The sequence below is a fragment of the Paenibacillus caui genome (assembly GCF_019904135.1).
GTDB classification, from domain to species: domain Bacteria; phylum Bacillota; class Bacilli; order Paenibacillales; family Paenibacillaceae; genus Fontibacillus; species Fontibacillus caui.
On the sequence record NZ_JAIOGQ010000012.1, the window covers coordinates 1 to 115,343 of the forward strand.

Sequence of the window (115,343 nt, forward strand, 5' to 3'; positions counted from 1 at the left end):
CCGGCGTGGTGCATGGGAAATGTCTCGAAACACAAATAATGCCCTTCCGACTTCTTTCTGGGAAGCGAAAGGGCTGAAAAGTTTGCTTTCTCGTTATTTGGAACTTCGTTAACCTTTTGGAACCGCCGTATGCGGACCCGCATGTACGGTGGTGTGAGAGGACGGGGGTTAGCCGCCCCCTCCTACTCGATTAGATGGAGGTTAGGCGCATTATGGAGCCGTAAGCCGAGTCACATTGAAATATAAGAACGTAGATCGAAGTTACAGACCAGAGGAGGTGCGGCATGAATGATAGAAACCGTTTGTGGGCAGTGGCCTTGATTGTAGTCGGCATTGCCATGATCGTTGGCAACTGGATGAGTTTCTTTACCATCGTCGCACTGATTCTGCTGATATATGGGGTCTATAAAATCCGCCAGGGAGAAGAAGTGAAGACAGGCTACATTCTGCTCGGGGTAGGCTGCGGCATTATTTTGCTGGATCATTTTGTCCTGGTGATTATGATCTGTTTAATTTCGCTAGTGATCTTTTATATCAAAGCCAAAAAATCACGGCCAAGTCAAGGATACATGCAGAAGCAAAATTTTGTGTCCAGCATCCACTGGGACCGCGATCCCTGGGCGCTCCGGAGTGTGGGGATGTGGCATGTTCTGGGAGAGCTCGATGTAGACTTGTCTCTCGCTATCGTTGAAGGCGAGGAGAACATCCTGATGTTTCAGGGAATCGTAGGCGACCTGGATCTCGGGCTGTCCGAGGATTACGGCATTGAGATCGATGCTTTTGTCTTTTTCGGCAGAATCGGGTTTGGCAGAGACAGTGAGACAGGCATGATGAACCGCATTCACTGGCGTTCCCCGAATTACGAGCAGCGGGAGCAGAAAGTGAAAATTATCGTCTCCTATTTAATTGGCGATGTAGATATACGTTTAACTTATTGACAGGAGGATCACGATCCGATGAAAAGGAAAAAGCCGGTGAACATAGTTTCCCGCAGCATGCGTGACGGGATTCTCCTGTCTTTCTTGTTACTGGCGGTCATTTTGTATATTTTAAGTACATATGGGTATTTGAATCCAATTACTTCCTGGCGGCAGGGCATTATGGCGGGGCTTACGCTGTCTTCGCTTTTGATCGCGGTCGGTGCCGTATATGGATTTTATGATGTTTACCGGATTAAACGAAGGCTGGATTTGCTGCGGGATTCTTTGATTCAGTGGGAAAAAGGGAACTTGTCGCGTTCCGTGCCAAGTCTTGGGGAAGACGAGGTCGGGAAACTCGGAGAGCAGCTGGAGCGTATTGGAAAACGATGGGAGGAGCAGTTGACGTCGCTTCAGCGCCTCTCCACCAACAATGCGCGGCTGGCCGAGCAGGCGCGGGTATCCGCGATTGTCGAGGAACGCCAGCGCCTCGCGCGCGAGCTGCATGACGCCGTATCCCAGCAGCTCTTTGCGATTTCGATGACGGCAACCGCCGTGGGAAGAACGCTGGAAAAGGATTTCGACAAAGCCCAGCGGCAGGTTGCGCTCATTGAGGAGATGGCTTCGGTAGCCCAGTCGGAGATGCGCGCGCTGCTGCTCCATTTGCGGCCGGTATATTTGGACGGCAAGGATCTTACGCAAGGGGTAGAGGATCTGGTTCGGGAGCTCAAGGCAAAAGTGCCAATGGACATTACGCTGGAGATGGACCGCGATCTCAAGCTGGTCAAAGGAATCGAAAATCACTTGTTCCGGATCATTCAGGAGGCGATGTCCAATACGCTCAGACATGCGAAAGCGGACAAAATGGAGATACGGATTTTCAAGAGAGCCGAAGCGGTTCGTGTTATTTTGAGGGATAATGGCGTTGGCTTTGAACTGGATGAAGCCAAACAGACTTCCTACGGCATTTCTAATATGCAGGAGCGTGTTCGCGAGATCGGGGGCTCCGTACAGTTCATTACGGCGCCCGGTAAAGGGACGCGGATTGAAATTACAGTGCCCTTGCTGATGGAGGAAGGGGCATGGAAGGATGGCGAGCAAGATGGGAATGGAGCTGGAGACACCGATCAAAGTACTTTTGGTGGATGATCACGAGATGGTGCGGATCGGTCTGGCAGCGGTCCTCGGCACTGAGGACGGGATCGAAGTGGCTGGGGAAGCGAGCAGCGGCGAAGAGGGCATCCGGCTGGCCCAGGAATACAAGCCGGATGTCGTCCTGATGGATCTGGTGATGGAGGGCATGGACGGGATCGAAACAACGCGGCAGCTGCTGAAGCTGTACCCGGATTGCAAGGTCATTGTGCTGACCAGTTATCTGGATGACGAAAAAATGTATCCGGTCATAGAGGCAGGGGCGTTCAGCTACTTGCTCAAGACGTCAAGGGCTACCGAAATTGCCGATGCAATTCGTGCTGCTGTCCGGGGCCAGTCCGTACTGGAATCCCAGGTAGCGTCCAAAATGATGAACCGTTTCCGCCAGCCGAAGGCGGCGGCGCCGGCTCACTCGGAGCTGACGGAGCGCGAAATGGACGTCCTGCGGCTTCTGGCGCAGGGGAAGTCCAATCAGGACATTGCGGATGAGCTGATCATCGGGATCAAGACGGTGAAATTTCATGTCACCAATATTTTGGCCAAACTCGGTGTGGAGGATCGGACTCAGGCTGCGATTTACGCTTATAAAAACGGATTGGCGGAATAAATAATAGAAATATGAATAGTAATAGTAAATGAAGAGTAAATACGCAGTAACTAGAGCGCAATATTAAATTAAGCCGCTTCCGAGCCTGGAGGGCTTATTTTTTTTGGACAACAGGAATACAATTCTCTCAAACCGGACATGCTAATCTCATAGATTACTAGTGTTCGGGGAGGAGAAACACGGTGAGAAAATTTGGATCGGTTCTCATGATGGGAGCTATGGTGGGCATTGTAATTGCAATTATGATATTGGCAGGCTTCGGACCGGCCGGTTCCGGGCGGCAGGCGGATGACAAGCTGGAGCATGCAAAACATCAGCTCGAAGCGCTGATCCTGCTGGGTACAGAAAATGCGGTGGGACGGATTGCCGCTGTCGTGAAATGGCAAGGGGATTGGAAGTCGCAGCTGCGTCCGGAAGAGGCAGCCGGGCAGCTCGCTGAAAAATTGGGCCTCAATGCTCCAGAGCTTTCAAAGGTACAGGATCATACCGTATATGAGGCCGAAGGATCTTATGGCAAAGTTGCGGGTAAGCTGTCGGTAATGGAGCTGGATAACCGGCTGTATGTGGTATTCCGGTTGGACGGAACGGCGGAAGAAGCCGGGGAACTGCAGCAGGCGCAATGGAATGCGGGACGCGTTCTGCTTGAGAACGGTGCCGATGTCAAGTGGAATGCGTCGGTTCAGGGCTTGGCGCCGGCCAGCGAAAGGAGCGGGGACCGTAATGCCGATGCAATCGCAAGCGCTTCGGAGAAGCTAAAGCAGATCGAGATGACGGCTGCGAAGCTGAAGCCGGCTGCCCTTGATGCTTACAGTGACGGGACGACGGTCTCACGGAGCTATTATATTCCTTCTTTTTCAATTACGTCTATTGTGGGAGAAGGAAAGGTTTCCGGTCTGCAAATGGCGGTTCATACGGATACGGTCACAGGGCTGCAGGAAGTGTCTTTTGGCTCCCCCATGCTGACTATAGAGTATTAAAGTTACCATGGAAACAGGATTTACAGGGCCGCCTTTCGATCAAGATAATATCAGGTTTTTTTATAGAAACGATCATTGTTTTTATTAGGCCGAACATGGTATCCTCTTTTCAGATATGCTAAAATGGCATCACGTGAAATAAAGCTAATGTGAATGATTGATGTGAATCAGACCGTAAATCATATACTAATTACATGTAGAAAGAATGAGGAGCCATGGCTGAAAATCAAAGTATGGATACATTGCAAGCACCAGGTACTGTTTTTTTCATTTTTGGAGCTACAGGCGATCTAGCGCATCGCAAGCTGTACCCGGCCATTTATTCCCTTTATCGTGAAGGGAAATTATCTGAGGATTTTGCGGTAATTGGCGTGGCGCGCCGTCCGCGTTCACCGGAGGAATTCCGCAGCGACATTCGTGAATCCATTACGGAATTTTGCCGCTATAAAGTGAACAACGAAGAAGAGTGGAACCGCTTTGTGCAGCACTTTGAGTACAAGTCGCTGGACATTAATAATATTGACGGATACGTCGAGCTCAAGGCGCAGACGGAAGCGCTCGAGCAGCGCTTCAACATTCCGGGCAACCGGCTGTTCTATTTGGCCCTTGCGCCGGAGCTGTTCGGCAGCGTGTCGCTCAATCTCAAGAAGGGCGGAATGCTGGACAGCGAAGGATGGCATCGTCTCGTGATTGAGAAGCCGTTCGGCTATGATCTGCCTTCGGCTGAAGAGCTTAATGCCCAACTGAATCAGGTCTTCAAGGAAGAGGAAATCTACCGGATTGATCACTATCTCGGCAAAGAGATGGTACAGAATATTGAAGTGATCCGCTTTGCGAACGCTTTTTTTGAACCGCTCTGGAATAACAAGCATATAGCGAATGTGCAGATTACGCTCAGCGAGACGGTAGGCGTTGAAGAGCGCGGAGGATATTATGATCATGCCGGCGCTTTGCGCGATATGGGCCAGAACCATATGCTGCAGATGCTGACCATGATCGCCATGGAGCCGCCTAGCCGTCTGCTGCCGGAAGATATCCGGGACGAGAAGGTCAAGGTGCTGCGTTCGCTCCGTCCTTATCAATCAAGCGACGAAGTTCGGGACAATGTAGTCCGCGGCCAATATACGGCCGGTGAAAGCGGAGGGAAGAAGCTCCCCGGCTACCGTGAGGAAGACAAGGTTGATCCGAACTCCAACACGGAAACTTATTTTGCCGCGAAGCTGTGGGTCGATAACTTCCGCTGGGCAGGCGTACCATTCTACATACGTACGGGCAAGCGCCTCCCGGTGAAGACGACGGAGGTTGTCGTTGAATTCAAGAATATGCCAACGAATGTTTATCTTGGACAACGGCATTCCCTGCAGCCGAATTTGCTTGTCATCCGCGTCAATCCGATGGAAGGCATTTATATTAAAATTAATGCCAAAAATCCGGGTACCGAATCGGAGATCAAGCCGCTGGCGATGGAATTTTGCCAAAGCTGCCAGGTAGGGATCAACTCGCCCGAGGCTTATGAACGCCTTATTCATGATGCCGCCCACGGGGATTCGACTTATTTCACCCGCTGGGATGAAGTGGCTACCGCCTGGTCCTTTATCGACCGGATTGCCAAGGCCTGGGCTGAAAGTCCGGGCGATCTTAGAACGTATCCGGCAGGTTCATGGGGACCGCAGGAAGCTCAGGATCTGCTCGCAAAAGACGGCTACAAATGGTGGCCGGTGAACGGTCAGGAAGAAGACAATGTCATCTGGATTAAAGGCTAATCGCTTAGGGGAACAAATCGAAAATATCCTCATACGCTTGACGTATGGGGATGTTTTCACGTAGGACGGGTATTTCTGCCCTGCAGTCGACGGTTCGTCAGGAGGCAAGGCGGCTGCAATCCGTTTCTACTTGTGTCCAGCGAAATATGATACAATATGTGCATATGTGCATGAGTACTTATGGAATGAAGGGATCAGTGAAGAAATGAGCAAAGCTTTGGATGAGGTGCTGCAGCAGGAAGTGGACAAACGCCGGACGTTTGCGATCATTTCCCACCCGGATGCGGGGAAGACGACATTGACGGAAAAGCTGCTGCTGTTTGGCGGAGCCATCCGTCTCGCAGGTTCTGTAAAGGCCCGGAAAGCTAGCAAGCATGCGACAAGCGACTGGATGGAAATCGAGAAGCAGCGGGGGATCTCTGTTACTTCTTCTGTCATGCAGTTTGATTATAATGGACATCGAATCAATATTTTGGATACGCCGGGTCACCAGGACTTCAGTGAAGACACCTACCGGACACTTACGGCTGCGGACAGCGCGGTCATGCTGATCGACGTTGCCAAAGGGGTCGAGCCCCAGACGATCAAGCTGTTTCAGGTCTGCGCCAAACGGGGCATTCCGATCTTCACCTTCATCAACAAGCTTGACCGCGAAGGGCGGAATCCGTTTGATTTGATGGAAGAGCTGGAGCAGGTGCTCGGCATCCGTTCGGTGCCGATGAACTGGCCGATCGGCTCGGGCCGGGAGCTGTCCGGCGTGTATGACCGGGTAAAAAATCAGGTCGAGCTGTTTCAGGGCGACGACCACTCTACCATCCAGGTGAAGAAGGTGGACGGCTATCAGGATCCGGTTATCGGCGAAATTGCGGGTGAATATTTGCATGAGCAGCTGTGTCAGGATCTGGAGCTGCTTGACGTGGCCGGCGACCCGTTCGATTATGATAAAGTAAGACGAGGAGAGCTGACGCCGGTCTTTTTCGGTAGCGCTGTGAACAACTTTGGCGTACAGACTTTTCTGGAGAACTTCCTTGAGCTTGCTCCGAAGCCGGAGCCGCGCAGAAGCACGTCAGGCTTGGTCGAACCTACGAATGAGAAGTTCAGCGGTTATGTTTTCAAGATTCAAGCAAACATGAACCCGGCCCACCGCGACCGGATCGCCTTCCTGCGCATTGTATCAGGGAAGTTCGAACGCGGGATGTCGGTGAAGCATATACGGGTAGGCAAGGATATCAAGCTGTCCCAGCCGCAGCAGTTCCTTGCGCAGGATCGCGACATCGTGGACGAAGCGTTTCCCGGCGACATTATCGGGTTGTTTGATCCGGGGATTTTCCGGATTGGCGACTCCCTAAGCCAGAATAGCGAGATCATGTTTGACGAAATGCCTACCTTCTCTCCCGAAATTTTCGCCAAGGTGACGGCCAAGAACGCGCTCAAGCATAAGCAGTATCAAAAAGGGATCGACCAGTTGACGGAGGAAGGCACCATTCAGGTGTTCCGAACGGTCGGTTTCGAGGATACTCTGCTCGGCGTTGTCGGCCAGCTTCAGTTTGAGGTGTTTGAATACCGGATGAAAGTCGAGTACGGGGTGGATGTTCAGCTTCAGCGGATGCCGTACCAGTTCGCCCGCTGGATCGTAGCGGATCATATTGATCCGTCCAAGTTCCGGATTAACTCGGTACTCGTGAAAGACAAGAAGGACAACTACGTCGTCCTCTTTGAGAATGAATATGCGATGCGTACGGCGATGGAAAAATTTCCGGAAGCGAAATTTTTGGAAACAGCCCCGTAACGTAAGGCTGAGTCTCTATAGTGCATGATAAACAAAATCCCTCTGGCCGGCCTTTATGGTTCGGCAGAGGGATTTTGCGTAGAACAAGCATAGAACGGCGTCAAATTCCGCATCATCTAAATGAAAGCGGAGAAGCGATCATTTAGTGGGATCGGAATGTATGACGTTTTCGCTCCAAACAGCGCTAGGTCTGTTACTTCGCCCGAGGTGCTGCGGAAGAAGATTTGAGCGCATTTTCCAGAACGGTAATAAGTTCATTTTGTTTGCTCTGGTCGATGTTCTTCCAGATCAATTCGAAGGCTACGCCAAGACCCGGAAGGGCTGCTTCCTGGGCCCCAATGGACCCTTCAATCATCTCGCGCAGCCCGTTCTGGTCGCTACCGATCATTTTTTGCACAACCGCTTGTCTTAAATCCAGCATTACTGCCATGGTGACAATCCTCCTCAAAGGTTCGAAGTATGCGCGCCGGCCAGCTGTCAAGAAGTTTAAGCCAAACCATGCTGCTCTCTCGCTGCCTTATAGAGGTATCAGCGGGGCTGCTCCATTCAAGGCAGCAAGATTAATGTTCCCCCAAGCGCCTATGGAAATTCAAGTAACCATTGGATTGTGTTATACTGAATAGAATGTTAAATATTATAAGCTGTGCAGGTGAATAATGATGCCCAAGAAACAATTTGCAGTCATCGGGATGGGACGGTTCGGCTTCAGCGTGGCAAGTGCGCTGAGTACAATGGGTTTTGACGTACTGGCTATCGATGCCGACGAAAGCCGGACTCAGGCTGTATCCAATATCGTAACACATGCCGTATCCGCCGATTCAACGGATGAGGAAGCGCTGCGGGCGCTGGGAATTCGCAACTTTGATGTTGTCGTTGTGGCGATCGGAGAGAATATTCAGGCCAGCATCCTGACGACTTTAATTCTGAAAGATCTCGGCGGTCCGCTCATTGTGGTCAAGGCCCAGAATGAGCTTCACGGTAAAGTGCTCCAGAAAATTGGCGCGGATAAAGTGATTCATCCGGAGCGGGATATGGGGCTTCGGGTTGCCCATCATCTGGTATCGCCGAACATTATTGACTATATAGAAATCTCGGAAGAGTACAGCATCCTTGATATTCGCGTGCCTGAATCGATGGTCGGCAAAAACCTGAAGGAGCTTGATATCCGCGTTAAATACAAGTGCAATGTCATGGCCATCAAAAAGGATGGAGGCACTAAAATGAATATTTCTCCGGATGCGAATGAGCGGCTGGTTGATGGCGATGTGCTGGTTGTAGTCGGACACAAGGATGATTTGACGAAGCTTGAGCTCGCAACGGCGCAATAAATAAAAGGCAGGAAGGTAAGACTATGCAAATTGAATCCCTCCAGAACAGCCGAGTCAAGGAATGGGCTTCCCTTTTGGAGAAGAAGCACAGGGATAAGCATCGCAAATTTATCGTGGAAGGGATTCATCTCGTCCTGGAAGCTTTGAAAGCCAAGGCGGATCTCGAATGCGTCGCTTATTCACTGGAACGCGGCATACCGCCGGAGCTCGCTCAGGCTGCCGCAAGTTCGCTTGGCGTGCAATGGATCGGCGTATCCGAAGCGGTCATCGCCAAATGCACCGACACCAAAACGCCCCAGCCGGTCTTTGCGGTCGTTCGCAAGACGGGCGCCTCCACGGAGGAGCTGCTAAGCCGCCCGAACAGCCTGGTTGTCGTCCTTGACGGCGTTCAGGATCCCGGCAATGTGGGCACGATTATCCGCAGCGCGGATGCCGTAGGCGCGGACGGCGTCATCATCGGACGAGGCTGCGCCGATGTGTATGGCCCCAAGGTCATTCGCTCGACGATGGGATCGCTGTTCCATCTGCCGATCGTGGAAGGCAGCCTTGCTGAGCTGCTCCCTGAAGCGAAGTCCCGCGGCATTCGCATTGCAGGGACAAGCCTGCAGTCAGCCCGAGTTTGCTACGATTATGATTTCACCGGGCCGGTCTGGCTGCTCTTCGGCAGCGAAGGGGGAGGCCTATCCAGAGAATCCATGGAGCTGCTGGATGACGCGATTATCATCCCGATGAAGGGTCAGGCGGAGTCGTTGAATGTGGCGATGGCGGCCTCGGTGCTGCTGTATGAGGCGCTGCGGCAGCGGGAATTTTAATTAAACATAAAAATTACTGTCCGCAGACACCACTAGAGACTGGAAACTACTCGGTACATCAACCGATCAGGAGCTAGTCTTCTTTTATTCTCTACATCTAAACAGTTGAGATAAGAGAATGGAGAGGAGCATTCTAATGACGAAAGGCAAAACCGTCCATATAAGGCAATTAAACGTACATGATGCTGCAGAAAGTCTGAGATTGCAAACGGAAAATCGTGATTTTTTTGAAAAATTTTCGATGACTCGAGCTGTTGATTTTTACAAGATAGAAGGCCAAATTAACATGATACAAAATCATCATGAGCATGTGCAAAAGGACCAAGGGTACGCCTTTGGGATATTTAAAAATGATGACGATGCGTTAATTGGAACCATCAGCCTTTTTCAGGTAATTCGCGGTTCTCTGCAAAGCGCTTTCATCGGCTATTTTTTGGACAAAAAACATAATGGCAAAGGCTATGCGACAGAAGCTGTACAATTAATTTGTGAATATGCATTCGGTGAGTTAAAGTTGCATCGTATAGAAGCTGGAGTTATGCCTCACAATATTGCATCCATGCGTGTGTTGGAAAAAGCAGGTTTTCATAAAGAAGGAATCGCTCAAAAGAACGTTAAGATCCATGGAAAATGGGAAGATCACCAGGTGCTGGCTTTAATCAATCCGGATGATTAACCGATTGGAAAAAGAACTATGATCAGATACGACTGTAAAAGCAACTATTGCTATCCTAGCTTATTACATAACAGCCTTGTTCCGGTAATTCTACCGGTTCAAGGCTGTTTCTATTTGAATGCTAAACCCGCAAGGATTGCAGAAACAGAATGATGACAATACCCCTTGACATCCTGTATATACAGGATTAAGATGTAGTCGAGAAGCAAACCTGTATATACAGGAAAATATGAAAGCGTTGGCATTCTATGAAAATACATCATGCATGGGAGGAAAAACGATCCATGGAGCATAGCCATACCGCCGACTGGTGGAAGAAATCAACCGTTTACCAGGTGTATCCCAAAAGCTTCAAAGATACAACCGGCAGCGGTGAAGGGGACATCCGGGGGCTGATCGAGAAGTTGGATTATTTGCAGGGACTCGGAATCGATATTATCTGGCTTCAGCCGGTGTATGTTTCCCCGCAAAATGATAACGGTTACGACGTGGCCGATTATTGCGAAATCAATCCCGAGTATGGAACAATGGCGGATTTTGATGAGCTGGCAGCCGAAGTGCGCCGCCGGAACATGCATCTGATGCTGGACATTGTGGTTAATCATTCTTCAACGGAGCATCGATGGTTTCAAGAAGCGAAACAATCAAGAAATAATCCGTACCGCGATTATTATATTTGGAAGGACCCGGCGCCGGGCGGCGGAGTGCCCAACAACTGGCAGTCGAAATTCGGCGGACCGGCCTGGCAGTACGATGAAGCGACAGGACAGTATTTTCTGACATTGTTCGATAAAACGCAGGCTGATTTGAACTGGGAAAATCCCGCTGTCCGGGAAGAGGTCGTCAAACTGATGACTTTTTGGGCGGAAAAGGGAGTCAGCGGCTTCAGGCTGGACGTCATCAATCTGATTTCCAAGGATCAGAATTTCCCGGATGACGACGGCAGCGCCCGGCCTGGAGACGGACGTAAATTTTATACGGATGGCCCAAGGGTTCATGAGTACATGAAGGAACTGAACAGAAGGATTTTTAAACCGTACAATTTGGTGACGGTCGGGGAAATGTCGTCGACTTCGCTCGAGAACTGCATTCTTTATTCGAACCCGGAGCAGAACGAGCTTTCCATGACGTTCAATTTCCATCATCTAAAAGTCGATTATCCGAACGGGCAAAAATGGGAGCTCATGCCTTATGATTTCGAACAACTGAAATCGCTGCTGTCCAGATGGCAGACCGGCATGCAGGAAGGCTGCGGCTGGAATGCGCTTTTCTTCAATAATCATGACCAGCCGAGAGCCTTGTCCCGATTTACGGACGATTCCGAGTACCGTGTCGAAAGCGCGAAGCTGCTGGCGACTACCTTGCACGGATTGCAAGGCACGCCTTATGTGTTTCAGGGCGAAGAAATCGGCCTGCCCAACCCGAAATGGAACGGGATTGAAGAAATGCGGGATGTCGAGTCGCATAACATTTACCGGATTTTGCAGGAGCAAGGCAAGAGCCCGGAAGAAGCGTTTAACATCATTAGGGAACGTTCACGCGACAACTCCCGGACGCCTATGCTGTGGGACAGCACTCCGAATGCCGGATTTACAAGCGGAACCCCGTGGATCAAGGTCGATGAGCGCTACCCTGAAATTAACGTAGAAAGACAGCTTCACGATCCGGATTCGGTTTATCATCATTACAAAAAGCTGATCGGGTTAAGAAAGAAGCATCAGATTCTGATTGACGGAACGTTTGTCCGTCTCGATGAGGCGCATCCTCAGGTGTTCGCTTACAGCCGGGTGAAAGGCCAGGAGGCTGTAGTGGTTGTATCCAATTTCAGCAAGGAGCAGACCGTGTTTCAGTTTGCGGACGCTTTTGCGGAAGAGTGGCTGGAAGCCGGCCCTGCCGAGCTGTTAGCAGGCAATACCAAGCAAGTTCCTCCATTGTGGAAGGAAATGGCATTATCCCCTTTTGCATCGTATATGTGGTTAATCCGGCGGAAATGATTTTTGAAATCATAAGGGAGTGAACGAAGATGGCGATCGACAAAAGAAGCGTTGAGCAAATTGTTCAGGCTGTCGGAGGCAAAGAAAATATCGAAGCCGCCACACACTGCGTAACAAGGCTCAGGTTCGTTCTTCATGATGACAAGAGAGTGGATGAAAAGCTGCTGGACCAAAATGAACTGGTCAAAGGCCACTTCCAGACGCAAGGCCAGTTTCAGGTTGTGATCGGTCCCGGGCTCGTAGATAAAGTGTATGATGAAATGATCGCCTTTACGGGCGGAGAGCGGGCTTCCAAAGACGAAGTGAAAAAGGCCGCAGGCAAAAAACAGAATATTGTGCAGCAGGCGATCAAGACGCTGGCCGATATTTTTATTCCTATTTTGCCGGCCATTGTAACCGCGGGTTTGCTGCTGGGCATCAACAATATGTTGACCGACCCCGGCATCTTTTTCAAAGGGCAATCGCTTGTCGATGTTTATCCGGCCTGGACCGACTTTGCTTCTATTATTAATCTGATCGCCAATACGGCGTTTACGTTTTTGCCGGCTTTGATCGGCTGGTCAGCCGTTGTCAGATTTGGAGGCAGCCCGCTCCTCGGGATTGTGCTCGGCCTGATTCTCGTGCATCCGGATTTGCTGAACGCTTACAATTATGCGAACGCCAAGCTTGAGGGAACCGTCCCGGTCTGGAATTTGTTCGGCTGGGAAGTTCAAAAGATCGGCTATCAGGGGCAAGTGCTCCCGGTTCTTGTCTCGTCTTATCTGCTAGCCCAAATTGAGCGTTTCCTCAATAAAAGAGTCTTGGATTCCATCAAGCTTCTAATCGTGGCGCCAGTCGCTCTGCTCATTACGGGCTTTCTGGCCTTTACAGTCATCGGTCCTGTAACCTTTGCGATTGCCAATGCGATTACAGACGGCATCGTTTATATTTTTAACACGTTCCCTGTTATTGGCGGTCTCCTGTACGGAGGGTTCTATGCTCTGCTCGTGGTTACCGGCATGCACCATACCTTTTTGGCGGTGGACGTTCAGCTCATCGGGTCAGAAGGCGGAACCTTCCTCTGGCCAATGCTGGCGCTGTCAAATATCGCTCAAGGCTCCGCAGCTCTGGCCATGATGTTCGCGTTGAAAGAACAAAAGACTAAGGGGCTTGCCGCGACATCCTCTGTTTCCGCTTTTCTCGGGGTTACGGAACCGGCCATTTTCGGCGTGAATATCCGCTATAAATATCCTTTTATCTTCGGAATGATCGGGTCCGCGCTTGCCGGGATCCTGCTGACGATCAATCATGTCCTGGCTTCCTCGATCGGGGTCGGAGGCATACCGGGCTTCTTGTCCATTTTCCCTGAAAAATGGGGCGTCTTCTTTGCCGGAATGGGCATCGCACTGGCGGTTCCATTTGGCCTTACGATTCTGTTCGGCAAATTTGCGAAAGCCGGCGCAGGCAACAAAACGGAACCTGGCTCACCGCAATCTGAGACTGCAACGCCAAATACGGGCGCGGGGATCGAGGCAGCTAATGAAGCGTCTGCAGCCTCTGAAACAGATGCCTTGAGCAGCAGCACTTTGCTAAAAGTGCTTGAGGTTGCCGCGCCTCTTCGCGGAACGACGCTTCCGCTGAAGGAGGTTCCCGATCCTGCATTTGCAGAAGGGCAAATGGGGCAGGGAATAGCCATCAACCCTTCGGTTGGCCGTGTGGTGGCTCCGTTTGATGCCCAGGTTGTTCATCTCATAAAGAGCAAGCACGCTGTCATGCTGGAGCATGCGAGCGGCGTCCAGATTTTGATTCATGTTGGCATTGATACAGTCAAGCTGAAAGGCAGCGCGTTTACGAGTCATGTCGAGAGCGGCGATCACGTGAAAGCCGGACAGCTGCTGCTTGAATTCAATATGGATGAGATCCGGGAAGCCGGCCTTCCGCTGACGACACCGATCATTGTTCCGGACGGACAGACGAGTGTAGGAAAAGTCGAAGAGCTGTACCCGGGGGATGTTGCCGAGGACGGCGCATCCATTTTGAAAATCCATTTGGCCTTCTGAACTTATAAGCGAAGCCCTATACTTTCTTATAGTTCCCCGCAGAAACGGATTCCGCCTTTGTAAAAGACGGATTTGCCGTTTCTCCTTATTAAGCGGGTATGGTAAGATGGGAACGGTGATCAGCGTGAAGAAGAATATATTTTTAAATATTTATAAGAAATACGCCCAGTTGATCCAAACCGGTCAAATGGCGTCCGGGACCAAGCTTCCCTCGGAGAGCGAGCTGGCCAGTCAATACAACACATCAAGAGAAACGGTGCGCAAAGCTCTGAACCTGCTTGTCCAAAACGGATATATTCACAAAATCAAAGGCAAAGGTTCGTATGTACTGGATATTCACCGCATGGATTTTCCGATTACCGGTTTGATCAGCTTTAAGGAAATGGCTGAAAAAATCGGCAAGCCGTCAAAGACCATTGTATATAAAACGGGTCTTATCCATGCTGCGGGTGAAATTGCGCGCTATTTGATGCTGGAGGACGGCGAATCCGTTTGGGAAGTGATACGGGCCCGTGAAATCGACGGGGAACGGATTATTCTGGATAAAGATTATTTTCTCCCGGAAATTGTAACCGCATTAACGGAACAAATAGCGGCGAATTCGATTTATGAATATTTGGAGCAGCAGCTTCATTTGGTCATTAGTTACGCCAAAAAAGAAATTTCCGTCGAAGAGTCGACGGACGAGGATCGCAGGCTGCTTGATTTTAAGGGCTTGTCCCATGTCGTTGTGGTCCGGAATTTTGTGTATCTCGAAGATACGACATTGTTTCAGTATACCGAATCCAGGCACCGGCTTGACAAGTTTCAGTTTGTCGATTTTGCGCGCAGGGTTCATTAGCGTCAGCTGTCAGCATTTGGGGATTATCAGGGTTGCCAGAGCTTTCGCGCGAGAACTTGGCAGCCCTGTCTTCTTTTTTGTCCCCCTCCAGCATAACCTGTTAAAGAGTTGGTAGTGCCGGGAGGTTGATAGCATGCGAATAGGAAACCGGATTTTTCTGTTCAGAAGGCGAAGATGGCGCAGCCGGCGCAAAAGAAGCTGGATGGGAAGCAGCTGGATGGCAAGCAGCAGGACAGGAAGCGGTTGGACGGGAAGCGGCGTGCAGCGGAAACGAAGACGTTTCAGCAGGCGGAAAATTTGGCTGCTATTAATCGTGTTGTTGATAATCGCGGTTGTTCAGATGATCGTTTATGTCGAGCGCCGTATGGAAGAGCCTCTCGTTCAACTGGCCAAGGTGCGGGTGAAGCAAATTGCTACCGAATCGCTGAATGAGGCGATTACAGAGCAGGTGGCGAAAGGTCAGCAGTACGGCGATCTCATTGACTGGAAGACGGACTCGTCAGGCAAAATAACCGGGTTCATGCTGAATTACAAGTCGCATATGGAGATTACGTCGGAAACGGTACAGACGGTAAGACAAACGCTGGAACGTGTCTCCAAACTGAATGAGCGGATCCCGCTCGGTCAGGCATTGGGCAGCCCGATTCTGGCCTCCTTCGGACCGCGGATTCCGATCCGCATCGAGCCGCAAAGCGATGTGAAGGTCGATTTGAATACAAGGCGGCAGGATGCCGGGATTAATATGATTCTGGTCGAAGTTTACCTGCACATTAAAACGGAAGTATCCGTGATTGTTCCTTTTAATATGGGACCTCAAGCGGTAGAAACGGAGATTCCGGTATCCTATCTGCTCGTTGTTGGCGATGTTCCCATGTATTACTATGACAATAAAGGCAATCCTGTAGGGGAAAATGGAGCAAGCGCGCCCAATATCGCGCTGCCTTCCCGGGTGCAAACTCCGGGTACCTCCTCCGAAAACGGAGGGGCGGGTAGTGCCGGTGATAAAACACCGTCTTCGAATACGCCATGAAATAAACAGAACGCCCATCTACAACAGATGGACGTTCTGTTTATTTGCGTTTTCTTCTTTCCTCGTTTTCCCACCGTTTCAGCAGCGGGTAAGGGTCGAAGGCCCACTCATTGTAGCCTGTATCCCGGTAAATGCCGTAATGCAGATGAGGCGGAAATTTTCCCTGCGTTCCGGGTTTGCCGTATCCGCTGCTGCCTACCCAGCCGATCACCTGACCGGGAACTACCAAGCTCCCTACATCGATTTTTTTGTCAAAGCCCTGCAGATGGGCATAATAATGGTAGCGATTGTTCAAATCCCGTATTCCGACCCGCCATCCGCCAAAACGGTTCCAGCCTTTCATCTCTATAATCCCGTAGCAGGCGCTTCTGACCGGAACGCCGTATGGCGCGAACAGGTCGGTTCCTTCATGGATGCGCAGCCCTCCAAAACCGCGGCGGTCGCCCCAAGTGCTCCGGTAGCTGTAACTGCTGGATAAAGGCAGAACAAAGGAGGTTTGAAACAAATCGAGTTTGCCAAAAGCCTGATAAATTTTGACAAATTGACGAACGCGGCTGACGGCCCTGTCGTTCTGATAATATCGCCATAAAGCAATATGAAAATCCTCTTCGGACAAGCCGTACCGCTTCAAGTAGCAGGCCATGCTGTACAGCGTATCAAGGTCATCCGCCGGATTGGCGGTTCCATCTCCCGTGGCGTCCCGGCCGATCCCTCCGAACAGGCTGATGGATACAGGACGGGTATCTTCCGGATCCGGGTTCAGCCATCCGGCCCAGAATTCGGGACGCGGATTGATTCCAATCAGCCGTCCTTTAAGCTTTTCGGCTTTGGATTTTGGAGTAACCGTCCGTTCATACTGATCGACTGCAGCGAGATAAACCCATGGAACATGGGTCAGCTCACTGATCTCCCGGATAAGCTCCCCGCGCTGTCCCAATATTTCGTCACTCGAAGGTGCAGCTTGTTTTTGTATCGGGTCGGCTTGTTTGGTTGTTTCGGCCCAGGCAATAGACGCGGGAGATTGGGTAATCAGGATCAAGACGGTCAGGGCGGATGTCAACATTTTGCCGCAGCCTTTTACAGCGTGACTCATATATTTCTCTCCTTTTAGCAAATGGATAACATTCATACATCGCACCAGTTTTGATTTCATAGTTAATTTGGAACATCGGGCGGATTTTTATCCATATGAGGTTCGAGTATTTGGTCTGCTTTCATGTTATAATGTAGAGACGCGACAGTTATCCAAGAGGAAGGAAGGTTGTAACCATTGTCGAAACACGTTAAAGAACCGAAGCCGGATTGGATTCGGATTAAAATGACGACCGGGGAAAATTACCAGGATATCAAAAATATGATGCGCTCCAAAACACTGCATACCGTATGTGAAGAGGCGCGTTGCCCGAATATATATGAATGCTGGGCGAATCGAACTGCTACTTTTATGATTTTGGGCGATATTTGTACTCGTGCTTGCCGCTTCTGCGCTGTTAATACCGGCATGCCCACCGAGCTGGACCTTAAGGAGCCGGAGCGTGTGGCTGAAGCCGCTGAGAATATGAATCTTAACCATTGCGTTGTAACGAGTGTAGCGCGGGACGATCTGAAAGACGGCGGGGCTATGATTTTTGCCGAGACCGTACGCGCTATTCGCAAACGGCTGCCGTTTTGCAGCGTTGAAGTGCTGATTCCCGATTTTCTGGGAGACGCGGACTCGCTTAAGATCGTTATGGATGCAAAGCCTGACATTCTGAATCACAATATTGAGACGGTGGAAAGATTGTCTGACCGGGTACGGGCGAAGGCCAAATATCGGCGTTCGCTGGAGCTGCTTCAAAGAGCCAAGGAGATGCAGCCGAACATTCCAACGAAATCAAGCATTATGCTTGGCGTAGGTGAGGAATGGGACGAAATTTTGCAGGCCATGGACGATTTGCGGGCAGTGGACTGCGATATTCTTACGATCGGTCAATATCTCCAGCCGACTCCGAAACATCTGAATGTGGAGAAATACTACCGTCCGGAAGAATTTACGATGCTCAAAGAAGAGGGAATGAAACGCGGCTTCAGCCACGTGGAATCAGGACCGCTCGTGCGAAGCTCCTATCATGCGCATGAACAGGTGAATTCGGCCAAAAGCGCTAAAGAAGGTGCGCAATCGCCGGCGTAACGAACGAGGGGGAACACGGTGTTTATTCAGATTGGCAATAAAAGCTATGAGCTCGTCCAGGATAACAGGAACGGCTGGAACCCTGAAGCGTTCAAGCAGCGCTACAGCGAGGTGCTGGACCGTTATGATTATATTGTCGGTGATTGGGGATATAATCAGCTCAGATTGAAAGGCTTCTATAGGGATAACCATCCGAAAGCTACCCGGGATACCGCTATTTCAAGCATGGCGGATTATATTAACGAATATTGCAACTTTGGCTGTGCTTACTTTGTGCTGCAGAAGGCGAAGGATCTTCCGAAGGACAAGGAAACTTTAGTGGGTGGCCGACCGGACAAAGATGAGGAAGCCGGTGCACCAGGGGCTGCTCCTAAAGACCAGCCGCTTAGGGAGCATCTCTCTTCCCGGGAACATCACGCCAAGATGAAGCAGGCCAAAGAGGCAAGCAAGGCTGCGGCCAGAGAGGCCAGAGAAGCTAAAGAGGCTGAACAGCGACTGTCCAGAGAGCGGCTCGCCCAGACTTCCGGCAAGGATGGGCAGACGAATCAATAAAGCAAGAACGGTTTCCACTTTCGGGAACCGTTCTTTGTTATGCGCTAATTGCAACCTTAGCCCGAAATAAATGGGGCTAAGGTTGCTTTATTTTTTTGAAAATGAATTTTGTAAAGTTAATAGTTTACAGTTTGAAAATACAGGCATTATATTCCAATGACATTCCTCTGTTAAATTAGGAGAGATGTTTGCAAGCCGATTGAGGGGGCTAGCGCACCGTAAAGATTTTAAGAATATAAAGAAGATTGGAGTGCAGTGCGTTGAAGAGAGGGTTACTGAAAAAGCTGGGCTTAAATGTGTCCATTGCCAGCTTGCTGCTAGGCTTGTTGTCGCCGTATGGCGCGATGAAGGCAAGCGCGGATCAACCTGGGGAATCATTTGATTACACCAAGGTACCGAGATTGTTAATTACGGAGCTTGTGCCGGACAGCTCGAATATTCCCACGAAGAATGATCCGAATAAGACGGTTGACGCTTATGAGTTTATTGAGGTTTACAATAATTTCAGCGAGCCGGTTTCTTTGAGAGATTACAATTTCGATTACCACTATATAAGCAGCAGCGGTAATGATGTCGACACGATCTGGCCGTTGGCCTCTGCAACTGACAATCCTGTCATTGAGTCAAAAGGTTCCGTTGTTTTTTGGATCATGAATAATGATAATACTGCACTGACGGCCGGTGATTTTAACAGCAATTATGGTACATCCCTTGTAGAGGGTACGAACCTGTTCCGTTTATCCGGCGGCGGGGGTATGAGCAACGGCTACCCGCGCGATTTGATTATTAAAGACAATAGCAGCAACGTTGTGGTGTCAGCCTCCTACCAAAACGATGATCAAACCCAGAAAAACAATGGCATTTTCTATACTTATCCTATTGACGGAAGCACGAATATGTCCATGGTGACTGCAGGCGACTATGCGGCTGGCGTACATACAGCAACTCCCGGAACGGTGGAAAGCGAGCTTGTTCCGGCATTCACCTATGATGATCCTGCCATCCAGCCTCCGCCAGCTCCCATTGTGATTCAGCACACTCCGGTAACGGAAGCTATGAACGATAGCGATCTGAACATTGCCATAACGGTAACGGCAAATACATATGGCGACCCGGCAAACGTGACGGCTGCTGTTTACTATAAGCTGGACTCCGAGGACAAGTTTACTGATCTTGCCATGAGTATGAACGCTGCTAGCTCGGCAGGCGATAACATTGCGTTTGAGACTTCCATTCCGAAGGAGCGGCTGCTTGGGAGCACGCTTCAATACTATATTGAAGCTAATGACGGATGGGTAACCAAAGACACCGAGGTATACACGGTGAACATTCGCTCAAGCTTCAATTATAACTATGTGCCTGCGCTTTTAATTACGGAGCTTAACCCTAACTCCGCGAATCTAACCAATGGAACAACAACGGCCAACGGTTATGAATTTATTGAGGTCTATAACAATTCGGACCGAACTATTAATTTGCAAGATTACAAGCTCATGTACCGTTATACGAACAAGACGCCTAATACGGAAACCCGGTGGGAGACAGGAGATGTAGTGATCCCCTCCCAACAATCTGCCGTATTGTGGATTGCCAATGGCTCTAACAATGATAAGACGGACTCGGACTTTAACAGCTTTTTTGACGTAAATCTGAAGCTTAATGAAAATTTATTTAAAATCGAAAGCGACGGAATGGCCAACGGTGGAGCAAGAAGCATTGTAATCCGCAATTCCAGCGACAAGGAAATAGTATCCGCCCATTATGAAACAGAAGTCAAAAACGTTTCGGACAAGCCCATTTTCTATAAATATCCAGATGATGGAACAACCGAGATGATCATGGACAGCGCAGGTACTGCTTCTGCGACACCGGGTACGGTAGATCCGAATCAGGTGCCGAAACAGACGGCTACTTTACCGGAAGAAGAGAATAATGAACCGACGATCATCAATCATACCCCGGTAACCCAAGCGGAAACGAATGAAAATTTGAAAATTAGCGCTCAAATTACGAACAAGGAAAGCGACGAGGGATTGGTTGATCCCGTGACGGCGACTGTGCATTATAAAACCGGTTCGCAAACCAATTTTGCAACGATCGCGATGAACGTGACTTCAGGCAACAACTATCTGGCGGATATTCCTCGGGAAGAGCTCAAGGAAGATACTTTTCAATATTACATCGAGGCAAAAGACGCTAAAAACACCGTTAAAACCGAAACGTACACAGTGGCAGTCCATGTGCCTGATTTCGACCCTTCGAAGGTACCGCCGCTGCTTGTAACGGAGTTGGTTCCTAACAGCACCAATGTTGACGGGGCGGATGGCTACGAGTTTATTGAAATCTATAACAATTCCGACAAAACCGTTAATCTGAAGGATTATAAAATTTATTACCGTTATACGGATTCAGGTCCAGATTCCGACATTGTCTGGCGGACGGATCGCGAGGATATGACCATTGATGCAGGCAAAACGGTCGTCTTCTGGGTCATTAACAACGCTAACGGAAATAAGACGGTTGCCGATTTTAATGCAAACTTTAATACGAATCTCGTAGAGAACCAGGATATATATAAAATTTATGCCGACGGTATGGCGAACGGCTCCAAGCGTGGTATCGTAATCGGAACCAACACGCATGCTGATATTTCCGCTGCCTATTACGATGGATCGCAACCATCTGAAACTGCTGAAAATAAAGGAATTCAATACAAGTACCCGACGAATGGCAGCACAAATATGATTAAGCTGAGCGCCGGCGTTGAAGCGGCATCCCCTGGCAGCGTGAATCCGGTACAGGTTCCGGATACGCCTGTGAAAGCTGTCGATGACACGGAGCCTCCAACTTTTACGAATGTTACGGGAATCAGCAATATCGAGCAGTCCAAAGATTTGGCGATTACGTTAGATGCTAAGGACAATCAAAGCGTCAAATCGGTTAAGATTTTTTACAAGTCCGACAGACAGGCTGATTATTCTAGCCGTTATTTGTATGTGAATTACAATGACACCATGTATCACTTTACGGTCTATCCTCCCGATTTGATTGGCAAGTCGTATATCCAGTATTACTTTGTCATATCTGATGGGAGCCATGAAATTACTTCGGAAACTTACAAAGTCGATATAACCGGTGGACCGGAGAGATCCGAACTTCGCCTGAACCTGAAAGACGGAGAAATCATGAGCGGTACCAAGGTTATCAAAGGAACCGCGGAAAACGACGCTCCCGAGTCCCTGCAGTTGTCTATTGACGGCAAGGAATTGACGACAGGCACATACCGTGCCTTGGAGCAGGATGCTTCCTTTGCTTTTGATGCGAATTCGGTTAACTTTTATTTTAAAAACGGCGTAACAATGGGCCATGAAATTTTGTATACATTTATGGATCCGATCAATACGTATACTACGCTCACGGTGCCGATTGAAGCAGCCCGGCTTACGGAAGGCAGCAATATCATTTCAATTCGCGCGGGAACCAAATCTTCGCCATTTGATGACCGCCCGGAAGAGAACAAGGACGATTTCACGGTTAGAAACATTCGACTTGTTTTTGCAGATGGTACAGTCCTTTACGATTCCAATTATGCCGATCCTGTCAAAGAAATAAAAATGGGAGACAGCGCCGGAAAATTTCCGGTTGTTGACTTCAATTTCAATTTGCCGGCTGAACTGCTAAAATCCAAAGCCTTTGACTTGGATACGACTACTTTGCCTGATGGTCTGCATACCGTTTCTGTTGATAATGCTGCTGGACGAAAGACGGCTAATATTACGGTAGATAACACAGCTCCCGATATTCGTCCAACAATCGAGAACGGTAAAATGTACCGGGGCGAGTTAACGCTGGATGCTGAAATTACGGATGCTCTTGCAGGCGTTGAATCTGTAGAGTCCACTTTGGACGGGGAAAAGATTGAAATGCCTTTTGCAACGGCTTCATCCAAGCTCAGTCCGGGAACACACTCTTTTGCTCTTAAAGCAACGGATAAAGTAGGAAACGTGTCTGAGAAAACCATTTCTTTTGATGTGCCGAACGAAAACCCGCTAAAACCGGAGCTTGTTTCTCCTGCTCATGATCAAACAAATGCAGGGCCGAACCTGTCTGTTAAAGTGCAGGATCCTACTAACGACAAGATGAACGTAAGCTTTTACAAAGGATTCCTGTTTGATGCTTTACATCGTGCAGGGCTTTCCGCATACAAAAACGCTAGCGAAGTGGAACCGCCTAAACAGCTGAGACCGGAAGGAGAACAGGCTTTCAGTGAGAATGAATACAGCTTGATCAGCGCTCAGGACGGACAATATCTAATCAATGATTCCAATGAAAAATTCCCTTACCATCGTTTCGAGGTAAAGCTGGATCCTACCGTGAAGGCAACCGACAAGGTCGAAATTGAGTGGCAGGGTAAATCGCTGGAAGGCCGGAAGGTGAGCTTGTATGCCTGGAGCCCTTCGGCTAATGAGTGGAAGCAGCTTGACAGCAAGATCGCCGGAAATGAAGATTTCTCCTTAACTTCAGAAGTGAAAGCCGGTGACTACGCCGTTGACGGAACCATACATGCCATTGTTCAGGACGAGCTTCCGGTTAGTCAGGATCCTTACGATTTCAGCATTGTTTGGATGTCTGACACTCAATATTATTCGGAAAGCTATCCTGAAATTTATGAGGGCAATGTGAAGTGGGTTGTAGATCACAAGGATGACATGAACATTAAATATGTCATTCACACCGGTGACCTTGTCGACGAAGCCGACAAGGAATATCAATGGATCGAAGCGGACAAGGACATGAAAGTCTTGGAAGACGCGAATGTTCCTTACGGGGTGCTTGCAGGTAATCACGACGTGTCCCACCAGTACGCCGATTATACGAAGTACTATCAATATTTTGGCGAGGACCGTTTCAAAAAGCAGCCGACCTTTGGCGGATCATACCTGAACAATCGCGGACACTACGATCTTGTCTCGGCAGGAGGTAATGATTTCATTATCGTCTATATGGGCTGGGACATTCGGAACGAAGATATTCAATGGATCGACGATGTTCTTAAAAAGTATCCGGACCGCAAAGCGATTCTAAATTTTCATGAGTACCTGCTTGTATCCGGCAACAGAGCTCCGATTGCTGAAGAAATATATGATCGCGTCGTTGTGCCTAACAAAAATGTGATCGCCGTTTTGAGCGGCCACTACCACGATGCTGAAGAATTGGTTGATAACATTGACGATAACGGGGACGGAACGCCCGATCGACAAGTCTATCAGATGCTGGCCGACTACCAAGGTGCCGAAAAGGGCGGTCTCGGCTATATCCGTTTGCTGCAGTTTGATGTGAGAAATAACAAGATTCATGTAAAAACGTATTCACCTTATCTGGACGATTACAACTACTACGATCCGAATACTTACCCGGGTAAGGATGAATTCGATCTCGATGTTGATTTAAATCCTATGCTTAAGCGAGTTGCAACGGATTATTTTGGAATCAAAGTGTATACCGATCAGCTGATTGGCGAACAAACTGATGTAGCTAGCGGTCGTACGACAAGCGTTTCCTGGAGTGGGCTGAATAAAGGTCAATATTATCAATGGTACGCAGTAGCGAAGGACGATTACAGTGGTATGGCACGTTCGGACGTTTGGGGCTTTACTGTTGGCGAGTCGAACGGAACACCGGAACCGACGCCAACGCCAGAACCGACGCCAACGCCAGAACCGACGCCAACGCCGGAACCGACGCCAACGCCGGAACCGACGCCAACGCCGGAACCGACGCCAACACCGGAACCAACGCCAATGCCGGAACCGACACCAACGCCGGAACCAACGCCAACGCCGGAACCGACACCAACGCCGGAACCGACACCAACGCCGGAACCAACGCCAACACCGGAACCGACACCAACGCCGGAACCGACACCAACGCCGGAACCAACGCCAACACCGGAACCGACACCAACGCCAAAACCAGCACCAGCACCTTCACCGGCGCCGGTAACACCAGAGCCTGCGAAACCGCCAGTGACAAGCGCTCCGGCTGAACTTCCGTTCAAGGATGTTGGGACTAAATACGAGTGGGCTAGGGATGCAATCGGAACCCTTTCGGAGAAAGGTATTATTTTAGGTACCTCCGCTACGACGTTCGAACCGGGCAGAAATATAACCAGAGCGGATTTCATGATGATCCTTGTCCGTTTGCTCGGTCTCAAAGCTGACTTTGCTTCCAACTTTAGCGATGTGAGCCCTGCCGATTATTATTATGAATCAGTGGGCATCGTGAAACAGCTTGGTATTGCTGACGGAGTGGGCGAAGGCAAATTCAAACCGCATGAAGCCATAACCAGACAGGACATGATGGTGCTGCTCCAGCGTGCGCTAGAGGTAACGGGCAAGCAAAGCCTGTCGGGAACGGAGGCCGATCTGACTCGCTATAAGGATAAATCCAAGGTTTCTTCCTATGCGAAGGACGCTGTTGCCGCAATGGTTCACGCGGGTATCGTTCAAGGAAACGGCTCGGCATTGAACCCGACGAGCCATACCACAAGAGCGGAAGCCGCTCAACTTCTCTACCGGGTGTATAATAACTATATTAAATAGCAATAAGTAATCTGCACGGGGCTGTCCCAATAGTAGCTTCTGACTACTGGGGACAGCTCCTTCTTTCAGTGCGTGTGAAGACTACAGGCGACTAAGAACAAGAATCCGTTTGCGGAGCCTCTGCCCAAAAAAAGGGTGTCTCAGCAGCCATTTGTATGGCTTTTGGGACACCCTGTTTGTGTTTAAACATAGCAGCTCTGTTTATCGGCTCGAAATAAGTGTATTCCAATACTTTTCGCTGATACGGAGATTGCGATTTAATCCAGAAAAGCGTTGCGTACCCGTTCCCAGAAAGGAAACGGACGGTAGCGCACGAAACTGATCTTTTGCCTTGCAACGTGGCATCTGACAGAGACCAGATCGTTCATGTGAAGGTTAATATGGTCGATGGTGATGAGCAAATTCTGTTCCTTACGCGAGTAGATATCGCAGTGGTGATGCTTCGGAAGCACGAGCGATGACCCCATCGTCCGGTAAACACGGTTATTGATGGAAGCTATTTCGGACAGTTGGAGCGCTTCTATCGACGGATGAACCATTGCGCCGCCAAGACTTTTGTTGTAGGCCGTACTTCCTGAAGGAGTGGACACGCAGATTCCGTCTCCCCGAAACATTTCAAACAGACGGTCATTGATATCGACCTGGGCGACAATGGTCCCGTCAACGCTCTTCAGGGTGAATTCGTTCAGGCAAATGTAGGAAGCCTTCCCCGATTTCTTTGTGATTTCAACCTCAATCAGCGGATAGTTCACGATTCTTGGTTTGGGCGTACCCGGTCCTCCCTGACCGCTCATTAGGGAAATCAGTTCAGGAATTTCATCGGCCTTCCAGTCTGCATAAAAACCAAGATGTCCAGTATGTATGCCCACGAAAGCGATGGAAGGGATCCGGTCGATAAACGTGTGAAATGCATGCAGCATCGTCCCGTCGCCACCGATGGAAACAACAATTTCGGGAGATTTGGCATCCAGCTCAAATCCCTGCTCCCCTGCGAGCTTGTGGAATTGTTCGGTCAATTCGACGGATAGATCGTCCCCTCGGTCTAGAACGTAATATCTCAAATTGGAAGCTCCTTTAACAGGTGTGATGGTCACTTTACAACCTATTATAACTTAAAATGACAGTTTACCATAATTGCGCTATAGATACAGCCGCCAGAAACGATCATAGCCAATTCATGCCTGGACAACAATATCCTCTTTGGACCCGAAATGATGCTGCAGCGCATACAAATATTATGTACAAAAAATGGCAGCCTCATCAAGAAGGCTGCCTGCTGTACGCCGGGAAACCGGCCAGCTTCCTTTTCTGAAAAAATAATATTTATTCTTCGGTGGGTTCTGCCGAAATGGTGTAAGCTTCATCGATCAGCCATTTTCCATCGGATGATTTGGTCAGGGTTTGAATCGATTGGGTTTTGATCGTTATCGTCTTGCTGTCTTCCTTCTCCAGGGTGCTGCTCTCCAAATAGACGGCAGCCTTGTTTTTGCTGTAATAAATAATCTGCTGCTTCTCCAGGGTGCTCTTAATAAAATAGTTGTTCAAATAATCCTGGTAGAAGTCCTTCATATCCTGCAGTTCTTCCGAATCCTCCGGCAGGACAATGGCACTCAGTATACCGTCCAAATTTTTCTCGTTGATGTCCTTGAAATTTTGTTCAAACACCGATTTGATGGCACTCTCCTCGTTCGAAGGCACCGTAACGGTTTGGGAAAGGTCCGGAGGGAGCACCGTTTGGGCGTACATATCAACGCTGTTGATCTTCCAGACCCCATCCTTCTTCACAAGCGAATATTCATAGCTGTCTTCCGAATCCGGAGCGTAATCTCCTCCGATGCGTTTGCTTTGTTCTACTGTATAAACGGTAGCCTCACTGCCGCTAATATAGCCGAACTCGATACTCGCGATGGAGAACGAAGTATCGTATGTATCCAAATAGTCCTGAAGTGATTGCTTCAACTCGTCATCCACGGTATCCGGGTCGAGCAGGGCAATATAACCGGCAACATCTTCTTCATTCAGACTTTTGTTCATCTGATCAAGAAGCGCGCGAATTTCGTTCTTTGCCAGCTCTTTGGCTTCGCTTGTTTGAATCTCAACGGTTGATGTATCAGCGTTCCAGTTCACGTCAGCTCCGGCTGTCTGGCTGATAAAGCGCAGAGGAACATAGACCGTATTCCCGCGCACTGCCGGCGCAAGTGTAAGATTCTTCAAAACGCCGTTTACTTTCGCGGTTCGGCTGCCTACCGTTAATTCGATGGAAAGGCCGTTCTTTTTGCCGGTAACTTTTTTGGTTTTGGAATCCCAGGAAACCTGGAGCCCCAATTTTTCGAAAATAGCCCGGAAAGGAACAAAGGTGGTACCGTTCTCGGAATATGGGGTTCCGGCGGAAAAATGCAGTACGTTACCATCTACGGTAACTCCAATCGGGTTGCCTGCGGCAGAGGCTGGAAGGATTAAAGCTGTGGCCAATACCGCGCTTGCTGCCAGAGTTGCGATTTTTTTCATAAATCAATCCCCTTAAAAAAATGATGATATTGTATAAAATAGGTATATAATACCATCTGTATTTCATTTCTGTCTACGTTTATTTATTGAGTGCAGCGTCCTCAGGATCAGGGGTCACCCCCGCCTGGTCTTAAACCGGAACCTCAGTTTCTGAATGAGAATGAGGAAAAATGACACAATAAGCAGTACAACCAGCATGCTTAAGCCATAACCCAAGTTCCCAATGCCGGAATCAACTCGATATACGGTTGCCGGGAGGGGGGCGGGCAGCGGGGCCATTGCCTGATTGTCCATGCCGAAGAACGGCCAAATCATTAGAAGCAGTGCTGCGGATATAACGGCATGAATGAAGCGGGCGATCATGAACGGCATATACCGCAGATCGCTTGCATTCAGTATGCTGGCGACCTGGGCATGAACCGACAGGCCTCCCCAGGACAATATAAACGCAGCGGCAGCCGCTTTATAAGAGAGAGGGATTCCGGAGGCGGCGGCAGCCGCGTTTTTAGCACCAAGGGTCACCTCGAACAAGCCGCTGACGAAGGGCTCGGAAAGCGCGGAAGGAAGCCCGATGACAGGCAGGATGAAGCGAAGTCCTTCGTAAAGCGAAGTCATCAGTCCCGACGCGGAAAGCACCTCCAGAAACACGGAGAAAAAGACGACGAGTCCGCCGACAATGGTCATCAGTTTTATAGAGGAAGAAATAGCCTGACGAAGAAGCTCGCCAAGCTCCCGGCCGTCGGCAATTCTGGCCTGATGCATGGCGAGAACAGCCGCTTTAAGGCGGGAGCCTTCAGATATTGGATCCGCTTTGGCGGTGTTTCCGTTAGGCTGCCCCGTTACGGGGCGGCCGTGGAACCGCATCAGCAAGCCTATGATTATAGAGCCTCCGTAATGGGCCAAGGCCAGAACACCGGCCAGCTTGGAGTTGTGGAAGAATCCGACGGACACCGCACCGATCAGAAAAATGGGATCGGAAGAGGTGGTGAAGGAGACCAGCCGCTCGCCCTCTTCACGGCTGACCAGATTTTGCTCGCGCAGCTTGGCTGTTAATCTGGCGCTTACTGGATAGCCCGCGGCAAAGCCCATGGCAGCCACGAACCCGCCGCTTCCGGGAATGCGGAAGACCGGCTTCATCAGAGGATCCAGCAGTTTTCCAAGAAAATGGACGATTCCGAATCCAAGCAGCACCTCGGATATGACGAAGAATGGAAATAACGAGGGGAACAGGACATCCCACCAGATCGTCAGCCCGCGTACCGCGGCGTCCAAGGATGATTGCGGAAAGGCAAGCGCGAGCAAAGAGAGCGCGGCAAGCCCCAGCAAGATAATCGGCAGGCCCAGTCTGGATATAGGCATCGGACACGCCTCCACTTAAATTTGTTTGGATCATCATTACATGTATGAATGCGGAAGGACAAACAGTACAAAAAAAACAGGAAAGCGTTTGCTGCAAGCTGATTTTTTTCCCTGGATATGATAAAATAGGTGATGTAAAGCATCGCGATCTCTTATGAGTTCAAAAATCCTTATGAGCGGAGTGATGTCAATGAGTTTTGTTGCAGGTGTTCTCGTATGTGCATTTGTATATGTCATACGCGCCTCTCTGGTCCGTTCAGGTGAAGAGGATTGGCGCAGTTATTGAAAATTTCACACAAGAGGGTATTGGGCGCTGTCAAGCGTCCTTTTTTTGTTTTCAGCGAATGCATGCGGTGTAAAGAACCGCCAGCTTGGGCTCGAAGCAGATCAGAAAGGGGAAAAAGGATGGATTGAGGGTGGAGTGGCCGCCTGTTTCACTTAACACGATAAAAGACCTGAGGCTTGCCTCAGTTTTCTAATCTAAAACGCCTGAAATGCCGATTAATTAACCAAGGGTTTTTTTAGCAAATTATTTGATATAATACATGTTATAGCTAACGAAGACACATTGCAGAAGGTGGTGACCTAGTGGACAAGAACCCAGAACAGGGGCAAAGCTTATATGAAATGCTGGGGGGTGGAGAAACGATTCGCAGCATTGTGGAGGCCTTTTATCCCCGGGTTCAGCGCAATCCGCTGCTTGGGCCCTTGTTTCCGGAAGATATTGATCCGGTAATGGAGAAGCAATACATGTTTCTATCCCAGTTTTTTGGCGGACCATCCCTGTATTCGGATGCCTACGGCCATCCAATGATGCGCGCCCGCCATCTGCCCTTTCCTGTAACTTTGGAGCGTGCAGAGGCATGGCTGTCCTGCATGGGAGAGGCTTTAACCGAAGCAGGCGTCCAGGAACCGCTGAGAAGCATGGTGCTGCAGCGCTTGTCGGGGCCGGCGATGCATTTTATAAATACCCAATAAGAGAAGCTACTTGGCTCCAAAACGGGAAGGAAGGATTAGGTCATGCAACTTGAGCCGCTTTATTCCACGAATGTTACCTGCATTTTGTGTGAACAAACTTTTGCAACCTCCAGAGTTAGGCCCAGCTTCAAAAGGGCAATTCGTTCGGATGCCGATTTTTGCGGATATTATTCGAGCGAAAATCCCGATTATTACGTCGTCAAGGTTTGTCCGCATTGCGGATTTGCGTTTACGGAAAATTTTGGTGAACGCATTAACAAGAAGCAGCGCAGCGAATTTGACAAAGCACTCGGTTCGCGGCTTCTTCCGCGCGATTACAGCGGACACAGGGACTGGGAGACAGCTCTTGAAAGCTACAAGCTCGCTTTGCTGTGTGCGCAGGCGATAAACGAGAAGGAAACAATCATTGCGAGCCTTCTTCACCACATAGCGTGGCTTTACCGCTACAAAGGGAATGAGGAACAGGAGCAGCGTTTTCTGAAATACAGCCTGGAAGCATACATCAGAGTTTTTGAGTATGAAGGGCTTGGTGCGGGCGACGCCCGCTTAATGTATCTGATCGGCGAACTCCACAGGAGAACCGGGAACTTCCCGGAAGCCGTTCGCTGGTACTCAAGGGTGATCAACGACCAGAAGATTGTGGATGCGGCCATGATTTCCGCTTCCCGCGCCCAATGGGGCGTTCTTCGCGAACAGATGCTGGAAGCGAAGCATGAGCTGCCGGAGGAAATGAAGGGCTAGCTTCACGGCCTCACGGGCTTACAGCCTTACAGTCCGGTAAAGTGAAGCCGGCCGCTTGCTTACAAGCATAGCGCCTGCAAGTTTTGGGTCCCCCGCAAGGCAATCGTATAAGCTTCAGGGTACACGTCACTTTGCGGGGAGATTGCCGGCCGGTCTGCTTCAATTCCGATACGGATGCCCGGCGTTAACGAACAACGGTGTCCGTCAGCAGGTAGTCGTCGTCGCTGTCCAGAACGGTCAGCTTATGATAGCAGCAGGGAAATACCAGGAGCTTCTTTTTTCCTTCACGAACGCTTTTTATTTCGCGCGGTTTCATCGGAATGAGGATGTTCTCCCTCCCGCAGAAGGGACATTCCGGTACATAAACATCGCCCATCGTTATATCATAAGGCAGCGCTTTGTTGAAGGGTATCATTCGCTTTTCGGATCTCCCTTGGGGGAATTTTCCTTGGCGAGCTCTCTCAGTTTCTGCATCAAAATATGCTGCGGCATATGCATAAGCTGCTCTATAGGGACGCCAAGCTTCTCGGACAGCTTTACGGCCGTTTCCGGTGAAATTTGTAATGGTCTCATACGTTATGCCTCCTGTCTTGTCCTGCATAGGACTATACCATAGTTATACACTTTTGATCGGTGCAGTATCAACCTCCCTCACAGAAAGGATGCTTTTATTTATGAGTCAATTGAACAAGCCGTTAAGTTTAACCTGGGATTTGGAATCGGTATTTCCAGGAGGCTCGGAGTCTTCCGAGCTTAAAACTTTTTTGACCCAGCTCGAACAGGATGTTGCGGGAATGGAAAAAATTGCGAAGGAAGCGAAAGCTCCCTCCAGCATTCAGGGAACCAAAGAGTTCGATCCCTTTATTGAACAATTGCAGGGTGTGTATTCGAGAATCACCGAAGCCGGCAGCTTTATCGGCTGCTTGACCGCCCAAAACACGAGCGACAAGAAAGCCATTCAGCTCTCGGATCGGTTAAGCACGCTTGGAGCGCGGCTCAAATCCGTTACAGCGGTCTTTGAGAATGTACTTCGCTCTACGGAAGAAGATGTGTTTGCGGAATGGGTAGCCCGGGAAGAAATAGCTCCTATCGCGTTTACTTTGACAGAAAGCCGGGAACGGGCCAAAGAAAAGCTTTCTCCCGAGCTTGAGGGCCTTGCGCTCGATTTGGCTGTTGACGGGTATGAAGGCTGGAGCGAGCATTACGATACGATTGTCAGCAAGTTCAGTCTCCCCTTCACAGATGAGAAGGGAGAGACCGTGCAGCTTTCCGCCGGACAGGCGCACAACAAGCTGCATGATCCTGATCGCAGCGTCCGTGAGGAAGTTTTTGCGGCATGGGAAGAGAAATGGGCGGAGCTGGCCGACTTTGGCGCGGACACGCTGAACCGGCTCGCCGGCTTTAGACTTAAGCTTTACGGGAAACGCGGCTGGGAGGATGTGCTGAAAGAACCGCTTGCCATTAACCGGATGTCCCGTGAAACGCTGGATACGATGTGGCAGGTGATTAACGAATATAAGCCGGTATTTGTAAAATATCTGGAACGCAAAGCGAAGCTGCTGGGCGTAGAGAAGCTCAGTTGGGCTGACGTTGAATCTCCGCTGGGTGGCAAAGCCGGCGGCAAAATTCCTTACGACGAAGCAGCCGAAACCATTGTCAAGGAATTTGGCGGTTTCAATCCGAAGCTGGCCGAGTTTGCCGTGAATGCCTTCAATAACAGCTGGATTGAAGCGGAAGACCGTCCCGGCAAGAGACCCGGGGGATTCTACACACCGCTGACGGAAAGCAAGGAAGGCCGGATCTTTATGACCTTTGGAGGCACGGCTTCCAACGTTTCGACCCTGGCGCATGAGCTCGGACACGCTTACCATTCGTTCCTGCTGAAGAATCTGCCGCCATTCTGCCAAGATTATGCGATGAACGTGGCGGAGACGGCTTCGACCTTTGCCGAGAATATTTTGTCTTCCGCTCAAGTGAGCCAGGCAGAAAGCAAAGAAGAGAAGCTGGCGCTTCTGGAAGAGAAGGTTCAGCGCAGCGTGGCCTTCTTCATGAATATCCATGCCCGCTTCCTGTTTGAGACGCGTTTTTATGAGGAGCGCAAGGAAGGTCTGCTCAGCACGGACGATTTGTGCCGCTTGATGGAGGAAGCCCAGAAGGAAGCCTTCTGCGGAGCGCTTGGTTCCTATCATCCTCATTTCTGGCTGTCCAAGCTGCATTTCTATATTACGGGCGTTCCTTTCTATAACTTCCCATATACGTTTGGCTTCCTATTCAGCAGCGGTATCTTTGCGCGTGCACAGGCGGAAGGCCCTTCCTTTGCCGAAAAATACGACGCGCTCCTGCAGGATACAGGGCGCATGAAGGTTGAGGATCTGGCGCAGAAACATCTTGGCGTCAATTTGACGAAACCGGATTTCTGGCGCGAAGCGATTTCGGTTTCTGTTAAAGATGTGGAGCAGTTCCTTGCGATGACAGAATAATCTAATTTAGATGCATATGAAGAAATGCATCAGAAGAAGAGAAGCGGCCCCCAGGGGCCGCTTTTTCCAAACGTTAAGAAATCTGTCGAAACGTAAATATTTTTAGCGAAACGGAAGAGTCATCCACAGGTTATACATAAATCTAATAGGAAAAAATACCTAAAAATGTACCATATTGCTGTTAATCCATCGAATATTGGAATATAATGTGACATAAGCCCTATTTAGAGGGAGAAATATCAGCATAAGGGAGTGATAAAGCTGAAGACAGATCAATTTTCACTAGCCAGACAGCTGGATTTGGTATTTAAGGAATTGGAATCAGAGCTTGGCGGATTAACCTCGGGAACCGTATTTATTCAGATTAGGAACAATGCCATAGGCAAATTTGGGATCAGGCACAATCCCATTGCCTGCAGAAATGGTCGTTTGCCGGATGAGCCAAACGGACTAAACGCCGTACAGCTTAGCTCCTTCCGAAGCATGGCCATCGAAGCTCTAAAATTCAAGAAGTATTGGACTCATGGAGAAATCAGCTATGAATTTGCAGTGAGGCAGGGTATCATCATCGTGGATGCTACGCTCGAATCCAACTATAATATGGCCAATCTGATGATCCGCTATCCGAGAACTGCGAACCTTCATACATACGGGGAGTTGAAGGATCTGTCTTAAGCCAGACGAAAGCCCGGCGGTTTGCCCGCCGGGTTATTCATGGTTCGAAACGGAAACGCTACAAACAAACAGACGGCATGCCAATTACGGCATACCGTCTGTCTCTTTATCATTGTGTTAAAAAGGAAAAGCATATTTACAGGATTATTTTCCCGACAATTGCTGTTCCGCCAATTGTACCAAACGCTTTGTGATGTAGCCCCCGAGGGAACCAGTTTCACGGGAAGTGTAGTTACCGTAGTATCCGTCTTGTGGAATTTGTACGCCCAGTTGTTGTGCAGCTTCAACTTTCAATTGCTGCAAAGCGGCGGTAGCTTGAGGAACAACCAGGTTATTGGAACGGTTGCGTGATCCTGCCATGTTTGTCACCCCCTTTGTCCGTTGTGAGTTTAGTATGATTCGAAAAGCCGAAAATATGCGCTATTCTTTTCAAATAAGCACGGGTGTAATTATTTCCTGTTTACCAGGCAGACCACAGCAAAGCCCGCGCATTTCGCGCGGGCTTAAAATGACTCTTATGATTCTTCATCCGGAGGATAGACGACTTCCATCTTCAATTGAAGGTCCAGTGTTTGCCCGGGTTTGAGATCGATCAAGCCGCACTCTTCCGGCGAAATGTCCAGATTAGGAGCATTAGGGAGCCAGGTATAAGGCTCAATGCATAGAAACTGATCCGCTTCTCCCTTCGTATAAAGGACCCAGTGCTTGAAATAGGCAGGATCGGCCGAATACTTGACTCCGTACCCGTTTGTACGCATGAGCAGCGCTTCTGCCGGTTTGCCGCCGATTTGCAGCATCGTATCGAAATTGGCGCCTTTCAGATTAAGACTTTCATTTAATGCTTCCAGGGCTCCAAGCGAAGCGGTCTCCCCTGTGGTTACAATTTCTTCGTCGGATAAATAAATTTTGCTAACAGGCAGCTTGAGATTCCAATTCTCAGGTTCGCTGTCGATCAGGAACCAGGTATGTAAGCCCAGGCCAAACGGTGCGGCGGTGTCCCCCAGATTGGAAATGCGGAAGGTTTGGGTAAGTTCCTGGCCCTGAAGGCGGAGCGTCATTTCCAGCTTAAGCGGTATAGGGTATTGGCGTATCCAGTTCGGATCATCCGCTGTTTTAAACTCGGTAGTCACCGAGCAACCTTCTTCATCTTCTTCAATGTCGCTTACACACCAGTTTTGGGTCCGATGGAGCCCGTGAATATGATTGTTATTGGCGGTATTCTGGTCGAATTGGTAATTTTGGCCCGCATAGGAAAATCGTCCTCTACGAATTCTTCCCGGCGGGATGAGCAAAGGGATGCCGAAATGGTAAGGTTTCTGCAGGTAAAAGTCCAGATCGCTCTCTTCGGGCCGGCGCAGCACTTCTCGCTGCTGAATCAGGTCCTTGATCCCGATTACATTGTTGCCGAGACGAGGCAGCAGCGTGACTTCAAGTTCGTGGCTATGTAAGATGTACGTGTCGTAACCATTCCATTGCCCTTTGGTCACTCTTTTCATGTCTTTGCTCCTTTTCCCATAATAATTCAGAAATCTGTGCTAAGCTTATAATAACACTTTTTGATGGGGGACGTAAAAATGGATTTGACTTGCCTTTGCGACCTCTATATGATGAACATATATCAACTCATATCTAACATAAAGTGTTGACGGGGACAAGTAAACGCGTATGTTTTCCTGCAGAAAGCCGGTGGTTGATGCGAACCGGCGGAAAGATACACGGATGAATGGACCCCTGAGCGCCGGCAGGAACGGACAAGGCCAGGACGGACCTTAAGCCAAGTATAGCCGGACGTTGCTTCCGCGTTAAGGAATCATAAGGCCGGTGTCTTTTGACTATGTCTGAAGGAGGTCCGGCGAATTAGGGTGGTACCACGGTCTCACGTCCCTTGCGGACGCGGGGCCTTTTTTGGTTGCAGAAGTTTCCTAAGTTTACCCAAGGAGGAGATTTGTTTTGAAAACCGTATTTTCCGGCATTCAGCCGAGCGGAAAGCTTACCATTGGCAACTATATCGGAGCGATTAAAAATTTCGTCAAGCTGCAGGATGACTACAAGTGCAACTTTGTCATTGTGGACCTTCATGCTATAACCGTCCCGCAAGATCCCGAAGCGCTCAGAGAGCAGTCCGAAGCAGTCGCGACCTTGTACATTGCGGCAGGGATCGATCCTTCCAAATCCAATGTTTACATGCAGTCGCATGTACCCCAGCATGCGGAGCTCGGTTGGCTGCTGACTACGCTCACTTCAATGGGCGAACTGGAGCGTATGACTCAATTTAAGGACAAGTCGGCAGGCAAGGATTCGGTTGGCGCCGGTTTGTTTGTGTATCCGTCACTGATGGCTGCGGATATTCTATTGTTTAATACGGACCTTGTTCCGGTAGGAGAGGATCAGAAACAGCATTTGGAACTGGCGCGTGATATCGCCGGACGCTTCAATCACCGTTTCGGGAACTATTTTACGATCCCTGAGCCGTATATTCCCGAGGTGGGCGCACGCATTATGTCGCTGGACGATGCCTCCAAGAAAATGAGCAAGAGCAATCCGAACGAAGGCAGCTATATCGCGCTTCTGGACCCTCCCGATGTAATCCGGAAGAAGATTAGCCGGGCAACGACGGATTCGGGCCGTGAGGTAAAGTATGATCCGGCAAACAAACCGGAGGTCAGCAACCTGATCGGCATTTACAGCCAGATTTCCGGGTTGTCTGTAGCCGAAGTGGAGCAGCGGTATGAAGGCCAGATGTATGGACCGTTCAAGAAAGATCTGGCCGAAGTGGTGGTTTCGGTTCTGGAGCCGCTTCAGCAAAAATATCGCGAAATCCGCGAATCCGGCGAAATCCGCAATATTTTACGTGAAGGCGCTGAGCGCGCCGGTGAAATCGCGGCAAAAAATTTGAAGGAAATCCAGCATTTAATGGGATTCCTCCCAAGAGGCTAATAAGCTGACTGGCAATACCGAAAGACAGCGCTTAGGTAATTAAAAAGGACGCCGCCCGGCGTCTTTTTTTAGTTGGTAGACTTATTTAATCCATGTCACGAAATTGTCATACAAAAATCATGATTTCAGCGCTATATTCAAACATGATCTCCGATTAATATGATAAAGTTTATAGCGGGGATTGAATTTAAATCTTTTTCTATTGTTAAACTGATGTTAACAAGACAAATGATTTGGAGGATATTTTGCCCTCCAAAGTTTGCTTGTCAGGGCTAGTGGCCCTCCAGTTTGAAGTTATTTGTTAGGGAGGAAAAAGTAACATGGGCAAACCATTCAGATATCAGGCAGGTTCGGATGCCGCGGCGCTGTCTGTCAGACCTACTCCGCCCAGCGAGTCTGCCACCTGGCGTGATTTCGTTGCGCTTACGAAGCCGGGAATTCTTCGGTCCAATCTCATTGCAACCTTTGCGGGCTTTTGGCTAGCTTCTTATTGGTCTCCGGATATTTTCAAGCTCATTCTGACAATGGTCGGAACCGTACTTGTGATGGCGGGAGCTTGTGTGTTTAACAACTACTATGACCGCGAGATGGATATGAAGATGGCCCGTACCCAGAATCGGGCCCTTCCGCTTGGGAAGCTTTCGCCGAAGACCGTTTTGTGGTATGGAGCCATTTTGGGTGCAGCCGGTCTTGCCGTGCTGTTCCTGTTCTCAGGTGTTCTGGCCGGATTATTTGGCATCGTAGGCTTGATCGTGTACGCGGGCATTTATACCATGTGGCTGAAACGCACTTCCACGTGGAGCACTTCGGTTGGGGCCATCTCCGGTGCAATGCCGCCGGTTATTGGCTACGTGGCGGCCTCGGGCCAAATTAACCTTGGCACTTGGATGATCTTCGCCGTTCTGTTCCTGTGGCAGCCGCCGCACTTCTGGGCGCTTGCAATCCGCCGCGTCGAGGAGTACCGTGAAGCCGGATTCCCGGTGCTTCCAGTAGTGAAAGGGATCAAGCGTACAAAGCTCCAAATGATTCCTTATATCGCGCTGCTGCTTCCGATTCCGGCGATTATGTACGTGTACGGCTACACCGGAATGTGGTTCCTGGTCATTGGCACAGCGCTGTCGGCAGTCTGGCTGTTTATGGCCCTGAAAGGGTTCAGAAAGCAGGACGATGAAACTTGGTCGAAGAAAGTTTTTATCTTCTCCATTAATTATTTGACGATCAGTCTGATCGTCATGCTTCTGAATACGCCGCATATGTAAGATCAGGGCAAATTGCGGAAGCTCGAAAATAACGTGTCCGAGGCTGCTTGCTTCGGGCACGTTTTCACTTTACGGGGTTATTTGGGTAGCGGCCAAATCATTAAGAACGGGTCACAGTTCGGAAAAAGGCGGAGGATACATAATGAACTCCTCCAAACCGGCTTTCTCCAGCTGAGCGATCACATATTCGTCCGGAGTCCCCTCAACACCGGCATAGCCCTTGCGGGTATAGATCTGTTCGGCGTCGGGAAAGGCGTCCCTAAGGATCGCCCTGATTTTTTTGCCGGAGGAATCGTTGTCCATGAACAGGTACACTTCGTCATTGCCGACCTGCTTGCGAAGCTGCTCCAGCTTAAGACTGCTCATCGACCCAAAGGTACATACAATGTTGATTTCGGGGCTCAAAAGACGCCGAAGCTTGCCGCGGTCATTTTTACCCTCTACAATAATCGTAATTTCTGCCACATTCATTCACCTCGCTGCAGAAGAAGTGAGCCATCTTAAGAGGCCGGTGGTGAACGGACTGTTATCTTCACCTTTTTCTATAGTGTAAACGCAAAGACCGGAATGATGCAAAACAATAACCTGATAAAAGAATTCAAGGTGGTGCGGTTCATGTCCCTTTCTTATGAAGAACGTAAAAAGAAGATTCTGGAAATTCTTGCGAAGGAGGAGAAGGTTCAGGTGCCGGCGCTTGCGGAGCTTTTGAATGTCTCGGGGGAAACGATCCGGCGCGATCTTGACCGGCTGGAGAAGGAAGGAAAGCTGAAGAAGGTGTACGGGGGAGCGGTAAAAGCCGGGTCCGATTCCTGGGAGCCGCCGTTCGATCTGAAAACGTCGATGAATGCCGAGGAGAAACGGGCGATCGGAAAGCTGGCGGCCTCGCTGGTCGAAGACGGGGACAGCATCATGCTCGGCAACGGGACGACGCCTTTGGAAATAATCCGGTTTCTCGGGAGCAAGAAGAACGTGACGCTTGTTACGCATTCTGCACCCGCGATGCTGCTTGCGATGGAGCAGTTTAAGGGAAGGATTATTTTTATCGGCGGCGAGGTTAATGTGGTCCAGAAATCGGCCAACGGGGCTCTGGCTGAATGGATGCTCGATCAACTGAAGGTGAACAAGGCGTTTATTTCCGCCGGCGGCGTCTCGGGCGTAGACGGGATTACCGATTATGATTTGCAGGAAGCGAACATTTCCAGAAAAATGATGGAACGGGCCGATGACGTCATCGTTCTGGCCGACCATACGAAGATGGGAAAAACGACTTTTGCGCATATTTGCGCTTTAAAAGACGTATCCATCATCATTTCCGACCGGTATTGTCCTGAAGAATGGAAGCGGACGCTGATGGAGAAGAACATCGAACTATGGATCGCCGGCCAGGAGGACACAGTTTGACTGTTGACGATAGAGGAGGAAGAAGGCGTCCCCACTGCATTTAAGCTCCGCCCGAGGCGGAGCTTTTTGAACCGGGGTCCGAAGTAAAGAACCTGAATCCGCCTCAAAGTAAAAGCCTCACTTAGTGGGGTTATTTTAAAGAGCAGGCGGCGTATCCGCAGAGATCGGCTGCTTGGGCAGCTTGCGGTAAGGCGGCAGCAGGATGAGCAGCAGCATAAGCAGGACGAACGCCAAAAAGTATGGCGACCATTTCTGATGCAATTGCCCGGCAAGGATGGGGCCCAGGAAGGAGCCGAGCGACATGGCGATGGATTGGAACGAAAACACGCTTCCCAGACGCTGTCCTCCGCTTAATTCGATAAACATGGACGATACGGCAGGAAAAATAACCCCCTTTGACATTCCCATAAGGAACAGGGAAGCTTCCATCGGAACCGTACCAGGCATCGTCAGCGCGAAAAAACAAAGGGCGAGAGCCAGAACGCCAATCAGTGCCCTTAAATAAGGCGAATAGCGGTGAAGAAACAGCATGCTCAGAGTAACCAGGGAACCGAGGCTCAGAATCGAAAAATAGATGCCTGTATGGAGTATGCCGTTCAATCCGCCGGCGTGCAAAGGCAGCTCGAAGAAGAGAATGCCCTGCGAGCACGCCACGCCAAACGGCAGCGCATAATAATATATGGGAATTTCGGGAAGTATCGACTTCGGGCCGGCTGCCGGGAGCGCCGGGGCTGATTGACGCTGCACGAAAGCGGCTTGTCCCCGCAGGGTGAACATAGCGATGATTCCCGCAGCAATGAGCACCCAGCCGAGGGATTGAAACGTCAGGGAAAAGCCGGCCATATTCACGAGAAACGCCCCGGCTGCAGGAGACAGCACCGATGCCAACGTATGGGTGACGCCATGGCCCGCCATCAGCTTGCCTTGGGTAACGGTATCCTTCGACAGGGAGGCCAGAAGAGCAAGGCAGGCCGGGGACAGAAACGCCAGCACAAACCCGCTGATCGAGCGGAGCCCAAGGAGCTGCCATGGCTCGGTAACGTGCGCCTGCAGCAGCAGGACAATACCTGCGGAGGTGAGGCTGAAGACGATATACCGCTTGCTCCCGTGCTTGTCGACCCCGTGTCCGGCGAGTAAATTTCCCGGCAAATGAGTGAGGGCGTAGATCCCCATCATCCAGCCGATAAAAGCGGGAGCCGCCCCGATCGACAGCGCAAAAGGCGTCAGAATCGGATACTGGGCATGCAGGTCGAAGAAGGCGATAAACATAAAGAAGTAAAGCCCGATGGCGATTTTCATAGGTCACCTCCTAAAAGTTTTGTGAAGCATAAGCTCCCTGAATATACGCCGCAACAAAACTTGCATCGGAAGCATAGGCTTGGTTTTGTGAAGCATAAGCTCCCTGAATATACGCCGCAACAAAACTTGCATCGGAAGCATAGGCTTGGTTTTGTGAAGCATAAGCTCCCTGAATACACGTCGCAGCAAAACTTTTGCCCGTCCATAAAATGGGCCATGCTCTACTTGTACGTTAATCGGAGGCGAGTTATGCCATTTTTGAAATAAGATCGGGAGATTCCTGGCAGGGCAGGGTTAAGCTGTCCCTGGATTTGGCGATCATGTATAATGGATAGTGCATTCGCACCAGGATGCCTGAAATCCGCTAATTTTGTTACGGGAGTGTTGTACGGATGGACTACCAAGTATGGATTGATTTTTTCAAGCAGAATTGGCTTATTATCGTCGTCGCGCTGGTCGCGCTGGTTCTTATTGCGAACCTGGTAAAAACCGTAGTCAAATGGGTATTTATTATTGCGATCGCTGCCTTTCTGATCGTATATAGCGGAATATCCCTGAACGATATCAGCAATGCGGTTTCGAAGGTTAAGAATGAGACGATAAGCACGATGAAGAACGAGGCGCTGAATCTGATGAAAAATGAAGCGAAGGACGCGAAATACGAGCAGGATAAGGACGGCTCTTTTACCATCATTACGCCGAACCTGGAAGTAACCGGCGAGGCTAACAGCGATAAGGTGAAAGTTTCCCTTCGCGGGGTATCCCTCGGGGAGTGGAGCCGCGGTGATGCGCTTGAGGCCTTCATAAAGGAAGCGCAGCATCACGGCAAAGATTGAGAACGATGCCGGTTTGCTTGCCGGGAAACTTTTCCGAAAGACTGAAGACGTAAAAGCGCCAAGGAAGGGGGAACCCGCATGACAGGGCTTCAACAATGGCAAGGCTATAATCTGATAAACATCTTATTGATCCTGGTTATTGCGGGATCTATTCTGCAGGGAATGCTGCGCGGCACTTCAAAATCGGCCGGAAGGCTGCTTTCGCTGCTAGGCGGAGGAATCATGACGGCGGTCAGCTTGGGGATTGCGATCCCGCTGACGGCGTTTTTGTCCCCGAAAGTACAGCAGTGGCTGACGGCCAGCGTCCAGATTCCAAATCGGGATCTTGGCAGGTGGGAACAGAGCCTGTACGCCCTGGCGGCCGCCATCCGTGATTTTCAACTGGCTCGTTATATTCTCGTCTTTTTCATATGCTACTGGGTTGTCCGGTTTTTACTCGGGCTTGTGACGATGATTCTGCCAGGAATGAGCTTGTTCAGTCTGGGAAGAAAAGAAATGCGCTCATCCTTGCTGAGCCGCTTGTTTGGTGCCTTGATCGGTGCCGTCATCGGCGCTTTCCGCGGGCTGGTGCTCATTGCGCTGCTGTTTGTCATCGTAACGATTTTTCCGGACAGCAGCTTCAGCAGGTATGTGGAAGCTTCCCCGGTATATCGTCAAGGAGCCGAGGTCATCATTGAGCCGTTATCCGGCAAATTGATCAAGGAGAAGCTCCCGGTTCTGACGCGCAATATGGAAGATGAACTGAACGGTATTTTTGAACGCAAGTATGAAATCATTGATGCCAACATTCCGAAAGACATCGATCAGGCGGCAGCGGAGATTGTCAAAGGTGCGGACAGCGACCGGGAGAAGGCGCGTCTTCTGTACCAGTGGATCGGAACGAGAATCCAGTATGATTACGATAAAGTGAAGGATTATGAAGAGAAGAACGAATGGCATGAGCAGACGCCCAAGATGACGTTTGATACCCGAAAAGGGGTGTGCATCGACTATGCCCGCCTGTATGCCGTAATGGCCCGTTCGCAGGGGCTGGATGTGAAGGTCATCACCGGACTTGGGTTTGACGGACAAGGCGGCTACGGGGCGCATGCCTGGAATGAGGTTTATGTAGACGAAAAGTGGATTCCTCTCGATTCCACCTGGGCGAAGAGCGGAAATTGGTTTGACCCTTCCGATTTCGCCAAAACCCATGTCCAGCAAAAAGTAATCGGATAAAACCTTGTAACGAAAGGATGCTTGAAATCAAGAATCCTTTCGTTTTTTTAATTTTTGCGGGGGGGAATTGTGTTAAAATATGACATAATAACTATTCGCTGCTTTTTGAATTCTGGACACGGGAGAAAAAAGGAATGAAGAAGAACAGTTACAGTGAAGATCCGCAGGCGCAGGAAGCATCGAGACAGCGGCATTTCAATATCCGGCTGAATATATTCTTTTTCAGTGCATTTGCTATTTTTACGGTTATTATCGTCAGGCTTGCGATCATCCAGTTTGTAGAAGGCCCTACGCTCACGGCCCAGGAAGGCAATCTTACGGTTAGGGACATTCCTCTTCCACCGACCCGGGGAACCATTTATGATGCAACGGGCGCAAAGCTGGCTTACTCTACCCCTGTTCAATCCTTATATATGACTTTAATGAAAGATTACAGCAAAGGGACAGGGGCCGAGAACCGGCCCGAAGCGCTTGCGCTTGCAGCCAAAATCGTCAAAGTGTTCGATAAATATGGCGATCCCAAAGGTGAAAAGCTTTCAGCCCAGGATGTGGTGACCGCCATGGACCTGGATTCCAGAATCAGCGGCGGTTACGCGCCAAGACGGCTCAAGGAGAATTTAAGCGATGAGGAAGTCGCTTATTTTTTGGAGCATAAGGACGCTTTTCCCGGGATCGATGTGGTGGAAGAAAGCATCCGCCATTATGACCGGAGCCGGGTAGCTGTGCAAACGATCGGTTATACAAAGAAGTTTAAGGGAGCTTCCTATAGTCTGCCTCTCTATGAGAAGCTGAGAGCGATGAAAGCCCAGGATCCTTCCCTGCAGTACACGGATACCGAGGATGTCGGCTATGACGGGCTGGAGTATCAGTACCAGAAGGAGCTGCGTGGCCGCAACGGCTTCAAAAGCGTTCCTATCAATGCGCAGAATATGGTCAGCGGGCTGGCCGAAATCACGCCTCCGGAGAAAGGGAACGACCTGCATCTGACGATTAACAAAAACGTTCAGCTCCGGACGCAGCGGGCGATTACGGATCAGTTGAAGTGGCTTCATACCCATCCGGTCAGCGGCAAGCTCCATCCCAACGCCCAAACGGGCTATGCGGTGGCGATCGAAGTGAATACGGGCCATGTGATCGCCATGGCCAGCATGCCCGATTACGATCCGAATACGCTGGATGGCTGGAATATTGAAAATTACCAGAACGGCACCATTACGCCTTACAGCTCGGGGCGGTCCGGTCATAACCTGGAATCGGTCGTACTTCTGGGTTCCACGATCAAGCCGTTGTCCGTGCTGCTCGGCCTCAATGAAGAACTGTTCACGACGACGACCTCCTACCAGGATCGCGGGATTGCTACCTTCGGTAAAGACGGGTCGAGCGTCAGAAACTCGCAAGGCCATGTATATGGATATCTGAGAACCCCGGCGGATGCGATCCGGCATTCCTCCAACGTGTTTATGGTCGATATGATCGGCAAGAGAATGTACAGCAAATACGGAGCGGACGGAATTGCCGAATGGGATAAGTACATGAAGGAATTTGGGCTCGGGGTCTCGACGGGAATTGACCTTCCCAAGGAATATCTGGGAACGCTGGAGTACAAGAACGAAGCGGAGACGGCGCTGTCCCGTCTGGTTTATGCCTCATGGGGCCAGCAGGGCAAATATACGACAATGCAGCTGGCGCAGTACGCTGCGATGCTGGCCAACCGGGGCAAGCGGATGGAGCCCCATCTTGTCAGCAAAATTACGGACGCAAACGGCAAGGTGGTGAAGACGTTCAAGCCCAAAGTGCTGAACCAGGTTAAGTTTAAATCCAGATACTGGAACGAAGTGATAAAAGGAATGGCCACCAACGTCAGTTCATTTGACGGTTTTCCTTATGATTTTGCCCGTAAGACAGGGACCTCCACGCAGGATGTCTACATGAACGGACAAAGAATTCAAACGGACAACGGGGTGTTCATCGCCTTTGCTCCCCGGGAAAATCCGAAGCTGGCGGTAGCTGTCGTCATTCCTGAAGGCGGATTTGGCTCTGAAAGCGCGGCTCCGGTAGCCCGGAAGATTTTTGACGCATATGACGAGGAATATGGCCTTGACGGCATACCGAAGAAAAACTTGAACATGGCTCAGGAAGCGCAGCCAACTGAATAAAGGTTATCCTGGCAGGGAAATTCGCAGACAGGATCAGCCTTATGCTAGAATAGAGATGCAGCATCAAGATTATAGAAGGTAGGGTTAGAGAACAGAGCATGAAGAAAGTTTATCAGGACGACCAGGAGAAGCAGCAAGCTGCGCGCCAACGCCATTTTAATATTCGCCTGAATGTGTTCTTTTTCAGCGCTTTTATTATTTTTACCGTGATTATCGTTCGTCTCGCCATTCTTCAGTTTGTGGACGGCCCAAGCCTGCAGGCTCAAGAAAGCAGTCTTACGGTGAAAAAGGTGCCGCTTACGCCAATACGAGGCAGTATTTATGATGCGTCAGGGGCCAGACTGGCCTATTCCACCCCCGTTCAATCCTTGTACATTACTCTTCTGAAGGATTACAGCACCGCTACCGGGTCCAAAAACCGGCCGGAGGCGCTGGAGCTTGCCAAGAAGATTGTAAAAGTATTCGATACTTACGGCGACCCTGTAGCCGGTAAAATGACGGCAGACGGGGTCGTTGAAGCGATGGATCTTGATTCCAGGCAGAGCGGCGGCTTTGCGCCCCGTAGGTTGAAGGTGGGGCTGAGCGACAAGGAAGTCGCTTATTTCATGGAACACAAGGCTGATTTTCCAGGTGTTGACGTCGTTGAGGAAAGCGTCCGGAACTACGACAAGGATACTGTTGCGGTTCAAACTATCGGGTACATCAGGAAATTCAAAGGGGCTTCTACCAGCCTTGATAAATACAAACAGCTTCGAAGCACGAATTCTGACGATCCGGGATTGCAGTATACCGATATTGAGGATGTCGGATTTGACGGCCTGGAATACCAATACCAGGATGAGCTGCGGGGCAAGAACGGATACAAAACGATTCCGGTTGATCCGCGCAATATGGCCGACGGTATAGCCGAAATTACGCCGCCTGAGAAAGGGGACGACCTGCACCTGAATATTAACAAGAATATTCAGCTCAAGACGGAGCAGGCGATCATCGACCAGTTGGATTGGCTGCATAATCACCCGGTCAGCGGCAAATATCATCCGAATGCCCAGACAGGCTTTGCCGTAGCGATGGAGGTAAATACGGGGAAAGTCGTCGCGATGGCCAGCATGCCGGATTACGATCCGAATGTATGGCGAACCGGAAGCATTACGCCTTCCGCCTATGAGGCGATTCAGAACGTATATCAGAACGGAACGATCCGCTCTTTCTCATCAGGCCAGAAGGGCGTGCACCCGGAATCGGTTGTGCTGATGGGTTCCACCGTCAAACCGCTTTCGGTCATGATTGGCCTTAACGAAGGCTTGTTTACGACGAGTACTCCGTACAACGATACAGGCGTAGCCTACTTCGGGAAGAATGACTCCTCCAGGGTCCGCAACTCGCAAGGCCATGCCTACGGATATTTAAACACGCCGGCAGAGGCCATCCGCGAATCCTCGAATACCTTTATGGTGGACATGATCGGAGAGCGCCTATGGCGAAAATCCGGCAGCGATGGCATTACACTGTGGGACAAATACATGAAGGACTTTGGGCTCGGAGTGCTTACCGGAGTCGATCTGCCGGACGAGTACAAAGGATACCGCGAATACGTCAACGAGAAAGAAACGTCCCTGTCCCGGCTCGCTTACGCTTCCTTCGGACAGCAGGGGAAATATACGACTATGCAGCTTGCCCAATATGCGGGGATGCTGGCGACGCGCGGCAAGCGAATGGAGCCGCAACTGGTAGACAAAATTACGGATTTCGAGGGCAAAGTAGTCAAGCAGTTTAAACCGAAAGTTCTGAATCAGGTTCATTTCAAGAGCGGCTACTGGGATGAAATTCTGAAGGGGATGGCTACGGACGTCCGTGAAGCTTTCAAAGGTTTTCCTTATGATTTCGCCCGCAAAACAGGAACATCCACGCAGACGATTTACGGCAACGGTAAAAAGGTAGACGTGGATAACGGCGTATTTATCGCCTTTGCGCCGCGGGAGAATCCGAAGCTGGCTGTTGCGGTCGTTATACCGGAAGGCGGCTTCGGCGCATACAGTGCGGCACCGGTTGCACGCAAAATTTTTGACGCCTATGATTATGAATACGGCTTGGACGGAGTGCCGAAGAAAACGCTGGAAGCGGCGAACAAGGCGGCCGAAGACGCCGGAACTTCGAACAACCATTGATCGGGCTGCGGACAGGCAGCAATCCCTGGAATACCGAGGGCTGTCCCAGGAGCAGTTTTATTACTGCTTGAAGGGGCAGCCCTTCTTTTGTACATGGCAGGGACGAATTTTGCAAGCGGGTCGATCTATCCCTGCTCAAGTGGAGCAGACAGGCTGGAACGGTATTTCAGAGGATGCATCCCCGTAGCTTTTTTGAATACAGTGCTAAAATAATGGGGATTCTCATACCCGACCCTTTTGGCAATTTCCATCACCTTGAAATCCGTAGACTCCAGCAGCCGTTTAGCCTGGTCAATGCGAATCCTCGTGATATAGTCGGTGATCGTCTCCCCGGTGCCCTGCTTGAAGATCAGGCTGATATAGTTCGGGGTCAGGAACACCTTCTCGGCAATTTTGGTCACGGTGAGATTCTGGTCGTAGGCTTCCCGAATAATCTCCTTGATTCGGCCGATCGTCCTGCTGTTTTTGGTCGAATTTTTGCCCGCCAGATACTCGGCCAGATCGGAGAACATGACGACCATATAGTCCTTAAGCGCTCTAATGCTCTGCTTCTTGTACAGCTCATCCATGATCGTAATCCGGTCGTTCAGGACCCGTTCGATGTTCTCGTCGACTTCATAAAGAGTTCTGGCGGAGGTGAAGATAATCTCGGCGCAAATGCTTTGCACGTAATCAATCTGCAGCTTGGGACGCGCCAGATGGTCGAACAATTCGTCCAGCAGGTCAAGGACCTTCCCGGTGTTTCCGATCTTGAGGGCAGACATGAATCCGGCATGAAATTTGTAAAAATAGGCGCTCTGCAGCGTTTCCGTCTCGGGCTGAAGTTCGTTAATGTACAGGATGGAGCCCGGGCCCGTGTAGAATTTGTGCGTCAAAGCGGTGAGGGCGTCTTTATAGGAATCTTCAATCCGGGTGAGACTGGGGACGCTCTTGCCTATGCCGATGGAGACCGACAGCTTCAAATAACGGTTTATGCCGGAAACGACCTGCTCGCAAAGCCGGTTATAGGTTTCGGGAAAAAGACTTTCCGCCGATCGGAATAGGAGAATAAATTCATTCTCCCTGGCGGTAAAGCTGATGCCGGCCTGGCACGCAGACATCAGTTCCTCTATAATATTTTGAATGGAAAAATAAAGCAGTTGCTTCGATTCCTCGGAAAATTTGTTCAGCGCCGTCCGGTAATCGTCGAGCTGCAGTACCCCAACGGTGAAGACGTCGTCCTGCCGGACCGGAATGCGGAAATACTCGACCTTCGGCCAGATCTCCTGTTCGTTGCGGTAAAATCCGGAAAGCATATTTTGCAGAAATTTGTCCCGAATGAGCGGGGTGTTCTCCTCAAGCTGCTGCCTCAGCTGCTCCAGATTCATCCGGCTTTGTCTCTCCTGATGGATTTCATCAACAACCTTGCGGAACACCTGGCGCACTTCCTCCAGCTTGACAGGCTTCAGAATATATCCCTCGGCATTCACCTCAAGCGCGGTTCTGGCATAGGCGAAGTCCTGGGCTCCGCTGATTATAATAATTTTGGCCGGACTGTTGTCCGCCTTCAGCTTCTCCGCAACCTCCAAACCGTCCATGAGCGGCATCATAATATCGGTGAACAGGATATCCGGCTGATGGACAAGACACATTTCGTAGGCCTCCAGTCCGTCGGACGCTTCTGCTACAATTTCGATGCCAAACTCCTCATCCCACCTAAAAACATTTTTCAAACCGTTCCTGACAAAGGGCTCATCATCGGCCAATATCATTTTGATCATCTTCGGTCACCTCTTCCCATGTGGTCACAATCGGACAACGGATCACGGCAGCAAGCCCCCGCTTGTCTTCGTAATTGGCATAATACCGGATTCCGAACTCCTCCCCGAAAAACTGCTGAATTCGCATATGAACGTTGCGGATCCCGTAAGCTTTGCTCTCTTGCTCCGGCTTCATCCGCAGCAGTTCGTTTAACCGTTCAGGATCGTCGCCTGCGCCATCGTCAAATACGGATATGCTCAGTATTTCATGCTTTTTTTCGGCCCGGATCCGGATTCTCCCTTTCCCCCGTCTCTTCTGGATCCCGTGAATGATGGCATTCTCCACCAGGGGCTGGAGGCTCAGCTTCACGATCAGGCAGCTCTCCAGCAGTTCGGGGTCCACCTCTTCCAGCTCATATTCCAGCTTGTCATGAAACCGGAAGCGCTGGATTTCCAGATAGCTCTCCACTTGTCTGAGCTCATCCCGGAGCGGGATGATATTCTTACCCTTGCTTAGACTGTACCTGAAAAAATCCGAAAGCGAGGTGACCATGCTGCTGATTTCCGGAATATTGTGCGAAATGGCGATCCAGTTGATCGAGTCCAGCGTGTTGTACAGAAAATGCGGATTGATCTGGGCCTGCAGCGATTTCAGCTCGGCTTCTTTCTTCCTCAGCTCCGTAACATACAGCTTGTCAATCAGCTCCTTGACCTGCTGAAGCATATAGTTGTAGCGGTTGAACAAAATGGAAAATTCATCTTTGCGTTTATACAATATTTTTATGCTAAAGTTGCCCGATTCGAGATGAGACATGGAACGAATGAATTTGCGGATCGGCGCCGAAATATTTTCGGAGAGCAGCAGAGCCATCATGAAAGAGAGCAGCATGCAAAGGCCGATCGCGATGTACATCACACGCTGAAAGGACTGCAGTTCTCCGCTCAGCTCACGTACAGGGGAGAGGGAGATCACGGTCCAGCCGAAGGACTCCAGATTCTTATAGGTGACAAGGGTGTCCTTGCCTTGAATCCGGTCACGGAACGATTGGAAGGAAAGGGCAGCAGGCTTGCTGTTTATCTGCCGGTAAAAATCCAGCGTGTTAGCGTTCTTGCCAATGAAGGAAGTGTCCGGACTGATCGCAATATTGCCGTACTGATCCACAATATAGATCATACTGTTCGGCGTGGACTTGTAATGCTCCACAATGGGCATGAAGTCGCTTACCGGTATATCCACCGTCATCAGTCCCACGTACGGGAGCTGGGCGTGCCTGATGCCAAACAGCCGTTTGGCGAACTTGAGGGTGTAACGGGAATCCAGGGAGCTTAGGCCGACTACGGTAAAATCGGATTTTGCCGGAATGTCCCGGTACCATGGCTTAAGGGAGATCAGGTCGAGATTGAAAACTCTCCGGGAGAAATTAAACTGGGTATATTCAGGCCGGTTCAGCATATACAGCATCGGAGCGAACCGGGTCCCCGTGCTTCCGCCGGCCGGAAAGCTCTCCAGCAGTTTATTCAGTGCCGTCAGCTCGTTGATCATTCCGGTGCTGTCCTCGGCGCGGTCCGATGAGATGAGATCGGCGAATTCCGAATTTAAATAGAGCGACGTCATCGCATCGTTGGCATTGTTAAACTTTTGCATGAGATTATCGCGGATCAGGTTCAGGTTATTTTCGATAGAGGTGTTCATATTGCGGGTGATGATATGGGCGGATCTATTGTAGATGGTGATCGAAATAATGGCGGTAGGAAGCAGCACCAGGAATAAAAAATAGAGGATAAGCCTGCTCCTGATGCTGAAGATGTACAAAAAAAGCGTTTGGGAAAGAGTATCAAAGATTTTTTTCACTTGAAACTCTCCTTTAGTCAGGCCCCTGCGTATATTTTGGCAAACGCTTACATGAAAGTATTGCCGTAAATCTGGTGTTTATTGTAAGCTCATTTCATTGGGAATGTCAACATATGTAAATGACAGAGGAGGTGAAAGGATGAAGCGTTCATTGGTATGGATTCTGTTGCTGGCAAGTTGCGCCGTATCGGTTATCGCCTTTTGGAACCGGCTGTCCTTGGTCCGCTTGGGGAGCGAGGGCCCGCCCCCTGAGGAACCAAAGACCGAGATCAGGGTGGCCCTGTATGATTGGACGCAAAATTTGGAGGTCCGTAATGCTGTTGAGAGCTATAACGAGACAAATACCGATCAGATCGAGATCGTGATGATGGACATCCCGTCCGATGCCTATAACGACACGCTCAATATGCTGATGACTTCCGGAAAAGCCCCTGACGTCTTTGGAGTCGATCCTGCGTGGCTTCCTGCTTATGTAAATAAAAATTATTTGCTCAACCTTACGCCCAGCCTGGATCGGTCCTTTCTGGAACGATTTCCGTCCTGGGCGGTGGAGATGGCGAAGAAGCCGCTGTTCAAAGGAGGCATTTATTTCCTGACCTCCGGCGTTGAGACGGTAAGGCTGATTTACAATAAAAACCTGTTTCGCCAGGCCGGGCTTGACCCGGAAAAGCCGCCAGCCACTTTTGAGGAGATGGAGCTGGCAGCAAGGCGTATCGCCGCTGCGGGAATCGGCGTCAAGAAATACGGATTTGCTTTGCCGGCCGGCGACAGCCAGCACAGCTTTCAGATTGATCTGGAAGCATCGAGTACCTTCAGCGGCATCACCCTGTACAATTTTCGAACAGGCCAATACGATCTGAGCGGTTATAAGCCTTGGCTGAACATGGTGAGCAGGATGAAGGCGGAGGGCAGCTTGTACCCCGGTGAATCTTTACTCAATCGGGACATGGCCCTGCGGCAGTTTGCCGACGGAAACATTGGCATGATGTATGTGACGAGCGGGGATTACGTCAAGCTGCAGCAATATGAGCCGAAGGAGGAGTGGGCGGCCGTGATGCCTCCTGCTGCCCGGAAGGAGAGGGGAGCGGGGGCATTAATGATGCTGCCCCAGTCCCAGCTTGTAGTCAACGCCTCCGCTCAGAACGCGGAGAAGGCGGTGAAGGTGTGGAAATTCCTTCACTCAGCCGCATTCCAATCCGTACTTTTCAGGCAGGCGCTCATATTTCCGGTGATTGACCGCACCCGGGAATCTTCCGAGCTGGCGCCCGGCTTCTCCCGCTTCAAGGAATTCTATCCGACCGAAGCGGATGCGGTCTATCCGCTGTTTCCGCAAATTATGGACCAGTACGATCCGAATACCGTGGCGACGGGCCCAAGGAACTCGGGAGACCGGCCGAGGATGCAGCTGTACCTGAAGATCATCACCGGAGAGAAGCCGCCTGATCAGGCTCTGCAAGAGGAGACAGACAGGCTGAACGAGCTGCTCGCTATCGCGACGACAGGCAACTCCTTCAAGCGGGAGGATTACATCATTCCCGGGTTTGACCCGCTGCATCCGTTGTCTAAGCTGTCTCAATAAAATGAGCGCCTCCCTGCAAGGGCAGCTTGCGGGGAGATGCCTTGTTTCACGGCTAGCAAAGCTAGCTAGACTCAACTTGCTGGTGTGAGTCCGGTCAAGGAAAGAGCTAAGTCGTTTCATAAAATAGCAGGTAGTAACTTGAGAAGGAAAAGAGAGAGTCAAGCCGGTCAGGTAGAATTATTTTCAAAATGAGGTAAATTATGATTAGGATCTTTTTGGCATGTACATCGCTTATTTCCTCAGTAATTATTCTTTGTACCGGCTTTATAATGTCAGGGCTTAGTTCAGTATATAACTCCGGCACTGTTAATACAGGTGCATTCAGGCACAATTTATTTAATGTTAATTCATCATGGTTTGTTGTGCCTATCATATTGGTAATTATTGCTATAATTTTATTATACTCTGCGAAAAACCTTAAAAATTAAAATTCTACTAGATATCTGACATTAAAGATTCCCTAAGTCTGTCGACGATTCTCATAGGTTCTTTGCTGATTTCATCCATGAAGGTTTCACTGCAGCCCGTATTTCTTCAACAGAAGCCACATTGTAGATCACTGATTTTTTCAACCAAGCCCAAAGCCCTTCAACGATGTTAAGTTCTGGGCTATACGGGAGGTAGAAATACGAGTTCTAAGCGTTCAGAGTGTGGTTGAATCAGCCCAGCATTATCTTTATTGCCTGTATATATATTGCTTGAGATAAAAGACTTCTCCCCAAATTGTGTGGTCTGAAGAAAAACGGGGTAATCGGGTGGGATCAGAATATGGCTTATGGGGGTATAACATCTTCACCACCGGCACGGTCGACGACAAATACCGCTTCTTGAACGATTCACCCCGTCAAACTGAAGGTCATTATGCGTAGGCAGTAACACTCAATATAAATCAAGAGTCATAAATATCTAATTTTACTGAGTTATAAAATAATAATTGCTAATAATACACAAATATATTATATTACTATAATAACATATTTTAGGAGGTAGATATGCAAAATACATATAATTTTATTTTTTTTCATATGTAGAATGTCGTGTAATTTGATCATGTTTTTGTGAGTATTGCGTTTTAACATCCTAATCGAAATTGGAGGTATTTTGAAATGAAAAAGTTAAAGTTTGTTAGTTCGCTTCTACTGATTACTGCTATTTTTTTTCCTGTCTTAGTTAGTGCAGAATCTTTAAATCCACAAGAAGCTATTCAACAAGAAACAAAAAAAATAGCAGATGCTTATGAAATTGGTGAAAAACTCAGCGAAAAAGATTTGAAGATAATTCTAAATAATGTGTATAGTGTAAAAAAATAGTCGAAATTCGTCGGATTTTTCTATTCAATCACTTCAGACAGATAATTGGAGTATTTTTGGTATGGCAAGAAGTAGCAACAATCTTGTTGAAGGTGACGTTTATGGTGACGTCACAGTTGACGTAGGATTTACATCGGTTTCTGTAACTGGAAATTTGGACACAACTACTGTTAGAGGAACAGTTACTGGAGCGAAAGCAAATTTTAGATTTGTAGCTTATGGTCTTCTCTCTACTGAATCACCATATGTAGGCAAAGTCGCTGATTGGACTCAATCAGCTACAGGTAAAACATCAGCATCAGTTGGGATATCAAAAACAACTTATGCTTCAGTATCAATGTATGAATTATTTCCAGAAGGCTCATTAACGTACTCAAGTGGAACACTTAATATTACTGGTACGCCAACAAAACAATAATCTCTAACTTAAGAGACTATGTCAGAAAAAACTTCAAAATTTTCTGACATAGTCTCTGTATTAATTAGGGGGATAAATTTGAGAAAAATTTCATTATTCATCATTCTAATAACTATATCGTTAATAGTCTCTTCTTGTGAGTATTCACGCAAAAATGTAAATATTAGCAAATTAGACAAAATCTATCAGGACATTTATTATGAAAATGATTATGAAGCTGGCTTTATAAATTCTACTACTAAGAAAAATGATATTATGTTAACATATCGTTCTTTTCTGATAAATGATTATTTTGGTGATCAATTTAAAATAAATAGAGATAAACTAAAGATAGTAGTATATTCTAGATTATTAGATATGACCGATATTAGTAAAATTAATAGAGGATTATCTAATGAAAAAGAAACGATCGACTTAGCCAATGAATTACAAATTAATCTTGAAAATAATTTAAAAACAAAAATAATAAGAACTCTTGAACAATATTTGATAAAAGAATCTGAAAAAGTTCCAAAGAATGATCCCAATGCCATTAATAACAATCAACAATATAAAACACAAATTCATTATAATTTCTTATATATAGCTAATAAATTTGATCTAGAAATTTCACAATCAACTATAAAGCTAATCATCAAAAACCTTTCCTCAGTTGAAAATGATTTGTCTGATATTGATAAGAAAAGCATCAAAGCTTTATATTATATATTTATGGTGAAATATTACTTAAATATTCCAATAAATAGAAATGAGATAATAGAAAAATTGCAAGATTTAAAAATGTCTGATGGTGGTTATAGATTTTTACCTATAGAAGATCAAAAGAAAATAAATTTATATACTACTGGAAGCAATGGTGAAAGTAGTGATATTTTTTCAACAAGATTAGCAAATGAAATATTATTTCATCTTAATTATCATTCAGAAGGAGATATTGAAAAAACAGTTCATTTTCTAATTCAAGCCATTAATAATATTAATTACTTGAATGATGATTATTTATACATCAACAATATGTATGAGGTTGTTTATTTATCCAAAATAATTGGATATAATCAATTTGTGGAAATAAATACTACAGGGAGATGATGGAATTTTGGCTTTTGTTTGGCCTAATTTTTTTATTGCACTGGCGATTCTCTTTTTAATTGTTCTGATTATAATATTTTTAATTAAAAAAAATTCCAAACCAAAATGAATGAATCCCCATTTCTTTATTATGGTTAAGTCTATCACATCTATATAATTAACTTGATTGCATGTATTTTATATACGACGTCAGGCTAAGTGCGACGACAGTTCACCCATGAAAGCTTCGTGAGCAGTTTTCCAACTTAGACATTTACGAGGGCGATGGTTAATGAGACGGATGGCTTCAGCTAATTCTTCGTCAGTGACCTGGGCGAAGTCATGGCCTTTAGGGAGGAATTCCCGAAGAAGACCGTTCCCATTTTCGTTAGAGCCTCGTTGCCAGGAGGAATAAGGGTCTGCAAAGTAAACCTTTAGGTTATGGAAGTTCTCCAGGTTTGCATAACAAGCAAACTCTTTTCCACGATCTACGGTCACCGTTTGAAAGGTGTCTTGAGGATATTGGCTTGCAACGACACCAAAAGCGACCTCCATCGTATAGGCGGTGCGATCCGGCATTTTCAATGCCATGTAGTGACGTGTCTTGCGCTCAATAAACGTGGCTACACAGGCTTTACTCTTGCCTCTGCTAGAGACAACGGTATCCAGTTCCCAATGACCGAAGGCTTCACGTTTGCGAACCTCCTTAGGACGCTTGCTAATGGGGGTACCTACCATGAAACGACCTCGTGTTTCTACTGGTTTCTGTCGCTTACCTTTATGACGCAATACCTGGACATCGCCAGCGTGACCAAGTCTGACGTAGCTTCTCGTTCAGTTCGTTTGCAAGTTCCGTAGTGAACTTGCCAGCAGGAACACGGGATGCCCTGCGATTATAGTAAGCTTCTTGAGCCGACTGTGCTTCATACGTTTGCTCCAAGCTTCCTCGCTTGATTTCACGGGCGATCGTAGAATGATGTCTACCTAGCTCACGACCGATTTGGTGCGTTGTCCAGCCAAGGCGATGTAAAGTTTCTAGTTTACTGCGTTCAATGATGCTAAGATGGGAGTAGCTCATGTTGGGTTCTCCTGTTCAATGGTTAGTGTGGTAACTTCCATTTTACACGAATCCATACATGGGCGTTTTCTTTTTTTATCTGTTGCACTTCATATTACAATCTGTCGAAAAAAAAGCTTCCTCGCCCCCATAAAGGTGGTTTGGAAGCTTTATTTAATGGTTCTAAGGGACTACACCACGTTCACTATGCGGGAACCCCGGTTCGATCGTGCCGTCGGCCAGTTCGCCGTCGATGTCGGATCGGCGGAGCCGGTCATAAAGTCGACGTGCGTCAATTTTAAACTTTCTATTGCCGTTTGCCCGATATCCTGATAATATAAAAGAGCGTGATTTTGGAAAGCTAATATTCAATATAACTTTCGAGTCTTTCCAAGCAGATAATTTTGACCACTTCCTTAAAGAAGTTAAGGCCATACGGACAGCCGGGTCAAATGCCGATTGGCAACTTTTGTTGCCTTATTGATTGAGTTAAAAGCTCAAATTTTATAAGTTGGTTACTTTACAACCGGTGCATATGCACATCAACTTGTGAAACGGTCAATAAGAGTGGTAAAGGCGATTATTTGCTATATAGACTCTGAACCTAACATGATATATTTGAGTATTGAGAGACTTTCCATAAAAGCGTTACATAAAAGCGGAAGTTTTTATGGCCGAATGACGATGACATTAGGTGTTCGTCCAGTCATTATTGGAGCTTTCTTAATATCGATGTATATCAAAAGCAAGTGATGCGCAGGTAATGCGTCTGTTCACTTGCTTTTTTTGTGTGCGTATGGATTTGAAAATTTATTCGGTAAGGAGACAGGAAAAATGGGAAAAGCACTGATCATCGGATGCGGCGGCGTTGCGGCTGTGGCCATCCATAAATGTGTCCAAAACAGCGAGGTTTTTGAGGAAATTTGCATTGCCAGCCGCACGAAATCGAAATGCGACGCGCTGAAGGCCAAGCTGGATGGAGGCAAAACAAAAATCACGACCGCCCAAGTGGACGCCAACCATGTCGACGAACTGATCGCTCTGATCGAAGAGGTAAAACCGGACATCGTTATGAATCTGGCTTTGCCGTATCAGGATTTGACGATTATGGACGCTTGCCTGGCGACGAAAACGAACTACCTGGATACCGCCAACTACGAGCCGGAAGATACGGCGAAATTCGAATACAAATGGCAGTGGGAATATCGCGAGCGTTTTGAAAAAGCCGGCATTACGGCGCTTTTGGGGAGCGGCTTTGACCCTGGCGTGACCGGCGTATTTTCCGCTTATGCGCTGAAGCACCATTTTGACGAAATCGAGTACATCGATATTCTGGACTGCAACGCCGGGGATCACGGCTACCCTTTTGCGACGAATTTCAATCCTGAAATCAACATCCGCGAGGTTTCCGCAAAGGGCAGTTACTGGGAGAACGGGGAATGGATCGAGACCGAACCGATGGAGATCAAACGGGTCTACAACTTCCCGGAAATCGGCGAAAAAGATATGTATTTGTTGCACCATGAAGAGATCGAATCCCTTGCCTTAAATATTCCCGGCGTGAAGCGAATCCGTTTCTTCATGACTTTCGGCCAAAGTTATTTAACGCATCTGAAATGCCTTGAAAATGTGGGCATGACCTCGATTGAGCCGATTGAATACGAAGGGAAACAAATTATTCCGCTGCAGTTCCTGAAAGCGATGCTGCCCGACCCTTCATCTCTCGGTCCGCGCACCAAGGGGAAAACGAACATCGGCTGCATTTTTAAAGGCAAAAAAGACGGCAAAGACAAGTTGTACTATGTATACAATGTTTGCGACCACGAAGAATGCTACCAAGAAGTAGGCTCTCAGGCCGTTGCTTATACAACGGGCGTGCCTGCCATGATCGGCGCCATGATGCTGATGACGGGCAAATGGAATAAGCCGGGCGTCTACAACATTGAAGAATTCGATCCGGATCCGTTCATGGACGCGCTGAACCAATGGGGACTGCCGTGGAAAGAAAGCTTCAATCCCGAACTGGTAGACGCCTATCCTGAGAAGGGGACGTCGCCGGAGCTTTTGGAAACGGGGCTCACCAGATAAGATGCGCTTGGAGGAACTGCCTACACCTTGTTATGTAGTGGATGAAGAGCTTCTTGAGAAAAACCTCAAGATCCTGAGCGGAGTCATGGAACGTACCGGCTCGAAGATTATTTTGGCGCAAAAAGCTTTTTCGATGTCGAGAATGTATCCGCTGATCGGGAAGTATTTGAGCGGTACGGCGGCCAGCGGATTGTATGAGGCACGGCTGGGCTATGAGGAGATGGGAAAAGAAAACCACGTCTTTGCCCCGGCCTACCGGGAAGATCAAATGGAGGAAATTATCTCGCTATGCGATCATATTATTTTCAATTCTTTTTCGCAGGTGGAGAAATATCGGGATAGAGTTATAAAGGCAGGCAAAAGAATCGGTCTTCGCATCAATCCGGAATGCTCTACGCAAGTGGGGCACGATATATACAACCCTTGTGCGACAGGCTCCCGGTTTGGCGTTACGATCGGGCATTTTCGCCCTGAATTGCTGGATGGGGTCTCCGGGCTGCATTTCCATACGCTTTGTCAGCAGAACTCGGATGATTTGGCAACCACTTTGGATGCGGTTGAGGAGAAATTCGGACCTTGGCTGTCCCAAATGGAATGGATTAACTTCGGCGGAGGCCACCACATTACAAGAGAGGATTACGATATCCCCTTGTTGGAGGACTGCATCAAGCGCATGCAGGACAAATACCGTTTGCAGGTTTATCTTGAGCCTGGGGAAGCCGTTGCTTTGAATGCCGGCTATCTGATCACGACGGTACTTGATACCCTGCATAACGGGATGGATATCGCGATTCTTGACGCTTCGGCATCCTGTCACATGCCCGACGTGCTCGAAATGCCATATCGTCCGCCCTTGTTTGGCTCAGGGGAACCGGGCGAGAAGCCTTATACGTACCGGCTTGGCGGACCCACTTGCTTGTCGGGAGACAATATCGGGGACTATTCGTTTGACCGGCCGCTGCAGAGCGGCGACCGGCTCGTCTTTGGCGACATGGCGATTTACTCGATGGTCAAGAACACGACGTTTAACGGAATGCCGCTTCCCGCGATCGCCGTCAAGGGCAAAGATGGCGATTGCCAAATCGCGCGTGAATTCGGATATGACGATTTCAAGATGAGATTAGCTTAAGGAAGCATAAGAACCAGACCCTTCTCCAATGAGAGGTCTGGTTCTTTTCATATATGAAGATGATCCCGGAAACCAATGCCCATTTCCTCCCCTGCACTCACGCGTTTGGGTTAGCACACACCGGTTTTTCCTAATTTAAATAACTCCGTAGGATATCGAACTTTTATTATAGATGAGCTTATTTAGCTTAAACCGGCCGTCAGCTACACTTAAGGCGTAGAACGCTATACGGCAAAGTTTGAATCAGGCGCATAGCAGATCAATCAGGAGGTGGAGCTGTGATTACGGAAACTAAAAAGGCCCGTGTTTCGGCCGCTGCGGGAGCAGCCTTAAAGCTAAAAAGGAACAAGTCTTCCGCGTTCAAGCATTTGATCAAACACAGGGTGCTGCTGCTGATGCTGTTGCCCGGCGTGGTCTTCCTGCTCGTCAATAACTACCTGCCGATGTTTGGCATTGTCATTGCTTTCAAAAATATCAACTATACCGACGGAATTCTGGGGAGCCCCTGGGTAGGCTTTACTAATTTTAATTTCCTGTTTGCCACCGAGGATGCCTGGATTATTACCCGGAACACGGTGCTGTACAATTTGGTTTTTATTACCCTCAATCTGGTGATTGCCGTCGCGGTCGCGATCGGGCTGAGCGAGCTGAAGAGCAAGCTCGCGGCCAAATTCTATCAGAGCATTATGTTCTTTCCTTATTTCCTGTCCATGGTGGTCGTCAGCTACCTCGTCTTTGGTTTTCTGAATGTTGAATACGGTTTCATTAACAAAGGCGTGCTGGCCCTGTTCGGCATGAACGAGGTGGAATGGTATTCGGAGCCGAAATATTGGCCCCTTATCCTGCCGTTGATCAACATCTGGAAGGGCGTCGGCTACAGCTGCGTCATTTATTTGGCCGCGATCATCGGAATCGACTCGGAATATTATGAAGCGGCTTTAATCGACGGAGCCAGCAAATGGAACCAGATCATCCATATCACGGTTCCGCTCATTCGTCCGGTCATGATTATTACGACGATTTTAGCTATTGGGGGCATTTTCCGTTCCGATTTCGGGCTGTTCTATCAGACGACGCTGAATTCCGGCGCTCTTTATCCGACTACCCTTGTTATAGACACTTATGTGTACAACGCATTGATCAATATGGGGAATCTCGGCATGTCAGCCGCTGCGGGCCTGTATCAGGCCGTTGTCGGATTTTTCCTCGTCATTGGCGCTAACTGGATCGTGCGCAGAATCGATAAGGACCAAGCGGTTTTCTAAGGAGGGAAGGGATATCCATGAGCAACGAAATATCCAGGACTAGCAACGCGATCCTGAATGTTATTTTTATCCTGATCTGCACTGCCTGCGTGTTGCCGATTGTGCTGGTGTTTATGATTTCCATTACGGATTACGACTCGATCGTCAAACACGGATATCAATTTATCCCCGATCATCTGAGTCTGGAGGCTTATGCTTATATTTTCAAGGACTATGGCGTCATTGTAAAAGCATACGGAATTTCCATCCTGGTAACGGTTTCCGGAACGCTGCTCAGCGTGCTCATTACCGCGCTTTATGCCTATCCGCTTTCAAGAACCGATTTCAGGTACCGGAACATGTTTGCATTCTTCATTTTTTTCACCATGCTGTTCGGGGGAGGCCTTGTTCCCTGGTATATCGTTTATACGCAAATTTTGGATTTGAAAAATACGATTTGGGCGCTTATCTTCCCTATGCTTTTGTCTCCGTTTAATGTGCTGATTATGAAGACCTACTTTCAAATGACGGTACCTACCGCCTTGATCGAAGCCGCCAAAATCGACGGAGCCGGTGAAATCCGGATTTTCTGCAGAATCATCTTTCCGCTGTCCCTGCCGGTTTTTGCGACAATAGGCCTCTTCAATACGCTGCATTACTGGAACGATTGGTTTCACAGCATGATTTTTATAACCGATACGAAATTGTACTCCTTGCAGTATTTGATGTACAAAATGATTTCCCAGGCCGACTATTTGAGCCGGAACAGCGCCCTGATCCAGGGGTCGGCAACCGAGCTGGCCAAACTTCCGGGAGAGACGATCCGCATGGCCATGGCTTTGATTGGAATCGGGCCGATCGTTCTGGCCTACCCTTTCTTCCAGCGTTTCTTCATCAAAGGGCTGACACTCGGCTCCATTAAAGGCTAATCCCGGATTTATCCGGTTAGCATATATGTTCTATCATCATGAAAAAGGAGGCTACAATCATGACAGTAAGGAGATTCATGGGGGGCATGCTTACTCTTATGCTGGCGGTGGCCATTGTACTCAGCGGCTGCTCCGGTTCAAAGAAAGGAGGTGGCAGCGCCGCTCCCGAGTCCGGAGGCGATGACAGCAGCAAGCTGGAGACAGTGGAGCTGTCCATGTACATTCCCGGGGGGCCGGACACAGACGTGGAGTCCGTAGAGAAAGAGATCAATGCCTATTTGAAGGATAAAATCAACGCCACCATCAAAATTCATCAGCTCAGCTGGGATAAGCCGGCGGATAAAGCCAATCTGATGATTCAATCCGGCGAGGTTTTCGATCTGATCTATACCTGGGATTTTATGCTGAACGCAACTAAAGGCGCGTATAAGCCGCTCGAGGATTTGCTGGATCAATACGGCAAGGAAACCAAAGCCCAGATTAACCCGGCCTATTTGGAGGCTGCGACGGTGAACGGGCATCTGTACGCGATTCCGACGGAGAAGGAGCTGGGGCAGTCAGCCGGTTTTGCCTTTGATAAAGCGGTCGTGGATAAGTACAAATTCGATATCGACAGCATCAAGAAGGTTGAAGATCTGGAGCCCATGCTGAAAACGATCAAGGACAACGAGCCAGGAATGTCTCCGTTTTTCATGAATCATACCGACAGCTTGCACTGGTTCACGGTTTACCCGAACGGTGAGGATGTGGACGGCAGCAACGATGTTCCGACCATGCTCGATTATGACACGATGAAGGTTTTTAATGAGTACGATACGCCTGAAATGCTTGCGCGGATGCAGCTGATCCACAAATGGTATGAAGCCGGCTACATCAACAAAAACGCAGCTACGGACAAAACCGAGCTCAAGGATGCCGTCAAGACCGGGAAGGCGTGGTTTACCTATGGCAACATGAACCCTACTTCGACGAATGACTGGACCAAGCTTGCGGGACGGCCGATGATGATCAAGACGCTGCTTCCCGTCAAGGTAACGACCAAAAGCCTTCAAGGCTCAATGATGGCGATTTCCCGAACATCCAAAAATCCGGAACGCGCCATGATGTTCATTAATCTCATTCACACGGATCCGGTTCTTTATAATATGCTGACCTTCGGCATCGAAGGGAAACACTACAAAAAGCTGGATAACGGTACTGTCGAATTTATTCCTGATAGCGGTTACAATTCAGTTTCGCCCTGGATGGTCGGCAATGTGCTCCTCAGCTACGTTAATAAGGATGAGGATCCCAGACGCGTACAGCTTTACAAAGACTGGAACGAAAATTCGGTGAAATCTCCGCTGCTGGGCTTTGTGTTTGACTCGTCCAAAGTGCAGACACAGATCGGAGCGCTCGTCAATATTACGAAGCAATACAAGAATACGCTGTACTCGGGGCAGAAGGATCCGGAGCCTTTATTGAAAGAAATGAACGGCAAGCTGAAGGCTGCCGGGATTGACGCCGTGATCCAGGAAGTTCAGTCCCAGGTGGATGCGTTCCTGGCCTCCAAGAAATAAGCCTGTTTCCGGTAAATCCGGCGGAGTCAGCCTCCTCCACCCTCTCGCCCGCCGGGATCCTTGCCGAATAAAGAGATCATCGTTTATACCATGGAGAAGAGATCATATTCCGAATAGAACAAAAGGTAGCCTATTCGAAGCAAGTTTTGTTGGGGTGCTAATCCGAGAAGCTTAAGCTTCACAAAACTAAACCTATGCTTCCGAAGCAAGTTTTGTTGCGAAGCTAATCCAAAAGCTTACGCTTCACAAAACTAAGCCTATGCTTCCGAAGCAAGTTTTGTTGCGAAGCCTATTCTTTGGAGCTTAAGCTTCACAAAACTTTTAGGAGGTCGCCATGTCTAATTCGAATGTGATGAAATCCATCAGCTTTATGCTGGTTCTGATGCTGATTGCCAGTGTTTTACCGGGGTGGCGGACTGCTTCCGCTTCTGCCCAAGATAACGGGGCGGCGGGTGCAGCTGCGGCTAGGGTGCAGCAAGCTCAGATTGCTCCGGAGGCTTCGCCTGAGGAGGCGGTTCCGGAAGCCCCGCCTGAACAATTGGCTCCTGAGGCTCAGGCCGGACGGGGGCCGGCATCATCCGAGGCGCCGCTAACTTTGCTGTGGCAGGTGGGAACTCCCGACAATAGTTCCGCCGAATTCAAGGATTTTAATGCCGGAGGAGCGGAGAGCGTGTCGGTCCCGGTTGAGCGTGACCGGTTAAGCTCCATCTCCAAAGGAATGAAGGCTGACGCGAATGGAACAATGCAAATTTCATACACGCTTCACAAGGTTCCGGAGTACGGGGTTCAGTTCAGCTTCAAGGTGATGGATGCCAGCACGGCCATTCCGCAGGTAGCGGTGTTCTCCAACGGCCAGATGAGCGGACTGATCCAGGTGACGGGTCTGAACAACGGCGAAGCCGTACTTGCCCAGACCTGGAAGCAGACCTATAAGCTTTATATTCCAAAAGAGCAGCTGAAGGCCGGCAAAAACGAGCTGCAGCTCACCCTCGATCGCGGCTTGTATGCCGATCCAAAGGCAGAGGGATACGATGGCGACAAACATTTATGGTTCGAATGGGATCACTTCAAGCTTGAAGCGCTGAAGGCGCCGGCTGCCGAGCCGATTCATGGCAGATACATCCATCTGGGCAGCACGATCGTTTATAAATCCTTTAAATACGATGATAATACGATCCGTCACCTGGAGCCCATGGCCAAATGGATGGGCATCGCCTACAGCGGCAACTGGATGCGTACCGCATTCTGGTCCGATACCAGACCCGAATGGGAGCCGCAGGGCCGAAATTACCTGCTGGCGCTGCGCGATCTGAACCTGCAGCCAATGGTGGGCTTCCTCGGCGGCAACTGGAAGAAGGATCCCGATCTGAATCAGGGGATCATCAGCGAACAGCTCCTGTCCTACTATCGGAGCTTTGTGAGCCGGTTCGGCGATTTGTACCAGTACGTGGAGGTCAACAACGAGCCCGGCCTGTTTGGCTGGTCGCAGAAAGCGGTGCTGGCGGCGGCTCAGATGCTGGCGGATGAAAGAAAGACAAATCAGCAGCCTGATTTGAAAATTGTAGCACCGGGGTGGGCCTACTGGCCTTACAACGGTACGCCGGACGGCTGGGAACGGGATGCGGAGCAGCGAAGACCGATTGAGGCAATCGCCGATATTACGAACGGCCATAGCTACGGGGGAACCGGTGTACAGCCGCTCCCGGGAGCGAGCCTGTATGAGAATCTGAGGGTTTATTCCGGGCAGGATGAAGGTTTCGGCAAGGAGATGGCGATGAGTGAAGTCGGCGCCAATGACAACCATGCCGATAACACGAAGTACGGAACTTACGCCTTCCGCTTTGCTTCAGCGTTTGACCGCGAGCTGCGCGGAGATATCGGTTACGCCGATCATATTATGCAGCATGCGGCTTTCTTTTACGACAATACCGATTTCGGACTGTTCGACAGCCGTCTCGACTGGAACACGCACCGGTTTGAGGACACGAAAGCGGTTCCCGCGAATCCGAATGAGCTTGGAGAGACGCGGCTTAAGACGTACCGCAGACTGGCGGCCGCTTATGCGACCCATGGCAGCCCGCTTGTCTATGAAGTCATCAATAAGACCGAATTGACCGGCAAAAAGGCCTACTTCCGCGGCGTGGACACCTCGGCTTTGGGAACTTCGGCTGTAGGGGCCAGCTCGGATAAGATCTTGCTGAATTTCGTCAATTTCGAGACGGAGCCGGTAACGATGAAGGTTCTGGTCACGATGCCGGAGAAGGGAACGTATGCGGGCGACCGGTTCGGGCCGGGCGAGACTTACGAGGCAGCTCATTCCACCGTAAAAATGAAAGCGAAACCATATTTGATGCTTGAGGTTTCGCTGAGTCCCGGAGAGACGGTCCAATATATTCTGGACCGCTATGAGGACGAGCGACCGACGGTACCGGACAACGTAACAGCCGAAGCGGTAAGCTACAACCGGATCAAGCTGACCTGGTATCCGTCTGCCGATAATGACCGCGTAGCCGCTTACCGGGTGTATCGCAGCGACCGGACCGAGCCGCTCATGACCGTTCCGGGCATCTTGAACTTTATGAATGATGATGCCGTAGAGCCGGAAACCACCTACACCTACCGGGTCGAGGCGGTGGACGATTTCGGCAATACCTCGGAGCTGTCGCAGCAGGCAGCTGCAACCACGCCTAAGATTCCGGTGACGCCGCATACAGAGGGCGATCCGACCAAGTTTGAAGCCGAGGCTGCGCAACTGGATGAACTGCTCAAGATTAGCGCCAATGCGAAGGCATCGGGCGGAAAGGTCGTGGAGCAGACCCACCGCGGCGGACTGACTATACTCGGCTATCATAGCGATGAGGGGGGAGCCTATACACTGACCGTTGCTTATACCTCCAATGACGATGCGAAGAAGGATATCATCGTGAACGGTCAGAAGCTTTCCACGATATCGCTACCGTCTACCGGAAGCTGGACGGACCGTTTTACCGAGAAGCTGTACAGCGTCACTCTTAAGCGGGGATATAACAACATTTATATCAAAAACGCCGGAAATGGCGCGAATATCGACTATTTCAAGCTTGTTCCCGGAGCCTATGTTCCTGTGCTTGACTGGTATCCGGCTCAGCATGACAACAAAGCGATTCTGTATTCGGGATTTGAGCTTGCGCCTAATGGCGTGTCGCATATTTCAAGTACGCCTGGAGCCTCAGCCGTTCTTTACTTTAACGGAACCGGCATCCGCTGGCGGTCCGATATCCGGAGCGATATGGGCAGCGCGGATGTTTATGTGGACGGCGTTCTGAAGGAAACGGTTGACATCGCCAGAGCAGGGCTTGAAGGGGAAGATGAGAAGGTCTTCGAGGCAACCGGACTGGAAAACGGGCTGCACCGGATTGAGGTCAGGGTCAAGGAGGGCAAAGTCATGGTGCACGGCTTCGAATTTGAAAGCTACGACTCCGCCCTGCCCACGCCACAGGCGGATATGACGGTGACGGGGGTCGGCTGGACTATTGTTGGTTCCGATGGCCAGCCTGTAGACCGGCAAACCCCTCAAGTGGGGGATGCCCTGGTATTCTGGGCAAAAGTCAAAAATGCCGGAGCCCTGCCCACGCCTTTGAACACTTCGACCGGAGCCGGAATGATTACGGGCGGCGTCTTTTCCGTCAACGGCGGAGTCGTATCCTGGTCGGACACGTACAATAAAGTTATTGAGCCGGGAGATGAAGTGACGTTGACTGCTAACGGCAGCGCCCAAGGGACGCCGCAGTGGATCGTGCCGGTGAACGGCCAATTTACGGTCGGCTTCCTCGTCAATGACATCAAGCGCTATCCGGAGATGAGCCGGGATAACAATACGCTCAGCACGACGCTGAATGTAGGCGGATCATCCGAATAATTAGGCATGCAGGTGATAACCCGGGCAGAGCCCATGCTTCCTTCGAGATTAGAGGGAGGAGGCAGGGCTCTTTCGGGCTGTTTACAACAGGAGCCAATCAGTGGACATTTTACGCGGGGAGGATCGAAGAACATGCTCAGGCCTTTAACCAGCGAGGAACAATTATGGGTCGAACAAACTTTAGCGTCGATGACACTGCGGGAGAAGATCGGACAGACGATGCAGGATCATGCCGGCAGGCTTCCATTCAAAGATCTGAATGAAGAGACGATCGGGGCGTATTTGGAAAAATATCCGGTCGGCAGCTTTTTCATTGGCGGCGAGATTATTCTGAAAGCGTCAGGGAGAGCGGAGGATTACCGGAGCTGGACCTCCATGTTCCAGAAGGCGAGCAAATATCCGCTGCTGTTCTCGGGCGACCTTGAATTCGGGGCCGGCTCTGCGGTCGGCAGCCTGACGGCGTTTCCGCCGCTGCCGGCTTTGGCTGCGGCGAACGACGAGGCCCTGGCCTACGAATACGGCAAGTATACCGCCATGGAGGGCAGGGCTGCCGGGTTCACCTGGGCGTTCGCACCGACAACGGACATTGCGCTCAATTGGATGAATCCCATCATTACCACGCGCTGTCTGGGAGATGATGCAAAGCGGGTGGCGCGCTTGTCCGCCGCCATCATTCAGGGCATGCAGGAGAACGGCTTGGCAGCCTGCGCGAAGCATTTTCCGGGAGACGGCGTTGATTTCAGGGACCAGCATATCATTACGACGGTCAACTCTCTGCCCGAAGAGGAGTGGTGGTCCACCTACGGATATGTAGCAGAACGCTTAATCCAGCAGGGGCTGATGTCCTGCATGACAGGACATATTGCGCTGCCCTGGATGGAAGGAACGACGCCGTGCGATCAGCCGGTTCCGGCAACCGTCTCCCGCAAGGTGACGACCGATCTCCTCCGGGGACGGCTCGGCTTTGACGGGGTCGTTCTGTCTGACGCCCTTGATATGGGCGGATTTTTGTCCTGGGGCGGTTATGAGAAGCGCACGCTCGACTGCTTCAACAGCGGAACCGACGTGCTGCTGTGGCCGGGTATCCGGTATTTCGAGCTTATGGAGAAGGCTCTGGATTCCGGAAAGGTGAGCCTGGAGAGGCTGGATCAGAGCGTCCGCCATGTCCTGGAGTTGAAGGCGAGATTGGGCGTCCGGCTGATCGATGCGGAAGGGCGGGATCCGCAGGCGGTTAGGCTGCAGCAGGATAAGCTGCCGAAGGAGCTGGATGCAGAGGCGCGGACAGTAAGCCGGGAGACAGCCCGCAGATGCATTACGCTTGTCCGCAACCGTGCCGGGATTCTGCCCTTGCCGATTGATAAGACGCGGAATGTCCTGGTGATCAAGCTGAATAAACCGGCGGAAGGCCGAACATTTCACCGGATGGACCGGTTTATCGAGCTGCTTGAAGCACGGGGGCTTCAGGTGGATGTTCTGGATGAGTTTGAGCCGCTGGACACGATCCGGCGCTGGGAGCAGGAAGGCAGGAGATGGGATGCCGCGTTCATACCCTACTTTTTGACGCTGCATGGCATGATGAATACGGCCAGACCGGTAGGGGAATCGGCCAAGGGCATATGGGCCATGCAGCATGCGGAGACGATCTCCCCGATCGGCATTTCGTTTGCCACGCCGTATTTGCTGCATGATATTCCTTTCCTGGATACTCTGGTGAATGCGTATTCCCTGCATGAAGACACCCTGGAGATGATGCTCCAGGCTATTTTTGGAGAAATTCCGTTTGAAGGGGTGTCTCCGGTGCGGTTGGAAGCGCCCGGCGAGGTGCAGATTCAGATTATTGGAAAGGAGGCCGGAACATGCAGGACGCATTTATCCTAACGGATACGCTGCATCGTCTGTTTACGTATATGACGAACGAAGACGGCGAGCGCGATTGGGGGATGGATATAGAACAATGGGATTGGGTGCCTGGTGTAGGACTGATCTCCATTATGGAATACGGAACGACTTTGAAGAAGCAGACCGCGGTCCACTATGTACAGGAATGGGTGCGCCGGAATGAGCCGAAGGCGGGGCGGATGAAAGTCATTAATGCCATGGCTCCGTTCGCGGTTTACCCTGAATTGTACCGTCAGACCCATGAAGAGCTTTTTCTGATCAAATCGTGGAGCATAGCCCGCTGGATGCTGGAAGAAGCCCCGCGGACCCGGGAACAGGCCTTCGAGCATACCGTAACGGAAGCGGCAAGCTTCCGCGAGCAGGTATGGGCCGACACGGTATACATGGCCGTGCTGTTTCTCGCCAGGCTCGCCGGATTGATGGGCAATCGGAAGCTTGCGGATGAGGCGCTGCGGCAGACGCTTATCCATATGAGACTGCTGCAGGATGCGGGGACAGGGATTTCATTCCATGGCTGGAACTGCGAGGCGGGCCATCATATGTCGAAGGCGCGCTGGGCCCGCGCCAATGCCTGGCTTGTGCTGGCGATCCCGGATATCGTTTCGGAAATCAGGGGGATTGCAGATATCCCCGATGAGCTGTGCGCGCGGTACGAGAGATTGGCTGCGGGCCTGCGATCTCGCCAGGCAGCGGATGGGTTATGGCATACCGTCGTGGACCGGCCGGATTTTTATAAGGAGACTTCTGCCAGCGCGGGCATTGCCTGCGGGTATTTGAAAGCGGTTCGTACCGGTCTGCTGGATGCCTCATACTGCCAAATCGCAAGCCGTACCCTGAATGGGGTGCTTCCGCTGATCACTCCCGAAGGCGAGGTCAAGGGGGGATCGGGAGGAACGCCGGTTCTGGCTACTGCCGAAGCCTACAACGAGGTGCCGGTTTATCCGACCCTCTACGGACAAGGCTTAACGATGCAGTTGCTTGCCCAAACGCTGGCGATGCAGAAATCCTGGGACGTTCAGAAGAAGAAGCTTGCTGGTGTTCAAATACAGAAGCTTGACGGCCATCAGAATGCCGAAGAAGGAGATGAAGCTTGTGGATCACCGGCAGATGCTAATCCGTAAAATCCGGTCGATGGAATCCCGTTACAATCCTGAGGTCCGACTGCTGCGTTCCGCCTTCAGCAGCCCGGGCTATCATACAACGATCAAGGCAGCCGATTACATCCATTCCACCCGGGATTCGTTAAATTATGCTCTGGGTCTTCTCGATACGGAGCTTCCCGAATACGAGCAGCAGGCGCTCGATATCATCGAGCGGGTCGTCTCTCTGCAGGATAGCGACCGCAGCCATGACACCTTTGGCATTTGGCCCTGGTTCTATGAGGAGCCCCTGGATCAGATGGCCCCGCCGGATTGGAACTGGGCCGATTTTTGCGGCAGCAAGCTGCTCCTTGCGGTAAAACGCCATGGGCACCGGTTTCCGGAGCCTCTACGTGAAGCAGCTGCCCAGTCCGTTTGCAATGCGTGCGAGGCCATCATCAAACGCAACGTTGGGCCTGACTACACCAATATTGCGATTCTCGGAGCCCTGGTCACCCTGGTTGCCGGAGAGCAGTTCGGGCATGAGGCGTATGCCGCCTATGGACTGGAGCGCTTGATCAAACTGTACGACTACACGAAGCCTCGCCAGGCGTTTCAGGAGTACAACAGCCCGGTATATACCTGCGTCGCCCTGCTTGAACTATCCAAACTTCGCGAGGAGGCGCGAAGCGGCAGAGCTGTGGAGATTAGCGAGCAGTTGCTCCGGATGACCTGGAAAACCGTGGCCGAGCATTATCATGTCCGGACAAAGCAGTGGTCCGGCCCTCACGCGCGCTGTTACGAGACGCTGCTGAACGATCACACCAAAGCTTTTCTTCAGATTGCCACAGAAGGTGCACTGATGTTCTTCCCTTGGGAGGAGCTTCCCTATGAAGAGGAATGGTATAAAAGCGGGGTCTTGTGCCCGCCGGAATACCTTGCGTTTTTTACCGTTCAGAACACAGGGCAGATCCGCCAGCTCTTTGAAGGGAACGAGGGTGAACCAGCCGGAAAATGGGCCATAACCTACCGAACTCAGCAGTATAGCCTGGGCTCATTCGATCAAATGGACTTCTGGAATCAACGAAGACCTCTGCTGGCCTATATTGATAACGGGGGCAGCCCAACCTATATGCGTCTGCGCTTCCTGCATGACGGCTATGATTATTGCTCGGCCCGGTTCCGGAGCTGTCAGGAGCAGAGCGATATGCTGCTCGGGATCGATTTTGTGACGGATGGCGGGGACACCCACCCGAGCCTGGACAAAATTGAAGGCGTGATTGAAGCCGGGGACTTAAGGCTGCGTCTTGAAGTCGGAGGCTGTCTGGATCGTGTGTCGGCAAGCGCCTTGGAAGGAGGGGCTGAAATTGAGGTTTGCGGTCTCTATTTCCGGATTGGAAACCTGTTCACCGGATTCTCGGAATTGTCAGTAGAGGAACAGGAGCAGCGGCTAAGCTGGGAGATTCATAGAGATGAGACCGTTCTGTATACGGATCTGGTGTTGTATTCCGGTCCCAGGGTAAGGCTGGACTTTCGCAAACTGCAGCAAGCGGCGCTCTTGTTCTCCTTTTCCGTTGACGAAGACAGCTCGAATTTTGAGCACTTGGATCAGCCATCCCCAGTCGAAATCGTGGCCGGGACCCAGGTCAGGATCCGCGGATTTGGCCGAGTGAATAAAGCGCTGGAGCTGAACCTGCAGCCTGCACCCGGCAGCCTTTGACGAAACGGAAGCCATCATTTATTTCAATTTGAAAAATAGTTGCGGCAAGGGAAAATTCCCCCTTGCCTTTTTGCATGGGTTTCGTTTAGAATTTGCATTAGAGAAACTTTTTTAATTCTATCTAAAATATATGGCTTATACAAATATTTATTCCATGAGGAAAAATAGAGAGGTGGGAGTCCTATGCACGAATTGCGTGTCAAAAAAAGTCCGTTTCAGCGCGTCAAAATGACACTTTCAATCATCATGCTGGTCGCGGTTGTCGGTTGTACGAAGGTAGAGCAGGAAGGGAAGAGCGCCGTTCGCTCAGGTGGCGAAAGCAAGATTAAGGTCACGGCAACGATCGGCATGATTTCGGATGTTGCAGAGCAGATTGGCGGTGAAGAAGTAGAGGTCACCGGACTGATGGGTCCGGGCGTTGATCCGCACCTGTATAAAGCTTCCCAGGGCGATATCCGAAAGCTGGACCAAGCGGACATTGTTTTTTATGGCGGGCTGCATTTGGAAGGGAAAATGACGGATATTTTGGAGAAGCTGGAAAGCAAGAAGCGGACCGTAGCCGTATCGGGCAATATCGACCCTTCTCTGCTCCGTTCGGGTAAGGATGCGGGCGGAACACAGTACGATCCGCACATCTGGTTTAATGTCAAGCACTGGATCAGCGCGGCCCAGACGATCGAACAAACTCTGACGGAATATGACCCGGAGCATGCGGAGTCGTACCGGAAGCGAACCGAAGCCTACATCAAGCAGCTGGATGCCCTGGATCAAGAGATCAGAACCAAGATCGGCATGATCCCGGAACGGAGCCGGGTACTCGTGACTGCGCACGATGCGTTTGGGTATTTTGGTGAAGCGTACGGAATGAAAGTGATGGGACTGCAGGGAATCAGCACGGCCGCGGAGTATGGCTCCAAAGATGTCGGCGATCTGCGTGATTTTCTTGTCGAGAACGGGATCAAGGCTGTTTTTACGGAATCAAGCATCCCCACGAAGTCGATGGAAGCTGTCATTGCCGGCGCCAGGGAGAAAGGGCACGAAGTAAAGATCGGAGGAGAGCTGTATTCGGATTCCATGGGTTCGCCCGGCTCGGATGCGGACACTTATATCAAAATGGTTCGGCATAATGTGGATACGATCGTCGAAGCGCTGAAATAACGGGGAGGGATAGGATATGACAGGCATTTTTCCACTGCAGGTATCGAATTTGACGGTTGCTTACCAGAAAAAAACGGTGCTGCGGAACGTTGGGTTCAATATCCCCGAAGGCAAACTGATTGGCATTATTGGCCCTAACGGGGCCGGAAAATCGACCCTAATCAAAGCCATATTGGGGCTTGTTCCCAAGGTAGACGGCGAGGTATCCATTTTTGGAGGCTCGTACCGGAACCGGCGCAAGCAGGTAGGTTATGTCCCGCAGCGGGAATCGGTCGATTGGGATTTCCCGACAAATGCCCTTGATGTCGTGATGATGGGGCGATACGGGCATTTGGGCTGGTTCAGACGGCCGGGGGCTGAAGAGCGAAGGCTCGGCATGGAATGTCTGGATAAGGTGGGCATGTCCGCCTTTTCGGGGAGACAGATCAGCCAGCTGTCCGGCGGACAGCAGCAGAGGGTCTTTTTGGCAAGAGCTCTGGCCCAGGAAGCGGATTTGTATTTCATGGATGAACCTTTTGCCGGCGTAGACGCCAAAACGGAGAAAGCGATTATCGGTTTGCTGCATCAGCTTAAGTCACAGGGAAAGACGGTTCTTGTCGTCCATCATGATCTGGCAACGGTGGAACAGTACTTCGATCATATTCTGCTGGTGAATGGCGAACTGATTGCGGCAGGGCCGACCAACGAGACGTTTACTCCGGAAAATCTGCAGCGAACCTATGGCGGAACAATGGCGCTTATAAAAGGGAATGCAGCATCGCCGGGATACGGAGGGGATGCGTCATGCTGAACTGGCTCGCCGGCATGCTGACCGACCCCAACGTCCGCTGGATCCTCTTCGGCTCGCTACTACTGGGCCTTGGCAACGGGGTGATCGGCTCGTTCTCGTATTTGCGCAAGCAAAGTTTGCTTGGAGACACCCTGGCGCATGCCTCCTTGCCGGGAATCTGCATATCTTTTATGCTGAGCGGCGTAAAATCTGTGGGCCTGTTTGTGGTCGGAGCTATTCTTTCCGGCATGGTCGCGACTTTTGGCATCCATGCCATTACCAGATATACGCGTATTAAGCAGGACGCGGCTATGGGGATCGTGCTGTCGTTCTTTTTCGGGATCGGCATTGTGTTAATGACGCATATTCAGCACAGCGGCAACGGCAACCAGAGCGGACTGGATAAATACATGTTTGGCCAGGCTGCATCAATGATGAAGCCGGACCTGTATATGATGGCGGCCGTGTCGGCAGGACTGATACTGCTCAGCATCCTGCTGTTTAAGGAGTTCAAGCTGGTAAGCTTCGATCCCGGCTATGCCCGCGGGTTGGGCTACCCTGCAGCGGCGCTGGAACAATTGCTGCTGTTCTTGACCGTTGTTTCGGTTGTGGCAGGCGTTCAGGCCGTTGGCGTCGTCCTGATCGCCGCTTTGCTCATCACGCCGGCGGCGGCTGCAAGATACTGGACCCACCGGCTGGGCGTCATGGTTGTGCTGGCTGGCTTGTTTGGCGCACTCAGCGGAGCTGCCGGAACTCTGGTCAGCTCCGCCCTGGATAATCTGCCTACCGGTCCGGTGACCGTGCTGTCGGCGACTTCCCTGTTTGTGCTGTCCGCACTGTTTGCACCCGGCCGGGGTGTTATCGCCAAAGCACTGGTGAGCCGCAAGGTGAAGAGCGATTACGTTTTGCAGCAGGCCGGGAACTCCCCGGAACTGCAGACAACGGTCAAGGCAAGCGGAGAGGAGGTTTAAGGAGATGGCGGACTTCTGGATTATTTTGACGGGAACGCTGGCAGCGGCGTCTTGCGGCATCCTCGGCTGTTTTCTCATTTTGCGCCGAATGGCGCTGGTCGGCGACGCGATCAGCCACTCGGTGCTGCCTGGAATTGCCTTCGCTTTTCTGCTCAGCGATTCAAGGGATTCCGTGTTCATGCTGGCCGGGGCGGCGGTTTTTGGGCTTATTACGGTTTTTCTGATTCAGTTTTTGCAGCGTGGCGGATTGCAGGCAGACGCCTCGATCGGCATCGTCTTTACGGCTCTGTTTGCCTTCGGCGTTATTCTCATCAGCCGCAACGCCTCGCATATCGATTTAGACCTGGACTGTGTTTTGTTCGGGGAAATCGCTTATGTTCAGTGGGATACATGGATCTTGAACGGGTACGATTTGGGGCCCTCGGCCGTCTGGATGCTGGGCGGAACGCTGCTGCTGATTGTTCTGTGCGTCGGACTGTTCTACAAGCAGTTCAAGCTGTGCGCATTCGATCCGGCGCTGGCTCTGGCCTGCGGCATTCCGGTCGCCCTGTTCCATTACCTCCTGATGGGACTGGTGTCCGTCTCGACCGTAGCGTCATTCGAAAGCGTCGGCGCCATTCTGGTCGTCGGGATGCTCATTATCCCGGCCGCCACCGCCTATTTGCTGACAGACCGGCTGAGCGTCATGCTGCTATACAGCGTTGTGGCCGGCGCCGTCAGTTCCGCGGGAGGCTATTATGCGGCGGTCTGGCTCGATTCGTCCATTGCCGGCGCCATGATCGTGACGGCAGGCATCCTGTTTCTGCTGGCCTTTATTTTTTCGCCGCTGCATGGTGTTGCGGCACGATACCTGAAGCGCCGCAGGTTAAAATCGGCGGCAGCTTGAGCTTTTAACGAAAACTGCAGGGAGCGTCCTCCAAACCATAAAGGGTATGGAAGGGGACGCTCTTTTTTAACTATGCGTGCCTAAATCACAGTGCGGATAAACATTTGATATCAGGATATATTACTCGCTCTTATTGTTACTAAAAAATTAATTAATGAAATATAAAAAGGATAAATGATCAGCGCGGCTATCACTACTAGTCCAACCCCTGGTAGCGGCATTTCTTGAGGATTTGTTATTGGAAATAATGAAGAAAAAAGTTTTATAAAAATAAAGTAGTAAGGAATCCATAGTACTGATGAAATGTACTTTATTTTTTTTATACCCAGCAGTTTTTTAGTTGAAAAATAACATAAGATTGAAGATAGTGCAAAGACCAGGAATATCGCCAAATTAACTGCTGTACTAGCTAAATTGTTATTCCAGCCTGTGATTCTGGCTATACGATATACATTTAACATTAATTCAGTTTGAACAAAGAAGACAAATGCATATAAAGCACTTAAGCTATTAAGTTTCATAAAAGTCATTGATAAGCCCCTCCTGTCATACGGGCAAGAATAGGTTAATTATACACACAGATACCTGAGAAATCCTTATTTTTCCAAAAAAAAGATTATGGAGCTCCCACCGTCTAGCGATATTTCTGGACGTCTTTTCTTAATGTTTCCGGGTCGGGATATTCGCCCATGCGCTCCCGAGTTGCAGCAGGTAAATCCTTTTAACAACCGCTTTACACGCTATAGTTGGTGCCTTTAAATGAATATGGTAAAATGGCGTTGCGTGTGAAATAGAGAACAGATCTATCCTTGAACAAAGGATAGGATAGGGGATGAGAGAAATGAAGTACCGTTTGCTCGCGCTTGATATGGACGGAACGCTGCTCACCGATAACCACCAGATCTCTTCGGAGACGGCAAAATGGATTCGCAAGGCTGCAGAAGCGGGAGTTCACGTCTGTCTGTCAACGGGCAGATCCTATGATGAAGCAGCCCCGTTCGGAGAAGAATTGGGGCTGGATACGCCGATGATTACGGTCAACGGGAGTGAAGTTTGGAAGAATCCCCACGAGCTGTATCACCGGGAACTGCTCGGACAAGAACTTATAGCCCAAATGTACCGCTTGTCCCGTGATAAAAAGGTCTGGTTCTGGGCTTATTCGGTAGAGGGCCTCTACAATGAGCACAACTGGTATGACGGTGCGATCCAGGAAAAACAATGGCTTAAATTCGGGTATAACGTGAGCGACGATCAATTGCGGCATGAGGTTTTGATGGAGCTTCAGAACATTGGCGGTCTGGAGATCACGAATTCAACGCCATGGAACATCGAAGTGAACCCGCAGGGCATCAACAAGGCCAGCGGGATTCGCACGGTATGCGGACTGCTTGGCATCGATATGTCCGAGACCGTTGCTGTCGGGGACAGCCTGAACGACCTGGCGGCCATTCAGGCAGCCGGTTTGGGAGTGGCCATGGAGAATGCCCAACTGGCCGTGAAAGAGAATGCGGACTACGTCACCTCGTCCAACAATGACGATGGCATTGCGGAAGTGATCCGCAAATTTATATTGGCTTAAGGAGTGATCGTATTGATTGCTGTCATCGGGTGGATTCTGGTTGTCGCCTTGTTCCTGACAGGGCTTGCCGGAGCGATATTTCCGGTGCTGCCCGGTGTTGTCGCCGTGTATGCGGCCTTTTTTGTTTACGGATGGTTTTTCGGCTTTCAGCATTTCGGCTGGGTGTTCTGGACCTTGCAGACGCTTATTGTCGTCGTGCTGCTGGTTGCGGACTATCTGGTAGGAGCCTGGGGCGTCAAAAAATTCGGCGGCAGCAAAGCCTCTGTCTGGCTCAGTACGATCGGAGCGATTATCGGTCCTTTTGTCATTCCGGCCTTCGGGCTTGTCATCGGTCCGTTCGTGGGCGCGGTGATCGGAGAGCTGCTTACAGGAGCTTCCCTGAAGCAGTCGCTTAAAGCCGGAGTCGGGTCGGTCGTTGGCTTGTTCAGCAGCATGGCCGTTAAAATTATTTTGCAGCTCGTCATGATCGTGGTGTTCTTTATCTGGATTTTTGCATTCTAGAAAAGAGGGAAATTCGTTTGTCTAAGAAAGAGTCGTTTATCAAAGGAACATTAATCTTGGCTGCGGCCGCGCTGGTGGCCAGAGTGCTTGGCATGGTCCAGCGGGTGCCGCTGGAGCATATTTTCGGCGCGGTGGGCAATGCCTCCTTCACCATAGCGAACAATGTGTATCTGCTGCTGCTGACTGTGGCGACTGCCGGCATTCCAAGCACACTTAGCAAAATGGTATCGGAGCGCTATGCGCTGAAGCGTCCGGGAGAGGCGAAGCGCATTTACACGGCCGCGCTGATCTTCGCGGCTGTGACCGGCGTAATCATCACGGCGCTGCTCTATGTGCTCGCTCCCATATACGCTGATGCCATCTCCTCACCGGAAGCGACGCCGGCCATTCGGGCGCTGGCTCCTGCGCTGCTGCTGTTCCCGACCGTGGCGATGATGCGCGGCTATTTTCAGGGCCGCAACAACATGACGGCCGGCGGGATTTCGCAAATTGCGGAGCAAATATTGCGGGTCGCCGCCGCGATCGGCATTGCCGCGGTCATGCTGCATGCCGGCTACGCCGATAAATGGGTCGCCGCCGGCGCATCCTTCGGCGGGGTGCTGGGCAGCATCGGCGCCTTCGGCATCATGCTGTATTATGCCGCCAAGCTGCGCAGGGAGGATCGCAGGGCCCGGCTTGAAGACCTGTCTTCGGGCACGAAGCCGGTGCCGCTTAAGCGGATTTACGCCGATATTTTCAAACTGTCGATTCCGATCGTGCTGTCTTCCCTGGCCATTCCGGCCGTTTATTTTATCGACGGATCGATTGTCAAACCGATGCTGAACGGCAGCATCGGCGTAGACGAGGCAACCTACTTGCTCGGCATTCTCGGCAGCCGGGCCCAGAGCATTGCCGGCATTCCGCCAATTCTGTCCATCGCGCTCAGCACTTCGCTGATTCCGATCATCTCCGGCGCCTTTGCCCGGAAGGACATGCCTTATCTGCAAAAGCAGATCACACTGGCCATGCGGATCTCCGTGTTAACGGGGATGCCGATCGTGCTCATCCTGTGCACGGCAGCATACTCCGTCAACGGCCTGCTCTACAGCAGCCTGGACGGAAGCGGCATTATTGCGCTGCTGACGCTGGGGACCATTTTCCAAATTACCATGTCGACCAGCAGCTCGATTTTGCTCGGCATGGGCAAACCGAATCTGTCCATGGTCCATGTCCTGATCGGTATCGCCGTCAAGCTTGCGGCCAGCTTTGCGCTGGCCCCGCTATTTGGCATCTATGGCATCATCGCCGGCACGGGACTATGTTTCCTGGTCATTACATTGCTCAATTTGCGTTCACTGAAGCGGATCGTCTCCTTCTCCATTCTTGGCGGACGGTGGACAGGATTTCTGCTGACCGTGGCGGCATTGGCCGCGATCGGTTACGGCCTCAATCAAGCAGGCATCCAGCTTGTGGACGTCTTGCCGGACCGGGTGGCATTTTTCATCACCTGCTGTATGGTAGGCGCAGCTATAACCGCTCTGTATCCGGTCATGCTGATCGTCCTGCGCGTCATTCGCCGGGAAGAGCTGGACAGCTATCCGGGGGCTGTCCGCAAGGTGCTCAGACCCCTGATGCGTTTCGCTCCGGCACAGCGCCGGTCGGAAGGCTGATCTGGCTGATGTTGCCGCGTTATCCGGCTGGCTAGGTGGCTAGGCCCGCAGCCTGCGCGCTCCGGCAGCAGCGTCGTGCGCGAAAGCGCGCTTCAGCATGTTCAGCCGGTGTCCGTGGCTGATCTCGCATACAAAAGGAAGCCGGGGGATGCTGATATCGCTTAGGGCGCTATGCTGCTGAAGCCAGTCTTCACGGGTAATCGGCTCGTAAGGAGTATCCCCGAAGCTGCCTTGCAGGCGGGGACTGAAAATTTTGCCCCCTGCCGGATTAAAATCATTTCGCAGAAGCTCCGCGCCCTGTTCAGGGGATGTGCGGGCTTCTTCTTGTTTTGCGGTAAAAAGGCCGGGCCAGTAGTCGGCCCGGGAACCGGTGTGGGCAACGGAATTCGCGAACCTTTCGGCTCCCTGCAGCACAGCGGGCAGGCCGAACAATATCGCGTAAAGGTGCTTGCCGATGCCGATTCTTGCATGCAGATTGGCAAAATCGGCAAGGACTCTTCCCGCCACTCTGGGCTGACCGTATCCAGTTCCCTCAGTTTCTCCAGGTCCGATCTCCTCCGACAGGGCATACGGAATGACGATTTGATTGAGTCCGGCCAAGGAGCCAAGCCGAAAAGCCGGCTTGTTCATCACCGTTGTCCGGAAGAAAGGATGCTGCAAGACGCGTTTCTCAATATAGTTCTGCTCGTTGATAATCAGGCCGACAGCAAGCAGGGAGCTGGAGCGGCGCAGCCAGAATTGTTCCCAGAAGGGAAGCATGAACCGGGATACGTGAAAGCAGGGAAGAAGATGAAACAGGCTTTTTCCGCATTTTTTGCTTTGAGCGTACAGCATGAGCTGCGGATAGGCGTCCTGAAAAATAAGCGCGTTGCTGCGTTCCAAAAAGCGGTAGTATCTATACCTGGCCTGATCTTGCAGAAGGCCGTCTTCCTGCCCGCCTTTCAGATCGCTCATATTCCAGCCCGCATTGCGGGATACGAGATGGGCCTGCAGCGCCCAGTGCAGCTCCGGAAAAGCCCGGTAGATGTCAAGATAGGCCTGCGTGCGGGTAATATTGCTGCGGTTATGCATCTCCGTGGCACGGGCGATTTCGGCCGCTATTTCCCGGTCGGCGCTTGTATTCTGCTTGCTCTGGGGACTGGAAAGGCGCGGCTGGCCGCTTTTGTTCAGCATGTCTTCAACAGCGGAGCGGACCAAGCCGGCGCCGGCTTCACTCCAGTCGAGACGGCATCTTGCCGCCCGCAGGCGTCCTGACGCGGCCAGGTCCTCCGCTTTGCCGCGAGTGGCTCTCCATAGGGCGGAGGGAAAGGAAGCAAGCATGTCCAGCCAAATGCCAGCCGGTTTTTTCGGTTTGCAGCGATCCGGGCTTGTCATTTGCAAAGTCCTTTCTTTCTGAAAATCCTGCCGCCCGCCGGTTGGTTGCGAGCCGCTTTCAGGTCAATGGATTGGGCTACTTCCATTATGACCCAAATATTTGACTTCCACTCGCGGGTTTGTTCTACTAAAGGTAAGAATAGATGAACCAAAATTTGTGAAGGGATGAATGAAAATGATAAAAGTCACAACAGCCGAGCAATTTCGCGAGCTGACAGCTTCGGCAGGGATCACGGTAGCGGTCTTCAAGGCAGACTGGTGCGGAGACTGCAAATTTATCGATCCGTTTATGCCCGAGGTGGAGGAGCAGTACAAAGACCGCCTTACCCTTATTCAGATTGATGTGGATGAGCTGGAGGAAATCAGCCAGGAACAGCGGATTATGGGGATTCCAAGCTTCGTAGCCTATGGAGACGGCCGGGAGCTGGTCCGCTTTGTGAACAAACTGCGGAAGTCGCGTTCGGAAATCGAAGATTTCCTGAACAAGGCGGTTGCTGTATACGGAACGCTTAAAGCACAATCATAAATGTCACAGCAATAGCGTGCAGGGCCGCCCCAGATTTGAACATTTTGTCACATGTCGCCTGTGATAGGAGCTTGTCCATCCGTTATAATTGAATATGGATTGACCAAGCTCTTTAACAATAAAAAAATACATTGCAGGTGATATAATGACAACCAAACAATTGAAATGGCTTGCCTATGCCGCCACGCTGTTCGTCTTTTTGGCCACCTTTGGCGGAGGAGTCGTCACCAAGACGGAATCGGGACTCGGCTGCGGCAACCAGTTCCCGCTGTGCAACGGCAAGTTTGTTCCGGCGCATACGGTCGCTTCGATCATTGAATTTTCCCACCGGGCCGTAAGCGGACTGGCCGGGCTGCTCACCTTGGCGGCTTTTGTATGCTTCATGATTTTCCGCCGAAATCGCCTTGACCTTCGCATCTATTCGTTTCTGGCGCTGCTGTTTGTCGTCATTCAGGCGATTATGGGCGCTTTGGCGGTCGTCTTCTCCCAGTCGGCGCCGGTTATGGCGCTGCATCTGGGATTTGCCCTCATCGCCTTTGCAAGCTCGGTCATGCTATCGCTTGGGATACGGGAACAGGCGAGAAACGAAGCGATGACCCCGGCGGAGCCGCCGCGCAAAGTATCGAAAGGCCTTCGCAACCTGAGCGTGTTTACAGCGATCTATACCTATATCGTCGTATATACCGGCGCTTATGTGACTCATACCGATTCAGCCGGAGCCTGTTATGGATTTCCGCTCTGCAACGGTCAGTTAGTGCCCCCGCTGTCGGGCGGGGAAGGCATCCAGTTCATGCACCGTGCGGCAGCCGTTCTATTGCTCGTAGTCATTGCGGTGCTGGCGCATTTTGCTTACCGGAACCCGTCCGGGAACCGGGAGATCCGCGGTCTTGGACTGGCGTCGATCATTCTCATTATTTTGCAGATTCTCGCAGGGGTTGCGGTCGTTTATACGGTTAACGATTATAACTGGTATCTGTTTACGTCGATTTCCCATATCTTGGTGATCGAAGTGCTGTTCGGCCTTCTCTGCTATATGAGCGTGAGAACGTGGCTGCTGAGCCGAGGCGAGAAAAGATAAAGACGGGGAACCGGGTTAAACCGGCTTTGGTCTACAGGAGGATCATGTTCGGGTCCCTCTTGGATAACGTTTGGCTTTAGGCCCGCGGGCGGTTTGCCGCTCCGCGGGCTTGTTTGTTTATAAAGGCTACTCCTGTTTCCTTTACGAACGGACTTGCTTTTGCAAGAAGACATAAGGTAAATATGATATATTAGGAGAACCGAAAAATATGTGGAAAGCTAAAGCCTTGGAATAACCGCGGGTTCGGACAAGAGCACGTCCGCTAAGGCGGCTTTAGTTTGGGAGGGAAACCGCTTGAGCTATAAAAATTTACGTCAATGGATTGAGGCGCTCCGCAAGGAGAATGATCTGGCCATCATCGATGTGCCGGTGGATCCTTATTTGGAGCTTGCCGAAATCCACCGCCGGGTCATTGAAGAAGGAGGGCCGGCGCTGCTGTTCACTAACGTGAAAGGGACTCCGTTCCCCGTTGCGACAAACCTGTTCGGTACCGCCAGACGGGTTGATCTGGCCTTTGGACCAAGACCGGAGCAGCTTGCGAGCCGTTTGGTCGGCGCCCTGGACACGATGCTGCCGCCGACCCCCAAGGCGCTATGGAATGAACGGGGACTCATTTGGGAAGCGTTAAAGATGGGATGGGGCACGATTCCGAAAACGGTTTCAAAAGAAGAGGCCCCCGTTTTGCAGGTGTGCCGCACCGACAAGCCGCTGGCCGAGCTTCCCAAGGTGACAAGCTGGCAGGAGGATGGCGGACCTTTTATTACGCTGCCCCTCGTCTATACCGAAAATCCGCTCAAACCGAAGGATCATAATCTCGGCATGTACCGGATTCAGCTCTACGATGATCAGACAACCGGCGTTCACTGGCAGATTCACAAGGGCGGCGGATTTCATTACCACGAGGCGGAGAAGCTGAATCAGGCCTTGCCGGTATCCATCTTTATCGGCGGACCGCCGGCTTTGATCGCCTCGGCCATCGCTCCGCTGCCGGAGCATTTGCCGGAGCTGCTGCTGACTTCCTTTGTGCTCGGGGAAAGACTGCCTATGGCGAATAACCCGCTCGGCGGCCACCGGATTCCGGCCGAAGTGGAATTTGCCATCCACGGCTTTGTTGCGCCGCATGAACGCCGTCCGGAAGGACCGTTTGGCGATCACTACGGGTATTATTCCCTGCAGCATGATTTTCCCGTGCTGAACGTAAATCATATGTGGCACCGCAAGGATGCGATTTACCCGGCAACCATTGTCGGCAAACCCCGGCAGGAGGATTACTATCTGGGCGATTTCTTGCAAAAGCTGCTGTCTCCGGCGTTCCCGCTCGTCATGCCATCCGTCCATACGGTCTGGACTTATGGAGAGACGGGCCACCATTCCCTGGCTTCGGCCATCGTGAAGGAACGTTATTCCCGGGAAGCGCTCGTTGCCGGCTTCTCGATTCTGGGACAGGGGCAGCTTTCACTGACCAAATTCCTCATGCTGACCGATCAGCATCTGGATTTGGCCGATTTCCGCAAGCTGCTGGAAGCCGTTCTGGAGCGGTTTAATCCGTCGACAGACTTGTTTATTTTCAACAATACGTCCCATGACACGCTGGATTATACCGGAAAAAGACTGAACCACGGCAGCAAAGCCATTCTGATCGGCGTCGGAGAACCGGTACGAAAGCTGCCTTCAGAGTACAACGAAGGCGAAATTGCGGAGATCGAGCGGATTGCGCCGTACCACAAGGGTTGCCTGGTCGTTTCCGGGGCATCTTATGAGCGGGAGCCGGAGCTTCCGGTCCGGCTGCTGTCCAGACTTCGCGAGCGCGGTACGGCCTGGCCGCTAGTCGTTCTGGTAGATGATGCGGACACGGTTGCATCCAGCACGAACAAGTTTCTGTGGACGGTCTTTACGCGTTTCAATCCGGCCACCGATATTTATTCGGAAGCGGACGTGCGCCAGCATCATCTGGCCTACAGTCTGCCTCTGGTCATCGACGCGCGGATGAAGCCGGGATATCCGGACGAGCTGTTCCCGAGAGAGGATATTGTGAAATTGGTGGACGAACGCTGGAATACTTATTTTCAAGGATAACCTGCTCATATGACGATAAAAAAGCGAGGGATGGATATGCTGCGAACGCTGCTGGGAGAGCCTCCTAGAGCGAACGAAGGACTGATTGCGGACGCTACTCGGGCCATGGCCCGGACGGTTTATCTGCTGGAACAGGAAATTGAGCGCAGCCAGGATCCCTCCCATGATTGCCGCAAGCTTGAAATTTGGACCCGCGGGCTCATATCTTCGCTTGATGAACTGGAGCAGTGTACGTTCGCGGCCGGCTTTTTCCGGGAAAAGGTCAAGAAAGATTTTGTGGAGGATATGAACCCGCAGGAGAAAGGCGACTATGCACGTTACGTATTTTTCTACAAGGATGGTTTTGTGCGGCTGTTTTCTCTGCTCGACAAGCTGGGCATTCTGCTGGACGAGTTCTACGGGCTGAATACGGCGAAGGTCAAGCCGCATTTTTCTTATTTTACGGTGCTGAGGCAGTTCCCGTATCTGAAGGTTCATCCCGATCTGGGAGAACGGCTGGATAGCCTGAAAGAGGAGTATAAAGAGCCGATTTCGATTCTCCGGAAACGGCGGAATACGGAAATTCATTTTATGAATTCCGAGATGCAGGATGATTTGTGGCAGCGGCATCAGGCTCTGTACGGCAAAATCGAGCTGGAGGATCTGGACCAGCACATGCAGGAACTGCGGCTAGGATACGAAATGGCCTGCAATTCGCTGATCGCCGTTTTTGATTACATGGGCAAGCATTGGACCCGGACGAAGCCCCAACCATAATCCCAAAAATTTTCTTTGACAAACGATGTGAGAGTTACTATACTAGGTTCTAGCTTCAATTTCTGAAATTCAGCTGAATTTTCTTGGAATTTCATATTTCTTATCAAGAGAGGCGGAGGGAAAGGCCCGATGAAGCCCGGCAACCGATTCGGAATGTTGATTAGGCATACCGAATGTCATGGTGCTAATTCCTCAGGATGCGCTGCAATGCATTCTGGCAGATGAGAAGGTATAATCTCTGACAAGTTGGAGAGTCCCGGGCATCTGCCTAGGGCTCTTTTTTAGTTTTTTCTTAGAACAGGAGGTCCATATTTGATTGAGCTGAAGGAAATTACAAAAGTATATGGCTCCAAGCAAAAGACAACCACCGCGCTGTCCGGCCTCAATCTTACGGTTGAGAAAGGCCAGATATTCGGCGTGATCGGCCATTCAGGTGCGGGGAAGAGCACCTTGATCAGGTGCATCAATTTACTGGAGCGGCCGACGAGAGGCGAGGTTTGGGTGAACGGCGTAAACCTGACCCGTCTCGGAAAAAGAGAGCTGCAGCAGCAGCGGCGGCGAATCGGCATGATTTTTCAGCATTTTAATCTGCTGTCATCGGCAACCGTGTACGACAACATCGCCTTTCCGCTTAAGCTTGCGGGCAGTGACAAAGCGAAGATCAAGGCGAAGGTAGAGGAACTGCTCGTTCTCGTCGGACTTGAAGCCCACAGCGCCAAATATCCGTCCCAGCTGTCCGGCGGACAGAAGCAGCGTGTCGGCATAGCCCGGGCGCTGGCCAGCGATCCGGGTGTGCTGCTGTGCGACGAAGCGACATCGGCGCTTGATCCGCAGACAACCGACTCCATCTTGAAGCTGCTGCTGGACATTAACCGGAAGCTGGGACTGACGATCATGCTGATCACGCATGAGATGCATGTCATCCAGAGCATTTGTGACCGGGTTGCCGTCATTCATCAAGGCGGCATTGTCGAGGAAGGTCCGGTAACGGAGGTATTCCTGAAGCCTCAGCACCCGGTGACAAAAGAATTTATCAGCCGCGATGTAGCCGGCGGCGAACCGCTGAAGCAGGCTATCGAATTGCTGAAGCCGAAAGGGATCGGGATTTACCGGATCACGTTTCTGGGTACCCAAACCTACGAATCGACGCTGTCCGAGGTGGTCAGCGAAACCGGCGTACATTTTGCCATCCTGCAGGGTACGATCTCCGCAATTAAAGATGTTCCCTATGGCCAACTGACGGTATCGTTTGAAGGCAAACCCGAAGCGGTAGCCCAAACGGTCGCCAAGCTCCAGCAGCGGGAACTGGATGTGGAGGTGATAGACTAAAATGTGGGGTCTGGATTTTTCACAATTGGATTGGAATGAGATGACGCAGGCATCCTACGATACGCTTTCCATGATGGGATATTCGCTTTTGTTCACCATCGTGATCGGATTGCCGCTCGGTATCATTCTTTACATGACGGCGCGTTCCAATTCCTTAGTTTTCAGATGGACTTATCGGGTCATTTCGTTTGTGGTCAATATTTTGCGTTCCATACCTTTTGTTATTCTCATTATCTCGCTTTTGCCTTTGACCAAGCTGATTGTCGGCACAACTCTCGGCGTTACGGGGACGATTCCTCCGCTCGTCATCGGAGCGGCTCCTTTCTTCGCCCGGCTTGTCGAGACAAGCCTTAGGGAAGTGGATTGGGGCGTCATCGAAGCGGCCCATGCGATGGGAGCTTCCACCGGACAGGTGGTGCGGCGGGTGCTGCTGCCCGAATCGCTGCCCGGACTGATTGCCGGAGCAACCATTACGGCGGTTACGCTGGTTTCCTATACGGCGATGTCGGGCATGGTTGGAGGCGGCGGACTGGGCGATTTGGCCATCCGTTTCGGATACTACCGATACGAGAAGGAAGTCATGATTATTGCGGTGCTGTTCATGATTGTGCTGGTGCAAATTTTGCAAATGGCCGGCGACCGGCTCGTGGTGCATTTTACAAGGAAATAAGGAAACAACAAATATAACTTCAGAAAGTAAGTCCTTATTCAAAAAAATCATTCATTTGGAGGTATTGAAAATGAAAAAATGGGCTCTCGCTTTTCTTACGCTGTCACTCGTAGTGGTGCTGGCGGCTTGCGGCAACAATGCGAAAAATAGCAGCAATGGCCAGGCTGCCAAAGGCAATGCATCGGCTGCGCCTCAGGAGTCGGCTTCAGCCACGCCGGTCAAGCTTAGAGTTGGAGCAACGGCTGTGCCTCACGCCGAAATTTTGGAGCATATCAAGCCTGCGCTGGCGGCTGAAGGCGTTGATCTGGAGATTAAAGAATTTACGGACTATGTGCTGCCTAACAAGGAATTGGCAGGCAAGTCGCTGGATGTGAACTTCTTCCAGCATCAGCCATACCTGGATGAACAGAACAAACAACTGGGGACCAACCTGGTGTCCGTTGCCGGGGTACACATCGAGCCGTTTGGCGCTTATTCCCATAAAATCAAATCCATTGATGAGCTTCCGGACGGTGCTACGGTTGCAATCCCGAACGATGCGACCAACGGCGGACGCGCCCTGCTTCTGCTGGCCAAGAACGGTCTGATCACGCTGAAAGACGGAGCAGGCATTACGGCTACAAAGGCGGATATCGCGGAAAATCCGAAAAACCTGAAATTCAAGGAACTGGATGCGGCTATGCTTCCGCGCCAGCTGGATGAAGTGGACCTGGCTCTCATCAATACGAACTATGCGCTTGAAGCCAACCTCGTTCCGACCAAGGATGCACTCTTTATCGAAGATAAAGATTCCCCTTACACCAATATTCTGGTAGCCCGTCCGGACAACAAGGACTCCGACGCGATTCAGAAGCTGGTCAAAGCGCTCACTTCTGAAGACGTGAAGAAGTTTATCGAGGATAAATATAAAGGAGCTGTTGTTCCAGCGTTTTAAGTTGGCGCAGGACAATCGAGCCCCAATTGTCCCGGCGTTTAGACCCGGGGCAATGCTTTAAGGCGAAAGACCGAACGTCACCGCAGGTGATGGCTGGTCTTTCGCCTCTTTTGTTTGAAAGAACAGAATAAGCCTGCCCATGCAGGGCTTAGAGTTTTCCGGGATGAAAGGGTAAGGAACTGCTCCGGTTGTGATCGGCTTTTAAATCTTTTATACTACTCAGGTAGGGAACCGCTGTGTTTGTTTAGGAGGAGGATTGGAATTGAACGCTCATATTGCCCTCATCACAGGCAGCGCAAAAGGTTTGGGAAAACGGACGGCGCTTGCTTTGGCGGAGCAGGGCTGCGATATTGCTCTTAATTATGTTCACAGCGAGAAGGAAGCAAGAGAGCTGCAAGCTCGAATTCAACATACAGGCGTACGCTGCATCGCCGTTCAGGGCGACGTATCCAGGCACGATGAAATTGAAAGGCTGGTGGGTACGGTTCAGCGGGAACTCGGCAGGATCGATATTCTGGTCAATAACGCAGGTCCGTTCATTCGCGAGCGGAAGCTGTTCTCGGAGTACAGCAGGCAAGAAATATTGTCGCTGATCGAAGGCAACCTGGTGGGCACCATGCTGCTGGATCATCTTGTGCTGGAAGGGATGCGCCGGCAAAGCTGGGGACGGATCATTCACTTCGGGTTCGGACATGCTTCGGAATCGAGGGCGTGGCCTCACAGGGCTGTGTACGCAGCGGCCAAGACGGGCCTCGTATCCTTCACCAAGACGCTTGCCGTAGAGGAAGCGCCGCATGGAATTACGGTGAATATGGTATGTCCCGGTGACATCCGTGGAGACAATAAGGAGAAATCCATCGCCGAGGTCAGCGGCATGCAGGATGGGGAGACGCCCCGCGGGCGGCCGGGCAGCGGAGAAGATGTAGCCAGAGTCATCGCGTTTCTGTGCCACAAGGCCTCGGATTTCATTACTGGAAACATTATGGACATATCGGGCGGACTCGATCCGATCAGGCCCTTGATTCCGTCTAAAGCCATTGGAGCAAGAAAAGAGGAATAAACAAAAAGTCTTGGATTCCGAAGGGAACCCAAGACTTTCTATAATTAAAATACTTGTACGACCTCTTGTACGCCTTCTACTTCTTCAAACAGGGCGCGTTCGATACCAGCCTTCAGAGTGATGGTGGAGCTTGGGCAGCTGCCGCAGGCGCCCATCAGTTTCAGCTTCACGATGCCGTCTTCGACGTCTACGAGTTCAACGTCACCGCCATCGCGCTGCAGGAAGGGGCGAAGCTTGTCAAGAACCTCCAGCACTTCATCATACAATGTATCTTGTGCATTTGCGCTCATTGATTTCAACTCCTTTCATGACATAATGATATTATATTATAAAAAAGTCCAAATTAAAATGGCTATAAAGTGAGGGATTTTACAGCATGCGTCCAATCATTGAATTTTGCACAAGCAACATGCACTTTGGCACTGACGAAGTGATGGAAAAGCTGGAAGAGAACCCGGATTACGATGTCATCGAATACGGCTGTCTCAACAACTGCGGACTTTGCTCCATGGCTCCGTATGCGCTGGTCAATGGAGAGATCGTGGAAGCCGAAAGCGCCGAGAAGCTGTACGAGCTTATTATGGATAAAATCAAGGAGATGGAAGCCTGGGATTTGCTGGATCTGGATTAACGGATTGACTTAAGCAACGAAACGATATTGAAAAAAAAGAACAGGCCTTATGACGGAACGTCATAGGCCTAGGTCTGCTATTGCTAAGCGGTGATCATGATCCGGGGGCTTTCTATTCGTAAACCTGAATTTCGTTGTAAAAAGTATCTCTTTCCACAGGAATCCGGCCTGCCCCCTGAATGAGCCAGATCAATTCCTTGCGTGTTAATCCTTCGGGCGTTACCGCACCTGCCGAGTGGCTGATGCGTTCCTTCAGAATCGTGCCGTGAACGTCGGAAGCGCCGAAGCTGAGGGAGACTTGGGTAAGCTGTGTCCCGATATTAATGAAGTAAGCCTTGATATGGTCGATATTGTCCAGCATCAGGCGGCTGATCGCGATTGTCTTCAGATCCTCGTAGGCCGAGTTGCGGCGCATAATGCTGGCATTTTTGTTCTTAGGCTGCATGGACAGCGGAATAAATACCATGAATCCGCCAGTCTCATCCTGCAGATCGCGAATCTGGATCATGTGGCGAATCCGGTCTTCGTGGGTCTCGATGGATCCGTACAGCATCGTGGTGTGGGTTTTCATCCCCAGCTTGTGAGCTGTCCGGTGCACATCCAAATATTGATCGACATTCGCTTTGTCGACTTTCATTTTCTGGCGGTACTGGTCGGACAAAATTTCCGCGCCGCCTCCGGTCAGCGTTTTAAGTCCGGCCTTCTGCAGCTCCTGCAGCACTTCTTTGGTGCTAAGGCCGCTAAGACGGGTGAAAAATTCGATCTCCGCCGCCGTGTATGCTTTCAGGGTAACATTCGGAAAACGCTCATTAAGCGCTTTGAGGGAGTCTACATAATATTGAAAAGGAACGTGGTTGTTATGTCCGCCGACGATATGAAATTCCCGGATACCGGGGTGGATATGCTGCTCCACATATTCAATCATTTCCTGGCCGGACAACGTGTACGAGCCCTCTTCGCCCTGATCTTTACGAAAATTGCAGAAAGCGCAATAAGATTCGCATACATTGGTAAAGTAAAGGCTCATATTTTCGATAAAATAAACCTTTTTGCCGTTTTTTCTATGGTTGGCCTCGTTAGCCAATTGACCGATCGTCAAAAGGTCGTCGCTTTTATAGAGGTAAACACCGTCTTCCAAACTTAATCTTACGCCGTTTTGCACCTTTTCAATGATTTCGGCCATCTTTTTATCCTGGTGAGGGAGTGTAGTAACTGGCATGCGTTTTCCTCCGTTTCCGACTTGTTAAAACATGTTCTTGTGAAATAATGAACACATCTTATATGGACAATGTATTACCTAAAATTTTTGGCATGACAATATTCCGACAATTATTCGGTTAATCACCTGTCCTATTATAAACCTCCATTTCTGAAGGGGCAATAACGCTCCGTGTAAGAAATAACGGGAACTTAAGGAGAAAGAGTGAGTTATTTCACATTAATAAAGGCAAAAAGCGAGTATATGTGTATTTTTACATACCCATTTATTATTATTGAGCGTATGGATAAGAAGGCGTATACTGAAGATAGTAAGGATGAAGGAGGTTGAGCTTAATGATAAATATTAGCGATAGCGCACTCGATAGAATCAAGGACATGCTCGCTGAGCAAGAAATTCCGAACATGTTCCTTCGCCTCGGTGTCAACCCTGGCGGCTGCAGCGGTTTCTCCTATGCAATGGGGTTCGATGATGAAGAATCCGCTGATGACGTGTTTATGGAGGTTGGCGGCGTGAAGGTCGTGGTGGAGAAAGACAACCTGCGTTACCTTAACGGCCTGGAAATTGACTTCAAGGAATCCGGCATGAGCGGAGGGTTCACCATCCATAACCCGAACGCCGTAGCCAGCTGTGGCTGCGGACAGTCGTTCAAGATGCGGGATGAAGAAGGGCGTCCGGAGGTTTGCGAGTAATAAACCGCGCCAGATTAACGTTTTGATTCCGGTGGTCTGACGGCAGCCGAAACGAAAAGCCACTACGGAAACGAACGTTCGGGGCGAAGGATTGCGGGCGAAATTAGCGCGTTAACAACCCTCCGCGATGAACGTTAACAACCCGTAAATGACCGTTTCAGGGTTGAGGATTACGGCCTCCATAGCGAATTAGTCTCGTACTAATTACGTACATGGAGGCCTTTTTATGTCGTTAAAAAAGCGGGAACGGCGCGTACCGAATGGAGCGAAGACACTACGATCGACGCGAAATGAACCGACGTTATCGGACTCAGAGAGCCTAGGGCAGTTTTTAGGCTACGAAAAAATCCACCCAGCCCAATAACTTGTTAGGACACGGCAAAAGCAAAAAAACAAAGGTATGTTACATAGGGAAATATTCCCATTTGTGGTATGATAGTTTCATATAATCGATAGCGGGGGAATACTACATGCCTAAATCGGACATACTCTCAAGAGTATTCGAAAGAATTGAAAAATTTATGTACCATGGAACTCATACAGGCAATTATAATTCACTATATAACGGAATAAATGTAAAACAGAGTAAACGAAAGTTAGATTTTGGAACGGGATTTTATTTAACTTCTGATTTTACTCAGGCAAGTAAGCATGCTGTTAAAAAGGCTGCCCCCGTAAACCAAGAGGCAATTGTATTTATTTATGAAGTTGATACTGTTAGACTTCGAAAAGAGTACAACAGTTATATATTGCAGCGAATGGATCTTGTTTGGGCAGAGTTTATTTATGACAATAGGTCGCCGCAATTTTCTAAACCTCATACATATGACTATGTGTACGGAGGGGTAGCAGATGGACAGAATTTGTACGACTTGCTCGCACAAATGGATGATGATAAGATGAATACAGGAGAAATTGATGTAGAGTTCTTTTTGGAGAGTATTGCAAAGTACCTTTACGATCAATTATCCATTCATAATCAAGATATTGTTAATCAAGGCATAATTAAATTACTTAGGGTGGTGAAGGCTCATGATAAAAGAACAGAATACATTCCAGCGTAGATCGTTCGAGAGAAAAATGAATGAACAAGCAGATTTAGGTTATCCAAATTTCAAAAAAGGGATAGCTGCTTCTCTTGTTACAAATTTTAATCTTAATTATGATGAGGCCTTGCGCCTAGCCTTCATGCCCGAAATTAATGAACAAATTATGAAAGATGTACCTTGGGCTCAGCACATGGGGGCTGAGTATTGGGCAGAAGTAATAGCTTATAATCACCTATAAATATTTATAACGCTTATCACACGGCAGTCTTTGCGGAGTAGCATTCCGAGGGCTGCGGTTTTTTGTTAATAACTGGCGACGGCGCCTCTTGCGCATGCTCAGCCTTCCGAATTGGTGTATGGGTTACATAACCATTTTCGGAAGGTTTTTTAATAGGTTCACAGTTCTAGGTACAAAGTAGTCACAGACTTGAACAAATAGATGACTTTTATTTATTATTTTTATGAAATTATTCTTATTTTCATTCAGTTTGCAATAGAGTATAATGCTTTTTGGAACAATCGAAAGAGTGTTTCGGGTGCCAACTTTATCGAAGAAATCGACAGGCTTCCCAAACAATAGAGCAGCCGGATCCACAAGCGACAGACATGCTTTGATCAAATCTGCCCCCTATTTGCAAAAGGAAGTAGACAACCCGTTTGTTGTATGCCGGTCCACACGGCAGCGTTGTCCCAGCCTGCAAGGTTTGCAACCCTATGCCAAAGGAGCCGACCTGCTTCCTTTACCGCTTTGATACTTGTGAAAATATGGCCATATCCCTCTCGTTAAACCCCCTGGTTCAGGCATTCCCGGGAAGCCGAAGTTATTTTTATCATTTATCCCCTAGACAACGACCAGCACAGATCTCCCTAAAATCAGGCTGAAGCCTTGGACAATCATCCAAGATAACAATAGCTGCCCTGAGTATATATAACTATGTCTCCAGTGAGATAGAAAGGGGAGTTATATATGCCAGGAAGGCAGTTAGCTGACAAGTGGCTGAAGACCGAAGCGCTCCTCGCCGAGCCCAGCATAGCCAAACATATTCCTCAAACCAGATTGTTTGATGAGAATGCTTTAAAAAGCATGCTTCATCAGTTCGGAATGGTTGTGATCAAGCCTTTGCGAGGAGGCGGCGGCTACGGAGTCATCAAGGTGAACTGGAACGGAAGCGGCTATAGCTTCACTAAAGGTGAAGTAAGAAGGACATTCCAATCTTTTGACAGTCTGTACCGTGCCTTGAACAAAGTGAAGGTCAAACGAAGATATTTAATCCAGCAGGGAATTCATCTTGCCCGTATATCCGGCCGTCCGATCGATTACAGGGTGAAGGTAGTCAAACAGGATGGGGAGTGGGTCTACCGTTCCATGGTGGGGCGCCTCGCTCGTCCCGGATTGTTTGTGACTAATCTGTGCAAAGGCGGTTTGCAATTGACAGCCCGGGAAGGGCTCAGCAGGTCTTTTTCCAGGAAGAGAGCTGCTGGCAAACGCAAAGAAATGAGGGAATTAACGAATACGAGCATCAGGGTATTGGAGAACGCCTTTCCTGGAATCGGGGAACTCGGGTTTGACTACGGCATAGATGTAGCGGGAAAAGTGTGGATATTTGAAGTAAATACACGCCCTCAGTAACTTAGTTTAAGTGTCGAGACTCGCTGCGTAAAGGTTGCACATAAAGGAATAGTTTGGAAGGTAAGGAAAAAAGTTAAACTTTTTTTCGACAACCAACAGCCACAAAAGTCCTGTGAATAACTTTTGTCCACAGTATCCTCAGCGATAGGCGAGGTATTTCGTGGTTTACTAACAATTTATTCACAGGATTTCCACAGCTGTTTGTGGATAACAAGAACGCTTGTTCTCTTAAATTATTCTTGATATGATAGAAAAAAAAAGGAAAGGATGTGTTAATAATGGCGCTGTTAACAGACGAGATGCTGCTGGATTCCTATCGAATGGCCACTGAACTTCAGTTGGAACGGGAATTCATTGCACTGCTGTTGGCGGAAATTCACAAGCGCGAGCTAAATGTGGAATTAAACCCACTTCTCCATTAAGATATGCAGATGGAAGACAGAATATGATTGGTTTTGAAGCTTTGAAATAGCCATGAATTGATTTTTTGGAACAAAATTCAGATGAAACGGTTATTTAGCCGACTATCAGCCGTTTACATAAACGGAGAATAAATAGCAAGGGTATCCTAACTACGAAGGACAGTTGGTCATGTCATCCGTGCAGGATACCCTTTTTTATATCCGGGAAATGATCATAACGCCCTCCCGGATCCGAGACTTATAGCTTCATGTTGCTGCTGTGTCCAGGAGACAGTTTCGCATCCGGATCGATATACACCTTTGCGTTGTTCACGGCGGTCGGCGCTTCCCCGAAACCTACAGCGATAAGCTTGAGCTTGCCCGGATAGGTCGTAATATCACCGGCTGAGAAAATCCCCGGAATCGAGGTTTCCATCCGCGAGTCGACAACAATCGAATTGTTCTCGATTTTAATGCCCCATTCGGCGATAGGGCCGAGCGACGAAACAAAACCAAAGTTCACGATAACGTCATCGACTTCGATTTCCTGCGACTCTTTTGTTTTTACATGGGAGATCGTCACACGCTCAATTTGATCCTTCCCTTGAAGGGCGGTAATCTCTGTTGGCGTGATGACATTTACTCTGGAGGAATGGAGGTTCTCGACACTGTGTTCATGGGCGCGGAATTTATCACGGCGGTGAATCAGCGTCACCTGCTCGGCAATCGGCTCAAGCATAAGCGCCCAGTCTACCGCAGAATCGCCTCCTCCGCTGATCAATACCTTGCGGCCGCGGAACTGGTTCAGATCGCTAACGAAATAGTGAAGGTTGCTTTTTTCGAACTGCGCCGCTTCTTCAAGTTCAAGACGACGTGGTTCGAAGGCGCCGACACCGGCAGTAATAATGATGGCCTTGGCGTGATGAACGCCTTTGTCCGTTGTTACCACAAAGTGGCGCTCGTCTTTCTTTTCCACCTGAAGAACCTTTTCTTCAAGACATACTTCAGGGTTGAACAGCTTCAGCTGCTCGTTCAAATTGTTGACGAGTTCCTGGGCGGTAATTTTCGGGAAGCCGGCAACATCATAAATATATTTTTCAGGATAGAGAGCCGCGAGTTGGCCCCCGAGCTGAGGCATGCTCTCAATAAGCTTTACGGACGCCTGGCGCATACCGCCGTAAAAAGCGGCAAACATACCTGCTGGACCACCGCCGATAATAAGCAAATCAGTGAGATCGTCGTTGTTGGCAAGGGAAGACACGAATAAAAGCACCTCCAAAAGCTTGGGATATTGTCAATTCTACTTTATTATAAGCATACGATCCTATAATGCAAATGGGAGGCGAGAGTCCTACCTTTTTAAAACGCTTGGGGAAAGCACAAGATTAGCCAAATTATGAACAAAAATAAACCTTGATCTTTTCGGATGTTCCCTATAGAATGCAATGGAACTGTAATGCCAGAGCTGTATTTTTCCGGGAGTTCACGGACAATTTGCGGGTTATTGGCCACTTTTTTGATATGAAAATTACGTTATTCACAAAATTTCAAGTGTGGCTTTTCACAATTTTTTTTTGATGCACATCCAAAAATTTTTTAAAGATAAAATCGGTGATTTGCCGGAAGGAGTCAGAACCAAACATGAGCACCATCCCTAAAATTGTAATTTTGGGTGCGGGTTACGGAGGGATTTTGACCGCACAACGATTGCAAAAGGAACTCAACTATAATGAAGCAGATGTTACGCTTGTCAACCGACATGATTATCACTACTTTACGACGCATTTACATATGCCCGCTGCCGGAACGGACTCTATTGAACACACTCGTGTGCCGATTTCCAAGCTGATTGACGAGTTCAAGATCGATCTTGTAAAATCGGCGGTCCGCGAAATTCGCCTGTCCGACCGGAAAGTTATTCTGGAAGACGGTACTTTGTCTTATGACTATTTGGTGATCGCGCTTGGGGGCGAACCCGAGACGTTCGGCATTCCGGGGATGGAGGAGCATGCCTTTACGATCCGCAGCATCAATTCCGTCCGCATGATCCGCCAGCATATCGAATATCAGTTTGCGCTCTACAAGACGGATGAAAGCCGCAAGGACCGGCTCAATTTTGTAGTTGGCGGCGCCGGCTTCAGCGGCATTGAATTCGTTGCCGAATTGGCGGACCGGATACCGAGACTTTGCAGGGAATATGATGTGGATCCGGCCAAGGTTCATATTTACAATATTGAAGCTGCGCCTACCGCGCTGCCCGGATTTGATGCGGAGCTCGTTCAGTATGCCATGGATATCCTGCAGAAAAAAGGAGTCACCTTCAGGCTCGGCACTGCGATCCAGGAGTGCCGTCCCGACGGGGTTGTACTTGCTGGGGGGGAATCGATCAAAGCGGCTACCGTTGTTTGGACAGGCGGTATTCGCGGGAACCGCATTATTGAAGCTTCCGGCCTTGAAACGATGCGCGGACGGGTAAAGGTGGACGATACATTGCGCGCGCCGGGTATGGACAATGTATTTATTATCGGCGATAACTCGCTGATGTTTAATTCCGAAGGACGGCCCTACCCGCCGACGGCTCAAATTGCCATGCAGCAGGGCGCAGGCTGCGCCAAAAATATCGTCGCGGCCATCCGCGGCGGACAATCGAAACCATTTGCGTTCAACAACAAGGGAACCGTTGCTTCGCTGGGGAAAGGTGAAGCCATTGCCATCATAGGGGACAAGAAGGTAAAGGGCTGGAAAGCGGCGCAATTAAAGAAACTCGTGGATTTAAGATATCTGTTTATTATCGGGGGCATTCCACTTGTACTGAGGAAAGGAAGATTTCTGTAAATGCGGCACTGCAGTGTTCAGGTAAGAGGGCTGCTCACCCGTGATGAGCTGGACCGTTACAATGCTTTGATGGAGGTCGGATCGTATCTGGAAGGCAACCAGCGTTATGATCTCGCTTACGTTGTCCAGAAGGAAGTCGATATTCTGATTCTTCCGGCGATCGAGAGGCTGAAAGAGAAAAGCCGCGATCGCGACCGGGCTACGGCCGAATATCTGGAGTCTCTGCGCAGCAGCGACGAGGATGACGAAGAGGAAGAATAAGAATAAGACAGACGAGCCCAACCTTTTGAAGTCATTAGAAGAGGTTGGGCTCGTCTGCCGGTAGGCTTTAGGAATCGTCCCGAGCCTTAGATTTTAAGCAACTGTTCAAACCCTTCCAAAGTCAGCAGGTTGCCGACGTAAAACGGGCCGAATTCCCCGTAACGGGCGCTGACTTCGTCAAACCGCATTTCGTAGACCAGCTTCTTGAACTGCAGCGCGTCATCAGAGAACAGCGTAACGCCCCATTCCCAATCGTCCAGTCCAACCGATCCGGTAATGATCTGCTTCACCTTGCCGGCATAGCTGCGTCCGATCAGTCCGTGGCTGCGCATCAGGCTTCTGCGTTCTTCCATGGAGAGCATGTACCAGTTATCGGCAAGCTCGCGTTTTTTATTCATCGGATAGAAACAGATATGTCTGGATTTTGGCATGATCGGCTGAAGCCGGGCCATCACTTCGGGCTTCTGCCGCGGATCGCCGTCTCCGGAGCCCATATAGTTGCTCAATTCCACTACGCTGACATAGGAATAGGCTTTGGTTGTATATTCGGCAAAGGTTGTTTTATTAAATTCCGTTTCGATCGCATTCAATTCTTCAAGCGTTTCCCGAAGATGAACGATGACAAAATCGGCTTTTTGTCCCACAATGCTATATATAACAGTACTGCCTGTTTTGGCCTCCTCCACATCTGCCCATTCCTTCAGAAGCACGCGGAGATCATCGACTCCCACTGCGCGTTCCTCATCATCGGTTGCCTTCCAGGCGTTCCAATTGATAGAACGGAAATCGTGCAGCGCGTACCAGCCATCCAGGGTTGAAGCTGCTTCACTCATGAAATCACTCCTCAAGGTATATATCTGATATTGTAGCGCAAGCAGAGACAAAGGGGCAAACCGCTTCATTATATTTTCATGAAGTCTTCCGCTTGAGATAAGGGCTGCTGGCTTCCCTGCGGTTTTTTGTTAATATTTATCGAGTCCGGTCGATTTTTTTTGTGATAGAATAGAGAAACGATACCGCTCAGAAAGGAGCGATAAACACTTTGCGCATAAACAATCTGCATCATTACACGGAAAATCACCGTTATTGCGTATATCGCGACTTTAATCTCGGAACGGTGGACCAACGGATGCTTAGCACGGTCTACCAGCCCATTGTAGGGGGCTTTGCGGTTTCACTCTATCATTTCCTGTTTCAGCAGGTCCCTCTTCACCAAGTCGGATACTCTCCAATGGAACAGCAGCGAAGCCTGTTTCTGTCGCTTGGCGTAGAGCCAGGTGAAAAGGGACGGAAGTTTATGATTGAACAAACCTCCAAGCTGGAAGCCGTAGGCCTGCTGCAGAGCAGCCGGATCTATGTCCCGGACAACGAAGATTACTCGTATGAATATGAATTGCAGCCGCCCCTGTCACCGGCGGATTTCTTCAAAACCCAGCATTTGACCCTGCTCTTGAGGGACAAGGTCGGAAAGTTTGCCGTGCTGTCGCTGCAGGAACAGCTGTTCAGCAAGGAGCCGGCCGAATACGGCCATCCTGTCAACAAAGAGAACTTGTCGGTCCCTTTTTACGATATATTTGAGCTAAGCGCCCATACGATTGATTATGAATTGGAGCAGGCGATCTCTGAAGTGGCGATATCCAGACAGCCCGAAAGAATGCAAGAGGAACCCGGCTTCAATTATGCCGATATTATCATTCGGTTTCCAAGGGGCTCTGCCAACCGTGTGCATGTGGAATCACTCCGGTTTGATCCGGACAAGCTGGGTGCCGTCAATTATACGGCGCGCAAATATGAACTTTCCATTCAGGATTTGTGCCGGCTGCTGGACGAGGACGGCATTTTTGCCCCCGACGGAGCGCTGCAGCTGGATGTGCTGCAGCATAAGGCGAATCTTCATTTCCGCCAGGGCAAGAAACGCCAGGAAGAGCGGAATATGGCCGCAGGCAAGGTGGTTGCCCTTCGCGAGCAAAATGCCGCGGCCCAGGAGCTCCCGGTCGAGCACTCCGTGCAGATGGAGTATTACGTGGAAGTGCCGCCGCAGCTGCAGGGCAAATGCGATGTGCACCAGTACAACATGATGCTCCGCAACGAGCCGCACACCCGGCTGCTGCCGAAATTTTTTCCAGGAACGGTACCGGATAATTTGCTGGATATTTTTGAGAAAATCGATCTGAATTACAAGCTGCCGGGCGAGGTCATCAACGTATTGATTCATTATCTGATGATGCTTCTGACATCGGGAGGAGAACAGCGGATCAACCGCAAATTCGTCGAAACCATTGCATCGAATATGCTCCTGAAACAGGTCACTACATATGAGAAGGCCGTTACTTATATTCGCGAGCAGTCCAAAGTGAAGAAGACGGCTACGTCCGAGCCGGCCCTGGCGGCCCAGACAGGCAGAGGAAGAGCATATTCCCGCAGTGCGAAGGGCAAACCGGAAATTCCGATCGTGCAAAGTTCGGCTCAGCAGAACGGAACCGTTACCGAGGAAGAATTTGCCAAGCTGCTGAAGCTGGCCGAACGTATGCAAAGCGGTCACAAGAAGGAAGTTTGAGATAACAAGCAGGAGATGAGTATATGGAATCCTTGGGAGAACTGCTGTCCCAAATGAAAAGTCCGCAGATAAAGGCACGCTCCGAACGAATTATACAGGAGCTGCTTGGTGATCCTAAGGTAGCGGAGCTGCTGGCTCTCCATCCGGAGCTGGACAAAAGCCAGCTTACGCTCCACTTGGGCAAGCTGCACCAATATGTGAAAGACAGCAGAAACTGCGCGGCGTGCCCGGGGCTGGAACGCTGTCCCAATGATTTTCAGGGTCATTATACGAGGCTGACGGTGGAAACGGTCACTGCCGCACCGCAGCTGTACGAACGAAAGGTTCCCTGCGCGAAGCAGCTTGCTTATGAGCATGAAACCGAAGTGAAGAACCGGGTGCGGAGCTTTTATGTGGATGAACGGGCGCTGAGCGAAGGTTATAATGTTGTGGAAATCATGGCCAGAGATATGGGGCGGGCTCCGGCCGTCGGTCAAGTTGTTCAATATATAAGCGATGCCAGAGAAAAGGGACTCCCAAACAAGGGGCTTTATCTGGTCGGTCATTTCGGCACAGGCAAAACGTTTCTCATGTCCTATTTGCTGCATGAGCTTGCTGAATTCGGATATACCGGCGTCATTGTCTACATGCCGGAGTTTGTGGAAGAGCTAAAGTTCATGATGCAGGACAACCAGAGATTGAAGGAAATGCTCGAAACGATGAAGCAGGCGGATCTGCTTATTTTTGACGATATCGGCGCTGAAAATCTGAACCCCTGGGTACGTGACCATATTCTTGGTTCCATTCTCAATTACCGGATGAACCGCCGTCCTACATTTTATACTTCAAATTACGATTTGGCCGGGCTTGAGAAGCATCTAAGCTTCACCAGCAAGGACGGGGAGGAAGCCTATAAAGGCCAGCGGCTTATGGACCGTATCGCTCCGTTCGTGGATCTCGTACCGGTCAATGGAAGCAATCAGCGGAGAGCGCGCTGAATTTTTACCCTCGATAAGGGAGCCGCTTCCCATTTCCTATTTGCTAAAAAAATGTTATAATGCAATTGTGTCCATTTCCGGACACGTCATTACTCATACAGATGAAGTTTGAGTTTGGCGGGTGCTTTTAAAGCGGCGATGAAGATTGCTGCTGCCTAAGGGCAAACTTGCAGAACCCAATACTTTTACAGGAGGGAATATACATGGCAATCGTTAATGTTTCCGATTCTACTTTCGGTACCGAAGTGGAAGGACAAGGAACGGTTCTTGTCGATTTCTGGGCGCCTTGGTGTGGACCTTGCAAAATGATCGCTCCGATCCTTGAAGAGCTCTCAGGCGAAGTAGACACCAAAATCGCGAAAGTGAACGTGGACGAAAATCCGGAATCCGCATCCCGTTTCGGGGTTATGAGCATTCCGACTTTGATCCTGTTCAAGGATGGTCAACCGGTTGACAAAGTTGTCGGAGTTAACTCCAAAGATGCTTTGAAGAACCTTATTGGCAAACACCAATAATAGATATTGCCCATCTAACGCCTCCGGCTGCCGGAGGCGTTTTCTTCGAGTGATGCCATATTCCATGCGGAGAGGAGACGGAGCGTGGATTCATTTATAGATGAATTGCAGGAGCAGGAGAAAGCGCTGGAGGCCATCCGCCACAAGCTGGCTCTGCTGCCCGATCTGCCGGGCTGCTACCTGATGAAGAACAAGGAAGGCACCATCATTTATGTAGGAAAAGCGAAAATATTGAAAAACCGGGTACGGTCCTATTTTACAGGCAGTCATGACGGCAAAACCCAGCGGCTCGTTTCCGAGATTCGGGATTTCGAATATATCGTCACAGGCAGCAATAAGGAAGCGTTGATTCTGGAGTGCAACCTGATCAAGGCGCACCACCCTCGCTTCAACGTATTGCTTAAGGATGACAAAACTTTTCCATATATCAAAATAACGAATGAAGCCCATCCGCGGCTGGAGGTGACCCGGCGGATCGTGAAGGACAAGGCCAAGTATTTCGGGCCCTATCCGAACGCCTATGCGGCCCAGCAGACAAAGAAGCTGCTTGATCGGATGTATCCGCTGCGCAAATGCAATGTGATGCCGAAGGAAGTCTGCCTTTATTACCATATGGGGCAGTGTATGGCCCCTTGTGTTCAGGAAGTTGGGAAGACAACCTACGAAGAAATTACCCAGGAAATTACCCGTTTTCTAAGCGGGGGTCATGAGGAGATCAAGAAAGAGCTGCAGCACAAGATGGAAGAGGCGGCCGAGGATCTGAACTTCGAGCGGGCCAAGGAGCTTCGCGATCAAATTATCAATATCGATGCCTTGATGGAGAAGCAGAAGATTACGATGGCCGACTCCCGGGATCGCGACGTTTTTGGCTTTGCCGTCGACAAAGGCTGGATGTGCGTGCAGATTTTATATATGCGCCAGGGAAAAATGATTGAACGGCATGCCTCGAGCTTCCCGTTCTACGGGGACGCCTACGGCGACTTTTTGTCTTATGTGACGCAGTATTACAGCGACAACCCGGCTCTGCCGCAGGAAATTTTGCTGCCGGGTGAAGGCGTAACTTCAGAGCCGGCCGATTCCGGGCAAGAGCCTCCTGCGGCCGGAGAGCCGGAGGCCGGGAATACTGCGACTGCGGCTCACGATACGGCTGAAGGTTTAGCTTCAGGCGACAAACCTGCAGCTGACGGAGCGGCAGAAGCCGTGGAGGAGGGCGCCGTGGAGGACGCGAGCGGGGCCGCATCCTTGCAGGAGTGGCTCGGCGTCAAGGTGCTGCTGCCGAAGCGCGGGCTGAAGCGCCAGATGGTCAAGATGGCGACCGACAATGCGCGCGTTGCCCTCGACGAGAAATTCCGGCTCATCGCCCGTGACGAGGAAAGAACGTCCAAGGCAGCAGACAATCTCGGCCGGCACATTGGCCTGGATTCCGTCCGTCGCATCGAGGCGTTCGACAATTCGAACATTCAGGGCGCCAATCCGGTTTCGGCCATGATCGTCTTTACGGATGGCAAGCCGGACAAGAAGGAGTACCGCAAATACAAGATCAAGACGGTTCAGGGACCGGACGATTACGAGTCGATGCGCGAGGTCGTTCGCCGCCGTTATGAGCGGGTGCTGAAGGAAAATTTGCAGCTGCCCGATCTGATCGTGGTTGATGGCGGCAAAGGGCAGATTTCTGCAGCGATCGATGTGCTGGAGAATGAGCTGGGGCTGTTTATTCCGGTTTGCGGGCTGGTCAAAGATGCCAAGCATAAAACTGCCCAGCTTATGATAGGCGATCCGCCGGAGCCGGTCGATCTGCCTCGGGACAGCCAGGAGTTTTATTTGCTCCAGCGGATTCAGGAGGAAGTTCACCGGTTTGCGATTTCCTTCCACCGCGACCAGCGGGGCAAGTCGATGGTAACGTCGAAGCTGGACTCCATTCCGGGCATCGGGGAGAAGCGGCGCAAACTGCTGCTCAAGCACTTCGGTTCGATCAAAAAAATGAAAGAGGCCTCAGTCGAAGACTTTCGGCCTCTTTCGATCGGCGATAAGCTTGCCGCACGGATTATCGAAGCGTTAAATGAAGAGGAGCCGTCGTAAAGACGGCTCCTCTTCATTTAAAGGCACTCGGGGTCAGTCCGTTATGGAAGCAAGCCCTTCGACATAATTATCGTTTCGCGGGGACGCCGGGCGTTCACGGCCGGGCGGATTGAACCGCTGAATAACATAACCGACGACGGCAGGCAAAGCGAAGGTGACGATGCCGATCGTGATATTCAGGGCTCCGCCCATCAGGATCAGACTGAGGCCCATCAGAATGCTGTCAAAGATCACATGGGCAAACATGGCAGCGATATAACCGTGGCGGAGGAAAATATAACTGAACAGAAGTCCGATGAACGTCAGCTCAATCGGTCTTGAGATGACAGGATAAATCGGATACAGCGTATGTCCCAGCGCCCAGATGAACGTCGTAATGAGGCAGGCGACGAAGGTGCTGCGCACGATTTTTTTGAGCATCGGGATGCCGAACAGCCGGTAAACGGCTTCCTCTCCGATGCCCGCCATCCAGGCCATCAGCGGGAACAGCCACGGATAGACCATGTTGTAAGGCGACTGGGTTTCATCGGTCGTCGACCAGGTATGAATCGTCAGGCCAAGGACAATATAAATGACCGATTGAATACCGAGCAGAATGAGCGCCCAGGCGTAGCCGTTGATCGCGCTTTGCAGCACATGGCTTCCATACCCCGGATCGCGGGACCGCAACCACATATTCGAGCCTTTCACCTTCCATAGGCCATCCCCTCCGACCAGGGAGAAATAGATCGATGCGGCCATCACCAGCGTGGTGATCATCTGAAAGACGAGAGCAAAGGTCAGAGCCCCTCCGCTTAAGCCCTCTGCCTCAAAGGCAGGCATCATATTGAGCGTGCTGGCCACATTGATAAACAAATAGAATAAGCTCAGAAAAATGCCGCGTTTAAAGGAAGCGTAAGGCCGCGTTCTGGCGCTGTATACGATGGCCAGAATGCCGAGAATGAAGGTGAGCAGTCCGTATCCGGCCATGGTAAGCCAAGTCGCAAGCCGGGTCTGGCTGTTAATGTAATCGGTATGCGCCTGCGGAACGCTGAAGCGTGATTCGAGGGAAGATACCTCCCCGTATTCAAAATGAAACTTAAGCTGCCCCTTTGTGTCCCCTAAGGTATAACCTTTAACGTTATACGTTAAACCTATATCACTGGAGGTGTCCAGCGACAGCTGATCCGGATTAAACCCGAGCGCTTTCACGTAAGGAGCGGCGAGCTCTTCTTTTTCATCGGCAGTTATGCTGCCTTCCAGATCCTTTATCTTGGAACTTCCATCATCCTTCTTCAATAAATCGTCTTTCACGCGGATATTCCACAATTCGCCCGCATCAAATCCGACGACATTGCCTTCTTTCATATTGATTTCGATATTCAAAGCGTCAAGATGCGAATCCGGGTGCTTGAACTGAACCCGAAATCTTTCCGTAGGAAACTGCTTTGCATATTTCCGGTTATATTCGGCAAGCAGATTTTCCTTGGACAAATAACCGTAAAGATCCGACTGAGTAGTATATGTAACGGCAGCATTCTCCTTCGGTATGTTCGAAATCCCCAGCGTATTCGCGGCGAAATCGGCCGCTGTTTGCACAGCCTGTTCCTTGCTGATCGAGCTGCCGGAGTCCGGCGACTCCGAGCTTGTCATCGGCAGCACCTGTACAATCACAAACAGAACAAGACCGAGCAAGGCCAGACTCCATAGCACTTTTGGTTTCAAAAAGACAACTCCTTTAATAATGTTCTTTAAAAGTAACATAACATAAATGCGGCGATGCTTTCCAGAAAGACCTGACATGACCCAAGGCTTGCGGGCCCGAAAATGGACAGCAAAATAAAACCGGAGCATGCTTGATTAGCCTATATTATACTACTGCATGGCGAAGGGGATTCCGGATTCGGTCAAATATTTTGTGATTCACCGAAATAAAGCTTATAATCCTTGTTATATGATTGCATAAGGGGAATGACCATTGTTATGAAAAATCAGCAGTTTGCCATAATTGGTTTGGGCCGTTTCGGTTCAAGCCTTGCTCTTGAGCTCATGGATTTGGGCTATGAAGTGCTCGGAATTGATCGGGACGAGGAAGTCGTCGGGAATATGAGCAATTTTCTGACTCATACCGTGGTTGCAGATGCGACGGATGAGGACGTGCTGCGTTCGCTCGGGATCCGGAATTTTGATTGCGGCATCGTGGCAATCGGCGAAGATATGCAGGTCAGTATTTTGGCGGCGATTTTGCTGAAAGAGCTGGGAATGAAGCAGGTCGTCGCCAAAGCGGTGTCCGTGCTGCATGGCCGGGCGCTCGAGAAGCTTGGCGTGGACCGGGTTATTTTTCCGGAGCGGGATATGGGTATCCGGGTGGCCCACCAGCTGGTCACACCGAATCTGCTGGATTACATTGAATTGTCGAAAGACTACAGCATTGTGGAGTTGACCGTGCCGGCGGCTCTGGATGGCAAAACGATCAGCGATCTTGAACTCCGGTCGCGGTTCGGCTGCAGCATTGTTGCGCTGCAAAAGCTGAACGGCTGCATTGTTGCGCCGACTTCGATGGATCGGCTAACCTCGAATGATATCATGGTCATCATCGGGACCAATGAAAGCATACACGAATTCGAAAGTTCCCTTGATGAATATGAGGAAGGCCAATAAATTCGGTATTGTATTGAAAAGGCAATCATCCTACGGAAAGCCTGCAGGACAAGCACCTCTGGCGGCTGCTTTGTCCAAGGGCTGCCCGTTCCACGGCTGAAGCTTTATTTGGCCGGAAAAGACAGGCTGCTCCGGAACAGATCCTTGATTTCTGCTGCCCATTCCTGGGTCTGGGCCCCGGTGTCGGTTTTATGGGGATAGATCAGGCAGGTGGCGCGCCGGGTCTCCTCGAGCTCCTTCAGGTGTACGGAGACCAGATCATTGTCGCGCAGCAGCTGCGGGCGCAAATACGATCTCGGCAGCAGCGCGGCCGCCTTGCAGATGGGAAGCAGCCGGACAATGGCTTCGAAAGAATCGATCTCCATCCGAGTGTCGGGAATCACGGCGTATTTGCCGACGAGTTCATCCACCAGCCTGCGGTACCAGGTTCCTTTGGAGAAAGTGATCATCGGCAGGCCGTTCAGGCTCTCCATGGAGGCTGTTTTGCCCTCCAGACCCAGCTCGTGCTGGCGGGGAACGACCAGCTCCAGATGGTCCTGAAACAGCGGAACGCACTGCAGTCCCGGTTCGGCAATGGAGGAGGCGATGACGCCGAGATCGATTTTGCTGTCTTTGACCTGGGATACGATTTCATGTGTTTTCCCGGTGACGAGCTTAAGCTCCGTGTCGGGGTATTTGTTCATAAGCGCCTCGACAAGCGGAGGCAGCGTTGTCTGGATCGTTGTCAGGCTGGCGCCAAGCGTCACGATCGTGCGGGCTGCCATTTTGTAGCGGGAGATGGATTGCATGAACTGATGATGGCGCCGCCGCTGCTCCATGGCATACGTATAGGCCGCCTGGCCCGTTTCGGTGAGTTCGAGCCGTTTTCCTTTACGATAAAAGAGGGCAACGCCAAAATCCTCCTCCAGCTTCGCGATTTTGCGGGAAAGGGCGGGCTGAGACAAATTTAATAGCTTTGACGCCTTGTTCAAGCTGGACTGCTCCACTACCGTTGTGAATACCAGCAAATCCTCAAACATGACAGCGCTTCCTTTCCTATTTTTACAAACCTGTTCCATTTGCTTATTCGATAATCGCATAACATTTAATAAATATATTGCAATTCCATTATAAGATAAAAAAGAGTAACATTGAAGGCGACACAAGTTGTTCACATCTTATGTTATGACAGAGAGCGACCGGCGTATGGTCAAACCAAAATGCACTTTGACGCCTTGCCGCGATTTGAATCGAATTAAAGTGTAAACGCCATCATCGGCAAAGACGGAACGGAAAGGGGTATGCGGATTTATGAAAGGGTTTTATTCCAGAAAACTGCACTCGCTGCTGGGTGTCATTCCGTTAGGTTTTTTTATTCTGGAACATATGATCACCAATTTTTCGGCGGTGGAAGGAGGCGAGCAGGGCTTCAAAGACAGCGTGGTTTGGATCAACAGCCTGCCGCTGGTGCTCATCCTTGAGATTTTCGGCATCTGGCTGCCGCTGCTTTATCATGGTGTATACGGGACTTATATAGCTCTTCAGGCCAAGCCGAATAACGGGCGCTTCAGACATGAACGCAACCTCAGATATCTGCTGCAGAGGGTAACCGGCGTCATAGCCCTTTTCTTCATCGGCTGGCACATCTGGGAGACGCGCGTTCAGGTTGCGCTCGGCAATGTAACGCATGAGGAGCTTGGCGGACTCATCCATGATATCGTTTCCCAGCCCGTATTCTTTATGATCTATTTGATCAGCGTACTGGCGGTTTCCTTCCATTTCACCAACGGGCTTTGGTCGTTTATGGTCAGCTGGGGAATCACGATTGGACCGCGGGCACAGCGGGTTTCTTCCTATATCTGCATGGGACTTTTCGTTATAGTGGCGGTCATGTTCACCTGGTCGCTGTTCGTATTCCGGGGTATGGAATTTGAGGCAAGCGGCACAGCCATGCTGCACACGCTGAAGACAGTCATAGGATAAGGAGTGACAATCAATATGGCAAATCAAGGCATCATTGTCGTAGGCGGCGGTCTCGCAGGCCTGATGGCGACGATTAAAGCGGCCGAGGCAGGCGTTCCTGTATCGCTGTTCTCGCTCGTTCCCGTAAAGCGTTCGCATTCGGTTTGCGCCCAGGGCGGCATCAACGGCGCCGTAAATACGAAAGGGGAAGGGGATTCTCCCTGGGAGCATTTTGACGATACGGTATATGGCGGGGATTTCCTGGCGAATCAGCCTCCGGTCAAGGCGATGTGCGAGGCGGCTCCCGGCATCATCCACCTGATGGACCGCATGGGCGTCATGTTCAACCGTACGCCGGAAGGGCTGCTCGATTTTCGCCGTTTCGGCGGCACGAAGCACCACCGTACGGCGTTTGCGGGGGCCACGACCGGACAGCAGCTTCTGTACGCCCTGGACGAACAGGTGCGCCGCTATGAAGCGGCAGGGCTCGTAACGAAGTACGAAACGTGGGAATTTTTAAGCGCGGTGATGGATGATGAAGGCATTTGCCGCGGCATATGCGCCCAAAATCTCCGTTCAATGGAGATTACATCGTTTGCCGCAGACGCGACGATTCTCGCCACAGGCGGACCCGGCATCATTTTCGGAAAAACGACCAACTCCGTAATCAACACCGGTACGGCGGCAAGCGCGGTTTATCAGCAGGGCGTGCATTACGCCAACGGCGAATTCATTCAGATTCACCCGACGGCGATTCCGGGGGATGACAAGCTGCGCTTGATGTCCGAATCGGCGCGCGGCGAAGGCGGGCGGATCTGGACCTACAAGGACGGCAAACCCTGGTACTTCCTTGAGGAAAAATATCCGGCCTACGGCAACCTCGTTCCCCGGGATATTGCCACCCGCGAAATTTTCCACGTCTGCGTCGATATGAAGCTGGGCATTAACGGCGAGAACATGGTTTACCTGGATCTCTCGCACAAAGATCCGAAGGAGCTTGACGTGAAGCTCGGCGGCATTATCGAAATTTATGAGAAATTTATGGGAGACGATCCGCGCAAAATTCCGATGAAGATTTTCCCGGCCGTGCATTATTCGATGGGCGGCATGTGGGTGGATTTCAACCAGATGACCAATGTTCCCGGCCTGTTCGCCGCCGGAGAATGCGAATATCAATATCACGGAGCGAACCGCCTTGGCGCCAATTCGCTTGTTTCTGCGATCTACGGCGGCATGGTTGCAGGGCCGAAGGCGATCGAATATATACGCGGCCTGAAGAAGTCCTCAGGCGATGTATCCCCTGCTGTGTTTGAGGCCTCGAAGAAGGCTCAGGAGCAAAAGTACGAGCGGCTGCTGGCGATGAACGGAACCGAGAACGCTTATGTTATTCATAAGGAGCTTGGCCAGTGGATGACCGACAACATGACGGTCGTGCGCTACAACAGCAAGCTGGAAGCGACCATAGGCAAAATAAAAGAGCTGAAGGAGCGCTATCTGCGCATCAATATCAATGATTCGTCCCGCTGGAACAATACCGGGGCGTCCTTCACCCGCCAGCTGTGGAACATGCTGGAGCTGGCCGAGGCGATGACGCTCGGGGCGCTGCTTCGCAACGAGAGCCGCGGCGCTCATTACAAGCCGGACTATCCTAAGCGAAACGACGAGGAATTTCTGAAGACGACGAAGGCAAAATGGACCTCGGACGGGCCGCAAATTTCTTATGAAGATGTGGACGTATCGTTGATACCTCCCCGGATCCGGGATTATTCCAAGGATAAGTAAAGGTTTCATGTTAAGGGGAGAGAGGGCCTCATCATCAAGCTGCCTGGAAAAATCGCGAATAATACGCTAGGAGGGAAAGGCAATGGCCGAAATTACGACCGCCGCCAAAAAGGTGAAATTGATCGTCACGCGCCAGGATGCGCCGGAATCGGCACCCTATACCGAGGAATTCGAGCTGAACTATCGGCCTGGCATGAATGTCATAAGCGCGCTTATGGAGATTCAGCGCAACCCCGTCAATGCCAAAGGAGACCATACGGTGCCGGTATGCTGGGAATTCAACTGCCTGGAGGAAGTGTGCGGCGCATGCTCCATGGTGATTAACGGCAAGCCGCGGCAGGCCTGCGCGGCGCTGGTGGATAAGCTGGAACAGCCGATCCGCATTGAACCGATGAAGACATTCCCGGTTGTCCGGGATCTGATCATTGACCGCAGCCGTATGTTTAATGCGCTGAAACGGGTCAAGGCATGGATTCCGATCGACGGCACTTATGATCTTGGACCCGGGCCTAGAATGCCCGAGAAGAAGCGTCAATGGGCCTATGAATTGTCCAAATGCATGACATGCGGAGTGTGTCTGGAAGCATGCCCGAACGTGAATGAAAAGACCAACTTTATCGGTCCGGCCGCTATTTCACAGGTGCGGCTGTTCAATGCGCATCCGACCGGCGAAATGAACGCCGAAGAACGTCTGGAAGCCCTGATGGAAGACGGGGGCATCGAAGGCTGCGGCAACTCCCAAAACTGCGTTCGGGCCTGTCCCAAGGGCATTCCGCTTACGACTTCGATTGCGGAAATGAACAAGCAGACGACCAAGCATATGTTCAAGCGCTGGCTCACAAGCTGACTTAAGCTGATCGCGGCTTATCGCTTAGTCCAATCAATTTTCGCTACCCTTGAATGAATTAGGAAGGAGCATGTCATGATGAAGTCCCGTAAGGCTGAGCTTGTCCAAAAGTTTCCTTCGCTTCAGAGTGACCGTCTGCTGCTGCGCAAGGTGCTGCCCGAGGACGGAGATCCCTTGTACCGGATGTTAAACGATCCGAAAGTGAGCAGGCACATTTCATTCCGCCCGGAAACTTTAAGTTTTCCCGAGCGTTTGAACCGTTATTTCGAAGATTGCAATTATACATTAAGCTCGTTGCATTTTGCAATTGTGCTGCAGGAGGATAGGACTTTTACTTTTGCCGGCTTGTGCTCGTATCAGCACTGGAATGAGAAAAGGGGCAGCGCAAGCATGGGGTACATGGTCCTGCCGGAATACTGGAACCGGGGAATCGCGACCGAAGCGGCTCGCCTGCTGTTGTCTTTCGGTTTTGACGATCTTGAGTTAAAGGCGGTTTACGCATCGTGCGTTTCAGATAACGCTCCTTCGCAGCGAGTGCTGATCAAATGCGGTTTTGAACCGGCGGACAAGGATAGGGATGGTATCGGGTTTCCTAAACGGGAAAAGCGGCTTGGCTCGAGTTATGTAATGACAGCCGAGAAGAGGAAAAAATCTGAAGAGGGGTATACTTTGTTACACAAATGAAATATTACTGTGATTTTATCCTAACAGAAAGCGGGTAATATGAAGACATGACCCCCTTTTGAATATATATATCTGCTTTTGGAATCCGGAAGTTTCCGGGTTCTCTTTTTTTTGTGTATAAACCGTTCCGGGACAATAAAAAAAGAGCCGCAAAGCGGCTTTAAGTTTATAGAGGCACGGTTTGTTTCTGCTTTTGCTTGAAATAGACCCAATGCGTAAACCCGATCTCCTTGAGTCTTGCCGCTACCTCTTCCCATTCATCGGCTACCCGCGACGGCACATGGGCATCGGAACCAAACGTAACCTCGACGCCATAATGCAGAGCCCGTTCCAGAATATCATCGGAAGGATACCAGCCGCCGCTCAGCTTCGTTTTGCCTGAGGTATTGATTTCGATAGCCGTTTTGCATTCGGCAATGGTCTGAAGCGTCTCATCGATGGCCTCGGCTGCCGGGATGTCTGTGAAGCGCGGATAATTTCCCTTCATCGCATCGATGTGGCCCAGAATCTGGAACATGCCACTGCGCGCGGATTGCCGGATCAGATCGTAGTAATTTTTCTTGTGCAGCAGTTGTTCCGCAGAGCTCAGACCCTTCCAACGGTTTTTATTGAAAATACTGATATTATCACTGCTGTGCACGGAGCCGATAATATAATCAAAGGGATATGCGGAAAGGGCGGAGCGGTAAATTTCAGCATGCTCCGGAAAGAAGTCCGACTCGATTCCGAGCAGGACATCAATCCGGCCTTCATATTCTGCTTTCAGCTTGAGTACCTCTTCGACATAAGACTTAAGTTCCTTTTTGGCCATCGCAATTCGCGGAAACGGATGCTCTTCGGGACTGCCGAAATAAGGAGTGTGGTCGCTGATACCGATGACCTGCAGCCCTGCTGCAATGCCGGCCTCAATATAGTCCCGAATCGTTCCATCGGCATGACCGCAGCGAAAATGGTGAGTATGAAGGTCGAATTTCATTGACGTATGTCCTTTCCTTAGAAGATGGGTTATTCGGTTCCGGTAAATTTGGTTTCGGGCATTCCCTTCAAATCGCCAAGGAACTGCTGCATGGCGGAATTGATGTACCGGCTGGATTTGTAAATAACGCCGACAGGATGCGTCACTTCCAGCTCCGGAATCGGTACAATCTGCAGGGTGCCCAGCCGAAGCTCCCGGGTAATGGACTGCTTGGAAATAATGGCCGCACCGAGATTGATTTCAACCATCCGCTTGACTTCTTCGCTGCTGGACAGCTCCATCACGACATGGGCTTCTATGTTGTGTTCCTTGAACACCTGCTCCGCAAACCGGCGGCCCACCGTATCCGGAGACAGAAGAATAAGCGGAAGATCCCGCAGCATTTCGAGATTGGGGTTCTCCTCTTTAGCCAAAGGATGAAGCGGAGAAACAACGACTTCAAACGTATCATAGTACAATACGGAAGCGTGAATCTGCGGTGTGTGCTCGATCAGGTAGCCGATTCCGATATCGACAAGCCCTTGCTCCACATTCTGATAAATCTGGGAGGAGGGCATGGATTGGATGGTTGTTTTGATCAGCGGGAACTGATCCTGAAAATAGGAAAGAATCCGCGGCAGAATCTGTATGGCGATCGAAGTCGTTGTTCCCAGTACGATGTGTCCTTGGGGAGTCTGCTCCATATCGGACAGCTTCTGCTTGAGTTCTTCGACAATATCCAGTATTCGTTCTGCCTGCTCTAAAAATACCTGCCCGCGATCCGTAAGGGTGACCGGCTGGTTCCGATCGACAAGCACGGTTTTGAATTCATCCTCCAGGCTTTTAATTTGAGCTGAAACAGCCGGTTGGGTCAGGTTCAACAGTTCACCGGCCTTGCGAAAGCTTTTCGTTTTGGAGATCGTAATCAAAGTTTCCAACTGGCTGATGTTCATTTTATCCCTCCTTGCAAGTCGCTATGAAGCTAAACAGAATGGTCCGAACCTGCGTCAGCATTTTCATTTATTATAGGGGATTAGTCCGGGGCGGGCAATGGTACAGAAAACGGAAGGTCGGTTGATTCGGAACGAATGTTGCATGGGGGGGACAAGCCAAGGGCTTTTGGCGTGTTTTGCCCGAATTTTAATGATTTATTTGTAGGGATAAAGTATAATCAAAATAATCTATAACGGGACTTGGGATACAATTCGTTTAATTCCAAGTGAAAAGGGGCGCATTTTACGTGAAAGCAGAAGTGATTAATCCTTTTTTGGAATCTGCAAGGCTTGTACTGGAACAGGTCATTCAGGTTTCGCCTTCCACAGGAAGTCTTGGCGTAAAGGAAATTGCCCCGATTGAAAATCATATTTGGATTCAGGTCGGGATGACAGGGGAGTTCAGCGGCAATGTAGTGTTTGGCCTTAAGGAACAGGTGGCGCTGCGAATCGTGTCCGTGATGATGGGCGGATTTATGCTGACGGAGCTGGATGAAATGGGACAAAGCGCGATATCCGAGCTGGGCAATATGATCAGCGGGAATGCAAGTACGATTTTGTCAAACCAGGGGTATTCGGTCGATATTACGCCGCCCAAGGTCATAAAGTCTGAATCGAACGAGCACCCCCGTAAGGTACTTTGTATTCCGTTGGTTATGGACGGTATCGGCGAACTGGATATCCAGGTCATGATCTCTTAAAATAGATTCTGCAAACAAGGCGGCGAAAGAGCGGGGGTTCTTGGACGGAAACGCTGCCGTTATAGCGGAAAGGATGCGGGAGAATGCTCATGGATCAGGTGATTGTCATCACCGGAGCTTCCAGCGGAATCGGAGCCGAGATGGCTCGCCAGCTGTCAAGTCAAGGCGCTTATGTAGTGCTTGCGGCCAGATCCACGGACAAGCTGAAGCAGGTCGGAGCGGGTTTGCCCGGAAAATACGATATTGCTCAGCTGGATGTGTCCTCCGAATCATCGGTGGAAAGGACGGTAGTCAAAGTCATCCGAAGCAAGAAGACGGAAGTGGACCTTCCCTTTGTGGCAGCTTTGGGAACGAAGCTGTATCAGCTTTTTCCAAAACTCGCGGACAAGATCAGCGGCGGGCTGATTAATAATAAATAAGAAGCAGATGAGACCCAGGTGGGCGCTCCCGGATATACCGGGGGGCCTTTTTCATTTGATTTGGAGTGACAGGGAATATCGAATATAATGGTAATAATGACTTTAGTAAAAAGGATGGAAACGATGACAATTCACACATTTGCAGAACTCGGGATAGAGCAAGGCTTGACGGACCGTCTTGCCGAACATGGAATCATCCAGCCGTCACCGGTACAAATCGGAACGATCCCGGCGGTGCTGGACGGACGGGACGTGCTGGCCCAATCCCAGACGGGAACAGGGAAGACGCTTGCCTATCTGCTGCCGGTTCTGCAGCGGATCGATCCGGCGCGCAAGGTGACGCAAGCGCTGGTGCTCGCTCCTACCCAGGAGCTGGCTATGCAGATTTTGC

General features: G+C 50.3%; 98 protein-coding genes, 3 pseudogenes, 1 riboswitch and 1 other annotated feature (1 of these 103 running past the window's edge). Of the genes and pseudogenes, 76 read left to right on the top strand and 25 right to left on the bottom strand.

Annotated features, from left to right (window positions below; translation table 11 throughout):
- The 7 genes and pseudogenes from K7397_RS22005 to K7397_RS08845 form a co-directional block, all read left to right on the top strand.
- Window positions 1-112, top strand: a pseudogene (locus tag K7397_RS22005) (group II intron maturase-specific domain-containing protein); the annotation flags it as partial.
- A gap of 172 nt (window positions 113-284) precedes the next feature.
- The gene (gene liaF, locus K7397_RS08820) at window positions 285-938 is read left to right on the top strand and encodes a cell wall-active antibiotics response protein LiaF (RefSeq protein ID WP_223067584.1); all 654 of its coding nucleotides are present in this window, start codon (window positions 285-287) and stop codon (window positions 936-938) included.
- 18 nt (window positions 939-956) lie between these two features.
- Complete coding sequence (locus tag K7397_RS08825; RefSeq protein WP_223067585.1) at window positions 957-2,066, top strand: sensor histidine kinase; 1,110 nt, start codon at window positions 957-959, stop codon at window positions 2,064-2,066.
- Window positions 2,026-2,676 carry a response regulator gene (locus K7397_RS08830; protein WP_223067680.1) on the top strand — a complete coding sequence of 217 codons (651 nt, stop codon included), beginning with the start codon at window positions 2,026-2,028 and terminating at the stop codon, window positions 2,674-2,676. The genes K7397_RS08825 and K7397_RS08830 overlap by 41 nt, the downstream gene beginning before the upstream one ends.
- A 182-nt stretch (window positions 2,677-2,858) precedes the next feature.
- On the top strand, window positions 2,859-3,653 hold the full coding sequence (locus K7397_RS08835) for a hypothetical protein (RefSeq protein ID WP_223067586.1): 795 nt from the start codon (window positions 2,859-2,861) through the stop codon (window positions 3,651-3,653).
- 215 nt (window positions 3,654-3,868) lie between these two features.
- Window positions 3,869-5,416 (top strand): glucose-6-phosphate dehydrogenase, encoded by a 1,548-nt coding sequence (gene zwf, locus K7397_RS08840; RefSeq protein WP_223067587.1) that lies wholly within the window; start codon window positions 3,869-3,871, stop codon window positions 5,414-5,416.
- 205 nt (window positions 5,417-5,621) lie between these two features.
- A complete protein-coding gene (locus K7397_RS08845) occupies window positions 5,622-7,205 on the top strand; it encodes a peptide chain release factor 3 (RefSeq protein WP_223067588.1) in 1,584 nt (527 codons plus the stop codon).
- Between the two features lie 193 nt (window positions 7,206-7,398).
- Here K7397_RS08845 and sspI read toward each other — a convergent pair whose 3' ends face one another.
- On the bottom strand, window positions 7,399-7,635 hold the full coding sequence (gene sspI / locus K7397_RS08850; RefSeq protein ID WP_223067589.1) for a small acid-soluble spore protein SspI: 237 nt from the start codon (window positions 7,633-7,635) through the stop codon (window positions 7,399-7,401).
- Between the two features lie 229 nt (window positions 7,636-7,864).
- On the opposite strand from sspI, the gene K7397_RS08855 reads away from it, so the two are divergent.
- The 7 genes from K7397_RS08855 to yunB all read left to right on the top strand — a co-directional run bounded on the left by K7397_RS08855 (window position 7,865) and on the right by yunB (window position 15,925).
- The gene (locus tag K7397_RS08855) at window positions 7,865-8,533 is read left to right on the top strand and encodes a potassium channel family protein (RefSeq protein WP_223067681.1); all 669 of its coding nucleotides are present in this window, start codon (window positions 7,865-7,867) and stop codon (window positions 8,531-8,533) included.
- Between the two features lie 23 nt (window positions 8,534-8,556).
- Window positions 8,557-9,345, top strand: coding sequence for a TrmH family RNA methyltransferase (locus tag K7397_RS08860; RefSeq protein WP_223067590.1), 789 nt, complete (start codon window positions 8,557-8,559; stop codon window positions 9,343-9,345).
- Window positions 9,346-9,481: 136 nt separating this feature from the next.
- Entirely contained in the window at window positions 9,482-10,021 is a 540-nt protein-coding gene (locus tag K7397_RS08865; protein ID WP_223067591.1) for a GNAT family N-acetyltransferase, read from the top strand.
- Between the two features lie 284 nt (window positions 10,022-10,305).
- Window positions 10,306-12,015: an alpha,alpha-phosphotrehalase gene (treC, locus tag K7397_RS08870; protein ID WP_223067592.1), complete on the top strand. Its 1,710-nt coding sequence runs from the start codon at window positions 10,306-10,308 to the stop codon at window positions 12,013-12,015.
- Window positions 12,016-12,044: 29 nt separating this feature from the next.
- A complete protein-coding gene (treP, locus tag K7397_RS08875; protein ID WP_223067593.1) occupies window positions 12,045-14,054 on the top strand; it encodes a PTS system trehalose-specific EIIBC component in 2,010 nt (669 codons plus the stop codon).
- Window positions 14,055-14,178: 124 nt separating this feature from the next.
- Window positions 14,179-14,895, top strand: coding sequence for a trehalose operon repressor (treR, locus tag K7397_RS08880; protein WP_223067682.1), 717 nt, complete (start codon window positions 14,179-14,181; stop codon window positions 14,893-14,895).
- A gap of 133 nt (window positions 14,896-15,028) precedes the next feature.
- Window positions 15,029-15,925 carry a sporulation protein YunB gene (gene yunB / locus K7397_RS08885; protein WP_237690798.1) on the top strand — a complete coding sequence of 299 codons (897 nt, stop codon included), beginning with the start codon at window positions 15,029-15,031 and terminating at the stop codon, window positions 15,923-15,925.
- 40 nt (window positions 15,926-15,965) lie between these two features.
- Here the strand turns inward: yunB and K7397_RS08890 are convergent, their stop codons facing one another.
- The gene (locus K7397_RS08890) at window positions 15,966-17,018 is read right to left on the bottom strand and encodes a M23 family metallopeptidase (protein WP_237690799.1); all 1,053 of its coding nucleotides are present in this window, start codon (window positions 17,016-17,018) and stop codon (window positions 15,966-15,968) included.
- Between the two features lie 177 nt (window positions 17,019-17,195).
- Between K7397_RS08890 and lipA the strand changes: the two genes are divergently transcribed.
- The 3 genes from lipA to K7397_RS21835 all read left to right on the top strand — a co-directional run bounded on the left by lipA (window position 17,196) and on the right by K7397_RS21835 (window position 25,249).
- Window positions 17,196-18,095, top strand: a complete 900-nt coding sequence (gene lipA, locus K7397_RS08895; RefSeq protein WP_223067594.1) for a lipoyl synthase — start codon at window positions 17,196-17,198, stop codon at window positions 18,093-18,095.
- A gap of 18 nt (window positions 18,096-18,113) precedes the next feature.
- Complete coding sequence (locus K7397_RS08900; RefSeq protein WP_337926701.1) at window positions 18,114-18,647, top strand: YutD family protein; 534 nt, start codon at window positions 18,114-18,116, stop codon at window positions 18,645-18,647.
- A gap of 260 nt (window positions 18,648-18,907) precedes the next feature.
- Entirely contained in the window at window positions 18,908-25,249 is a 6,342-nt protein-coding gene (locus K7397_RS21835; protein WP_223067595.1) for an S-layer homology domain-containing protein, read from the top strand.
- A 257-nt stretch (window positions 25,250-25,506) separates the two neighbouring features.
- Here the strand turns inward: K7397_RS21835 and K7397_RS08910 are convergent, their stop codons facing one another.
- From K7397_RS08910 to ylbJ, 3 genes are all read right to left on the bottom strand, one after another.
- Window positions 25,507-26,310, bottom strand: coding sequence for an NAD kinase (locus tag K7397_RS08910; protein WP_223067596.1), 804 nt, complete (start codon window positions 26,308-26,310; stop codon window positions 25,507-25,509).
- A 262-nt stretch (window positions 26,311-26,572) separates the two neighbouring features.
- Window positions 26,573-27,757, bottom strand: coding sequence for a stalk domain-containing protein (locus tag K7397_RS08915; RefSeq protein ID WP_223067597.1), 1,185 nt, complete (start codon window positions 27,755-27,757; stop codon window positions 26,573-26,575).
- 114 nt (window positions 27,758-27,871) lie between these two features.
- Entirely contained in the window at window positions 27,872-29,116 is a 1,245-nt protein-coding gene (gene ylbJ / locus K7397_RS08920; RefSeq protein ID WP_223067598.1) for a sporulation integral membrane protein YlbJ, read from the bottom strand.
- A 627-nt stretch (window positions 29,117-29,743) separates the two neighbouring features.
- On the opposite strand from ylbJ, the gene K7397_RS08925 reads away from it, so the two are divergent.
- Together K7397_RS08925 and K7397_RS08930 are read left to right on the top strand one after the other, a co-directional pair.
- On the top strand, window positions 29,744-30,094 hold the full coding sequence (locus K7397_RS08925; RefSeq protein WP_223067686.1) for a globin domain-containing protein: 351 nt from the start codon (window positions 29,744-29,746) through the stop codon (window positions 30,092-30,094).
- Window positions 30,095-30,136: 42 nt separating this feature from the next.
- Window positions 30,137-30,835 carry a DUF2225 domain-containing protein gene (locus tag K7397_RS08930; RefSeq protein WP_223067599.1) on the top strand — a complete coding sequence of 233 codons (699 nt, stop codon included), beginning with the start codon at window positions 30,137-30,139 and terminating at the stop codon, window positions 30,833-30,835.
- A 184-nt stretch (window positions 30,836-31,019) separates the two neighbouring features.
- Here the strand turns inward: K7397_RS08930 and K7397_RS08935 are convergent, their stop codons facing one another.
- Together K7397_RS08935 and K7397_RS08940 are read right to left on the bottom strand one after the other, a co-directional pair.
- A complete protein-coding gene (locus K7397_RS08935) occupies window positions 31,020-31,250 on the bottom strand; it encodes a hypothetical protein (protein ID WP_223067600.1) in 231 nt (76 codons plus the stop codon).
- Entirely contained in the window at window positions 31,247-31,408 is a 162-nt protein-coding gene (locus K7397_RS08940) for a YycC family protein (protein ID WP_223067601.1), read from the bottom strand. Before K7397_RS08940 ends, K7397_RS08935 begins: the two co-directional genes overlap by 4 nt.
- A gap of 101 nt (window positions 31,409-31,509) precedes the next feature.
- Here K7397_RS08940 and K7397_RS08945 point away from each other — a divergent pair, with 101 nt between their 5' ends.
- Together K7397_RS08945 and K7397_RS08950 are read left to right on the top strand one after the other, a co-directional pair.
- Window positions 31,510-33,315: a M3 family oligoendopeptidase gene (locus K7397_RS08945; protein ID WP_223067602.1), complete on the top strand. Its 1,806-nt coding sequence runs from the start codon at window positions 31,510-31,512 to the stop codon at window positions 33,313-33,315.
- Window positions 33,316-33,570: 255 nt separating this feature from the next.
- Entirely contained in the window at window positions 33,571-33,990 is a 420-nt protein-coding gene (locus tag K7397_RS08950; RefSeq protein WP_420488768.1) for an O-methyltransferase, read from the top strand.
- Between the two features lie 144 nt (window positions 33,991-34,134).
- Here the strand turns inward: K7397_RS08950 and K7397_RS08955 are convergent, their stop codons facing one another.
- Window positions 34,135-34,350 carry an alpha/beta-type small acid-soluble spore protein gene (locus K7397_RS08955; RefSeq protein WP_223067603.1) on the bottom strand — a complete coding sequence of 72 codons (216 nt, stop codon included), beginning with the start codon at window positions 34,348-34,350 and terminating at the stop codon, window positions 34,135-34,137.
- Between the two features lie 155 nt (window positions 34,351-34,505).
- The gene (locus K7397_RS08960; RefSeq protein WP_223067604.1) at window positions 34,506-35,486 is read right to left on the bottom strand and encodes an aldose 1-epimerase; all 981 of its coding nucleotides are present in this window, start codon (window positions 35,484-35,486) and stop codon (window positions 34,506-34,508) included.
- Window positions 35,487-35,623: 137 nt separating this feature from the next.
- Window positions 35,624-35,879, top strand: a binding site (T-box leader).
- Window positions 35,880-35,940: 61 nt separating this feature from the next.
- Here K7397_RS08960 and trpS point away from each other — a divergent pair.
- Both trpS and cyoE read left to right on the top strand, forming a co-directional pair.
- Window positions 35,941-36,927, top strand: coding sequence for a tryptophan--tRNA ligase (trpS, locus tag K7397_RS08965; protein ID WP_223067605.1), 987 nt, complete (start codon window positions 35,941-35,943; stop codon window positions 36,925-36,927).
- Between the two features lie 320 nt (window positions 36,928-37,247).
- Entirely contained in the window at window positions 37,248-38,186 is a 939-nt protein-coding gene (cyoE, locus tag K7397_RS08970) for a heme o synthase (RefSeq protein WP_223067606.1), read from the top strand.
- Window positions 38,187-38,297: 111 nt separating this feature from the next.
- Here cyoE and K7397_RS08975 read toward each other — a convergent pair whose 3' ends face one another.
- On the bottom strand, window positions 38,298-38,651 hold the full coding sequence (locus K7397_RS08975) for a toprim domain-containing protein (protein WP_337926702.1): 354 nt from the start codon (window positions 38,649-38,651) through the stop codon (window positions 38,298-38,300).
- A gap of 150 nt (window positions 38,652-38,801) precedes the next feature.
- Between K7397_RS08975 and K7397_RS08980 the strand changes: the two genes are divergently transcribed.
- Window positions 38,802-39,587, top strand: a complete 786-nt coding sequence (locus tag K7397_RS08980; protein WP_223067608.1) for a DeoR/GlpR family DNA-binding transcription regulator — start codon at window positions 38,802-38,804, stop codon at window positions 39,585-39,587.
- A 135-nt stretch (window positions 39,588-39,722) separates the two neighbouring features.
- Here K7397_RS08980 and K7397_RS08985 read toward each other — a convergent pair whose 3' ends face one another.
- The gene (locus K7397_RS08985) at window positions 39,723-40,886 is read right to left on the bottom strand and encodes an MFS transporter (RefSeq protein ID WP_223067609.1); all 1,164 of its coding nucleotides are present in this window, start codon (window positions 40,884-40,886) and stop codon (window positions 39,723-39,725) included.
- A gap of 392 nt (window positions 40,887-41,278) precedes the next feature.
- On the opposite strand from K7397_RS08985, the gene K7397_RS08990 reads away from it, so the two are divergent.
- The 4 genes from K7397_RS08990 to K7397_RS09005 all read left to right on the top strand — a co-directional run bounded on the left by K7397_RS08990 (window position 41,279) and on the right by K7397_RS09005 (window position 47,261).
- The gene (locus K7397_RS08990) at window positions 41,279-41,722 is read left to right on the top strand and encodes a hypothetical protein (RefSeq protein WP_223067610.1); all 444 of its coding nucleotides are present in this window, start codon (window positions 41,279-41,281) and stop codon (window positions 41,720-41,722) included.
- A gap of 78 nt (window positions 41,723-41,800) precedes the next feature.
- Window positions 41,801-42,937 carry a transglutaminase domain-containing protein gene (locus tag K7397_RS08995; protein WP_223067611.1) on the top strand — a complete coding sequence of 379 codons (1,137 nt, stop codon included), beginning with the start codon at window positions 41,801-41,803 and terminating at the stop codon, window positions 42,935-42,937.
- A gap of 134 nt (window positions 42,938-43,071) precedes the next feature.
- Window positions 43,072-45,093: a peptidoglycan D,D-transpeptidase FtsI family protein gene (locus K7397_RS09000; protein WP_223067612.1), complete on the top strand. Its 2,022-nt coding sequence runs from the start codon at window positions 43,072-43,074 to the stop codon at window positions 45,091-45,093.
- A 98-nt stretch (window positions 45,094-45,191) separates the two neighbouring features.
- Window positions 45,192-47,261, top strand: a complete 2,070-nt coding sequence (locus tag K7397_RS09005) for a peptidoglycan D,D-transpeptidase FtsI family protein (RefSeq protein WP_223067613.1) — start codon at window positions 45,192-45,194, stop codon at window positions 47,259-47,261.
- A gap of 125 nt (window positions 47,262-47,386) precedes the next feature.
- Here the strand turns inward: K7397_RS09005 and K7397_RS09010 are convergent, their stop codons facing one another.
- Window positions 47,387-49,021, bottom strand: a complete 1,635-nt coding sequence (locus K7397_RS09010) for a response regulator (protein WP_223067614.1) — start codon at window positions 49,019-49,021, stop codon at window positions 47,387-47,389.
- The gene (locus K7397_RS09015; RefSeq protein WP_223067615.1) at window positions 48,996-50,852 is read right to left on the bottom strand and encodes a sensor histidine kinase; all 1,857 of its coding nucleotides are present in this window, start codon (window positions 50,850-50,852) and stop codon (window positions 48,996-48,998) included. Before K7397_RS09015 ends, K7397_RS09010 begins: the two co-directional genes overlap by 26 nt.
- Window positions 50,853-50,991: 139 nt before the next feature.
- Between K7397_RS09015 and K7397_RS09020 the strand changes: the two genes are divergently transcribed.
- Window positions 50,992-52,431, top strand: coding sequence for an ABC transporter substrate-binding protein (locus tag K7397_RS09020; protein WP_223067616.1), 1,440 nt, complete (start codon window positions 50,992-50,994; stop codon window positions 52,429-52,431).
- Window positions 52,432-52,866: 435 nt separating this feature from the next.
- On the opposite strand, the pseudogene K7397_RS21465 reads toward K7397_RS09020, so the two are convergent.
- Window positions 52,867-53,103, bottom strand: a pseudogene (locus K7397_RS21465) (transposase); the annotation flags it as partial.
- A gap of 434 nt (window positions 53,104-53,537) precedes the next feature.
- Between K7397_RS21465 and K7397_RS09025 the strand changes: the two are divergent.
- The 3 genes from K7397_RS09025 (at window position 53,538) to K7397_RS09035 (ending at window position 55,248) form a co-directional block, all read left to right on the top strand.
- Complete coding sequence (locus tag K7397_RS09025) at window positions 53,538-53,741, top strand: hypothetical protein (RefSeq protein WP_223067617.1); 204 nt, start codon at window positions 53,538-53,540, stop codon at window positions 53,739-53,741.
- 61 nt (window positions 53,742-53,802) lie between these two features.
- Window positions 53,803-54,159 (top strand): hypothetical protein, encoded by a 357-nt coding sequence (locus tag K7397_RS09030; protein ID WP_223067618.1) that lies wholly within the window; start codon window positions 53,803-53,805, stop codon window positions 54,157-54,159.
- Window positions 54,160-54,237: 78 nt separating this feature from the next.
- Window positions 54,238-55,248 (top strand): hypothetical protein, encoded by a 1,011-nt coding sequence (locus K7397_RS09035; RefSeq protein ID WP_223067619.1) that lies wholly within the window; start codon window positions 54,238-54,240, stop codon window positions 55,246-55,248.
- A gap of 189 nt (window positions 55,249-55,437) precedes the next feature.
- Here the strand turns inward: K7397_RS09035 and K7397_RS09040 are convergent.
- Window positions 55,438-56,305 (bottom strand): annotated as a pseudogene (locus K7397_RS09040) (IS30 family transposase).
- Between the two features lie 813 nt (window positions 56,306-57,118).
- Here K7397_RS09040 and K7397_RS09045 point away from each other — a divergent pair.
- The 13 genes from K7397_RS09045 to K7397_RS09105 all read left to right on the top strand — a co-directional run bounded on the left by K7397_RS09045 (window position 57,119) and on the right by K7397_RS09105 (window position 75,613).
- Window positions 57,119-58,372, top strand: a complete 1,254-nt coding sequence (locus K7397_RS09045; protein ID WP_223067620.1) for a saccharopine dehydrogenase family protein — start codon at window positions 57,119-57,121, stop codon at window positions 58,370-58,372.
- Window position 58,373: 1 nt separating this feature from the next.
- A complete protein-coding gene (gene nspC / locus K7397_RS09050; protein WP_223067621.1) occupies window positions 58,374-59,501 on the top strand; it encodes a carboxynorspermidine decarboxylase in 1,128 nt (375 codons plus the stop codon).
- Window positions 59,502-59,779: 278 nt separating this feature from the next.
- Window positions 59,780-60,766, top strand: a complete 987-nt coding sequence (locus K7397_RS09055; protein ID WP_420488766.1) for an ABC transporter permease — start codon at window positions 59,780-59,782, stop codon at window positions 60,764-60,766.
- Window positions 60,767-60,783: 17 nt separating this feature from the next.
- Complete coding sequence (locus K7397_RS09060) at window positions 60,784-61,674, top strand: carbohydrate ABC transporter permease (RefSeq protein ID WP_223067622.1); 891 nt, start codon at window positions 60,784-60,786, stop codon at window positions 61,672-61,674.
- 59 nt (window positions 61,675-61,733) lie between these two features.
- A complete protein-coding gene (locus K7397_RS09065; RefSeq protein ID WP_223067623.1) occupies window positions 61,734-63,233 on the top strand; it encodes an ABC transporter substrate-binding protein in 1,500 nt (499 codons plus the stop codon).
- Between the two features lie 334 nt (window positions 63,234-63,567).
- Window positions 63,568-67,131: a polysaccharide lyase family protein gene (locus tag K7397_RS09070; RefSeq protein ID WP_223067624.1), complete on the top strand. Its 3,564-nt coding sequence runs from the start codon at window positions 63,568-63,570 to the stop codon at window positions 67,129-67,131.
- Window positions 67,132-67,263: 132 nt separating this feature from the next.
- A complete protein-coding gene (locus K7397_RS09075) occupies window positions 67,264-69,009 on the top strand; it encodes a glycoside hydrolase family 3 protein (RefSeq protein ID WP_223067625.1) in 1,746 nt (581 codons plus the stop codon).
- Entirely contained in the window at window positions 68,988-70,151 is a 1,164-nt protein-coding gene (locus tag K7397_RS09080) for a glycoside hydrolase family 88/105 protein (RefSeq protein WP_223067626.1), read from the top strand. Before K7397_RS09075 ends, K7397_RS09080 begins: the two co-directional genes overlap by 22 nt.
- Window positions 70,066-71,829, top strand: coding sequence for a hypothetical protein (locus K7397_RS09085; protein ID WP_223067627.1), 1,764 nt, complete (start codon window positions 70,066-70,068; stop codon window positions 71,827-71,829). The genes K7397_RS09080 and K7397_RS09085 overlap by 86 nt, the downstream gene beginning before the upstream one ends.
- A gap of 183 nt (window positions 71,830-72,012) precedes the next feature.
- Window positions 72,013-72,987, top strand: coding sequence for a metal ABC transporter solute-binding protein, Zn/Mn family (locus K7397_RS09090; protein ID WP_223067628.1), 975 nt, complete (start codon window positions 72,013-72,015; stop codon window positions 72,985-72,987).
- Window positions 72,988-73,003: 16 nt separating this feature from the next.
- Window positions 73,004-73,777, top strand: a complete 774-nt coding sequence (locus K7397_RS09095) for a metal ABC transporter ATP-binding protein (RefSeq protein ID WP_223067629.1) — start codon at window positions 73,004-73,006, stop codon at window positions 73,775-73,777.
- Window positions 73,771-74,727 (top strand): metal ABC transporter permease, encoded by a 957-nt coding sequence (locus K7397_RS09100; RefSeq protein ID WP_223067630.1) that lies wholly within the window; start codon window positions 73,771-73,773, stop codon window positions 74,725-74,727. The genes K7397_RS09095 and K7397_RS09100 overlap by 7 nt, the downstream gene beginning before the upstream one ends.
- A gap of 4 nt (window positions 74,728-74,731) precedes the next feature.
- Window positions 74,732-75,613 carry a metal ABC transporter permease gene (locus tag K7397_RS09105; RefSeq protein WP_223067631.1) on the top strand — a complete coding sequence of 294 codons (882 nt, stop codon included), beginning with the start codon at window positions 74,732-74,734 and terminating at the stop codon, window positions 75,611-75,613.
- Window positions 75,614-75,723: 110 nt separating this feature from the next.
- Here K7397_RS09105 and K7397_RS09110 read toward each other — a convergent pair whose 3' ends face one another.
- Window positions 75,724-76,143, bottom strand: coding sequence for a hypothetical protein (locus K7397_RS09110; RefSeq protein WP_223067632.1), 420 nt, complete (start codon window positions 76,141-76,143; stop codon window positions 75,724-75,726).
- Between the two features lie 311 nt (window positions 76,144-76,454).
- Between K7397_RS09110 and K7397_RS09115 the strand changes: the two genes are divergently transcribed.
- From K7397_RS09115 to K7397_RS09125, 3 genes are read left to right on the top strand one after another with little or no spacing between them, the layout of a single operon-like run.
- Window positions 76,455-77,192: a Cof-type HAD-IIB family hydrolase gene (locus tag K7397_RS09115; protein WP_223067633.1), complete on the top strand. Its 738-nt coding sequence runs from the start codon at window positions 76,455-76,457 to the stop codon at window positions 77,190-77,192.
- Window positions 77,193-77,207: 15 nt separating this feature from the next.
- A complete protein-coding gene (locus K7397_RS09120; RefSeq protein WP_223067689.1) occupies window positions 77,208-77,693 on the top strand; it encodes a DUF456 domain-containing protein in 486 nt (161 codons plus the stop codon).
- A 17-nt stretch (window positions 77,694-77,710) separates the two neighbouring features.
- Window positions 77,711-79,342 carry a putative polysaccharide biosynthesis protein gene (locus K7397_RS09125; protein ID WP_223067634.1) on the top strand — a complete coding sequence of 544 codons (1,632 nt, stop codon included), beginning with the start codon at window positions 77,711-77,713 and terminating at the stop codon, window positions 79,340-79,342.
- 39 nt (window positions 79,343-79,381) lie between these two features.
- Here the strand turns inward: K7397_RS09125 and K7397_RS09130 are convergent, their stop codons facing one another.
- Window positions 79,382-80,716: a DUF2515 family protein gene (locus K7397_RS09130; RefSeq protein WP_223067635.1), complete on the bottom strand. Its 1,335-nt coding sequence runs from the start codon at window positions 80,714-80,716 to the stop codon at window positions 79,382-79,384.
- A 175-nt stretch (window positions 80,717-80,891) separates the two neighbouring features.
- Here K7397_RS09130 and K7397_RS09135 point away from each other — a divergent pair, with 175 nt between their 5' ends.
- The 8 genes from K7397_RS09135 to K7397_RS09170 all read left to right on the top strand — a co-directional run bounded on the left by K7397_RS09135 (window position 80,892) and on the right by K7397_RS09170 (window position 89,145).
- Entirely contained in the window at window positions 80,892-81,242 is a 351-nt protein-coding gene (locus K7397_RS09135) for a thioredoxin family protein (RefSeq protein ID WP_223067636.1), read from the top strand.
- Between the two features lie 145 nt (window positions 81,243-81,387).
- Window positions 81,388-82,320, top strand: a complete 933-nt coding sequence (locus K7397_RS09140) for a COX15/CtaA family protein (RefSeq protein WP_223067637.1) — start codon at window positions 81,388-81,390, stop codon at window positions 82,318-82,320.
- Between the two features lie 294 nt (window positions 82,321-82,614).
- Window positions 82,615-84,396 (top strand): UbiD family decarboxylase, encoded by a 1,782-nt coding sequence (locus tag K7397_RS09145; RefSeq protein ID WP_223067638.1) that lies wholly within the window; start codon window positions 82,615-82,617, stop codon window positions 84,394-84,396.
- Window positions 84,397-84,432: 36 nt separating this feature from the next.
- Window positions 84,433-85,152, top strand: coding sequence for a Cthe_2314 family HEPN domain-containing protein (locus K7397_RS09150; RefSeq protein WP_223067690.1), 720 nt, complete (start codon window positions 84,433-84,435; stop codon window positions 85,150-85,152).
- Between the two features lie 97 nt (window positions 85,153-85,249).
- A riboswitch (SAM riboswitch) is annotated at window positions 85,250-85,380 on the top strand.
- Window positions 85,381-85,464: 84 nt separating this feature from the next.
- On the top strand, window positions 85,465-86,481 hold the full coding sequence (locus K7397_RS09155; protein ID WP_223067639.1) for a methionine ABC transporter ATP-binding protein: 1,017 nt from the start codon (window positions 85,465-85,467) through the stop codon (window positions 86,479-86,481).
- 1 nt (window position 86,482) lies between these two features.
- A complete protein-coding gene (locus K7397_RS09160) occupies window positions 86,483-87,151 on the top strand; it encodes a methionine ABC transporter permease (protein ID WP_223067640.1) in 669 nt (222 codons plus the stop codon).
- Between the two features lie 70 nt (window positions 87,152-87,221).
- Window positions 87,222-88,085, top strand: a complete 864-nt coding sequence (locus K7397_RS09165) for a MetQ/NlpA family ABC transporter substrate-binding protein (RefSeq protein ID WP_223067641.1) — start codon at window positions 87,222-87,224, stop codon at window positions 88,083-88,085.
- Between the two features lie 262 nt (window positions 88,086-88,347).
- Window positions 88,348-89,145 (top strand): SDR family oxidoreductase, encoded by a 798-nt coding sequence (locus K7397_RS09170; protein ID WP_223067642.1) that lies wholly within the window; start codon window positions 88,348-88,350, stop codon window positions 89,143-89,145.
- A 44-nt stretch (window positions 89,146-89,189) separates the two neighbouring features.
- Here K7397_RS09170 and K7397_RS09175 read toward each other — a convergent pair whose 3' ends face one another.
- Window positions 89,190-89,435 (bottom strand): NifU family protein, encoded by a 246-nt coding sequence (locus tag K7397_RS09175; protein ID WP_223067643.1) that lies wholly within the window; start codon window positions 89,433-89,435, stop codon window positions 89,190-89,192.
- A gap of 86 nt (window positions 89,436-89,521) precedes the next feature.
- On the opposite strand from K7397_RS09175, the gene K7397_RS09180 reads away from it, so the two are divergent.
- Window positions 89,522-89,776 carry a YuzB family protein gene (locus tag K7397_RS09180; protein ID WP_223067644.1) on the top strand — a complete coding sequence of 85 codons (255 nt, stop codon included), beginning with the start codon at window positions 89,522-89,524 and terminating at the stop codon, window positions 89,774-89,776.
- A gap of 112 nt (window positions 89,777-89,888) precedes the next feature.
- Here the strand turns inward: K7397_RS09180 and mqnE are convergent, their stop codons facing one another.
- Window positions 89,889-90,995 carry an aminofutalosine synthase MqnE gene (mqnE, locus tag K7397_RS09185; protein WP_223067645.1) on the bottom strand — a complete coding sequence of 369 codons (1,107 nt, stop codon included), beginning with the start codon at window positions 90,993-90,995 and terminating at the stop codon, window positions 89,889-89,891.
- Between the two features lie 335 nt (window positions 90,996-91,330).
- Here mqnE and K7397_RS09190 point away from each other — a divergent pair, with 335 nt between their 5' ends.
- The 5 genes from K7397_RS09190 (at window position 91,331) to sda (ending at window position 94,788) form a co-directional block, all read left to right on the top strand.
- Window positions 91,331-91,687 carry a HesB/IscA family protein gene (locus K7397_RS09190; RefSeq protein WP_223067646.1) on the top strand — a complete coding sequence of 119 codons (357 nt, stop codon included), beginning with the start codon at window positions 91,331-91,333 and terminating at the stop codon, window positions 91,685-91,687.
- A gap of 470 nt (window positions 91,688-92,157) precedes the next feature.
- A complete protein-coding gene (locus K7397_RS09195) occupies window positions 92,158-92,751 on the top strand; it encodes a DUF3990 domain-containing protein (RefSeq protein WP_223067647.1) in 594 nt (197 codons plus the stop codon).
- Between the two features lie 16 nt (window positions 92,752-92,767).
- On the top strand, window positions 92,768-92,974 hold the full coding sequence (locus tag K7397_RS09200) for a hypothetical protein (RefSeq protein WP_223067648.1): 207 nt from the start codon (window positions 92,768-92,770) through the stop codon (window positions 92,972-92,974).
- A 729-nt stretch (window positions 92,975-93,703) separates the two neighbouring features.
- Window positions 93,704-94,366 carry a YheC/YheD family protein gene (locus K7397_RS09205; RefSeq protein WP_223067649.1) on the top strand — a complete coding sequence of 221 codons (663 nt, stop codon included), beginning with the start codon at window positions 93,704-93,706 and terminating at the stop codon, window positions 94,364-94,366.
- A 278-nt stretch (window positions 94,367-94,644) separates the two neighbouring features.
- On the top strand, window positions 94,645-94,788 hold the full coding sequence (gene sda / locus K7397_RS09210; protein ID WP_223067650.1) for a sporulation histidine kinase inhibitor Sda: 144 nt from the start codon (window positions 94,645-94,647) through the stop codon (window positions 94,786-94,788).
- A gap of 238 nt (window positions 94,789-95,026) precedes the next feature.
- Here the strand turns inward: sda and K7397_RS09215 are convergent, their stop codons facing one another.
- Window positions 95,027-96,028 (bottom strand): NAD(P)/FAD-dependent oxidoreductase, encoded by a 1,002-nt coding sequence (locus K7397_RS09215; RefSeq protein WP_223067651.1) that lies wholly within the window; start codon window positions 96,026-96,028, stop codon window positions 95,027-95,029.
- A 380-nt stretch (window positions 96,029-96,408) separates the two neighbouring features.
- Between K7397_RS09215 and K7397_RS09220 the strand changes: the two genes are divergently transcribed.
- Together K7397_RS09220 and K7397_RS09225 are read left to right on the top strand one after the other, a co-directional pair.
- Window positions 96,409-97,602 carry an NAD(P)/FAD-dependent oxidoreductase gene (locus K7397_RS09220; protein WP_223067652.1) on the top strand — a complete coding sequence of 398 codons (1,194 nt, stop codon included), beginning with the start codon at window positions 96,409-96,411 and terminating at the stop codon, window positions 97,600-97,602.
- The gene (locus K7397_RS09225; protein WP_223067653.1) at window positions 97,603-97,863 is read left to right on the top strand and encodes a hypothetical protein; all 261 of its coding nucleotides are present in this window, start codon (window positions 97,603-97,605) and stop codon (window positions 97,861-97,863) included. It begins immediately after the preceding gene.
- Window positions 97,864-97,949: 86 nt separating this feature from the next.
- Here the strand turns inward: K7397_RS09225 and hemQ are convergent, their stop codons facing one another.
- Window positions 97,950-98,696, bottom strand: a complete 747-nt coding sequence (gene hemQ / locus K7397_RS09230) for a hydrogen peroxide-dependent heme synthase (protein ID WP_223067654.1) — start codon at window positions 98,694-98,696, stop codon at window positions 97,950-97,952.
- A 209-nt stretch (window positions 98,697-98,905) separates the two neighbouring features.
- On the opposite strand from hemQ, the gene K7397_RS09235 reads away from it, so the two are divergent.
- The 4 genes from K7397_RS09235 to uvrC all read left to right on the top strand — a co-directional run bounded on the left by K7397_RS09235 (window position 98,906) and on the right by uvrC (window position 103,991).
- Window positions 98,906-100,420 (top strand): replication initiation and membrane attachment family protein, encoded by a 1,515-nt coding sequence (locus tag K7397_RS09235; RefSeq protein WP_223067655.1) that lies wholly within the window; start codon window positions 98,906-98,908, stop codon window positions 100,418-100,420.
- A 23-nt stretch (window positions 100,421-100,443) separates the two neighbouring features.
- Entirely contained in the window at window positions 100,444-101,397 is a 954-nt protein-coding gene (gene dnaI / locus K7397_RS09240; RefSeq protein ID WP_223067656.1) for a primosomal protein DnaI, read from the top strand.
- Between the two features lie 203 nt (window positions 101,398-101,600).
- Window positions 101,601-101,912: a thioredoxin gene (gene trxA, locus K7397_RS09245; RefSeq protein WP_223067657.1), complete on the top strand. Its 312-nt coding sequence runs from the start codon at window positions 101,601-101,603 to the stop codon at window positions 101,910-101,912.
- A gap of 84 nt (window positions 101,913-101,996) precedes the next feature.
- Window positions 101,997-103,991, top strand: a complete 1,995-nt coding sequence (gene uvrC, locus K7397_RS09250) for an excinuclease ABC subunit UvrC (protein WP_223067658.1) — start codon at window positions 101,997-101,999, stop codon at window positions 103,989-103,991.
- Window positions 103,992-104,024: 33 nt separating this feature from the next.
- Here the strand turns inward: uvrC and K7397_RS09255 are convergent, their stop codons facing one another.
- Window positions 104,025-105,695 (bottom strand): CPBP family intramembrane glutamic endopeptidase, encoded by a 1,671-nt coding sequence (locus K7397_RS09255; protein WP_237690801.1) that lies wholly within the window; start codon window positions 105,693-105,695, stop codon window positions 104,025-104,027.
- Between the two features lie 258 nt (window positions 105,696-105,953).
- Between K7397_RS09255 and K7397_RS09260 the strand changes: the two genes are divergently transcribed.
- Complete coding sequence (locus K7397_RS09260) at window positions 105,954-106,631, top strand: potassium channel family protein (protein WP_223067660.1); 678 nt, start codon at window positions 105,954-105,956, stop codon at window positions 106,629-106,631.
- A gap of 104 nt (window positions 106,632-106,735) precedes the next feature.
- On the opposite strand, the gene K7397_RS09265 is transcribed toward K7397_RS09260, so the two are convergent.
- Complete coding sequence (locus K7397_RS09265; protein ID WP_223067661.1) at window positions 106,736-107,650, bottom strand: LysR family transcriptional regulator; 915 nt, start codon at window positions 107,648-107,650, stop codon at window positions 106,736-106,738.
- A gap of 271 nt (window positions 107,651-107,921) precedes the next feature.
- Here K7397_RS09265 and K7397_RS09270 point away from each other — a divergent pair, with 271 nt between their 5' ends.
- The 4 genes from K7397_RS09270 (at window position 107,922) to K7397_RS09285 (ending at window position 111,885) form a co-directional block, all read left to right on the top strand.
- Window positions 107,922-108,593 carry a succinate dehydrogenase cytochrome b558 subunit gene (locus tag K7397_RS09270; protein ID WP_223067662.1) on the top strand — a complete coding sequence of 224 codons (672 nt, stop codon included), beginning with the start codon at window positions 107,922-107,924 and terminating at the stop codon, window positions 108,591-108,593.
- A gap of 15 nt (window positions 108,594-108,608) precedes the next feature.
- Entirely contained in the window at window positions 108,609-110,354 is a 1,746-nt protein-coding gene (gene sdhA / locus K7397_RS09275) for a succinate dehydrogenase flavoprotein subunit (protein WP_223067663.1), read from the top strand.
- Between the two features lie 82 nt (window positions 110,355-110,436).
- The gene (gene sdhB, locus K7397_RS09280) at window positions 110,437-111,201 is read left to right on the top strand and encodes a succinate dehydrogenase iron-sulfur subunit (RefSeq protein WP_223067664.1); all 765 of its coding nucleotides are present in this window, start codon (window positions 110,437-110,439) and stop codon (window positions 111,199-111,201) included.
- A 75-nt stretch (window positions 111,202-111,276) separates the two neighbouring features.
- Window positions 111,277-111,885, top strand: a complete 609-nt coding sequence (locus tag K7397_RS09285; RefSeq protein WP_223067665.1) for a GNAT family N-acetyltransferase — start codon at window positions 111,277-111,279, stop codon at window positions 111,883-111,885.
- A 166-nt stretch (window positions 111,886-112,051) separates the two neighbouring features.
- On the opposite strand, the gene K7397_RS09290 is transcribed toward K7397_RS09285, so the two are convergent.
- On the bottom strand, window positions 112,052-112,861 hold the full coding sequence (locus K7397_RS09290; RefSeq protein WP_223067666.1) for a histidinol-phosphatase: 810 nt from the start codon (window positions 112,859-112,861) through the stop codon (window positions 112,052-112,054).
- A 29-nt stretch (window positions 112,862-112,890) separates the two neighbouring features.
- On the bottom strand, window positions 112,891-113,793 hold the full coding sequence (locus tag K7397_RS09295) for a LysR family transcriptional regulator (protein ID WP_223067667.1): 903 nt from the start codon (window positions 113,791-113,793) through the stop codon (window positions 112,891-112,893).
- A 287-nt stretch (window positions 113,794-114,080) separates the two neighbouring features.
- Here K7397_RS09295 and K7397_RS09300 point away from each other — a divergent pair, with 287 nt between their 5' ends.
- The 3 genes from K7397_RS09300 to K7397_RS09310 all read left to right on the top strand — a co-directional run.
- Window positions 114,081-114,533, top strand: coding sequence for a chemotaxis protein CheX (locus K7397_RS09300; RefSeq protein ID WP_223067668.1), 453 nt, complete (start codon window positions 114,081-114,083; stop codon window positions 114,531-114,533).
- Between the two features lie 89 nt (window positions 114,534-114,622).
- Complete coding sequence (locus K7397_RS09305) at window positions 114,623-114,952, top strand: SDR family NAD(P)-dependent oxidoreductase (protein WP_223067669.1); 330 nt, start codon at window positions 114,623-114,625, stop codon at window positions 114,950-114,952.
- A gap of 123 nt (window positions 114,953-115,075) precedes the next feature.
- Window positions 115,076-115,343, top strand: the 5' portion of a protein-coding gene (locus tag K7397_RS09310; RefSeq protein ID WP_223067670.1) for a DEAD/DEAH box helicase. 1,118 nt of this gene lie beyond the right edge of the window; only the first 268 of its 1,386 coding nucleotides appear in the window; its start codon is at window positions 115,076-115,078; its stop codon lies beyond the right edge, outside the window.

Bases quoted from the DNA above. Each gene is read 5' to 3' on its own strand.
- liaF (WP_223067584.1), top strand. From the start codon at position 285: ATGAATGATAGAAACCGTTTGTGGGCAGTGGCCTTGATTGTAGTCGGC.
- K7397_RS08825 (WP_223067585.1), top strand. From the start codon at position 957: ATGAAAAGGAAAAAGCCGGTGAACATAGTTTCCCGCAGCATGCGTGAC.
- K7397_RS08830 (WP_223067680.1), top strand. From the start codon at position 2,026: ATGGAGCTGGAGACACCGATCAAAGTACTTTTGGTGGATGATCACGAG.
- zwf (WP_223067587.1), top strand. From the start codon at position 3,869: ATGGCTGAAAATCAAAGTATGGATACATTGCAAGCACCAGGTACTGTT.
- K7397_RS08845 (WP_223067588.1), top strand. From the start codon at position 5,622: ATGAGCAAAGCTTTGGATGAGGTGCTGCAGCAGGAAGTGGACAAACGC.
- sspI (WP_223067589.1), bottom strand. From the start codon at position 7,635: ATGGCAGTAATGCTGGATTTAAGACAAGCGGTTGTGCAAAAAATGATC.
- K7397_RS08855 (WP_223067681.1), top strand. From the start codon at position 7,865: ATGCCCAAGAAACAATTTGCAGTCATCGGGATGGGACGGTTCGGCTTC.
- K7397_RS08860 (WP_223067590.1), top strand. From the start codon at position 8,557: ATGCAAATTGAATCCCTCCAGAACAGCCGAGTCAAGGAATGGGCTTCC.
- K7397_RS08865 (WP_223067591.1), top strand. From the start codon at position 9,482: ATGACGAAAGGCAAAACCGTCCATATAAGGCAATTAAACGTACATGAT.
- treC (WP_223067592.1), top strand. From the start codon at position 10,306: ATGGAGCATAGCCATACCGCCGACTGGTGGAAGAAATCAACCGTTTAC.
- treP (WP_223067593.1), top strand. From the start codon at position 12,045: ATGGCGATCGACAAAAGAAGCGTTGAGCAAATTGTTCAGGCTGTCGGA.
- yunB (WP_237690798.1), top strand. From the start codon at position 15,029: ATGCGAATAGGAAACCGGATTTTTCTGTTCAGAAGGCGAAGATGGCGC.
- K7397_RS08890 (WP_237690799.1), bottom strand. From the start codon at position 17,018: ATGAGTCACGCTGTAAAAGGCTGCGGCAAAATGTTGACATCCGCCCTG.
- K7397_RS08915 (WP_223067597.1), bottom strand. From the start codon at position 27,757: ATGAAAAAAATCGCAACTCTGGCAGCAAGCGCGGTATTGGCCACAGCT.
- ylbJ (WP_223067598.1), bottom strand. From the start codon at position 29,116: ATGCCTATATCCAGACTGGGCCTGCCGATTATCTTGCTGGGGCTTGCC.
- K7397_RS08925 (WP_223067686.1), top strand. From the start codon at position 29,744: ATGCTGGGGGGTGGAGAAACGATTCGCAGCATTGTGGAGGCCTTTTAT.
- K7397_RS08930 (WP_223067599.1), top strand. From the start codon at position 30,137: ATGCAACTTGAGCCGCTTTATTCCACGAATGTTACCTGCATTTTGTGT.
- K7397_RS08935 (WP_223067600.1), bottom strand. From the start codon at position 31,250: ATGATACCCTTCAACAAAGCGCTGCCTTATGATATAACGATGGGCGAT.
- K7397_RS08940 (WP_223067601.1), bottom strand. From the start codon at position 31,408: ATGAGACCATTACAAATTTCACCGGAAACGGCCGTAAAGCTGTCCGAG.
- K7397_RS08945 (WP_223067602.1), top strand. From the start codon at position 31,510: ATGAGTCAATTGAACAAGCCGTTAAGTTTAACCTGGGATTTGGAATCG.
- K7397_RS08955 (WP_223067603.1), bottom strand. From the start codon at position 34,350: ATGGCAGGATCACGCAACCGTTCCAATAACCTGGTTGTTCCTCAAGCT.
- K7397_RS08960 (WP_223067604.1), bottom strand. From the start codon at position 35,486: ATGAAAAGAGTGACCAAAGGGCAATGGAATGGTTACGACACGTACATC.
- cyoE (WP_223067606.1), top strand. From the start codon at position 37,248: ATGGGCAAACCATTCAGATATCAGGCAGGTTCGGATGCCGCGGCGCTG.
- K7397_RS08980 (WP_223067608.1), top strand. From the start codon at position 38,802: ATGTCCCTTTCTTATGAAGAACGTAAAAAGAAGATTCTGGAAATTCTT.
- K7397_RS08985 (WP_223067609.1), bottom strand. From the start codon at position 40,886: ATGAAAATCGCCATCGGGCTTTACTTCTTTATGTTTATCGCCTTCTTC.
- K7397_RS08990 (WP_223067610.1), top strand. From the start codon at position 41,279: ATGGACTACCAAGTATGGATTGATTTTTTCAAGCAGAATTGGCTTATT.
- K7397_RS08995 (WP_223067611.1), top strand. From the start codon at position 41,801: ATGACAGGGCTTCAACAATGGCAAGGCTATAATCTGATAAACATCTTA.
- K7397_RS09000 (WP_223067612.1), top strand. From the start codon at position 43,072: ATGAAGAAGAACAGTTACAGTGAAGATCCGCAGGCGCAGGAAGCATCG.
- K7397_RS09005 (WP_223067613.1), top strand. From the start codon at position 45,192: ATGAAGAAAGTTTATCAGGACGACCAGGAGAAGCAGCAAGCTGCGCGC.
- K7397_RS09010 (WP_223067614.1), bottom strand. From the start codon at position 49,021: ATGATCAAAATGATATTGGCCGATGATGAGCCCTTTGTCAGGAACGGT.
- K7397_RS09020 (WP_223067616.1), top strand. From the start codon at position 50,992: ATGAAGCGTTCATTGGTATGGATTCTGTTGCTGGCAAGTTGCGCCGTA.
- K7397_RS09025 (WP_223067617.1), top strand. From the start codon at position 53,538: ATGAAAAAGTTAAAGTTTGTTAGTTCGCTTCTACTGATTACTGCTATT.
- K7397_RS09030 (WP_223067618.1), top strand. From the start codon at position 53,803: ATGGCAAGAAGTAGCAACAATCTTGTTGAAGGTGACGTTTATGGTGAC.
- K7397_RS09045 (WP_223067620.1), top strand. From the start codon at position 57,119: ATGGGAAAAGCACTGATCATCGGATGCGGCGGCGTTGCGGCTGTGGCC.
- nspC (WP_223067621.1), top strand. From the start codon at position 58,374: ATGCGCTTGGAGGAACTGCCTACACCTTGTTATGTAGTGGATGAAGAG.
- K7397_RS09060 (WP_223067622.1), top strand. From the start codon at position 60,784: ATGAGCAACGAAATATCCAGGACTAGCAACGCGATCCTGAATGTTATT.
- K7397_RS09065 (WP_223067623.1), top strand. From the start codon at position 61,734: ATGACAGTAAGGAGATTCATGGGGGGCATGCTTACTCTTATGCTGGCG.
- K7397_RS09070 (WP_223067624.1), top strand. From the start codon at position 63,568: ATGTCTAATTCGAATGTGATGAAATCCATCAGCTTTATGCTGGTTCTG.
- K7397_RS09075 (WP_223067625.1), top strand. From the start codon at position 67,264: ATGCTCAGGCCTTTAACCAGCGAGGAACAATTATGGGTCGAACAAACT.
- K7397_RS09080 (WP_223067626.1), top strand. From the start codon at position 68,988: ATGCAGGACGCATTTATCCTAACGGATACGCTGCATCGTCTGTTTACG.
- K7397_RS09090 (WP_223067628.1), top strand. From the start codon at position 72,013: ATGCACGAATTGCGTGTCAAAAAAAGTCCGTTTCAGCGCGTCAAAATG.
- K7397_RS09095 (WP_223067629.1), top strand. From the start codon at position 73,004: ATGACAGGCATTTTTCCACTGCAGGTATCGAATTTGACGGTTGCTTAC.
- K7397_RS09100 (WP_223067630.1), top strand. From the start codon at position 73,771: ATGCTGAACTGGCTCGCCGGCATGCTGACCGACCCCAACGTCCGCTGG.
- K7397_RS09105 (WP_223067631.1), top strand. From the start codon at position 74,732: ATGGCGGACTTCTGGATTATTTTGACGGGAACGCTGGCAGCGGCGTCT.
- K7397_RS09110 (WP_223067632.1), bottom strand. From the start codon at position 76,143: ATGACTTTTATGAAACTTAATAGCTTAAGTGCTTTATATGCATTTGTC.
- K7397_RS09115 (WP_223067633.1), top strand. From the start codon at position 76,455: ATGAAGTACCGTTTGCTCGCGCTTGATATGGACGGAACGCTGCTCACC.
- K7397_RS09130 (WP_223067635.1), bottom strand. From the start codon at position 80,716: ATGACAAGCCCGGATCGCTGCAAACCGAAAAAACCGGCTGGCATTTGG.
- K7397_RS09135 (WP_223067636.1), top strand. From the start codon at position 80,892: ATGATAAAAGTCACAACAGCCGAGCAATTTCGCGAGCTGACAGCTTCG.
- K7397_RS09140 (WP_223067637.1), top strand. From the start codon at position 81,388: ATGACAACCAAACAATTGAAATGGCTTGCCTATGCCGCCACGCTGTTC.
- K7397_RS09150 (WP_223067690.1), top strand. From the start codon at position 84,433: ATGCTGCGAACGCTGCTGGGAGAGCCTCCTAGAGCGAACGAAGGACTG.
- K7397_RS09160 (WP_223067640.1), top strand. From the start codon at position 86,483: ATGTGGGGTCTGGATTTTTCACAATTGGATTGGAATGAGATGACGCAG.
- K7397_RS09165 (WP_223067641.1), top strand. From the start codon at position 87,222: ATGAAAAAATGGGCTCTCGCTTTTCTTACGCTGTCACTCGTAGTGGTG.
- K7397_RS09175 (WP_223067643.1), bottom strand. From the start codon at position 89,435: ATGAGCGCAAATGCACAAGATACATTGTATGATGAAGTGCTGGAGGTT.
- K7397_RS09180 (WP_223067644.1), top strand. From the start codon at position 89,522: ATGCGTCCAATCATTGAATTTTGCACAAGCAACATGCACTTTGGCACT.
- mqnE (WP_223067645.1), bottom strand. From the start codon at position 90,995: ATGCCAGTTACTACACTCCCTCACCAGGATAAAAAGATGGCCGAAATC.
- K7397_RS09190 (WP_223067646.1), top strand. From the start codon at position 91,331: ATGATAAATATTAGCGATAGCGCACTCGATAGAATCAAGGACATGCTC.
- K7397_RS09195 (WP_223067647.1), top strand. From the start codon at position 92,158: ATGCCTAAATCGGACATACTCTCAAGAGTATTCGAAAGAATTGAAAAA.
- K7397_RS09200 (WP_223067648.1), top strand. From the start codon at position 92,768: ATGAATGAACAAGCAGATTTAGGTTATCCAAATTTCAAAAAAGGGATA.
- K7397_RS09205 (WP_223067649.1), top strand. From the start codon at position 93,704: ATGCCAGGAAGGCAGTTAGCTGACAAGTGGCTGAAGACCGAAGCGCTC.
- sda (WP_223067650.1), top strand. From the start codon at position 94,645: ATGGCGCTGTTAACAGACGAGATGCTGCTGGATTCCTATCGAATGGCC.
- K7397_RS09220 (WP_223067652.1), top strand. From the start codon at position 96,409: ATGAGCACCATCCCTAAAATTGTAATTTTGGGTGCGGGTTACGGAGGG.
- K7397_RS09225 (WP_223067653.1), top strand. From the start codon at position 97,603: ATGCGGCACTGCAGTGTTCAGGTAAGAGGGCTGCTCACCCGTGATGAG.
- hemQ (WP_223067654.1), bottom strand. From the start codon at position 98,696: ATGAGTGAAGCAGCTTCAACCCTGGATGGCTGGTACGCGCTGCACGAT.
- dnaI (WP_223067656.1), top strand. From the start codon at position 100,444: ATGGAATCCTTGGGAGAACTGCTGTCCCAAATGAAAAGTCCGCAGATA.
- trxA (WP_223067657.1), top strand. From the start codon at position 101,601: ATGGCAATCGTTAATGTTTCCGATTCTACTTTCGGTACCGAAGTGGAA.
- K7397_RS09260 (WP_223067660.1), top strand. From the start codon at position 105,954: ATGAAAAATCAGCAGTTTGCCATAATTGGTTTGGGCCGTTTCGGTTCA.
- K7397_RS09265 (WP_223067661.1), bottom strand. From the start codon at position 107,650: ATGTTTGAGGATTTGCTGGTATTCACAACGGTAGTGGAGCAGTCCAGC.
- K7397_RS09270 (WP_223067662.1), top strand. From the start codon at position 107,922: ATGAAAGGGTTTTATTCCAGAAAACTGCACTCGCTGCTGGGTGTCATT.
- sdhA (WP_223067663.1), top strand. From the start codon at position 108,609: ATGGCAAATCAAGGCATCATTGTCGTAGGCGGCGGTCTCGCAGGCCTG.
- sdhB (WP_223067664.1), top strand. From the start codon at position 110,437: ATGGCCGAAATTACGACCGCCGCCAAAAAGGTGAAATTGATCGTCACG.
- K7397_RS09285 (WP_223067665.1), top strand. From the start codon at position 111,277: ATGATGAAGTCCCGTAAGGCTGAGCTTGTCCAAAAGTTTCCTTCGCTT.
- K7397_RS09290 (WP_223067666.1), bottom strand. From the start codon at position 112,861: ATGAAATTCGACCTTCATACTCACCATTTTCGCTGCGGTCATGCCGAT.
- K7397_RS09295 (WP_223067667.1), bottom strand. From the start codon at position 113,793: ATGAACATCAGCCAGTTGGAAACTTTGATTACGATCTCCAAAACGAAA.
- K7397_RS09305 (WP_223067669.1), top strand. From the start codon at position 114,623: ATGGATCAGGTGATTGTCATCACCGGAGCTTCCAGCGGAATCGGAGCC.